At 70.4% G+C, this 100,487-nt stretch carries 85 protein-coding genes; 30 read left to right on the forward strand and 55 right to left on the reverse strand.

Translation table 11 applies throughout. From position 1 onward, the window contains the following. Both MKK82_RS31235 and MKK82_RS31240 read left to right on the forward strand, forming a co-directional pair. Window positions 1-400, forward strand: a 400-nt coding sequence (locus MKK82_RS31235) for a transglutaminase-like domain-containing protein (RefSeq protein WP_243987915.1), incomplete at its 5' end; no start/stop codon positions are given. A 131-nt stretch (window positions 401-531) separates the two neighbouring features. Next, complete coding sequence (locus tag MKK82_RS31240) at window positions 532-1,179, forward strand: L,D-transpeptidase (RefSeq protein ID WP_238290374.1); 648 nt, start codon at window positions 532-534, stop codon at window positions 1,177-1,179. A gap of 84 nt (window positions 1,180-1,263) precedes the next feature. Here MKK82_RS31240 and MKK82_RS31245 read toward each other — a convergent pair whose 3' ends face one another. Both MKK82_RS31245 and MKK82_RS31250 read right to left on the reverse strand, forming a co-directional pair. Next, entirely contained in the window at window positions 1,264-1,614 is a 351-nt protein-coding gene (locus MKK82_RS31245) for a hypothetical protein (protein ID WP_238290373.1), read from the reverse strand. 133 nt (window positions 1,615-1,747) lie between these two features. Next, window positions 1,748-2,236, reverse strand: coding sequence for a phasin (locus MKK82_RS31250; RefSeq protein ID WP_238290372.1), 489 nt, complete (start codon window positions 2,234-2,236; stop codon window positions 1,748-1,750). A 272-nt stretch (window positions 2,237-2,508) separates the two neighbouring features. On the opposite strand from MKK82_RS31250, the gene MKK82_RS31255 reads away from it, so the two are divergent. The 6 genes from MKK82_RS31255 (at window position 2,509) to MKK82_RS31280 (ending at window position 12,579) form a co-directional block, all read left to right on the forward strand. Further along, window positions 2,509-4,980: a PAS domain-containing protein gene (locus tag MKK82_RS31255; RefSeq protein WP_243987917.1), complete on the forward strand. Its 2,472-nt coding sequence runs from the start codon at window positions 2,509-2,511 to the stop codon at window positions 4,978-4,980. A gap of 777 nt (window positions 4,981-5,757) precedes the next feature. Then, window positions 5,758-7,704 (forward strand): acetate--CoA ligase, encoded by a 1,947-nt coding sequence (gene acs / locus MKK82_RS31260; protein WP_238290370.1) that lies wholly within the window; start codon window positions 5,758-5,760, stop codon window positions 7,702-7,704. 135 nt (window positions 7,705-7,839) lie between these two features. Beyond that, the gene (locus MKK82_RS31265; protein ID WP_238290369.1) at window positions 7,840-8,211 is read left to right on the forward strand and encodes a DUF485 domain-containing protein; all 372 of its coding nucleotides are present in this window, start codon (window positions 7,840-7,842) and stop codon (window positions 8,209-8,211) included. Continuing rightward, the gene (locus tag MKK82_RS31270; RefSeq protein ID WP_238290368.1) at window positions 8,208-9,890 is read left to right on the forward strand and encodes a cation acetate symporter; all 1,683 of its coding nucleotides are present in this window, start codon (window positions 8,208-8,210) and stop codon (window positions 9,888-9,890) included. The genes MKK82_RS31265 and MKK82_RS31270 overlap by 4 nt, the downstream gene beginning before the upstream one ends. 252 nt (window positions 9,891-10,142) lie before the next feature. Next, window positions 10,143-11,825 carry an MFS transporter gene (locus MKK82_RS31275; protein WP_373323360.1) on the forward strand — a complete coding sequence of 561 codons (1,683 nt, stop codon included), beginning with the start codon at window positions 10,143-10,145 and terminating at the stop codon, window positions 11,823-11,825. A 607-nt stretch (window positions 11,826-12,432) separates the two neighbouring features. After that, window positions 12,433-12,579 (forward strand): hypothetical protein, encoded by a 147-nt coding sequence (locus MKK82_RS31280; RefSeq protein ID WP_238290367.1) that lies wholly within the window; start codon window positions 12,433-12,435, stop codon window positions 12,577-12,579. Between the two features lie 12 nt (window positions 12,580-12,591). Here MKK82_RS31280 and MKK82_RS31285 read toward each other — a convergent pair whose 3' ends face one another. The 4 genes from MKK82_RS31285 to MKK82_RS31300 all read right to left on the reverse strand — a co-directional run bounded on the left by MKK82_RS31285 (window position 12,592) and on the right by MKK82_RS31300 (window position 18,158). Beyond that, window positions 12,592-12,822: a hypothetical protein gene (locus MKK82_RS31285; RefSeq protein WP_238290365.1), complete on the reverse strand. Its 231-nt coding sequence runs from the start codon at window positions 12,820-12,822 to the stop codon at window positions 12,592-12,594. Window positions 12,823-13,565: 743 nt separating this feature from the next. Next, entirely contained in the window at window positions 13,566-15,164 is a 1,599-nt protein-coding gene (gene purH / locus MKK82_RS31290; protein WP_238290363.1) for a bifunctional phosphoribosylaminoimidazolecarboxamide formyltransferase/IMP cyclohydrolase, read from the reverse strand. 71 nt (window positions 15,165-15,235) lie between these two features. After that, window positions 15,236-16,984 carry a heparinase II/III family protein gene (locus tag MKK82_RS31295; RefSeq protein ID WP_238290362.1) on the reverse strand — a complete coding sequence of 583 codons (1,749 nt, stop codon included), beginning with the start codon at window positions 16,982-16,984 and terminating at the stop codon, window positions 15,236-15,238. 220 nt (window positions 16,985-17,204) lie between these two features. Continuing rightward, a complete protein-coding gene (locus MKK82_RS31300) occupies window positions 17,205-18,158 on the reverse strand; it encodes a metal ABC transporter solute-binding protein, Zn/Mn family (protein ID WP_238290361.1) in 954 nt (317 codons plus the stop codon). A 179-nt stretch (window positions 18,159-18,337) separates the two neighbouring features. On the opposite strand from MKK82_RS31300, the gene MKK82_RS31305 reads away from it, so the two are divergent. The 7 genes from MKK82_RS31305 to MKK82_RS31335 all read left to right on the forward strand — a co-directional run bounded on the left by MKK82_RS31305 (window position 18,338) and on the right by MKK82_RS31335 (window position 28,098). Beyond that, window positions 18,338-18,859: a Spy/CpxP family protein refolding chaperone gene (locus MKK82_RS31305; protein WP_238290360.1), complete on the forward strand. Its 522-nt coding sequence runs from the start codon at window positions 18,338-18,340 to the stop codon at window positions 18,857-18,859. 93 nt (window positions 18,860-18,952) lie between these two features. Next, the gene (locus MKK82_RS31310; protein ID WP_238290359.1) at window positions 18,953-20,713 is read left to right on the forward strand and encodes an ABC transporter ATP-binding protein; all 1,761 of its coding nucleotides are present in this window, start codon (window positions 18,953-18,955) and stop codon (window positions 20,711-20,713) included. 91 nt (window positions 20,714-20,804) lie between these two features. Next, window positions 20,805-21,893, forward strand: coding sequence for a branched-chain amino acid aminotransferase (locus tag MKK82_RS31315; protein ID WP_238290358.1), 1,089 nt, complete (start codon window positions 20,805-20,807; stop codon window positions 21,891-21,893). 198 nt (window positions 21,894-22,091) lie between these two features. After that, on the forward strand, window positions 22,092-23,894 hold the full coding sequence (locus MKK82_RS31320; protein WP_238290357.1) for a zeta toxin family protein: 1,803 nt from the start codon (window positions 22,092-22,094) through the stop codon (window positions 23,892-23,894). A 215-nt stretch (window positions 23,895-24,109) separates the two neighbouring features. After that, window positions 24,110-24,811: a molybdate ABC transporter substrate-binding protein gene (locus MKK82_RS31325; protein WP_238290356.1), complete on the forward strand. Its 702-nt coding sequence runs from the start codon at window positions 24,110-24,112 to the stop codon at window positions 24,809-24,811. Window positions 24,812-25,022: 211 nt separating this feature from the next. Next, a complete protein-coding gene (locus MKK82_RS31330; protein WP_238290355.1) occupies window positions 25,023-26,654 on the forward strand; it encodes an ABC1 kinase family protein in 1,632 nt (543 codons plus the stop codon). 259 nt (window positions 26,655-26,913) lie between these two features. Continuing rightward, window positions 26,914-28,098 carry a sensor histidine kinase gene (locus tag MKK82_RS31335; RefSeq protein ID WP_243987918.1) on the forward strand — a complete coding sequence of 395 codons (1,185 nt, stop codon included), beginning with the start codon at window positions 26,914-26,916 and terminating at the stop codon, window positions 28,096-28,098. A 180-nt stretch (window positions 28,099-28,278) separates the two neighbouring features. Here MKK82_RS31335 and MKK82_RS31340 read toward each other — a convergent pair whose 3' ends face one another. The 7 genes from MKK82_RS31340 to MKK82_RS31370 form a co-directional block, all read right to left on the reverse strand. Continuing rightward, entirely contained in the window at window positions 28,279-29,100 is an 822-nt protein-coding gene (locus tag MKK82_RS31340) for an oxidoreductase (protein WP_238290351.1), read from the reverse strand. 277 nt (window positions 29,101-29,377) lie between these two features. Beyond that, on the reverse strand, window positions 29,378-30,823 hold the full coding sequence (locus MKK82_RS31345; RefSeq protein ID WP_238290348.1) for an MATE family efflux transporter: 1,446 nt from the start codon (window positions 30,821-30,823) through the stop codon (window positions 29,378-29,380). A gap of 188 nt (window positions 30,824-31,011) precedes the next feature. Then, entirely contained in the window at window positions 31,012-31,560 is a 549-nt protein-coding gene (locus tag MKK82_RS31350; protein WP_238290347.1) for a PaaI family thioesterase, read from the reverse strand. A 233-nt stretch (window positions 31,561-31,793) separates the two neighbouring features. After that, window positions 31,794-32,129: a hypothetical protein gene (locus tag MKK82_RS31355; RefSeq protein WP_238290346.1), complete on the reverse strand. Its 336-nt coding sequence runs from the start codon at window positions 32,127-32,129 to the stop codon at window positions 31,794-31,796. Window positions 32,130-32,245: 116 nt separating this feature from the next. Next, a complete protein-coding gene (locus tag MKK82_RS31360; RefSeq protein ID WP_238290345.1) occupies window positions 32,246-32,788 on the reverse strand; it encodes a TetR family transcriptional regulator in 543 nt (180 codons plus the stop codon). Between the two features lie 245 nt (window positions 32,789-33,033). Beyond that, entirely contained in the window at window positions 33,034-36,141 is a 3,108-nt protein-coding gene (locus MKK82_RS31365) for an efflux RND transporter permease subunit (protein ID WP_238290344.1), read from the reverse strand. Beyond that, entirely contained in the window at window positions 36,138-37,223 is a 1,086-nt protein-coding gene (locus tag MKK82_RS31370) for an efflux RND transporter periplasmic adaptor subunit (RefSeq protein ID WP_238290343.1), read from the reverse strand. Before MKK82_RS31370 ends, MKK82_RS31365 begins: the two co-directional genes overlap by 4 nt. A gap of 202 nt (window positions 37,224-37,425) precedes the next feature. Between MKK82_RS31370 and MKK82_RS31375 the strand changes: the two genes are divergently transcribed. Continuing rightward, window positions 37,426-37,704 (forward strand): hypothetical protein, encoded by a 279-nt coding sequence (locus tag MKK82_RS31375; protein WP_238290342.1) that lies wholly within the window; start codon window positions 37,426-37,428, stop codon window positions 37,702-37,704. 620 nt (window positions 37,705-38,324) lie between these two features. On the opposite strand, the gene MKK82_RS31380 is transcribed toward MKK82_RS31375, so the two are convergent. From MKK82_RS31380 to MKK82_RS31395, 4 genes are read right to left on the reverse strand one after another with little or no spacing between them, the layout of a single operon-like run. Beyond that, the gene (locus MKK82_RS31380) at window positions 38,325-39,686 is read right to left on the reverse strand and encodes a lysine N(6)-hydroxylase/L-ornithine N(5)-oxygenase family protein (protein WP_238290341.1); all 1,362 of its coding nucleotides are present in this window, start codon (window positions 39,684-39,686) and stop codon (window positions 38,325-38,327) included. Continuing rightward, window positions 39,683-41,536, reverse strand: coding sequence for an IucA/IucC family protein (locus MKK82_RS31385; RefSeq protein ID WP_243987919.1), 1,854 nt, complete (start codon window positions 41,534-41,536; stop codon window positions 39,683-39,685). Before MKK82_RS31385 ends, MKK82_RS31380 begins: the two co-directional genes overlap by 4 nt. Beyond that, window positions 41,533-42,627 carry a GNAT family N-acetyltransferase gene (locus tag MKK82_RS34315; protein ID WP_243987921.1) on the reverse strand — a complete coding sequence of 365 codons (1,095 nt, stop codon included), beginning with the start codon at window positions 42,625-42,627 and terminating at the stop codon, window positions 41,533-41,535. The genes MKK82_RS31385 and MKK82_RS34315 overlap by 4 nt, the downstream gene beginning before the upstream one ends. Then, window positions 42,624-44,336 (reverse strand): IucA/IucC family protein, encoded by a 1,713-nt coding sequence (locus tag MKK82_RS31395; RefSeq protein ID WP_373323359.1) that lies wholly within the window; start codon window positions 44,334-44,336, stop codon window positions 42,624-42,626. The genes MKK82_RS34315 and MKK82_RS31395 overlap by 4 nt, the downstream gene beginning before the upstream one ends. 259 nt (window positions 44,337-44,595) lie before the next feature. On the opposite strand from MKK82_RS31395, the gene MKK82_RS31400 reads away from it, so the two are divergent. After that, the gene (locus MKK82_RS31400; RefSeq protein WP_238290336.1) at window positions 44,596-45,861 is read left to right on the forward strand and encodes an MFS transporter; all 1,266 of its coding nucleotides are present in this window, start codon (window positions 44,596-44,598) and stop codon (window positions 45,859-45,861) included. Here the strand turns inward: MKK82_RS31400 and MKK82_RS31405 are convergent. From MKK82_RS31405 to MKK82_RS31415, 3 genes are read right to left on the reverse strand one after another with little or no spacing between them, the layout of a single operon-like run. Beyond that, window positions 45,768-46,973, reverse strand: a complete 1,206-nt coding sequence (locus tag MKK82_RS31405; RefSeq protein ID WP_283206452.1) for an MFS transporter — start codon at window positions 46,971-46,973, stop codon at window positions 45,768-45,770. The two genes, MKK82_RS31400 and MKK82_RS31405, sit on opposite strands and share 94 nt — an antisense overlap. Then, window positions 46,970-47,332: a hypothetical protein gene (locus tag MKK82_RS31410; protein ID WP_238290335.1), complete on the reverse strand. Its 363-nt coding sequence runs from the start codon at window positions 47,330-47,332 to the stop codon at window positions 46,970-46,972. Before MKK82_RS31410 ends, MKK82_RS31405 begins: the two co-directional genes overlap by 4 nt. 4 nt (window positions 47,333-47,336) lie before the next feature. After that, window positions 47,337-49,556: a TonB-dependent receptor gene (locus MKK82_RS31415; protein WP_279603380.1), complete on the reverse strand. Its 2,220-nt coding sequence runs from the start codon at window positions 49,554-49,556 to the stop codon at window positions 47,337-47,339. 278 nt (window positions 49,557-49,834) lie between these two features. Here MKK82_RS31415 and MKK82_RS31425 point away from each other — a divergent pair, with 278 nt between their 5' ends. After that, entirely contained in the window at window positions 49,835-50,845 is a 1,011-nt protein-coding gene (locus tag MKK82_RS31425) for an AraC family transcriptional regulator (protein ID WP_243987923.1), read from the forward strand. A gap of 555 nt (window positions 50,846-51,400) precedes the next feature. Here the strand turns inward: MKK82_RS31425 and MKK82_RS31430 are convergent. Beyond that, window positions 51,401-51,610 (reverse strand): hypothetical protein, encoded by a 210-nt coding sequence (locus MKK82_RS31430; RefSeq protein ID WP_243987925.1) that lies wholly within the window; start codon window positions 51,608-51,610, stop codon window positions 51,401-51,403. A 425-nt stretch (window positions 51,611-52,035) separates the two neighbouring features. Here MKK82_RS31430 and MKK82_RS31435 point away from each other — a divergent pair, with 425 nt between their 5' ends. Next, on the forward strand, window positions 52,036-52,368 hold the full coding sequence (locus MKK82_RS31435) for a hypothetical protein (protein ID WP_238290333.1): 333 nt from the start codon (window positions 52,036-52,038) through the stop codon (window positions 52,366-52,368). 40 nt (window positions 52,369-52,408) lie between these two features. After that, complete coding sequence (locus MKK82_RS31440; RefSeq protein ID WP_243987926.1) at window positions 52,409-52,837, forward strand: hypothetical protein; 429 nt, start codon at window positions 52,409-52,411, stop codon at window positions 52,835-52,837. 37 nt (window positions 52,838-52,874) lie between these two features. Here the strand turns inward: MKK82_RS31440 and MKK82_RS31445 are convergent, their stop codons facing one another. The 5 genes from MKK82_RS31445 to MKK82_RS31465 form a co-directional block, all read right to left on the reverse strand. Further along, complete coding sequence (locus MKK82_RS31445; RefSeq protein WP_243987927.1) at window positions 52,875-53,081, reverse strand: hypothetical protein; 207 nt, start codon at window positions 53,079-53,081, stop codon at window positions 52,875-52,877. A 393-nt stretch (window positions 53,082-53,474) separates the two neighbouring features. After that, window positions 53,475-55,286 carry a sensor histidine kinase gene (locus MKK82_RS31450; RefSeq protein ID WP_238290329.1) on the reverse strand — a complete coding sequence of 604 codons (1,812 nt, stop codon included), beginning with the start codon at window positions 55,284-55,286 and terminating at the stop codon, window positions 53,475-53,477. Between the two features lie 123 nt (window positions 55,287-55,409). Continuing rightward, window positions 55,410-56,039, reverse strand: coding sequence for a bifunctional 4-hydroxy-2-oxoglutarate aldolase/2-dehydro-3-deoxy-phosphogluconate aldolase (eda, locus tag MKK82_RS31455; RefSeq protein WP_243987929.1), 630 nt, complete (start codon window positions 56,037-56,039; stop codon window positions 55,410-55,412). 22 nt (window positions 56,040-56,061) lie between these two features. Then, the gene (edd, locus tag MKK82_RS31460; protein WP_238290327.1) at window positions 56,062-57,888 is read right to left on the reverse strand and encodes a phosphogluconate dehydratase; all 1,827 of its coding nucleotides are present in this window, start codon (window positions 57,886-57,888) and stop codon (window positions 56,062-56,064) included. 352 nt (window positions 57,889-58,240) lie between these two features. Further along, entirely contained in the window at window positions 58,241-59,362 is a 1,122-nt protein-coding gene (locus MKK82_RS31465) for a type II asparaginase (RefSeq protein WP_238290326.1), read from the reverse strand. A gap of 170 nt (window positions 59,363-59,532) precedes the next feature. On the opposite strand from MKK82_RS31465, the gene MKK82_RS31470 reads away from it, so the two are divergent. Further along, entirely contained in the window at window positions 59,533-59,745 is a 213-nt protein-coding gene (locus tag MKK82_RS31470; protein ID WP_238290325.1) for a hypothetical protein, read from the forward strand. A 54-nt stretch (window positions 59,746-59,799) separates the two neighbouring features. Here the strand turns inward: MKK82_RS31470 and MKK82_RS31475 are convergent, their stop codons facing one another. From MKK82_RS31475 to MKK82_RS31485, 3 genes are all read right to left on the reverse strand, one after another. Beyond that, complete coding sequence (locus MKK82_RS31475) at window positions 59,800-61,125, reverse strand: MFS transporter (protein WP_243987930.1); 1,326 nt, start codon at window positions 61,123-61,125, stop codon at window positions 59,800-59,802. 148 nt (window positions 61,126-61,273) lie between these two features. Then, on the reverse strand, window positions 61,274-62,677 hold the full coding sequence (locus tag MKK82_RS31480) for a sigma-54-dependent transcriptional regulator (RefSeq protein WP_238290323.1): 1,404 nt from the start codon (window positions 62,675-62,677) through the stop codon (window positions 61,274-61,276). Beyond that, window positions 62,662-64,125, reverse strand: a complete 1,464-nt coding sequence (locus tag MKK82_RS31485; RefSeq protein WP_243987932.1) for a sensor histidine kinase — start codon at window positions 64,123-64,125, stop codon at window positions 62,662-62,664. The genes MKK82_RS31480 and MKK82_RS31485 overlap by 16 nt, the downstream gene beginning before the upstream one ends. Window positions 64,126-64,504: 379 nt before the next feature. Between MKK82_RS31485 and MKK82_RS31490 the strand changes: the two genes are divergently transcribed. Further along, window positions 64,505-64,846, forward strand: a complete 342-nt coding sequence (locus MKK82_RS31490) for an Hpt domain-containing protein (RefSeq protein ID WP_238290321.1) — start codon at window positions 64,505-64,507, stop codon at window positions 64,844-64,846. A 308-nt stretch (window positions 64,847-65,154) separates the two neighbouring features. Here the strand turns inward: MKK82_RS31490 and MKK82_RS31495 are convergent, their stop codons facing one another. Then, complete coding sequence (locus MKK82_RS31495) at window positions 65,155-67,266, reverse strand: ABC transporter ATP-binding protein/permease (protein WP_238290320.1); 2,112 nt, start codon at window positions 67,264-67,266, stop codon at window positions 65,155-65,157. A 152-nt stretch (window positions 67,267-67,418) separates the two neighbouring features. Then, window positions 67,419-67,736 (reverse strand): hypothetical protein, encoded by a 318-nt coding sequence (locus MKK82_RS31500; protein ID WP_238290319.1) that lies wholly within the window; start codon window positions 67,734-67,736, stop codon window positions 67,419-67,421. 306 nt (window positions 67,737-68,042) lie between these two features. On the opposite strand from MKK82_RS31500, the gene MKK82_RS31505 reads away from it, so the two are divergent. Both MKK82_RS31505 and MKK82_RS31510 read left to right on the forward strand, forming a co-directional pair. Then, entirely contained in the window at window positions 68,043-68,675 is a 633-nt protein-coding gene (locus MKK82_RS31505) for a 2OG-Fe(II) oxygenase (RefSeq protein ID WP_238290318.1), read from the forward strand. Window positions 68,676-68,761: 86 nt separating this feature from the next. Continuing rightward, window positions 68,762-69,364, forward strand: coding sequence for a peptidase inhibitor family I36 protein (locus MKK82_RS31510; RefSeq protein WP_238290317.1), 603 nt, complete (start codon window positions 68,762-68,764; stop codon window positions 69,362-69,364). Between the two features lie 153 nt (window positions 69,365-69,517). Here the strand turns inward: MKK82_RS31510 and lpxB are convergent, their stop codons facing one another. The 9 genes from lpxB to MKK82_RS31555 form a co-directional block, all read right to left on the reverse strand. Then, window positions 69,518-70,711 carry a lipid-A-disaccharide synthase gene (lpxB, locus tag MKK82_RS31515; RefSeq protein WP_238290316.1) on the reverse strand — a complete coding sequence of 398 codons (1,194 nt, stop codon included), beginning with the start codon at window positions 70,709-70,711 and terminating at the stop codon, window positions 69,518-69,520. Continuing rightward, entirely contained in the window at window positions 70,711-71,574 is an 864-nt protein-coding gene (locus MKK82_RS31520) for an LpxI family protein (RefSeq protein ID WP_238290315.1), read from the reverse strand. Before MKK82_RS31520 ends, lpxB begins: the two co-directional genes overlap by 1 nt. Before the next feature lie 11 nt (window positions 71,575-71,585). Further along, window positions 71,586-72,404: an acyl-ACP--UDP-N-acetylglucosamine O-acyltransferase gene (lpxA, locus tag MKK82_RS31525; protein ID WP_238290314.1), complete on the reverse strand. Its 819-nt coding sequence runs from the start codon at window positions 72,402-72,404 to the stop codon at window positions 71,586-71,588. After that, window positions 72,401-72,877, reverse strand: a complete 477-nt coding sequence (gene fabZ, locus MKK82_RS31530) for a 3-hydroxyacyl-ACP dehydratase FabZ (protein ID WP_238290313.1) — start codon at window positions 72,875-72,877, stop codon at window positions 72,401-72,403. The genes lpxA and fabZ overlap by 4 nt, the downstream gene beginning before the upstream one ends. Before the next feature lie 285 nt (window positions 72,878-73,162). Continuing rightward, window positions 73,163-74,221: a UDP-3-O-(3-hydroxymyristoyl)glucosamine N-acyltransferase gene (lpxD, locus tag MKK82_RS31535; protein WP_238290312.1), complete on the reverse strand. Its 1,059-nt coding sequence runs from the start codon at window positions 74,219-74,221 to the stop codon at window positions 73,163-73,165. A 51-nt stretch (window positions 74,222-74,272) separates the two neighbouring features. Continuing rightward, entirely contained in the window at window positions 74,273-76,843 is a 2,571-nt protein-coding gene (gene bamA / locus MKK82_RS31540; protein WP_238290311.1) for an outer membrane protein assembly factor BamA, read from the reverse strand. Between the two features lie 433 nt (window positions 76,844-77,276). Then, complete coding sequence (gene rseP / locus MKK82_RS31545) at window positions 77,277-78,431, reverse strand: RIP metalloprotease RseP (protein ID WP_238290310.1); 1,155 nt, start codon at window positions 78,429-78,431, stop codon at window positions 77,277-77,279. A 197-nt stretch (window positions 78,432-78,628) separates the two neighbouring features. Continuing rightward, the gene (locus MKK82_RS31550; RefSeq protein WP_238290309.1) at window positions 78,629-80,155 is read right to left on the reverse strand and encodes a DHA2 family efflux MFS transporter permease subunit; all 1,527 of its coding nucleotides are present in this window, start codon (window positions 80,153-80,155) and stop codon (window positions 78,629-78,631) included. 68 nt (window positions 80,156-80,223) lie between these two features. Then, window positions 80,224-81,456 carry an HlyD family secretion protein gene (locus MKK82_RS31555; RefSeq protein ID WP_238290307.1) on the reverse strand — a complete coding sequence of 411 codons (1,233 nt, stop codon included), beginning with the start codon at window positions 81,454-81,456 and terminating at the stop codon, window positions 80,224-80,226. Window positions 81,457-81,592: 136 nt separating this feature from the next. Between MKK82_RS31555 and MKK82_RS31560 the strand changes: the two genes are divergently transcribed. Then, window positions 81,593-82,231 (forward strand): TetR/AcrR family transcriptional regulator, encoded by a 639-nt coding sequence (locus tag MKK82_RS31560; RefSeq protein ID WP_238290306.1) that lies wholly within the window; start codon window positions 81,593-81,595, stop codon window positions 82,229-82,231. A 16-nt stretch (window positions 82,232-82,247) separates the two neighbouring features. On the opposite strand, the gene dxr is transcribed toward MKK82_RS31560, so the two are convergent. The 13 genes from dxr to MKK82_RS31625 all read right to left on the reverse strand — a co-directional run bounded on the left by dxr (window position 82,248) and on the right by MKK82_RS31625 (window position 94,838). After that, entirely contained in the window at window positions 82,248-83,426 is a 1,179-nt protein-coding gene (gene dxr, locus MKK82_RS31565; RefSeq protein WP_243987936.1) for a 1-deoxy-D-xylulose-5-phosphate reductoisomerase, read from the reverse strand. Between the two features lie 19 nt (window positions 83,427-83,445). Continuing rightward, window positions 83,446-84,303: a phosphatidate cytidylyltransferase gene (locus MKK82_RS31570; protein ID WP_238290304.1), complete on the reverse strand. Its 858-nt coding sequence runs from the start codon at window positions 84,301-84,303 to the stop codon at window positions 83,446-83,448. A 19-nt stretch (window positions 84,304-84,322) separates the two neighbouring features. Further along, entirely contained in the window at window positions 84,323-84,886 is a 564-nt protein-coding gene (frr, locus tag MKK82_RS31575; RefSeq protein ID WP_238290303.1) for a ribosome recycling factor, read from the reverse strand. Between the two features lie 391 nt (window positions 84,887-85,277). Continuing rightward, the gene (gene pyrH, locus MKK82_RS31580; protein WP_238290302.1) at window positions 85,278-86,000 is read right to left on the reverse strand and encodes a UMP kinase; all 723 of its coding nucleotides are present in this window, start codon (window positions 85,998-86,000) and stop codon (window positions 85,278-85,280) included. A gap of 445 nt (window positions 86,001-86,445) precedes the next feature. After that, on the reverse strand, window positions 86,446-87,372 hold the full coding sequence (tsf, locus tag MKK82_RS31585) for a translation elongation factor Ts (protein WP_243987937.1): 927 nt from the start codon (window positions 87,370-87,372) through the stop codon (window positions 86,446-86,448). A 119-nt stretch (window positions 87,373-87,491) separates the two neighbouring features. Beyond that, the gene (locus MKK82_RS31590) at window positions 87,492-88,559 is read right to left on the reverse strand and encodes a 30S ribosomal protein S2 (protein WP_238290300.1); all 1,068 of its coding nucleotides are present in this window, start codon (window positions 88,557-88,559) and stop codon (window positions 87,492-87,494) included. A 568-nt stretch (window positions 88,560-89,127) separates the two neighbouring features. Continuing rightward, window positions 89,128-89,868, reverse strand: a complete 741-nt coding sequence (locus MKK82_RS31595; RefSeq protein ID WP_238290299.1) for a pseudouridine synthase — start codon at window positions 89,866-89,868, stop codon at window positions 89,128-89,130. Further along, window positions 89,865-90,770, reverse strand: coding sequence for a class I SAM-dependent methyltransferase (locus MKK82_RS31600; RefSeq protein ID WP_243987939.1), 906 nt, complete (start codon window positions 90,768-90,770; stop codon window positions 89,865-89,867). The genes MKK82_RS31595 and MKK82_RS31600 overlap by 4 nt, the downstream gene beginning before the upstream one ends. A 151-nt stretch (window positions 90,771-90,921) precedes the next feature. Further along, window positions 90,922-91,926, reverse strand: a complete 1,005-nt coding sequence (gene era / locus MKK82_RS31605) for a GTPase Era (protein WP_243987941.1) — start codon at window positions 91,924-91,926, stop codon at window positions 90,922-90,924. After that, on the reverse strand, window positions 91,923-92,702 hold the full coding sequence (gene rnc, locus MKK82_RS31610; RefSeq protein WP_238290376.1) for a ribonuclease III: 780 nt from the start codon (window positions 92,700-92,702) through the stop codon (window positions 91,923-91,925). Before rnc ends, era begins: the two co-directional genes overlap by 4 nt. Further along, the gene (gene lepB / locus MKK82_RS31615) at window positions 92,699-93,484 is read right to left on the reverse strand and encodes a signal peptidase I (protein WP_238290294.1); all 786 of its coding nucleotides are present in this window, start codon (window positions 93,482-93,484) and stop codon (window positions 92,699-92,701) included. The genes rnc and lepB overlap by 4 nt, the downstream gene beginning before the upstream one ends. 197 nt (window positions 93,485-93,681) lie before the next feature. Further along, window positions 93,682-94,092, reverse strand: a complete 411-nt coding sequence (gene acpS, locus MKK82_RS31620) for a holo-ACP synthase (RefSeq protein ID WP_238290293.1) — start codon at window positions 94,090-94,092, stop codon at window positions 93,682-93,684. After that, entirely contained in the window at window positions 94,089-94,838 is a 750-nt protein-coding gene (locus MKK82_RS31625) for a pyridoxine 5'-phosphate synthase (RefSeq protein WP_238290292.1), read from the reverse strand. The genes acpS and MKK82_RS31625 overlap by 4 nt, the downstream gene beginning before the upstream one ends. 585 nt (window positions 94,839-95,423) lie before the next feature. Between MKK82_RS31625 and rpsF the strand changes: the two genes are divergently transcribed. From rpsF to rplI, 4 genes are all read left to right on the forward strand, one after another. Beyond that, window positions 95,424-95,888, forward strand: a complete 465-nt coding sequence (rpsF, locus tag MKK82_RS31630; protein WP_238290375.1) for a 30S ribosomal protein S6 — start codon at window positions 95,424-95,426, stop codon at window positions 95,886-95,888. A 3-nt stretch (window positions 95,889-95,891) separates the two neighbouring features. Then, on the forward strand, window positions 95,892-96,143 hold the full coding sequence (gene rpsR, locus MKK82_RS31635; protein WP_007561044.1) for a 30S ribosomal protein S18: 252 nt from the start codon (window positions 95,892-95,894) through the stop codon (window positions 96,141-96,143). Between the two features lie 128 nt (window positions 96,144-96,271). Then, on the forward strand, window positions 96,272-97,285 hold the full coding sequence (locus MKK82_RS31640; RefSeq protein ID WP_238290291.1) for a DUF2232 domain-containing protein: 1,014 nt from the start codon (window positions 96,272-96,274) through the stop codon (window positions 97,283-97,285). Window positions 97,286-97,326: 41 nt separating this feature from the next. Further along, window positions 97,327-97,899 (forward strand): 50S ribosomal protein L9, encoded by a 573-nt coding sequence (gene rplI / locus MKK82_RS31645; RefSeq protein WP_238290290.1) that lies wholly within the window; start codon window positions 97,327-97,329, stop codon window positions 97,897-97,899. A 183-nt stretch (window positions 97,900-98,082) separates the two neighbouring features. On the opposite strand, the gene MKK82_RS31650 is transcribed toward rplI, so the two are convergent. Both MKK82_RS31650 and selA read right to left on the reverse strand, forming a co-directional pair. Next, on the reverse strand, window positions 98,083-98,553 hold the full coding sequence (locus MKK82_RS31650; RefSeq protein ID WP_238290289.1) for a MarR family winged helix-turn-helix transcriptional regulator: 471 nt from the start codon (window positions 98,551-98,553) through the stop codon (window positions 98,083-98,085). Window positions 98,554-98,684: 131 nt separating this feature from the next. Then, the gene (gene selA / locus MKK82_RS31655) at window positions 98,685-100,130 is read right to left on the reverse strand and encodes an L-seryl-tRNA(Sec) selenium transferase (RefSeq protein ID WP_243987942.1); all 1,446 of its coding nucleotides are present in this window, start codon (window positions 100,128-100,130) and stop codon (window positions 98,685-98,687) included. Between the two features lie 198 nt (window positions 100,131-100,328). On the opposite strand from selA, the gene MKK82_RS31660 reads away from it, so the two are divergent. Next, window positions 100,329-100,487, forward strand: a 159-nt coding sequence (locus MKK82_RS31660) for a sugar phosphate nucleotidyltransferase (protein ID WP_243987944.1), incomplete at its 3' end; no start/stop codon positions are given.

A 100,487-nucleotide genomic window follows, 5' to 3' on the forward strand; every position in this document is an offset into this window, starting at 1 on the left:
CGCCCATACCCGGCTGCGCTTCGACTATCAGCAGGCCGACGCCACGCGCACCGCTTTCGACGGCTACACGCAGCGCGTGGGGGTGTGCCGGGACTTCGCCCATCTGGCGATCACCCTGTGCCGGTGCATGAACATCCCGGCACGCTACGCCACCGGCTACCTCGGCGACATCGGCGTCCCGAAGGATCCGGCGCCGATGGACTTCTCCGCGTGGTTCGAAGTCTATCTTCACGGGCCGGAGGGGCCGCGCTGGTACACGTTCGACGCCCGGCACAACCGCCCGCGCATCGGCCGCATCGTCATGGCCCGCGGTCGCGACGCCACCGACTGCGCCATTTCGACCAATTTCGGCTACGCGCATCTGGCGCGGTTCGACGTCCACACCGACGAGGTGGAGTGAACGGCGCCGCCCCGGCACGGCCGAACCGGCCTGCGTATTCCTCCGTACAGCAAATTATCGGCTCGTGCGTGGAACTGCCAGCCTATGCTCACGCTTGTAATGGCAAAGGTTATTGCACAGGTAGGCCACTCATGAAGACCAGGGTCACCGCTCTCGCCGCGCTCCTCGGCGCCGCTGTTCTTGCCACGACGCCCGCCCTCGCGGCCTCGTCGTACGATCCCTTCGGAACGGACAACACCGACGAGTACTACTCCGATCAGGGTCAGTACGGTTACCAGGGCACGTACGCCCCCGGCTACGGCCAGGGCGTCCAGTCCGCGCCGCAGGCCCAGGTCCAGCCGATCCCCCGCGAGGTCGTGGCGTTCAACGCACCCTACGCCCCGGGCACGATCGTGGTCTCGACGGCCGAGCGCCGCCTCTACCTCGTGCTCGGCAACGGGCAGGCCCTGCGCTACGGCGTCGGAGTCGGCCGCCCGGGCTTCAGCTGGAGCGGCACCAACACCATCACGGCCAAGCGTGAGTGGCCGTCGTGGACGCCCCCGAAGGCCATGATCGCCCGCCGCCCCGACCTGCCGCGCTACATGGCCGGCGGCATCGAGAACCCCCTCGGCGCCCGCGCGATGTACATCGGCAGCACCGAATACCGCATCCACGGCTCGAACGAGCCGGATACGATCGGCCAGGCGGTCTCGTCGGGCTGCATCCGGATGACGAACGACGACGTCACCGACCTCTACGAGCGCGTGCGGGTCGGCGCCAAGGTCGTCGTCCTGAACTGAGCGGACGGCTCCGGCGCGCGGCGGACGCGCGCCTCCCCGGCGATCTCGGCCGCGCGATCCTCACCGGATCCGCGGCCGCTTGCGTCAGGGGACGACCTGACCGACCGCGGTCTGCGGCGGGCTGAACGAGGCGATCGGCAGATCACAGAAGCAGCGCACGCCGAGCGGCCGCGGCCCGGGGAGCGGACACGAGAACGGCTTCGGTCCGGAGATGCCCTGCTGGACGGCGTCGCAGTTGAAGCCGACCGGCTCGCGCTCAGTCCGCCGGGGCGGCCGACGGTAACCCCGCTCGTAGGCCGGCTCGTCGTAACCGGGCCGATCGACATATTGCGCCCGCGCAGCCGTGCCGGGCAGCGCGGCGGCGAGTGCCAGCACCGCGGCGCACAGGCGGAGCGGCTGGCCTTGGCCGGTCCGGCCGGAGACAGTAAGGCGCATCCGTAGACCCTTCACTCGGCGCGGATCATTCCCGTCCGCAGCGCGGATCTCGGGGGCAATACCGGCGAAAACGAGACGGCCCGCCCCCGGACGACCGGAGGCGGGCCGAAGCTTGGCCCCGTCGCGGATGGTCTCAGTGCGACGCGCGCTCGGCGGCATCCTGGGCGTTCTGGGCAGTCTGCTTGGCGGCGTCCTGGCCCTGCTCCATCGCCTTGCGGGCCTCGTCGGCACCCTGCTGCATCGCCGACTTGGCGCGCTCGGCACCCTGCTGCATCGCGCTCTGGGCGAGGCCGCTGAACTCCTTGGCCTGCGCCTGGATGGCGGCGAACTGGCTGCGGACGAACTCGGCCTGGTGCTGCATCGCCTCCTGCATGTCCTTGGCGCGGACCAGCTTCTGCGCCAGATCGAAGGCGGCGTTCACGTTCTGCTCGGCGTACTCGAAGCCGCGCGAGGAGACGTCGAGCGCGTTGGACCGCGCCACTTCGGCCGAGCCCTGAACGGTGTCGGCGGTGCGGCGGGCCGCGCCGATGAAGCTGTCGAAGGCCTTGCGGGCCTGCTCGACGCTCTTCTCGGCGAAGTCGCGCATCTCGGTCGGAACTTCGTAGTTCGGGGGGTTGGTCATGTCTCGTCTCCTCTCGTCTTGGTCTGTGGATGGCGCTTTGTGCGGTGCAAAATAACCGATTCGGCACCATATGCCACCCGCGCCGATGGCGGTAAGGTTGACATGACGTAAACGTGTGACGGTTGGTGCCAGAGTCCAGCGTCACGGCGTAAGGGAGTTTACAAAGACGCGTCGGTCGCGTGCGTTTTTCGGGCAGGTCGCCCCGGGCACAGGGATCGGACGTGGGATTGATTGGACGTGGGTTCGGACGTGGGTTCTCGAGGTCGCGGGCTTTGGAGACGACACTGACACCGACTGCCGGCGCGGCCGGGCCGGGGCTCGCCGCCGCGTTCGCGGCGTGGGCGCGGCTGCCGCACGTGACGGCGGCGCTCGAAAAGCCCGGGTCGATCCATCTGGTGATCGATCCCGGCGCAGGGCGCATTCTGCTCGCCTCCGAGGAGGCTCGTCCCCTCGCGCGGGCCCTGTCGGGCACCGGGCTCGCGGCGCTGTCCGCTCAGGTCGCGGCCGCCGCGCCGGGGGATGCCGCGCCGCGGCTCGCCCGCCTGCGCCTCGACCCGCGCCGTATCGCGCCGCCCGTGCTCTGCTGGCTTGCCAGCGGCCTTCAGGACGGCGGGGAGCCCGCGATCCTGGTGATCCCCACGGCACCGGTGGCGCTGCCGCGGGCGAGACCGGCACCCACGGACGGGGTGCGGACGCCCGAGACGCCGCCGACGCCGGCGTCCATCGGGGAGGCGCCGAAGCGGGTGGACCGCTTTCTCTGGCGCGTCGATGCTGCGGGAATCCTGACGACGCTCACGGGTCCGCACGGCCTGGCGGATCTGGTCGGCCATCCGGTGCACGCCCTCGCGGAGGTCGGCCGGATCGCCGGCGCGGACGGGGTTCTGGCGGCCCTGCGCGAGCGGCGCACCTTCCGCGGCGAGCGGGCGACCCTGACCGTCGACGCCGGCTCGTTCCAGGTCGAGTTGTCGGGCGCCCCGCTGGGGCGGGGCGATGCGGCCTTCTCGGGCTTCGGTGGATTCGGCCTGATCCGCAACGCGCCGTCGGCCCGCCCCGCGACGGGGTCGGTTCCCGTTCCCGAGATCGCACCACCCGCGCCGGTGCCTGAGCCCGCGCCCGCGCCAGAGTTCGCGCCGGTGCCTGAGCCCGCGCCGGTGCCTGAGCCTGCGCCGCCGCAGGGCACCGGAGACGCGAGCCCGGTCGACACGTCGCTGTCCACGGACGAGCACGCCGCTTTCCGCGAGATCGCGCGCGCACTCGGGGCGCGCTACGCGGGCGACGAGGTCGGAGCGGATGCGGAGGCCCCCCGGCCGGAGGGTGGCGCGATCATGCCGTTCCCAGGACCGCAGGCCGCCCCCCCCGAGATGCACCCTCCCGCGACCTCAGCGGCGGATGCGGGGATTTTTGCAGGATTGCCCGTGCCGGCGCTGGTTCATCGCGACGGTGTGATCCTCGCGGCGAACCGCCGGCTCCTGGAGCTGACTGGCCACGCCGATCCCGGGAGTCTGGTGGCGTCCGATCTCGCTGGTCTGTTCCCGGGTCTGTCGCAGGCGACGGGCGCGGATGCGGCCGCGCGCCGGACGACCCTCGCCGCCGCCGACGGAAGCGCTCGACCGGTGGAAGCACGCAACGGTCCGTGCCGGTGGGCGGATGCCCCCGCCGAATGCCTGATCGTGCGTCCGCTCGAAGAGGCCGACGCTGCCGACGCGTTGACGGCGGAACGTCTGGCTCGCGCGGCGCAGGCCGAGCGTACGGCCAGCGCCGAGGCCGCGTTGAACGCCCTCGAGACCGGCGTGGTCTCCCTCGACGGCGCCGGGCGCATCGTGGCCGTGAACCGGGCCGCGGCCGATCTGTTCTCCTGCGATCCGCGCGAGGTCGTCGGCGGCAGCTTCGTCGCCCTGTTCGATCGCGCGAGCGTGCTGACCGTCGCCGATCTCGTGCGCGGCGCCATCCGGGGGCCGCTGGCCGTGTCGCTCGCCGGGCGCGCCATCGCCCTCGACGTGAGGGCCGCGCGCGGCGACGGACGCCGGGTGGCCGTCCTCGACCGGCCATCCGCCCGTTCCAGGACCGTGGCCGGGGATTCCTCGGGACAGTCGGGCGCAGCCCTGGTCCGCCTCGACCGGGCATTCCGCGAGCCTCTGACCGGGATGATCGACTTGGCCGACGCGATGCTGAAGGAGCCGTTCGGCCCGCTGGGCGACCCCCGCTATCGCGGCTGTCTGGCCGAGATCAGGGCATCGGGCGAATCGATGCTCGAGCGCGTCGGGACGCTCCTCGATCTTGCCGCCGTGGAGGCCGGGTCCCTGCAGCTCGAACCGCGTGCCCTCGATCTCAACGACGTCGCGGCCGGCTGCGTCGCCCGGCTCCAGGCCGAGGCGGCGCGGGGACGCATCGTCGTGCGGACGAGCTTCTCGTCGGATCTGGCAGATCTCGAGGCCGACGAGCGCTCCGTCAGCCGCGCCGCATCCCTGGTGATCGAGCATGCCATCCGGCGCTCGACGGCCGGGGGCCAGATCATCGTGTCCACCGGCTCGACCGAGCAGGCGGCCATCGCCCTGCGGGTGCGCGACACGGGCGCCGGCGCGGGATCGCGGACCGTCGATCCCGCAGGGGAGGTCGAGGACAAACTGGCCCTGCCGCGCGCGCTCGTGGAAGCCAATGGCGGCCGTCTCGAATTGTCGGCCCGGGCCGAGGACGGAACGCTCGTCGAGATCATCATGCCGACGCGGAGGGCGGCGAACGGCTGAGGCCGGACCGGTCGGCCACCCTTCGGGGCGGCGGACGAATCGGAATCGCGCGAAGGTGTACGCGGATGGTGCGCGGCCGGCGGCGCGAAGAAGCGCCGCGGCGACCGCCCCCCGCGTCGACGCTCGCGCCCCCGCCATCCTGGGGCCGCCGGTCGGAATCCAAGATCCGGAGCCACCGGTCCATCGAGACCTTGCGCCGGCGGCGGCTCCCGATGCCAGGCTCGCCTGCCGCGCCCCGGAACGACGGCGTGGCTGATGAAACCGCCCGCGGTGTTGCCCGCAGCAGACCGAGCCCATCTCAGCCGGGCTCTCGCTGATGGTCTTCCACGCGAGGGGCCTGGACGGCCTGACGGCGCACGACCCGAAGATGGGGCCGCCACGGATCGGCCGTCCCACCGTCCCGCACCGCCCGAAGTGCAAGCGCAGCGGACCTCGGAGGACGACTCCATAACTCGCAAGGCTGGTTGACGCCGTTCCTCGCGCCCACCGCGCCGCTTCGGCACCTGAGGATGAAGGGGTTGGTTGGAGGACCGCGTCGCGCCGCCGCGGTCGTGCGTCGTGTACCGTGGGATACCCGCACGCTCGGGTTGACAGCGCACCGCCGAGGCTTCAATCACCCCTTACATTGTGCCCAATTTATTTAGTGATCTCGGAACACGCGTCGCCAAAAAGGCGATAATACCGCCGGCGTAGAATATAGGCTACATTACTTTGGAAGTCCTGGCAGCGCGGCGAAGGCCGCGATACGATCGGGCACCAAAACAGGGATGGGACGCCATGGAAGGCAAGGTCATCGAGGTGCAGACCGCTTGGCGTGAGGGCGCTCACGTCGACGATGCCAAGTATCGGCAGATGTACGAGGCGTCGGTAACCGACCCTGACGCTTTCTGGGGTGAGCACGGCAGGCGCATCGACTGGATGACGCCGTTCTCCAAGGTCAAGAATACCAGCTTCGAGCCTGGCAAGGTCTCGATCAAGTGGTTCGAGGACGGCACCACCAACGTCGCGTACAACTGCATCGACCGGCACCTGAAAACCCGGGGCGACCAGACCGCGATCATCTGGGAAGGCGACAACCCGGACGAGTCCAAGCACATCACCTACCGGGAGTTGCACGCGCAGGTCTGCCGGATGGCGAACGTCCTGCGCAACCGCGGCGTCGGAAAGGGCGACCGCGTCACGCTCTACATGCCGATGATCCCCGAGGCGGCCTACGCGATGCTGGCCTGCGCGCGGCTCGGCGCGATCCACGCCATCGTGTTCGGCGGCTTCTCCCCCGATTCCCTCGCCTCCCGCATCCAGGGCTGCACCTCGAAGGTGGTGATCACCGCCGACGAGGGCCTGCGCGGCGGCCGCAGGGTCCCGCTTAAGGCCAATGTCGACGAGGCGATCAAGCGTCTGGGCTCGGACCTCGTCGAGCACGTGATCGTCGTGCGCCGCACGGGCGGCAGCGTCGCCATGGAAGCCGGGCGCGACGTCTACTACGACGAGGCCGCCGCGCAGGTGACCGACGAGTGCCCCGCCGAGGCGGTGGAGGCCGAGCACCCGCTCTTCATCCTCTACACCTCGGGCTCGACGGGTCAGCCGAAGGGCGTGGTGCACACCACCGGCGGCTACCTCGTCTACGCCTCGATGACCCACCAGTACGTCTTCGATTACCGCGAAGGCGACGTGTACTGGTGCACCGCCGACGTCGGCTGGGTCACCGGCCACAGCTACATCGTCTACGGCCCGCTCGCGAACGGCGCGACCACGCTGATGTTCGAGGGCATCCCGACCTACCCGTCCACGTCGCGCTTCTGGGAGGTGGTCGACAAGCACAAGGTCAACATCTTCTACACGGCGCCCACCGCCATCCGCTCGCTGATGGGCGGCGGCGAGGGGCCGGTGAAGAAGACCTCGCGGCAGTCGCTGCGGGTGCTGGGCTCGGTCGGCGAGCCGATCAATCCGGAAGCCTGGGAGTGGTACTACAACGTCGTCGGCGACAGGCGCTGCTCGATCGTCGACACGTGGTGGCAGACCGAGACCGGCGGCATCCTGATCACGCCGCTCCCGGGCGCCACCGCCCTCAAGCCCGGATCGGCGACCCGGCCGTTCTTCGGGGTCAGCCCCGAGATGGTCGATGCCGAGGGCAAGGTCCTGCAGGGCGCCTGCGAGGGCAACCTCTGCATCGCCGATTCGTGGCCGGGCCAGATGCGCACCGTCTACGGCGACCACGAGCGCTTCGAGCAGACCTACTTCTCGACCTACCCGGGCAAGTATTTCACCGGCGACGGCGCCCGCCGCGACGCGGACGGCTATTACTGGATCACCGGCCGGGTCGACGACGTCATCAACGTCTCGGGTCACCGCATGGGCACCGCGGAGGTCGAATCCTCGCTGGTGGCGCATCCGAAGGTGGCCGAGGCCGCGGTCGTCGGCTACCCGCACAACGTCAAGGGCCAGGGCATCTACGCCTACGTGACGCTGAACGACGGCGAGGAGGGCGACGACGCCCTCCGCAAGGAGCTCGTGACCTGGGTCCGCAAGGACATCGGTCCGATCGCCTCGCCCGACCTGATCCAGTTCGCGCCCGGCCTGCCCAAGACCCGCTCGGGCAAGATCATGCGCCGGATCCTGCGCAAGATCGCCGAGGACGATTTCGGCTCGCTCGGCGACACCTCGACCCTCGCCGAGCCGGCCGTCGTCGAGGACCTGATCGAGAACCGGCAGAACCGGGCCTGATCGGCGCCGCGCCGCCGGATGCGGGGCGGCATCGGATCGAGGCGGGTGCCGGTGCGGCGCCCGTCTCCAACAAGAACCACGAAGTTTCAACGCGACGAACCGGAGGGCCGGAGTGCCCTCGCGGGAGGAACAGCCATGAGCGGCACGACACTCGACCTTCGAGGGCGCACGACGCCCCCGGGACAACGCAACCTTGGAACAGACGTCGATCCGCAGGTCGAGCGGATCGCCCGGACCCCGGAATTCCAGCAGCTCGTGTCGGAGCGCACCAAGTTCGGCTGGACCCTGACGATCCTGATGCTGATCGTCTATTTCGGCTTCATCGGCCTGATCGCCTTCGACAAGTCTCTCCTCGCCGTGAAGGTCGGCGGCACCGCCTCCCTCGGGCTGTTCGCGGGCGTGTTCGTGATCCTGTTCGCCTTCGCGCTCACCGGCATCTACGTGGCCCGGGCCAACACGCGCTTCGACGCGCTGAGCGACGCCCTCAAGCGGAGCGTCGCCCGATGAACCGCGTCCTCCTCGGCCTGACGCTCGCCACGATCGCGGCGAGCGCGGCTTACGCCGCCGGACCGGATCTCGGCGCCGTGCAGCAAGCGGCCACGAACTGGCCGGCTATCCTGATGTTCCTGTTCTTCGTGCTGCTGACGCTGGGCATCACCTACAAGGCGGCCAAGGGCACCAAGTCGGCCGCCGATTTCTACGCGGCGGGCGGCGGGATCTCGGCCGGAACGAACTCGCTGGCGATCGCGGGCGACTACATGTCGGCGGCCTCGTTCCTCGGCATCTCCGGCCTCGTCTACACATCGGGCTTCGACGGGCTGATCTACTCCACGGGCTTCCTGGTCGGCTGGCCGATCGTGCTGTTCCTGATCGCGGAGCGCCTGCGCAACCTCGGCAAGTTCACCTTCGCGGACGTGGCGAGCTTCCGCCTCGACCAGACCTCGATCCGGATCATCTCGGCCGTCGGCACCCTCGTGGTGGTCGCCTTCTACCTCATCGCCCAGATGGTCGGCGCGGGTAAGCTGATCCAGCTCCTGTTCGGCCTGCCCTACCTCTACGCGGTGATCATCGTCGGCGTGCTGATGATCGTCTACGTCGCCTTCGGCGGCATGAAGGCCACCACCTGGGTGCAGGTGATCAAGGCCTGCCTGCTGCTGGGCGGCGCGACCTTCATGGCCGGCGCGGTGCTGTTCAAGTACGGCTTCAATCCCGAGGCGCTGTTCGCCAACGCCGTGCAGGTCCACCCGAAGGGCGACGCCATCATGGCGCCGGGCGGCCTCGTGTCGAACCCGGTGGAGGCGATCTCGCTGGGCGTCGGCCTGATGTTCGGCACCGCCGGCCTGCCGCACATCCTGATGCGGTTCTTCACGGTCTCCGACGCGCAGGCCGCGCGCAAGTCGGTGTTCTACGCCACCGGCCTGATCGGCTACTTCTACATTCTGACCTTCATCATCGGCTTCGGCGGCATCGCCCTGCTGATGTCGGATCCGAGCTACTTCAAGCTCGGCCCGGCCGGCGCCTTCGACAAGCTGAAGGACATGATCGGCGGCACCAACATGGTGGCGGTGAACCTCGCCAACGCGGTGGGCGGCCCGTACTTCCTGGGCTTCATCTCCGCCGTGGCCTTCGCCACCATTTTGGCGGTGGTGGCCGGCCTGACGCTCGCGGGCGCCTCGGCCATCAGCCACGACCTCTACGCCCAGGTGATCGCCCGCGGGCGCACCACCGAGAAGCACGAGGTCAACCTGTCGAAGATCTCCGCCGTGGTGATCGGGATCGTGGCGATCTACCTCGGCTACGTCTTCGAGAACCAGAACGTCGCCTTCATGGTCGGTCTGGCCTTCGCGGTGGCGGCGAGCTGCAACTTCCCAGTCCTCGCCATGTCGATCCTGTGGCGGGGCACCACCACCTGGGGCGCGCTCGCCGGCGGCCTCGTCGGCCTGCTCACGGCGGTCATCATGGTGGTGCTGTCGAAGGCGGTCTGGGTGGCGACGCTGGGCAATCCCGCCCCGCTCTTCCCCTACGACAACCCGGCCCTGTTCTCGATGCCCCTCGCCTTCGCGACGATCTGGATCGTGTCCCTGATGGACCGGTCCCGCCGCGCCCAGCGCGAGCGGGCCGCCTTCGAGGCGCAATACGTGCGCTCCGAGACCGGCATCGGGGCATCCGGCGCGCACGCGCACTGACCGACCCGATCCATCGGAACGGCCCGGAGGGCGCGGCGCGAGCCGCGCCCTTCTTCGTTGCGGACCGCGCGGGACCGCCATCCGCAAGCAGCCATGTTGATGAGCCCGATCACGAACACTTTACCAATTGACCGCCGCCTGACTTCCGGTAACGCATAGGTGATCTGCGCATCGCGCAAAGCGAGCGAGAGCCGTTCATCAGCGTGTCCCCGGTTGAGACCGGGGACAAGTGGCGTTTGGGAGGATCGGGTCATGGCTGTGGCAACCGCGGCGGCGCGGACGGATGATGTCGCGAGGCCGATGAGTTCGGCCGAGAAGCGCGTGATCTTCGCATCGTCTCTCGGCACCGTGTTCGAGTGGTACGATTTCTATCTCTACGGCTCCCTGGCGGCGATCATCGGCGCGCAGTTCTTCTCCGCCTACCCGCCGGCCACGCGGGACATCTTCGCCCTCCTGGCCTTCGCGGCCGGCTTCATCGTCCGGCCCTTCGGCGCGCTGGTCTTCGGCCGGATCGGCGATCTCGTCGGGCGCAAGTACACCTTCCTCGTCACGATCCTGATCATGGGCCTGTCGACCTTCATCGTCGGCGTGCTGCCCAACGCGGCCACGATCGGGATCGCGGCCCCCATCATCCTGATCGTCCTGCGGCTCGCGCAGGGCCTCGCGCTCGGCGGCGAGTATGGCGGCGCGGCGACCTACGTGGCCGAGCACGCCCCGAACGGCCGGCGCGGCTTCTACACGAGCTGGATCCAGACCACCGCGACCCTCGGCCTGTTCCTGTCGCTGCTGGTGATCCTGGCGACCCGGAGCTTCACCGGTGAAGCGGCCTTCGCCGAGTGGGGCTGGCGCATCCCGTTCCTCGTCTCGGTGCTGCTGCTCGGCATCTCCGTGTGGATCCGCCTCCAGCTCTCCGAATCCCCGGCCTTCAAGAAGATGAAGGACGAGGGCAAGACCTCGAAGGCGCCGCTCACCGAAGCCTTCGGCGAGTGGCGGAACGCCAAGTTCGCGATCATCGCCCTGTTCGGCCTCGTCGCGGGCCAGGGCGTGGTCTGGTACACGGGCCAGTTCTACGCCCTGTTCTTCCTGCAATCGATTCTGAAGGTCGACGGCTACACGGCCAATCTCCTGATCGCGTGGTCGCTGCTCCTCGGCACCGGCTTCTTCGTGGTCTTTGGCTGGCTCTCGGATAAGATCGGCCGCAAGGTCATCATCCTGACCGGCTGCGCCATCGCGGCGGCGACGTTCTTCCCGCTCTTCCAGGGAATCACCTCGACGGCGAATCCGAAGCTGGAGGCGGCGATCGAGAACGTGAAGGTCACCGTGACGGCGGACCCGGCGAGCTGCGGCACGCTGTTCAACCCGGTCGGCACGCGCGTCTTCTCGGCGCCCTGCGACCTCGCCCGCGACTTCCTGTCGAAGTCGTCGGTGCGCTACGCCACCGCGCCGGGCGCCGCCGGCCAGCCCACCACGATCCGGGTCAACGACACCGAGATCCCATACCCGCAGGGCGGCAACGCGGAGGCCAACAAGGCCACCTCCGCGGCCCTTCAGGCGGCGGGCTATCCGAAGGCCGGCGATCCCGAGATCGTCAAGATGTCGAACCCGTTCGACATCTTCCGGCCGCAGGTCGCCAAGGTGATCGGCCTGCTCTTCGTCCTCGTGCTGTTCGTCACCATGGTCTACGGCCCGATCGCCGCCATGCTGGTCGAACTGTTCCCGACGCGAATCCGCTACACCTCGATGTCGCTGCCCTACCACATCGGCAATGGCTGGTTCGGCGGCCTGCTGCCGGCGACCGCCTTCGCCATGGTGGCCCAGACCGGCGACATCTATTACGGGCTCTGGTATCCGATCGTCATCGCGGTCGCGACCGTGATCATCGGTCTCATCTTCGTGCCCGAGACCAAGGACCGCGATATCTTCGCGGACACCTGAGCGGCGCCGCGCGTTCCAGGCGATCTCCGGTTCCAGGCGCCCAGGCCGCACACGCGGCCTGGGCGTCGCCGTTCATGGCCGGGCGCGGGCGACACGCGACAAGGCCGGTACGCTTGGTACCGGCCGAGGCCGGCCCATCCCGCGCGCCGCGGGGCACGATCCATACGGTACCAGCCAGGGGCCGGTCACGCGGTCCCATCCCCCCTCATCCTGTCGAGCCCGTTCGACGCCGCCGCTGTGCTTCGGCACCTCAGAGGGCGACCGTCGATCGAACAGCCGATCCACGTCGTCGGCGACCTGCGTCGGGCCTCGTGCGCGTCGGCTCGCCGTTGGCTATCGCGATGATCGCGAGAATGATCGAATGATACCGATTTTCGGAACCGGCATTGAGCAAATTCAAACCCGAATAAAGATCACACGTGTTTGATCGTAGTCATGTTCCCGGCAGTATGTCGTCGATCATCGAAGCCAGATCTACTCCGGATGCGGTCTGGGAAGGATCGATCTGAGCACCAAAAACCACTGTTCGCACCTTAAGGCCCTTGACCAGGGGAACCAGAATGGGCTCTCGGCCGTATAGGGCTGCCTTTCGATAGGAACTCAGGATTTGAACGTGCGCGATGCTACGGCGAACCTGCGGCGCAAAGCCGGATCTCGGCCACCACTTGCATTTGTGCTCGGCTGGTTTGCGGCCACGATCGCCATCTGGTTCGCCATCAACACCGAGGCTGGACGGCTCGTCTGGTGGTGGTGACGGCGGGCGACGTCAGTTGTGTTCCTGGAAATCGTTGCAATAGGCGCCCAGCAGGTAGCCGGATTGATGGGCGGCGAGGTATCCGAGCGTGATCAGAACATGAAGGAGATCGAGCCCATAGACACTGGCGAAGATCGTCAGCGCAGTTAACATGATGACGCACGACGTCATCAACAGGATGACGGCGGTGAAAACACGACCGATCAGCCATCCGACCCCGAACAACATCGCAGCGACCAGCATTTTACGACCTGGTGTCTATAATTTTAGTAGTCTTGTGCACATTGACTCGACCGACTCCGTAAACATGCCGGCACGGGAATGAAATAGCAAGCCTTCAGGCCCGATCCTCACGGTCTGACCGGGCGCGTCGAACAACGATATTGAATTCGCATCGGAGACGTCGTCGTACCCTTCGATAATGCAATTCCGTTTATCTCCAATTTCGCGCCTGCCTGAAGCTCAATACTCGGTAAGCGGGAGGCCGGTTGCGGCGGTTGAGATCCGGCGACCCGATCCCGACGATTCGTGAACGCGCCGCCCCGACGGGCATCCGATCACGCCGGCCAGTCGTGCAATCCCGGTGATCGAGGTCCGTCACGCTGCTGTGGACGAGACTTGACCGGGAGCACTGCCCGAGGCTGCCTCGAGCCCCCGGTCCCTTGGAGGCCGGGCGCACGGCACGGCCTGCCCAGCCGGCGGGAGCGGTGCCACGGCCCCCTGTCCGGCTCGGGCTTGCGGCATCACACGCCGTCCTGCCGCTCCGGCATGGGCGCGGGAATCCCGTGGGCGCCCAGGGGGAAGAGGAACCCGCGCGACAACCCGCGCGGCCAAGATATCGCGGATCCCGTTGCGCGATGCCGCCGCACGGCCGAAACCTCGGAGGAGTCCTCGGCTATCGACGCGGGGCCCGGAACCGGCCCGGACGGCCGACGCCGCATCGCAGGATCGGCTTCAGGACCGGCGAGTCCCGGCCAGGCACACGCTCAATGGCGGAAGTGGCGGTGGCCGGTGAACACCATGGCGAGCCCCGCCGCGTCGGCGGCGGCGATCACGTCCGCGTCGCGAAGCGAGCCGCCGGGCTGAATGATGGCCGTGGCGCCCGCTTCGGCGGCGGTCATCAAGCCGTCCGCGAAGGGGAAGAAGGCGTCAGATGCCACGACCGATCCGATCGCGAGGCTCTCCGACAGACCGAGCCGCTTGGCGCCCTCGGCCGCCTTCCAGGCGGCGATGCGCGAGGAATCGACCCGGGACATCTGTCCCGCCCCGATTCCGACGGTTGCGCCCTTCTTCGCGTACACGATGGCATTCGACTTCACGTGCTTGGCGACCCGGTAGGCGAACCGGAGGTCGACCAGTTCCGCGTCGCTCGGCGCGCGGCGGGTCACGACCTTGAACGGCATGTCGTCGACGACCGCCGCGTCCCGGCCCTGGACCAGCAGGCCGCCCGCGAGGGTCCGCACGGTCTCGCCCGGCGCGCGCGGATCGGGCAGGCCGCCGGCCAGCAGGAGCCGCAGGTTCTTCTTGGCCGCGATGATCGCCGCCGCCTCGGGCGTCGCGTCGGGGGCGATGATCACCTCGGTGAGGATCTCGACGATCTTGCGCGCCGCCTCGGCGTCCAGCGTCCGGTTGAGCGCCACGATGCCGCCGAAGGCGGAGGTCGGGTCGCAGCTGAGCGCCCGCTCGTAGGCCTCGAGCAGGCTCGCACCCTCGGCGACGCCGCAGGGATTGGCGTGCTTGATGATGGCGACCGCTGCCGTCCGCTCGGCGTCGAACTCGGCCACGCACTCGTAGGCCGCGTCGGTGTCGTTGAAATTGTTGTAGGACAGCTCCTTGCCCTGGAGCTGGCGGGCCGTCGCCACACCCGGCCGCACCCGCCCCGGCGCCCTGTAGAAGGCGGCCGTCTGGTGGGGGTTCTCGCCGTAGCGCAGCCCCTGCGCCAGGGTGCCGCCGAAGGCGCGGAACAGGGCCGGCTCGTCGGCGCCGAAGCGGCCGGCCATCCAGTTGGCGATGGCGGCGTCGTAGGCCGCCGTGCGGGCGAAGGCCTTCTGCGCCAGCTTGCGGCGCTGGTCGGCGCCGATAGCGCCGTCATGGGCCTCCAGCGCGGCGAGCACGCCGGCGTAATCCGACACGTCGGTCACCACGGCCACGTCCGCGTGATTCTTGGCTGCCGCGCGGATCATCGCCGGCCCGCCGACATCGATGTTCTCGATGCAGTCGGCATCCGGCCTGTCGGCCGCGATGGTGGCCTCGAACGGGTAGAGGTTCACCACCAGCAGGTCGATCGCCCCGATCCCATGCGCGGCGAGGGCCGCCTGGTGCTCGGGATTGTCGCGGATGGCCAGCAGGCCGCCATGCACCGCCGGGTGCAGGGTCTTCACCCGGCCGTCCATCATCTCGGGGAAGCCCGTCAGGTCGGCGACCTCCGTCACCGGCAGCCCGGCCTCCTTCAGGGCCCGGTGGGTGCCGCCCGTCGAGACCAGCGCGATGCCGCGGGCGTGCAACGCCCGGGCGAAGTCGACGAGGCCGGTCTTGTCCGAGACCGAGAGGAGGGCGCGGGAGACCCGCACCTGATCGTGCGCCATGGATTCGTGCCGAAATTCGAGATCTTCGGGCGCGGTAGCATGGAAACGGGGAACCGGGCCAGCGGGTCCGGTCAGGCCGGCGCCACGCCCCGCAGCGGCGCGGCTGCCAGCCGCTCGAAGCTCCAGCGCACCTCGACGTCTTCGGAGACGCGCAGGTGGAGCACGATCTGGTCGGTGCGGCGCGGTCCGGTCAGACCCGAGAAGTACACGCTCTCCTCCAGTCCGATCTCGGCATTCTCCGCACGGAAGGTCCAGATCTCGCCCAGGGCCGAGGCCAGTTCGAGCCCCTCCGGAACGCCCCGCACGGCGATGCCGGGATGCAGGTGGAAGCGGATCGCCACGTCGTGGCCGCGCATCCGCCCGCGGCCGGTCCCCTTGCCCTGGCGCAGGAAGGCATCCCGCCCTTCGAGCCGGGCGGCGGCGGCGAAGAGCTGCCAGCGGCGCTCGTGCACGATGCCGAATTCCGGACCGTAGCCGTTGTGCCGGGCGGCCAGCACGACGCTGTCGTTGTCCTCGGCCCGCTCGGCCGCGACCGACAACGGACCGCTCAGCACCACGGACCCGCGCCGCCGGATCAGCCAGTCGGCGAGCTGGCGCTCGCCCCACCACCCGGTGCGGGTCAGAAACCGGCAGGAGGACGCGTTCGCCACGGTGGCGGTGGAATGCGCGGGCGTCGAGCGCGCGAGGAGACGCAGGTCCGGCCCGCTCGCCGGCAGGCCGCAATTGACCACGATGCGCTGGGGTCCGCTCGACATCTCGAAGGCCAGGCAGCCGGCCCCCGCGTTCAGCGAGTAGGGCAGCGGCGGACTCGCGCCGACATCGGCGACGATCACCACGCGACCGCCTTCCAGGCGCTCGTAGCCCGAATTCGGCGCGTGCATCAGCGGCCGGGCGAGCGCGCCGTCGTAGACGAGCAGCGTCGCGAGGTGGTCGGCGTCGGTGGCGCCCATGCCGTTGAAGTGGCTGAGCGAGGCGTCCGGGTGCCGCAGCAGCCGCAGCAGCGGCAGCATCCGGTCGATGGCCCGCAGCAGGGCCATCGGCGGCTCGACGCTGCGGCTGAGATAGCTCTGCCGCAGAGGCAGCAGATCGAGCAGCAGTTCCATGGCGAAGCGCGGGTCGCGCGAGCGATGGCCGCCGTCGGTCAGGATCTGCCGGTCGAGTTCCCGCGACAGGATCCGGGTCGCGCGACGCAGGATCGGCTGAATTCCGTCGCAGCACAGACCGGCGTAGCAGAGCGCCACCGCGGCGTTCAGGCGCCATTGCGGCGGCACGCCGCGCCGGATGTCGCGCTCCAGTTGCTGCGCGTTGCGAGCGATCACCTTGAGGAAGTTCTGGTAGAAACCGTGGTCGGCTCCCTCCAGCACGAGGGGCGACTGGCACAGGAACGAAATCAGCCGCCGCGCCGCCACCGGCGTCTGGCGGGCGAGCGCCGGATCGCCCCGGCCGGCGATGAAATCCGCCACGAAGGCGCGGGCATTGGCGCGGGCCAGGGCCGTGTCGGCGGCGCGCAGGTGCCGCAGCCACCCGAAGCCGTAGAGCTCGTCGGCCCATTCCGACGAGGGCGCGGCGTAGTCGAAGGGCGAGCCCCCGCTCGCCGCCAACGAGCGGCCGGCGAAGACGAACAGGCCGGAATAGATGTCGTCCGCGAAGGTCGCGTCCGAGGTGCGCAGGTCCTGCGGGGCGATCACCAGCCCGGTCACCCGCATCCGGGCGAGGATGTCGGGCGGGGCGGTGAGGCTGGCGCCGACGGCACGGAACGACCGCGCCGCCTCGCGTCCGACGAGCCGATAGAAGCGCCAGCGGTCAGGGCCCCAAGCCACGCGATCTCCGAGCCACGCCGTTCTCACAAGGCCCCAAGGCCTCGAGCCCTCGCGCACGAGGATCGGCTGGCACCCGTTCTGTAAGGCTAGTGGGGGCCTCTTAACCGCCGGTTTACGTTATGTCATGCCCGACCCGGTAGAGGCGAAAGCGCGCCGTCCCGGGCGGCGGCGGGGTCATCACGGGTCGCGTCGCCGTCGGAAAAACTGGGACCGATGCGCCCTAGCCGGGCGCCAGCGCCGCCGAGAACGCCCGCAGGTTGCTCCGCATCATGTCGAGAAAAGTCGGGGCCGGCCCGTCCGGCCGCGACAGGGCATCGGAGAAGACCTTGCCGCCGATGCGGGCCCCGCTCTCACGGGCGATCAGTGCCATCTGACGCGGGTCGCTGATGTTCTCCAGGAACACCGCGGGGACGCGGTCCCGGCGGATCTGCCGGATGATCGCCGCCACGTCCCGGGGGCTGGCCTCGCTGTCGGTCGACACACCCTGGGGGGCGACGAAGCGCAGGCCGTAGGCCGACGCGAAATACCCGAAAGCGTCGTGGCTCGTGATGATCCGCCGCCGCTCCGCCGGGATGCAGTCGATCGCCGCGCGCACATCCCGCTCCAGGTCATCGAGCTTGGCGAGGTAGCCGGCAGCGGCAGCCCGGTAGGCCTCGGCGTGGCCGGGATCCACCTTGGCGAGCCCGTCCCGGATGTTGGCCACGTAGATCCGGACGTTGGCGAGGTCCTGCCACGCATGCGGGTCGACGGCGTGGTCGCCGTGATCCTGTCCCGCGTGATCCATGCCGCCGTGATCCATGCCGCCGTGATCATGGTCGCCGTGGCCGCCTTCGGCGGGGATCGGCTTCACGCCCGCGGAGGCCACCACCACCGGCGCGCGGGTACCGGAGGCACGGATCAGCCGGTCCAGCCAGCCCTCCAGGCCCAGGCCGTTGACGAACACGATGTCGGCTTCGGCGAGCTTGCGGGCATCGGCGGGCGACGGGCTGAAACCGTGGGCATCGGAATCCGGCCCGACCAGCGTCGTCACCGCCACCTGCGCGCCGCCGACCTGCCGGATGAGATCGCCGAGGATCGAGAAGCTCGCCACCACCCGGACCGGCGCGCCCTCCCCCGCGGCCCGGGCCGGCCCTGCGAGGCCCAGCCACAGGGACAGGATCGCGAGCCCCGCCATCCGCCATGTTCTCGCTGCGCGCCGCACCGTTCGCCTCCCGCTCCATCCCGTCCCGCTGACCTAATGTAACATTGTTACATACACAAGCGGGATACATCGCCGGCGCCAGATGGAGAGCCTGGGGCGACCGTCGGAGTCCGTTGCGGCGACGGCGCCCCGAGCGTGAGACGGAGGTTTCCATGTCCCGACGTTTGAGAGCGGCGTTCCTCGTCACCGGTGCCCTCGGCCTGGGTCTCGCGGGCGCCGCCGCCGCGCGCGAGCCAGGATCCGAGGGCTTTCGCGGCCACGGGCGCTGGAGCGCGCTGAGCCCCGAGGATCGCGCGGCCTTCACGGATGCGCGCATCGCCGCCCTCCATGCCGGCCTGAAGCTCACCGGCGACCAGGAGAAGCTGTGGCCGCCGGTGGAGACGGCGATCCGCGACATGGCCAAGCTGCGCCAGCAGCGCCGTGAGGCGATGCGCGACCGCCCCAGATTCGGCGACGATGCCCCCGCCGCCCTGCGGGCGATGGCGGATGCCGCGACCGCGCGCGGCGAGGCCCTGCGCAAGCTCGCCGACGCGTCGCAGCCGCTCTATGCCAGCCTGGACGTTGACCAGAAGCGGCGCGCCATGATCCTCGCGCGGCCAATGGGCGGGCCCCAGCACGGCGGCTGGCGCCGCGGCCACGACGACGCCAGCGGGCCGCGCGGCGAGGACCGCTGACCAAAAGCCTTGATCCGCGGCGGCGGCGGCGGCACACCGCTGCCGCCGCGCATCCTGCTCGGACGGCGGCACGGATCCGACCCGGTAGGTCTCATGGCGCGCCTCCCCGGCGACACGGCTCCCCTCCTCGCCCGGCTCTGGCGCACCTGGCTGTACCCGCACCGGGCCACCCTCGCGGTGGTGCTGGCGCTGGTCGCGCTGGTTGGCGCCTCGACCGGGCTCTACCCGGCGCTGATCAAGGCGGCCTTCGACGCCTTCGACCGCAAGGATGCGGCGGCGATCGCCTATGGGCCGCTGGTGGTGATCGTCGTCACGGCCACGCGGGGCTTCGCCCTCTATGGCCAGACGGTGCTGACCAACCGGGTGGTCACCCGGGTCGAGGCCGACATGCAGGCGGCGCTCTACGGGCACCTGATCGACTCCGACCTCGCCCAGCTCGGCCGCGAGAGCCCGGCGGCGCTGACTCAGCGCTTCACCACCGACTTCGCCTTCATCAAGGAGGCGCTGACCCGCATCTCGACAGTGCTGCTGCGCGACATCGCCATGCTGATCGGCCTCGTGGCGGCGCTGATCTGGATGGATCCGGTGCTGACCCTGGTGGCCGGCGTGACGGTGCCGTTCGTGGCCGGCCCGATCGGGCGGATCGGCAAGAAGCTCCGGCGGGTCTCGACCTCGACGCAGGAGCAGATGGGCGCCACCGCCAGCCTGATCTCCGAGAGCCTCCAGGGCGCCCGCGTCGCCAAGACCTACGCGATGGAAGCCTACCTCAAGGGCCGTGCCGCCGCGGCCCTCGACGAGGTGCGCCGCCTCAAGATGAAGGCCGCCAACGCGCGCGGGCGCCTCGACCCGCTCCTGGAGATCGGCGGGGGCATCGCGGTGGCCGGCGTGCTGGTGCTCGTCGGTCAGCGGGTACTGGCCGGCGAGAAGACGGTCGGCGACTTCACCGGCTACGTGGCGGCGCTCCTGCTGGCGGCACAGCCGGCCCGGGCGCTGGGGAACCTCAACGCCATCCTGCAGGAGGCCGCCGCCGCGCTGCGGCGCTACTTCGACGTGATGGACGAGGCGCCGGCCATCCGCGAGGCGCCCGGCGCCCGCCCGCTGACGGTGACCGCCGGGGCGATCGGGTTCTCGGGCGTCCACTTCCGCTACCGTCCGGACGCGCCCGCCCTGGAGGGGATCGACCTCGCGGCCCCCGCGGGCTCGGTGACGGCCCTCGTCGGGCGCTCGGGATCCGGGAAATCCTCGCTGCTCAACCTCGTCCCCAGGCTCTACGACGTGACCGGCGGCGCCGTGACCATCGACGGCCAGGACGTCCGAGCGGTGACCCTGGACTCCCTGCGCGCCGCGGTGGCCGTGGTCTCGCAGGAGGTGGTCCTCTTCGACGACACGATCGCGGCCAATATCGGGTTCGGCCGGCCCGGCGCCGCGCGGTCGGAGATCGAGGCGGCCGCCCAGGCCGCGGCGGCCCACGCCTTCGTCACCGCCCTGCCCGAAGGCTACGACTTCCGCGTCGGCCCGGCAGGCGGCCGGCTCTCCGGCGGCGAGCGGCAGCGGGTGGCGCTCGCCCGCGCCTTCCTCAAGGATGCGCCGATCCTGCTCCTCGACGAGGCGACCTCGGCCCTCGATTCCGAGTCGGAGCGGCTGGTCCAGGAGGCGCTGTCCCGGCTGATGCGGGGCCGCACCACCCTGGTCATCGCCCATCGCCTGTCGACGGTGCGCGACGCCGACCGGATCGCCGTGATGGACGCGGGGCGCGTCGTCGAGACCGGGCGGCACGACGATCTGATCGCCGCCGGTGGGGCCTACGCGCGCCTGCACCGGCTTCAGCTGTCGGAGATCGCCACGACGGAGTGACGCGCACGCGCGGCGACACCATCATGCGCCGGCTCCGTAGATTCGCGCGCCGGAGCGCGCCATAAGAACCTCAGCCGATGAGGACCACACCGTGAGCGACCTGACGTTCGAGATCAAAAGTCATCCCGCCCCCCGGACCGCCGAAGAGCGGGCCGGGCTGATGGCGAATCCCGGCTTCGGCAAGGTGTTCACCGACCATATGGTGGTGGCGCGCTACTCGGCCGGCCGCGGCTGGTACGACGCGCGGATCCAGGCGCGCGAGGCGATCCCGCTCGATCCCGCGGCCGCGGTGCTGCACTACGCGCAGGAGATCTTTGAGGGGCTGAAGGCCTACCGGACCGCCGATGGCGGGGCCGCCCTGTTCCGGCCCGAGGCCAATGCCCGGCGCTTCCGCCGCTCGGCTGAGCGCATGGCGATGGCGCCGTTCCCTGAGGACGCCTTCGTGGAGGCGATGCGCAAGCTCGTCGAGATCGACCGCGCCTGGATCCCCGACACCCCCGATGGTAGCCTCTATCTGCGGCCCTTCATGATCGCCAGCGAGGCGTTCCTCGGGGTCAAGCCGGCGTCGGAATACCTGTTCGTGACGATCGCCTCGGCGGTGGGCTCGTACTTCAAGGATCCGACCGGCACCGTCACGGTCTGGATCTCGGAGCACTTCACCCGCGCGGCACCGGGCGGCACCGGAGCGGCCAAGTGCGGCGGCAACTACGCCGCGAGCCTCGCGGCGCAGTCGGAGGCCGCCGCCCAGGCCTGCGAGCAGGTCGTCTTCCTCGACGCGGCCGAGCGCCGCTTCATCGAGGAACTCGGCGGCATGAACGTGTTCTTCGTCTTCGAGGACGGCACCCTGGTCACGCCTCCGCTCTCGGACAGCATCCTGCCCGGCATCACCCGCGATTCGGTGCTGACGCTGGCGCGGGAGGCCGGTCTGACCGTGAAGGAGGAGCCCTACACGATCGACGCGTGGCGGGCCGACGTCCGGGAAGGCCGTCTGACCGAGGCCTTCGCCTGCGGAACCGCCGCGGTGATCACGCCGATCGGCACCGTGAAGGGCCGGGAGGAGAGCTTCACCATCGGGACCGGCAAGGCCGGGCCCGTGGCCCAGCGGCTGCGGAGCCTGCTGGTAGACATCCAGCGGGGCAACACCCATGACGCCCATGGCTGGTTCCAGAAGATCTTCTAGGACCTCTCGCCGGCTCGCAACGAAGGGGCGGGCGTCGGGCCTGCCCGGCGCGCGCGCCGGATCTTCCACGCGCGTCCCTTCCTCCCGCCGCGGAGCGCGGTGGCCCCTGCGTCGGGAGGGGGCGCGGCGGGGCGAGGTCTCGGCCCGACACCCTCCGGGAGCCACCCCGCCCGGCAGAGGGGGAAGGGAGACGCGACCATGATGGATGCGGTCGCCCATCAATCCGAACCCCCGATCGGGCCCTGGAACCCGGGCGTCCGGTCCGACCTGCCCTCCGCCTTCCTGCCGCTCGTCACCGTCTACCGGCCAGAGCACGTCGAGACGCCGCTCCGCGACGCCCTGGACCTCAGCGACCTCTGCGGGCTGCCGGCCCGCCAGCTCACCCGCTTCCGGCCCGGCCGCCTCGTCGTCCACGAGGTCCTGATCCGGGTCATGTCGGACCTGTCCGTGCCGGTCGGTGCGGTCTACGCGGATCTCGGGGTGAACTTCCGGGCCATCGTCGCCACGATCCTGCGCGAGGGCGTCGAGCCTCGCCTCGGCGAGGTCGAGGCCGCCCTCGCCGGGATCCGCGCCGAGGCCGATGCGGTGCTCGCCCGCGAGATCGCCGCCATCCTGGACGAGCGGCCGGCGGCGGCGCCACCCGAGGCGCGCTGGCTCGACCGTCTCCTCGGACGCCGCCCGCCGGCGGCCGAAGCCCCGCGGGAGGATCTCGCCACGCGGGCACTGCGCCATCTCGAAACCTGGCAGCGCCGCGCCGCCGAATCCGGCGACGGCCTGGAGATCGCCGCCTGCGAGGCCCTGCGCACGGTGGTGTCCGGCCTCATCGCCCGTCAGAACGCCGTCATCCGCGACGCGGCCCTCCTGCGTGCCCTCGCGGGGACGCTGGTCTCGAACGGCTACGGCAGCCGCCGGATCGGCGAGCAGATCGAGCCCTGGATCGCCGCGGTGGTCGACGCCCGCGGCTACCGCCGCCTTGCGCCGCAGGACCATCCGGTCGTGATGAACGTCAAGGGCGCCTCGGCCTCCGGCAAGAGCACGATCCGCCCCTACCAGCTCGGCCTTGCCCGGCGCCTCGGCATGGCGTGGTCCGACTTCGCGGTGATCACCCCCGATGTCTGGCGCAAGTATCTCCTCGACTACGACAGCCTCGGGCCGGCCGCCCGCTACGCCGGAACGCTGACGGGCTACGAGGTCGAGATCGTCGACATGAAGCTCGACCGCTACGTCACCCGCAAGGCGGCCGAGCGCCGGATCTCGAACCTGCTCATCGACCGTTTCCGGTTCGACAGCTTCCAGGCCGAGGCCGGCTCCGACGGCGGCGGCCAGCTGCTCACCCGGTTCGGCGACCGGGTCTACATGCAATTCATGGTCACGCCTCCGGCCGACACCGTGGAGCGGGCCTGGAAGCGCGGCGAATTGTTCGGGCGCTACAAGGCCGTCGAGGACCTGCTGGCCCACAACGTCGAGGCCTATACCGGCATGCCGCGCCTGTTCTTCAACTGGGCGCTCGCCCGCGACAAGCAGGTGGTGTGCGAGTTCCTCGACAACAGCGTGCCGCTCGACCAGCGCCCTCGCACCATCGCGTTCTGGGCGGACGGGATCCTCAACATCCTCGACGTGAAGGGGCTGATCGACATCGACCGCTTCCGCAAGGTCGACATCTTCGCCCGCGGGCCCGATGCGGTCTTCAAAGGGGCGGACCTGTCGGCGGCCGCCAATACCGGGTTCCTGCACGCCTGCGTCCGGCGGATGGCGGCCGTCCGCTTCGTGCAGGCCGAGACCGGCCGGGCGATCCTGCGGCTCGACCGGGGACGGATCACCGCACTCGACCGCGACGCCCTCGCCGCGGTGGAGGATGGGCCGGAATGGGCGGCGGTGCGCACGCTGATCGGCATTCCGGTCGATCCGGCGGACGTCGCCGCCCTCGACGAGACCCTGAGCCCCGCCGATCAGCCGACGCTGGGCGCCTGGGGGCCCGGAAGGGGCCTCGCCGCGGACTGAGCGGATCGCGCCGGGAGGACCGGCTTTCGCCGGGCCGGGCCGGCCTCGAACGGGCGTTTCACCGCGCCCGGATACGCCCGCGGCCGCGTTCACCTGCGCGCCGACGCTTGACACATCCGATGTTGCTGCACGCGATATCGCGGACCGTACAAACCACGCGCGGCCTGACGCTTCGTCAGGCCGGCGGTTTCTCAGACGGGATGATGGAATTCGGCATGGCAGACGAGCAGAACGCGACGCGGCTGAAATGCGCCCTGGTGGTGCGCGGCGCCTTCGACGCCCAGGTGGTGCCGGCCTTCGAGGCGTCGGGAGCCCGGGCGGCCATCCATTGGGCGCCGACCACCGTCATCATGAAAGCCCTGGAAGCGGGCGAGACCGCCGACGCGGTGCTGGTTCTGTCGGACGCCATGGACCGGCTGGTCGCGGAGGGCCGCGTCGAGCCGGAGACCCGGATCGACGCGGTGCGCTCCCGCTACGGCATCGCCGTGAAGGCCGGGGCGCCGCATCCGGACATCACGACCGTCGAGGCGCTGAAGCGCACCCTCACGGAGGCGCGCTCCGTGGCCTATTCACGCGCAGGCGCCAGCGGCATCTACTTCGCCGGGCTCCTCCCGCGGCTCGGCCTCGCCGAGGCCGTCAACGCGCGGGCGACCATCATTCCCCAGGGCTTCACCGCGGAGAAACTCGTCTCCGGCGAGGCCGACATCGCGGTCCAGCAGATCAGCGAACTGATGGTGGTGCCGGGCATCGAGGTGGTCGGGCCCTTCCCCGAGCCGGTGCAGGAGGTGACGACCTTCGCGGCGGCGATCCTGCGCGGCGCGACCGACCGCGCCGGGGCAGCCCGCTTCCTGGCCGGCCTGACGACGCCGGAGGCCGCCGCGGCGTACCGCGCGAGCGGTCTGGAACCGGCGTTCTGACCCGTCATCCGATGGGGAGGGCCGGATCCGCTTCGACCTCCCCAGCGCGGCGAAGCGACCTGCGGCGGCGCGGCGCGCGGCCTCCGGCGCCGCCCGTCCGACCGCGCGATATCGTGCCGCTGACGGTCCACGCGGGCATCGCGACCGCAAAAAAGTCCTTATGCTCGTGCTGTCCGGACGCCCAATCCCGTCCGACCGGATCGCCCCCTTCATGCTGAAGACAGCCTTCGTTGCCGCCCGCGACCGTCAGCGGCTGTCGGAGATCGCGACGATCCTCATCGGCTTCGGCGTCACGCGCGTCGTGGACCGGCTCGGCCTGCGCTACCTGCCGCTGCTGCCGCGGCGCCAGCCCCGGGTCGACGTCACCCGCCTGTCCGAGCCCGAGCGGCTCCGCCGGGCGATCGAGGCGCTCGGACCGACCTTCATCAAGTTCGGGCAGGTGCTGGCGAGCCGGCCGGACCTGCTGTCCCCGGCCTGGACCGAGGAACTGCAGAAGCTCCACAGCCAGGTCGTGCCGGTGTCGTGGGAGCAGATCGGCCCGCAGCTGGAGCTGGATCTCGGCGCGTCGCCCAACGAGGTCTTCGCCGAGTTCAACACGGACCCGATCGCCTCGGCATCGATCGCCCAGGTCTACCGGGCGCGGCTGCACACCGGCGAGGACGTGATCGTCAAGGTCCTGCGTCCGAACCTGCGCAAGATCATCGAGGCGGACCTGCGCCTCATGGCCCACGGTGCCCGCATCGTCGAGAACGAGTGGCCCGACATGGCCCGCTACCAGCCGCGGGAGCAGATGCGCCACCTCGCGGAGGGGCTGAACGGCGAGCTCGACCTCCTCAACGAGGCGCGCAACTGCGAGCTGCTCGCCCAGATCTTCGAGGACCGCGACGACATCGTCTTCCCGAAGATCCACTGGGAGTACTGCTCCGAGCGGGTGCTGGTGCAGGATTTCATCCACGGCATCCCGCCCAACGACGAGGCGGCCCTGCGCGCGGCCGGGGTGGACAAGAAGCTGCTCGCCCAGAAGGGCACCGACGCGTTCCTGCAGATGGCGCTGATCGAGGGCGTGTTCCACGCCGATCCGCATCCCGGCAACATGCTGGCGATGCCCGGCAACCGGATCGGCTTCATCGATTTCGGCATCATCGGTCGCCTGTCGCAGCGGCGACGCTCACAGCTCCTCGTGCTGATCGGTGCGATGCTCAAGCAGGACGCGGACGGCCTGATGGCCGTGCTCCTCGACTGGACCGGCACCAGCAACCCCGACCTGACCCGCCTTCAGGTCTCGGCCCAGTCCTTCGTGGAGAGTCACTCCTCGATCCCGCTGAATCTCGGGCTGGTGCTGACCGACTTCATGAACATGGCCCGCGAGAACGACCTCGCCATGCCCACCGATCTCGCCATCCTGTTCAAGGGGCTGGTGACCGCCGACGGCGTCATGCGCCACCTCGACCCGAGTTTCGACCTGTTCGCCGCCGCCGGTCCCACGGTCCGGGCCAGCATGCAGACGCAGTTCTCGCTCTCCGCCCTCAAGCAGAAGGCCGAGGCCCTGGGCGTGGGCCTCTACGGCGCGGCGTCCGAGCTGCCGACCCTGATCCACCTGATGCTGGTGCGGCTGAAGCAGGGCCGCGTCACCGTCGAGATCGAGATCAAGGGCCTCGACAAGGTCACCCGCGGCATTGAGCGCGCCGCCGCGCGCGTCGCCGTGGCGCTGGTCGTGGCCGCCTTCGCGACCCAGCTCGCGCCGCGGCTGATCGACCTCGGCACGCCGGTCTTCGTCTCGATCGGATTGATTATCTTCGTGCTCGGGATCGGCTGGCTCGTGCTGCTGATGAGAAACAAGTAGCCGGTTCGGTCACGAACTCGACAGAGCTTGGACCGTCTCGCGGGCCGGCAAATACGGAGATCGATTGACGATCCCCTCCGCCGTGCTAGCGTGAGACATCCAACGAGTCGCCCGGTCGCGGGCGGGGCGTGCCACCAGAAGCGGTTCAAGCCGCCGGTGACGCCCGGCTTCCGACATGCCGTCGCCGTCCCGCGCGATCGGTGGACCTCCAGCCGGGCGCCGCGCATGGGCGCACCGCCGGCAGACGAGGGGGCGGGCGATGGATGCGGGCCTCGTGTTGCCGGGGATGGACGGGGCGGACCTGCGCCTCGACATCCTGGAATCGGAGAACAGGCGCCTGCGCGCGCTGCTCGCGCAGGCCACCGCGCAGGCGGACCGGGAGCGTCAGCGCAGCCGGCGGCTCGGCCGCATCGTCGAGGCCGCGAGCCGCGTCGAGGCCGGCCGTCTCGCCGAGCGGGCCGAGGATCCCGTCCGGCGGCGCGACGGCGCGCAGCCCGGCCGCGGCACCGCCAGTGACTACCTGGAGTTGCTCGACCGCGGTGGCCGCCTGATCACGGCCAGCGCCGGCGGCCCGGCCCTGTTCGGGGCGCCTGACGAGGCGGAGGTGATCGGCCGCCCGTGGATCGACGTCTGGACCCGCGCGGAGGACCGCGCCGTGGTCGTCGAGGCCCTGGACCGGGCGCGGACGGGCGGGACGAGCCGGTTCCAGGCCCAGCTTGAGACCGGCGGCACGGTGCGGTGGTGGGACGTGGCCGTGACGCCGATCGGCGCGCCCCCCGGCTGCTCCGAACGCATCCTCGCCGTATCGCGCGACATCACCGAGTTGAAGCTGACCGAGGCGCGGCAGACCCTGCTCATGGAGGAACTGGCCCACCGGATGAAGAACACTCTGGCCCTGGTCCAGGCCGTGGCGGCCCAGACCATGCGCACGGCGCCGTCGCTGGAAGCCGCCGGCGATGCCCTGGCCGCCCGGCTGCTCGCCCTGGCCCAAGCCCACGACGTGCTTCTCCAGGGTTCCTTCGCCCGGGCGTCCCTGCCGGCCCTGGTGGCGGGTGCGGTCGCCCTGCACGGGGACGGCGTGGCGGACCGGTTCCAGGTCGCGGGCCCCGAACTGACCCTCGGACCGCGCCACGGCATGACGCTGGCGCTCATGCTGCACGAACTCGGCACGAACGCCGCCAAGTACGGCGCGCTCTCGGTCGCCGCCGGACAGGTCGGCATCAGCTGGGACGTCTCGGAGGCGGATGGCGGCCTGGTGCTGGGGTTCCGGTGGGTGGAGACCGGCGGACCGCCGGTGACCCCGCCGACCCGCACAGGCTTCGGCACCCGCCTGATCGCCCGCAGCCTCGCGCATGGCTTCGGGGGCACCGCACATCTCACCTATCCGCCGACCGGAGCGGTGCTGACGTTCGTGGCCCCCCTCGACGCGGTGACGATGGGGTGAGGTGGGGGTGAGCGAGTGTCCGGCGCCGTCAGGAGGCGCGCGTGACGGCGCGGACGGTTCAGTCGCCTTCGGACCGGCCCACCCGCTCCCTACGTGCATCCGGGATCCGCCGGATACGCGCGGGCTACACCCGCAGGCCGGATACCGGTCGCGCCGGTGGGGCCCCCGCGCCGCTCGACGTCACGGCACCGCGGGCAGATGCATCTCCTTGCGGAAGCTCTTGTCGAAGGCACCCGCCGGCACGAACCTGCGCAGCAGGCTGATCTGCCGCGCCTTGGATCCGGCGGTGTAGCGGCGCTTCGGCGCCGCCGCCGTCGCCGCAGTCAGGACGACGGTCGCCACGACTTCGGGCGCATCCGCGGTCTTCATGGCCGCGCTGATGAAGTGGTCCCTCCCGGCGCGTTCGAGGTCGTACACGTCGAGCTGCGTGTCGGACCGGACCAAGTTCCGGTCGAAAGCCGTGCGCGTGAAGGCCGGTTCGACGAGCACGACCCGGATGCCCTGACCGCGGACCTCGTGGTCCAGCGATTCGGAGTAGCCTTCGACCGCATGTTTGCTGGCGCCGTACAGGGCCATGTACGGCGCCGGGATCAGGCCCATCACCGAACTGATGTTGACGATGCGGCCATTCTCCTGGGCTCGCATGATCGGCAGGACGGCGCGGATCGTCCGGATGATGCCGAACACGTTGACGTCGAACATGGCCTGAGCCTGCGCGATGGAGGATTCCTCGGCGGCACCGCTGATGCCGAAGCCGGCGTTGTTGACCAGCAGGTCGATGCGGCCCGTCTCACCGAAGACGGTCTCGATCATGGCGGCGACGGACGCGTCGTCGGTGACGTCGCAGGCGAGCATCCGGATAGCGGCGTCCGCGGCGGGGACGGGCTTCCGGCTCGTCCCGAACACGCGGTAGCCGGCGGCCCGGAGGGCCCTGGCGGTTTCGAGTCCGATGCCAGAGGACGCTCCGGTCACGATGGCGGTTTTGCTGGATGTCTGGTTCACGATGTTCTTCTCCGCGGCGGCGGTTCAGAAGGTCGACCCGCCAAAATAGATTATATATGTAATTTAACCTGACAAGCGGAAACGGCGTTGGTCTGGTGGCTCGGTGCGTTGGCGCACCGGGCTGGACAGGATGCCCCTCGGTGGCACCTCGGTGGAGACGTCTGAGCTTCGAACGCGAAGGCGACGGCGTATCATGCCGCCCGTTGCCGGGTTGACCCGGTTCCCGGGATAGGGCCTTCGGCTTCCTGTCGGCATCGCGTCGTCACGACGCCACGCGTCAGGTCGTGCGCACCGGCTCCGGTCCGGACGACCCGACCGGGCGTTCGAGGCCCGCTCCCGACGCGAGGGTCCGGGACGCAACTAGCATCCCGGGGGCAGCCTTGATCAGGATCATCCTGCCCGCCGCGAAGGCCGTCGCGTTGACGAGGCCCATGGTGACGAACCCGGCCGCCAGAGCAGCGAACATCCCCGGCAGACCGAGACCGAGCGATGCCGCGACCCAGGCTCCTCCCAGCGCCACGCCCATCCGGAGAAGGCTCGCGGTGAGCGGCCAGCCGACGCGACCGGCACCTTGGGCGGCGAAGTAGAGAGCGAGGCCAGCCCCGAAAAACCCGTAGAACGGCCCGACGATGCGGAGGTAGGAGGCGCCCGTGGCGCGCATCGCCGGATCGCCCCCGAACAGGCCGAGCCACGCGGCCGGGTACAGGGCGGCCGCGAGGCCGATGGCCTCCGTCAGGACGCCGGCGGCGATGGCCCCGGTCAGGGCGGCCTGTCGGGCGCGCGCGTGATCCCCGGCGCCGAGGGCGGTGCCGACGAGGGCGGCGATCGGCGAGCCGAGACCGAACACGAGGGGGACCAGGAGATATTCCAGCCGCGTGCCGGTGCCGTATCCCGCGAGGGCCGCCGGCCCCGCCGTCCCGACGAAGCCGGTCGCCGCGATGACCGTGACGTTCGAGGTCATGCTGGCGATGCCCGACAGCAGACCGATGCGGAGGATCTCGCGGGACGGCGTCCAGGCCAGCCGAGGCAGACCCCGGCTCGGGTGCAGCACGCCGCGACCGGACCAGATATAGGCGGCGAAGACGGCGGAGCCGGCGGCGTAGTAGCCCGCGAAGGCGACGCCTCCGCCCACCACCCCGAGCTTCGGGAACGGCCCCCAGCCGAAGATCAGCGCGGGCGAGAGCGGGATCAGCACGAGCGCCCCGACGCAGGTGACGCCGGCCGGGAGCGCCATGTTGCCGGTACCGCGGATCACCGCCGAGAGTGCGTTGAACAGCCAGATCAGGATTGCCCCCCCGAAGACGACCTTCGCGTAGGCGGTCGCGGCCTCGAGCGAGCCACCGGTTCCACCCATCAGCGCGTAGAGGCCCGGTCCCAGGGGCAACGCGAGAAGACTGGTCACAACGCCAAGTCCGAGGCCGATGGCGGCGGCGTGCCAAGCGATAAGGCCGGCCTCCGCGAGCCGTCCGGCGCCCAGGTTGCGCGAGACCGCCGACTGGATGCCGCCGCCCATGCCGCCGGCCGAGAGCATCTGGACGAGCATCACCACCGGGAAGACGAGGGCCATGCCGGCCAAGGCGTCGGTCCCGAGCCCGGCGACGAAGTAGGTCTCGATCAGACCGATGGAAGTCTGGACGACCATCACCACGACGTTCGGCACGGCCATTCGGGCCAGGGTCGGCAGGAGGGGCGCCTCGAGCACGCGACGCGTTCGGATGTCCACGATGGGGGCCTCACGGCTTCATGGAATGGGGACGACGCCACGGCAGCGGTTGAAGGCCGCCGCCCCCCCTCCGCGCCTCAGGCGCGTCTCGTCCATGACGCAGGACGCGGAGACTGAGGCCGGACGACGCGGCCGGACTGAAGCGCCCGGCCAAATCAGCGGCGCTTGGGCGGTAAGGACCTGCGCCATCAGTCGACGGTAGGCGGCGTCCGGGCCCCGGGCCGATCGAACAGGAGGCAGGTCGTGCTCGCGGTCGCGACGAGGCGTCCGGACTCGTCGGTGATCCGGCCTTCGGCCACGGCTTGCTGCCGACCGGCGTGAACGACTTGCCCGACAGCCGTCAGAAGGCCGGACCTTTCGGTGGCCGCCCGCAGGAAATTCAATTGGAACTCGAGCGTCGTGTACGCGCGTCCCACCGGCAAGGTGGCGTGCACGGCACAGCCCATGACGCTGTCGAGGAGCGTGGCAAGGGACCCGCCATGGACGCAGCCCAGCGGGTTGAAGAGGTGCTCCGCGGCCGGCATGCGCATCGTCGCCGTACCCGGCTCGACCGACAGGAACTCGATCCCGAGCAGCTGGATCACGGGCGGAGACGGGATTTCTCCAGCTATGAGCGAGCGCAGGAAGTCGAGTCCCGCGAGGCTTTGACCCGGCACGGCGATGGACCGGGGATCGGCCCACGCGACGACCCTCCGTCGTGACGGCGCGTGCGTGCCCGAAACACCGTCGTCAGCCATCGAGGACCTCCGGGGGATTGCCAATCGCTGCGGGCACTCATCCGGGATCGATCGCAAACGTCGACCCGGATGGTCGTCGATTGATGTCGGCAATAATCTAAATAGATGTGTATGACAATCTAAAAGACGCCTGATCCAAAGCTCGGGACGGGTCGTGCCCCGCGTGGGGGCCTTCCTGAACCATGGCTGCCGTGCCGCAACTCTTGATGGGTCGGGGGGAGCCGGGCGACGCGCTATTCGGCGTCCGGCGACCGCAGATGAAAGCTCGGAGCGTCTCGTCCGCCATCGGCCGGTCTGGACATGAGCCCCAACGGATCCTCCGCGACCCGGATTTTGTCACCGAGGACCGTGTCGCCCGTGGGACCGGCGACATGTCGGAGGGGCTCGATCTTGGCAACGTCACCGCTGACCGTGACGCGGCTCAGGGCTCCACGGCCCTCCACCGTCCGAAATCCGCCCTCGAAGGCTCGCAATGCGTCCGGGAACTCCAGCGGGCCGGTGGTTCCAAGCTTGGTGACCCGACCGGCTGCCCCATCCTTGACGTCGACACGGAACAGCTCTGCGCCCATGGAGGCCCGCAGGCTTATAAATTACGAGATACATCTTTTAGAACGCCGGACGGGCCTCGATGCCGTTCGTGCCGAGACCGAGAGACCGGCACCGGAAAGCGCAGTTTCGGACCGTCTCAGCCCGCAATGTGCGAGCGCGCCGCCTGAAGCAGCTCGTCGGCCAGCGCCTCGTCGTCGACGCCCCGCGCCAGCACCACCGCTCCGACCATGGTCGACAGGGCGATCAGGGCCCGCTGCCTGCGACGCTCCTTCGAAGCCTTGGGCAACCGGTCGGCGATGAGGCCGGCGAGACCCTTGACCCCTTGGGTGAAGCGCGCCCGCACGGCGCTTCCCGGAGGCTCCCGCCCGACATCGTTCACCAGGGCGGCGACGGGGCAGCCCCGCCCCGGCGTCCGTACGTGCCCGAGGGACAGGTAGTTCTCGATGAAGGCATCCAGGTTCGCGTAATACTCGGCGCTGATCGCCGCATCGAAGGCTTCCGCGGCGAGGGCATCCTTGTTGGCGAACTGGCCGTAGAAGCCGCCATGGGTGAGGCCGGCGGCAGCCATGATGTCCACGACGCCGATGCCGTGGAGGCCGCGCTCCCGGAACAGGGCCGAGGCGGCCTCGACGACCCGCTGGCGGTTCAGCTTGGCTTGTTCCTGTGAGACCCTTGGCATCCTGCGACCTCGCGCCGTTCCACCACCCACATAGATGCGATGAGTCATTTATTGAAGGGACGGCGATCGATCCGCGTCCGCGACGCGGCGGATGGCGCAAGACGACCGACGATCCGTTCGCGAGCGATCGACCGGACTGCGCGAGGGGGCGAAGCGCAGGCCGGTCGACGCACCGCACCTTCAGGATCTGAACGCACGATCTCGGGACGCCCCGGAGGACGAGCGTCGTGCGGGCTGATCCCGGTTCAAGGACCGGCCGGCGCGGGCGCGGCCGCGGGGGCGGCTGCCGCGCCACGCGGCTCCCGCGCCACCCGGAACCACAGGGCGTAGAGGGCCGGCAGGAACAGCAGCGTCAGCACGGTGCCGACCCCGACGCCGCCGATCAGCACGTAGGCCAAGGCGCCCCAGAACACCGAGTGGGTCAGCGGGATGAAGGCGAGCATCGCGGCCGCCGCCGTCAGGATCACCGGGCGGGCCCGGCGTACCGTCGACTCGACGATGGCCTCGTAATCCGACAGCCCCGCCGCGCGGTCGTGGTGGATCTGATCCACGAGGATCAGGGTGTTGCGCATCAGGATGCCGGACAGCGCGATCAGGCCGAGGATCGCGTTGAAGCCGAAGGGCTGGTGGAAGAGCAGCAGCGTCGGGACGGCGCCGACGAGGCCGAGCGGCGCGGTGGCGAACACCATGAACATCGTCGTGAACGAGCGCACCTGCAGCATGATGACCGTCAGCGTAACGATCAGCATCAGCGGGAAGACCGTCACCAGCGCGTTCATCGCCTTCTCGCTCTCCTCGACCGAGCCGGCCGTGTCGATGCGGTAGCCCGGCGGCAGCTTCGCCTTGATCGCGTCGAGGAGCGGGAAGATCTGCGCGTGGATGTCCGGCGGCTGCTTGCCGTCGAGAACGTCGCCCTGCACGCGGATGTAGCTCTCGCGGTTGTAGCGCTTGAGCACCGCATCCTCGTTGCGGCTGTCCAGATGCGCGACCTGGGAGAGCGGCACCTGCCGCCCGTCCCTGGTGGCGAGCGTCAGATCGCCGATGTCGCCGAGCGAGCGGCGCTCGGGGCCGGGGCTGCGCAGGAGCACATCCACCGAGCGCAGGTTCTCGCGGACCTGGGTCGCGGGCGTCCCGTTGAGGTAGGTCTGCAATTGCTGGCCGGCCTCCTTCGGGGTCAGGCCGATCAGGCGCAACCGCTCCTGATCGAGGGCGAGGTGCAGGCTCGGCGTCTTGGCGCCCCAGTCGAGGTGGACGAGACGCATGTTGGGGTTGGCCATCATGACGTCCCGAACCTCGGCGGCGATGCGGCGGATGACGTCGAGGTCGGGTCCGACCACGCGGAAGGCCACGGGGAAGCGCACCGGCGGCCCGAACACGATCTGCAACACCCGCACGCGGGCCTCGGGGAAGCGGCCCTCGTCGACGAGCTCGCGCACCTTGCCGCGCAGGACGTCGCGGGCCTGGGCGTCCGCCGTCTGGACGACGATCTGCGCGAAGGCGGGATCGGGCAGTTCGGGGTCGAAGGAGAGCACGAAGCGCGGCATGCCCTGCCCGATGTAGCTCGTGATCTCGCGCGCCTCCGGCAGCGCGCGCACGGCCGCCTCGACCGTCCTGACGCTGGCCTCGGTGGTGGCGAACGCAGAACCGGCTGGCAGCGTCACCTCGACGATGAGCTCGGATCGCTCCGAATTGGGGAAGAACTGCTTCTCGACCTTGCCCATACCGACCACCGCGACCGCGAACAGCGCCACGGTGATGCCGGCGGCCGTCCACTTGTGGTCGACCGACCTCCGCACCACGCGGCGCAGGCGCTCGTAGTTTCGCGTGGCGTAGATCGCCTCGTGGCCGCCCTCGACCTTCTTGATGTCGGGCAGGAGCTTGACGCCGAGATAGGGCGTGAAGGTCACGGCCACGATCCACGAGACGATCAGCGAGAACGCCACCACCCAGAAGATGTTGCCGGCATACTCGCCCGCCGTGGAGGCGGCGAAGCCGACCGGCAGGAAGCCCGCGATGGTGACGAGGGTGCCGGTCAGCATCGGCGCGGCGGTCGAGCGCCATGCGTAGGTCGCGGCCTCGATCCGGTCGTAGCCCTCCTCCATGCGCACCACCATCATCTCGATGGCGATGATGGCGTCGTCCACGAGGAGGCCGAGCGAGATGATCAGGGCGCCGAGCGTGATGCGGTCGAAGTCGCGCCCGGTGACCATCATCACGACGAAGACGGCCGACAGGGTCAGCGGGACGGCGAGCGCCACCACGATGCCGACCCGGAAGCCGAGCGCCACGAGGCTGACGAAGATCACCACCGAGAGCGCGGTGAAGAACTTCACCATGAACTCGTGGATGGCGTCGTCGATGACCTTCGCTTGGTCGGTGATCTTGGTGAAGGTCACCCCGGTCGGAAGCTCGTGATGGATCGCGACTTCCTCGGCATTGAGCGCCTCGCCCAGGCTGAGGCCGTTGAAGCCCGGCTTCATGACGAGGCCCAGCATCAGGGCCGGCTCACCGTCGTTGCGGATCGCGAAGGTCTTAGGGTCCTCATAGCCGCGCTTCACCTCGGCGATGTCACCGAGCTTGAGGCTGCGATCGCCCGCCGCCACCGGAAGGTTGCGGATCGCGTCGAGCCCGTCGATGGCGCCGTCGAGGCGCAGGTACACGCGCGGGCCGTCGGCCTCGACGAAGCCGGCCGGCGTCACGTCGTTCTGGTTGGCCAGAGCGGCCAGGAGCTGCTGGCCGGTGATGCCGAGGGTCGCCAACCGCTGGTAGGAGACCTCGACGAAGATCTTCTGAGCCTGCTCGCCGAGGATGTTGATCTTCTCGACGCCGGCCACGCGCAGGAGCCGCTGGCGCAGGTCCTCGGCGCGCAGCACGAGGTGCCGGTGCGGCAGCCCCTGCGCCTGGAGCGCGTACAGCGCGAAGTAGACGTCCGAGAACTCGTCGTTGAACAGCGGTCCCATCACGCCGCGCGGCAGGCCGGAGGCCTGATCGGACAGCTTCTTGCGCGCCTGATAGAATTCCGACTGGAGCTTCGCCGGCGGCATGCTGTCCTTGAAGAACACCTTCATCAGCGTCAGGCCGGGGCGGACCGTGGTCTCGACCCGGTCGTAGAAGACGAGTTCCTGCAGGCGCTTCTCCAGCGGGTCGGCGACCTGCCGCTGCATCTCGGCGGTGGTCGCGCCGGGCCACGCGGCCGTGACCGCCATCGTCTTGACGGTGAAGGTCGGATCCTCCGCGCGCCCGAGCTTCTCGAAGGCGAAGAAGCCGGCGGCGGTGACCGCCAGCAGGAGGAACAGCGTGACGGCGCGCTCGCGCACCGCCAGGGCCGAGAGGTTGAAGCCGGTGGCGCTCATCGACCGACCTCCGTCATGCTCGCGGTGGCCTGCCGGACCTTCTGACCGCCCTTAAGCAGGTGGGCGCCGAGCGCCACGATCCGGTCCCCGGGGTTCAGGCCCGAGGCGACCTCCGCGCTCTCTTCGGACAGGCGCGCGACGGCGACGGGCTGCGCCGCGACGGTCTGCGTGTCGGCATCGTAGCGCCAGACGGCCGAGCCGCCGCCCTGGTCGAACAGGGCTCCGAGCGGCACGGATACCGATACCGTCGGCTGCGCCTGAGCTGGCTTCAACCGGAGGGTGACCGTCGCCCCGAGCGGCGCGGCCTCGCCGCCGCCGGAGAGGATGTAGCGGGCCCGGTAGGTGCGGGTGGCGGGGTCTGCCGTCGCCGACAGCTCCCGAAGCTTGGCCGGATAGGTCCTTTCGCCCTCGGCATACAGGGTCGCCGACGCGCCGCCGGTCGCGAGCTGCCGGCTCCCCTCGGGCAGGAACACCTCCGCCTCGCGGGCTCCGTCACGGGCGAGTCTCACCACCGTCTGGCCGGCGGCGACGACCTGTCCGGGCTCGCTTGGCACCTCCATCACGACGCCGTCGGCATCGGCCTGAAGCTCGGAATAGCCCGCTTGGTTGGCGATCTGGCTCGCCTGCGCCTCGGCATTGGCGAACTGGGCGATGGCGGCGTCGGCCGCGGCCTTGTTCTGGTCGTAGGTCTGCTTGGAGGTCCAGCCGTCGCCGACGAGCCTGCGGCTGCGCTCATCGTCGGCCTTGGCCTTGATCATCTGCGCCCGGGCCGCCTCGACGGAGGCGCGGGCCGCGTTGAGCGCGAGGGTGAAGTCGGTCCGGTCGAGGCGCATCAGCGGCTGGCCGATGCGCACGTGGTCCCCCGGATCGACGAGGCGCTCGAAGATCTTGCCGCCGACGCGGAAGCCGAGGTTGCTCTCGGTGCGGGCCCGGATCACGCCGGTATAGCGCGCGACCGCCCCCGTGGCGGACGTGACCGCTATGGTCTGCACCAGGGGCGGTTCCGGCGTGACGGCGGTCTCGGCGGGCGAGCATCCCGCCAGGGCCAAGCCGGTGAGGCCGATCACCCATCTCGCATCCATCGCCCTGCCCCTCGTCGTCCGAACCGCAATAAAAATTATATCCATCATCTATTATGGCGGCGCGACGGCGTCAATGCCGGGCGGTCCGTTCAGCCCGCAGGTTCGTTGCGACGGGGCAAAACGGTCCGAGGGTGGCTGAAGGGGTCAGCATGCGACCGGATTGGGCCCGCCATCGGCAGGCAACAGCACGGAGTGGCCGATCATGGTGGTGCCCGTGTCCCGACCTATGGTCGTCGTGTCCTGTCTGTTGAACCAACCTTCGGTACTGACCTCGCCGCATCGATCCGGAGGCGTACCGCGCGTTCGCGCGGGCGTATGTCGGGTTCGACGCCGATCCGACCCCGATCCGACGCTGCCTGCTGCGGTGCTGTTCGGACACGGCGAGACCGTCTCCCGCGGCAGCGCGGTCGATGCCTTCGCCGCGGGTCTGGAGGCGGGACACGCACGCGCGCCCGGTCCCGGCGCGATCGACCCGCTGTAACCGGGCCGCCCTTCGAGGAAGCCGCCCGTGGCGATCGTAGAGGGCGACACCTGGAACACGAGCCCTGAGCTGCCGCCTCGTCGCCGACCTCCGCGTCGCGTCCGCAGAGACACGGCTCCCCACTTGACGAGAACACGCCGGCCGCTTCGCGGGAGGCGGTGCCGCGGTGCGGTTTCCCGGGGAGGCCGGGTGAGGCCACGCGATGCGCGACGTGCCGACCGGTGACCGTTGGGGGCCGGAGGACGCGCGCCGCATGGGCCTCGTGCAAGCCATCGCGCTCCCCCCGGGCGGCACTGCAAGGCGGGATCGGCGTGGCGCCCCCGATCGCCCGACGCGGTCCTACCGGGATCGGGGCGAACCTGGCTTTCGCGCACCTGGCGGTCGGGCAATCGGCGGGGTCCGGCGCTCGCGACGCTCGGTGCGCAGCGTCGCGCCCTCTCCCGAACCGATGGTGTCCTCGAAGGCCGCAGGGCCGAGACCGAGGTTCGGGCCCCGGCCTTTCAGCGCCGGAGACAGGCTTGCCGAAGCGGCGCGCCGGGCCCTGGATGATCGGCCACGCGCGGAACGATGCCGCCGATCGGCCGACCCGTCGGGGGCTCACCGACCCGGGGGCCGCGCACTCACGCCGGACCGACGCGCCGGGAGACGTCGGCCTCCCTGCGTCCCTCGCCCTCAGGAACGTGACGCGCGAAGTGAGCGCTCGACCACGCCAAGGGCGATGGCGATGCGTCGACCTCGAAGACGGCGCGTCCCGCCAGGGCGTTGACGATGACGGCGCTGCGCCAGGCCATGAGGCTGAGCTGCGGTTCCGCGATGCCGTGGCTGATCAGGCCGCCATTCAGCACGAAGAGGCGATTCCGCGCCGGGCCGTCCCAGGCTGCGGCGAAGTCGGGGCCGACCTGCGGGCGCCCGGTGGCATCGAGGACGAGGCGGTCGCGCAGCGGGTCGAGGCAGGGCGGCAGCGCGAAGCGGTAGCCGGTCGCCAGGACGACGATGTCGGCGTGCGAACCTTCGATGCGCCCGTCGAAGCCATTGCGCATCAGCAGGCGGTAGCACCCGGCCGCCCGCTCTACGTCCAGCACCTCGCGGTGCGGCGACAGGCTCGCGGCGGTCGGCTCGCCGGTCGGGGACGTCCCGGTGAGGTGCCGCATCGTGTAGAGGCGCCGGTAGATCGCCTGCAGCGTCGAGGTGGAGATTCCGTCGCCGGCAAGCTTCTGGCGCACCACCGTCGAGTGGCGGCGCGCCTCCGGAAGGGCGTGGAAGCGCTCGACATATCCGGGCGTGAACAACTCGTTCGTGAACGGCGTCGCGTCGATCGGCTGGAAATTTGGGCGCCGGCTGATCCAGTCCACGGAGGCCGGCCTGTCCAAAGCCCGGTTGAGCAGGGTCAGCACGATCTCCGCGCCGCTCTGGCCGCCGCCGATCACCGCGACCCGCCGGCCCGCAACGCGCGCGAGGATCGTCGTGGCCTGCGCGCTGTGGGCGTGATCGCGCGGGTCGAGCTTGCCCGCGAAGGCAGGCAGGTTCGGCTGCAGGCCGACGCCGAGGGCGATGTTGCGCGCGCAGGCCGTACCGCCCGCGCCGCGCAGACGGAACCTGTCCGCCTCGAACCGGACCTCGTGGATCGCCGTGCCGAAGCGCAGGCTGGGGAGCCGGGCGGCGACCCAGGCGAGATACTGCGCGAATTCCTGCCGCGGCACCGCCCCGAAGTCGGCGTTGAGGAATTCATAGAAGCGCTTCTGCGCCAAGAGGTAGGCCAGGAAGCTCCAGGGGCTCGTCGGGTTCACCGCCGTGACGAGATCCTTGAGGACGGAGGTCTGCAGCGCGGCCTCCGGGAGCATCATCCCGGGATGCCAGTCGAAGGCCGGAGCACGGTCGAAGAACCGCGCGTCGATGTCCTCGACCGCGTCGAGCTGCGCCGCGAGGCTGAGATTGAAGGGGCCGACGCCGATGCCGGCCAGATCGAGCGGGTGATCCGTCATGATGCCTGAAACCGTGCCTGTGGGCCCATCTGCGGGGCGGTCCCTGGAATGGCCTCCGCCGCGGCGACCTCTGCGTGATGGAGGGGATTGATCAGGTCGCTGCCGAGCCACGGGACCGGCCTCTGGTCCGAATCGCCGTAGCCGAGGGCGAGGCGGACGCGGTTGATGCAGACCCGCGGCACGGTCGGGGCGAACAGCTCGAACAGGCGGAATCGGTCGGCGAGTTCGGGGTGCCGCGCCTGGTAGCGGCGCAGGACCCGCACCAGCGCGCCGTAGAAGGCGATCTCCGGCACGCCCAGGTCGCGCAGGAGCGCCTCCGAGACGAAGCGCAGCAGGCTGGCGAAATGGCCCGTCTGGAGGTGCTGGAGCAGATGGGCGGCGGGCCGGCGCAGGAGCGTCTCCCGCACGCCCGGCGGCAGGTCGTGGCTCTCCGGGAAATCCCCGTCGACGAGGTCGGCATCGCCCTGGAAATCCTTGAGCGCCACGCCGCAGGGCACGCCGTCCCGCAGGATCAGGGTGACGTTCTGGCCGTGGGCGATGAAGCCGACGCCGTAGCGGCAGAGGAAATGGTAGAGTGGCACCGCCACGTGGTCGAACAGCCGCTCCAGCCATGCCTCGGCGGCGAGGCCCGAGCGCGCGATCAGGAGGCCGACGAGGGGGCGGCCCTGCGCGTCCGCCTTCAGGAGCGCGCCCATCATCATCGCGGAGGTGCCGGGTGCCAGCCGGCCGGCGAGGCCGTCGCGCCAGATCACGCCCAGCATCTCGCGGTATTGGTAGGGCGCGTCGGTGATCCGCTCGTAGATCGGGTGCGGGTAGAAGGCGCCGGCCCGCTCCCGCAGGATCACGGTGCCCGCGAGCGCGGGATCGTGCGCGGCCTTCTCGGCGAGCCAGGCCGAGAAGGCGGGCCCGATCGCCATGTACTTGCCCGGCACGCCGCGCCACGCGGAAGTGTTGAGGATCGTCAAGGCGAGCTTCACGTCGAGGCGACCGCCGGCATCCGCGCTCGCCAAGGTGCGCAGCGATTGCTGCGGCCTGTAGGCCCGCCCGAAGGTCCCGAGCGGAACGAGGCGCCCGGCCGCGATCTCGCCCGCGAAATGCAGCGCGACCCGGTTCTGCCACTGCCAGGGATGGACCGGCAGCAGCAGGAACCGCTCCGGATCGACGCCGCGCTCGCGGCAGGTCGCCGCGAGGCGGGTCCGCTCCGGCCCGTCGAGGGAATCGGCGAGGAGATCGGCTTCGTCGAGGCCGGGTTCCAGGTCGAGGCGGCAGGCGGACCGATCGGCCGCGACCCAGTGCAGCCGGATGTCCGGCTGGAATTCCGGCGCATAGGCCTCGAAGTCGGAGAGCCCCCAGCCGATCCGGCCCTTGCTCGCCGGCGCCTTCGGGTGGCCGTCGAGATAGGCCTGCAGGATGCCGTCGCTGAAGGCCAGGAGCGCCGGTCCCGTCACGGTCCGGCCGATCGCCGCGATGCGGGCATCGGCGGCCAGCGTGCTCGCGATTTCCGCGATGTAGGTGCAGAGCGTCGCGGGCGCGATCCCCAGCACATGGCGCGCGTCGACGAGGAAGCCGGCCGCGTCGCCGGCCGGGCCCGCCACGTCGCCGACGACGCGGGTCAGGCTCGCAGGGTCGATCGCCAGGTTGCCCCAGATCCGGCGCGCGGCCCGGAAGCGGTAGGCGACCTCGCCGTCGAGGCGCAGCAGCCACTGCGTGCCCGCGCGATCGATCGGCTCCGGCACGAGCGCCTCCTCGAAGGCGAGTTCGGCGATGGTCTTGGCGATGAGCGCGCGGTTCAGGTCGAGCCAGAGCGGCGCGGTCACCGGGCGGCCACCCGGCAGGGGCCCCAGCCTCACAGGGGCACCTCGCGGAAGAAGCGGTCGCGCTCGCAAGAGACGAGCGCGGCGCGCTTGTGGGGGAAGTCGAACTCCTTGAGCTTCTCGTAGGCCGCGTCCGCGCAGTAGCTCAGCATCTTGCGGTGCGAGGCCCGCGGCTCGCCCATGATCCGCCGGGTGCGGGGCTCGTCCAGGAACAGGTAGTGGCTCACCGCCCGGAACCAGGCCAACGTCTTCGGCCGGCCGAGATGGGCGGCGTTGCCGATGAGCCCGTGCCAGCCGCGGTCGAAATCCTCGGCGTCGTAGTAGGGGCCGAGCCGGTCTTCCTTCGCCGAGTAGAACTCGAAATAGCCGACCGGCACGTCGTCGAAACTGCCGATTACCCCGAACAGGTGCGGATCGGCCTCCTGAGCGGCGAGGTAGCGGTCGAGTTCCGCCGCGCCTTGGGCCAGCTCCCAGTAGTAGGAAACCCGGGGCTGGTTCATCCAGCCGTGAAACACGGCGAGGTCGCGCCGCCGGTCGATGGCCCGGAAGGACAGGGTGGTACCGAGGTGGGGCAGCCAGCGCCGGTACAGCGTGCCGGTCGGCTGCGGCGGCCGGAGCGGCGGCAGACGGTCCTGCGGCCCGACGCGCGACCGGATCGGCGGGTAGACGGCCTGGGACCCCGCCGTCAGCCAGAGCAGCGGGAGCTGGTAAAAGTGCGCGCGCTCGATCAGCGCGTCGGGCGCCGCACCCGGTTCGGCGCGGATCTCGCCGGCGAGGGCGATCAGAGCCGGGGCGCCACCGAGGCCGGCGACGCGCAGGCGTCGCACGTCAGGGCAGCGCTGCAACGCGGCCTCGACCAGGGCCGCCACGGTCGCGGTTTCGCCCGGGTGCCGGCCGTCCGGGTGCAGGAGGTCGAGGATCGCCGCGTCGGCGCCGGCCGGGATGTGCAGTTTCGCCTCGGCGATTGTCGCATCGCAGCGCGTCGCCCGGAGCCGGACACTCCGCGCGTCGCGGGGTAGGCTCTCCACCACCAGGGCCTCGCCGGCGACCGGCCAGTGCCGGCTCGTGCCGGCCCAGCCGTCGGGGGCGGTTCCGACGAAGCTGCCGGCGCGCGCGCGCACGGTCACGGCCGGACCTCCGCGCCACCGGCGGCGAGGGGGTTGGGCAGGTCGACGTAGTGCGACAGGGGATCGGTCACGTCCGTGTTCTCGTTGATGTTGCGGAAGCAGATCATGAAGTTGCCCTTGCTCCCGAGCGTCGGGGCATCGAGCAGGACGCGCAGGCAGGTCTTGTCGCGCAGGTCCGTCCCGGCGAGCGCCTCGACGAAGCGGCGCATGCGGCGGGTGAGCACGGCCTCGGGCGCCAATCCGGCGATGGCGATCGCGCCGATCACCGCGAAGACGCTGTTGACGACGAGGTAGTAGGTCATGATCCGGGCGGCCTCCGCCGCGGCGAAGACGTGGCCGGATCCGAGGTCGAGCCCCGGCGCGGCCTCGGCCAGGGTCGGCAGGCATTCGCGCACGAATCCCGTGCCCTGGCAGTCGCGGAAGTAGGCCTCCGCCGGCCAGCCTTCATCGAGGCCGATGACGAGGTTCTGCTGGTGCGCGCCGAACAGCAGGCCGAACGCGCATTGCATCTCGAGGAGCGGTCCGACCGCGACGTCCAGGAAGCGGGCGAACCAGCGCAGGGCCACGGCCTCGGTACCCTGCACGCCGCGCGCGCCGTTCTCCCGCCCGCCGAGGCGCAGGATCGTGTCGGCGAGGGCACTGCCCCGGCCGTCCGGATAGATCTCGCACAGGGCTGCGAGAACGGCAGCCGGTCGCGGACTGGATCCGCGGAAGGGATTGTCGCGCAGCGCGACGATCGTCTGCGGCAGCGCCGCACCGTCGAGGCCGCGCAGGGCGAGGTAGCCGGGCTCGCCGAGGATGTGGAAGTGCGGCCAGCGCGCCGCGATCGCCGCCCCGATCGGTCCCTGCAGCAGCGTGTCGACCGCGAGGCCGCGCGCGCACTCGATCTCCTTGATCAGGCGCAGCGAATTGGTGAGCCTCAGGCTCAGCGAATGCTTCAGCATGAGGCGCGCGTGCGGCGCGTAGAGGCTGCGCAGCGAGGTCGTGGCAAACCACGGGCCGCCGCCGGGACCGTGATCGATCAGCTGCCCCGAACGGAACAGGGCCCCGATCGCGGGATCGAGGCCGAGCCGGGCTGCCTGCCAGGGATGCATCGGCAGGAGGACACGGCCTTCGGCCGCCGCGAGGATCTGCCGGTCGAGGGCGGGATCCTCCGCGGCGAGGCCGGCGCTGAGCTCGGCGGCTGTCTCGGCCCGCGAGGCGCCCTGCAGGACCGCCCCGGGCGCGGCCGACCACCAGCGCAACGGGAACCCCGCGCCGTATTCGGGCGCGAAGGCGCGCGCATCCTCGGGCGTGAACGCGTCCCGGCTGCGGGGGGTCGGGTGCACCGCGTGGCCGTAGCGAAGGGCGCGCTCGGCTTCCAGGAAGCTCGGATCGGCGTGCAGGCAGAGGCTGGGCGTCGGCGCGCGGGTGAGCGCGTCCTCGATGGCGGCGAGGCTCTGGAGCACCCGGCTCAGGAAGGCCGGCGCGGCCCCCGCCGCGGCCGGGCCGACGATGTCCGGCTCGTGGGCGACCGCCGCGGCGAACTCGGCGAAGGCCAGGACCCGGGCAGGCGCGTCGGCACGATGCTCGCGAAACGGGAGACGGAACACGTGCAGCCCAACCGAGGAGAGGTGCTCGACCGCGATCTCCACGACGGAGCCACGGCTCGGCAGCGGAATGCGTAGCCTCCGCGCGCCAGTGCCAGCCTCGGGGTCCGTCGCCGCCACGGGGCGATCGACCAGCCAGCCCATTCGCGCAGCAGGCTGTTCAGGAAGCAGCGCGCCGAGATCTCGCGAGCAATGTCACCGACGCCAGTGCCCACGTCGACCATCAACGCCCCTCCCAAATCGTGAGTTCCGTCGATAGATCAGAAGATCAAACCTGGCAACTCTGTGTGTGTACTATATAATTATTTCAAAACTAAGAAAATCATCTTGCGAGATCGGGAATCGATGCGATAGAAAACCGTTCGTCGACGAGGCTCCCATGGCTCCAGACTCCATCTGCGCGTCCGGGCGCGCGGCGGCGCGGTTCTCGCTGGCCGCCGCGGCCGTGGGCTTCGGTCAGTCGGCCGTCCTCGCGCTGGTACCGGTGACCGCCGCGCGCACCGGGCTCGACCCGGCCACGATCGGAGGCATAGCCCTGCTCGGGTCGCTGGTGTTCCTGCTTTGCGCGCCGGCCTGGGGGCATCACGGCGGTGCGTGGCGCCTCCGCCGCCTCTTCGGAGCCCTCGCGGCGCTGATGGTGCTGGGTCACGGCCTGTTCGGTCTCGCGCTGGTTCTGCCCGGGCTCTCCGCGGCCGCGGCGCTGGCCCTCCTCGCGGGCGCGCGGATCGCCTACGGCGCGGGAGCGGCCGGGGTGATGCCGCACGCCCAGGCCGCGCTGGTGCGCGGCGTGCCGGAGGCGCTGCGTCCCGCAGCCCTCGGGCGGCTCGGCGCCGGCCTCTCGGTCGGCCGCATAATCGGCTCGCTGGTCACGGCGGCCGGCCTCTTCGGCGCAGTCGCGCCGCTCCTCGCCCTCGCGGCGAGCCCGCTCCTCTTGCTCGCCGCGCCGGACCTCCCCGGCGGACCCCGGTCGGCCCGGGGCGGGGCGGGGCGGAACTTCCTGCGCGCGGCGGGGCCGTTCCTGGCGATCGGCTTCGCGCTCACGATCGGCCTCGGACAGATCCAGATCGTGCTCGGCCTGTTCCTGCAGCGCCGCTTCGGCCTCGGCGCCGAAGCAGCCGCGGGGCTCGCCGGGGTGACCTTCGCCCTGATCGCGGTCGCGATGATCCTGATGCAGCTCCTCGTGGTGCCGCGTCTCGGCCGGGACCTCGGGCGCAACCTGTGCCTGGGCCTCGCCGGGTTCGCAGCGGGCTCCAGCCTGATCGCGCTTTCTCAGGCGCCGTGGCTCGCGGTGCTCGGCGCGGTCCTGGCGGGCGCCTGCATCGCCCTCGCGACGCCGACCTACACCGCCGCCCTCGTGGCCCGGGTGCCGGAGGCGTCCCAGGCCGCGGCCGCGGGTTGGCTGGCGAGCGCGCACGTGCTGGGCCAGGGGATCGGAGCCCTGAGCGGCGGCGCGGCCTTCCGCATCGCACCCGACCTGCCGCCCTGGCTCTGCGCGGCCCTGGGCCTCGCGCTGATCCCCGCGGCCGCGCGGCTCGGGCACCGGCCGAGCCATCAGGTCGGCCCGGGATTGCGGCCGAGCAGCCGCACGGTCGCCACCGTGGCGGCGCCCGAGAGCAGCGTGGCGAGACCGAACAGGGCGCCGTAGCCCAGGAGGTCGGCGAGCTTGCCCGAGATCAGCGAGCCGACGAGGTAGACGACGAGCTGCGCGCAGGCGAGGATCGTGAAGTCGGTGCCGGGCTGGTCGGTCGACGAAACCGCCATGAACAGGCTGTAGAGCGCAACGATCTCCATGTAGCGGATCAGCGTCTGAAATCCGGTCGCGCCGAAGAGCGGCCACAGGCCGACCACGACACCGAGGGCATGGGCCGCGAACAGGGCGAAGCACAGGGTCCGCAGCACCCCGAGAAGGCCGAGGGTGGCGGCGGTGCCGCAGCGGCGCACCAGCAGGGCGGCGACGCCCGACCCGGCGAGCCCCGCGGTCGCCGCCGAGAAGCCCGACAGGTAGCCGATTCGGTCGAGGGGCACGCCGGCATCGACGAGGTAGGACCCCTCCATGGCCTTCACGAGGCCTTCGCTGACCCGGTAGGTGAGAGCGACCCACAGGATGGTGCGCACCTCCGGCCGCCGCAGGAAGGCGCGGATGGACGGACGCGGCGCCCGCCGGTCGGACGCGGGGTCGCCTTCCCGCATGTACGCGGCGGCGGCCAGCGGCGGCAGCGAGAAGGCGGCGGCGGTGAGCAGCATCACGCGCCAGCCGGCATGATGGTAGAGGACGAGGCTCAGCGTCCCGCCGACGACCACGCCCAGGGCGACCGAGCCGCCCTGGATGGCGTTGCCGATGCCGCGGTCCTCGGGCCGCAGCCGCATCACGGCGTAGCCGTCGGTCGCGATGTCCTGCGTCGAGATCAGCAGGGCGGCGACGAAGCCGACGCCGATGAGGGCGGCGACGTCGGTGGGTCCGAGCGGCAGCATCGCCAGGATGCAGCCGATGACGCCGATCTGAGTGACGATCACCCAGCCCGCCCGGTGTGCCCGCGCGAAGGGCCGCACCCGGTCGACCACCGGCGCCCAGAGAAACTTCAGCACGAGCGGCAGGAACAGCAGGCTCAGATAGCCGATCGCGGCGCGCGAGACGCCGGCCTCGCGCAGGATCGGCGGGAGCGCGGCCGCGATCAGGTAGGAGGGAATCGCCTGCGCCATGTAGAGCGCGGCGAGCACGGCGAAGAGCCGATACCGCTCGGACCGGGCGGCGATCACGTGGGAAAGTCCCGCACCGCCGCGCGGGCGGAGGCCTCGTTGGGGGCGATCCGGATCGGGAAGCGCCAGAGCCGGCGGAACACCTCCGCCCCGCCCTCCGTGAAGCCGGGCCGCACGATGACGAGGCCGCTGCAGCGCCGGTCGAGGTCGGCGCGGGTGCGCTTGAACCACAGGGCCTGGGCGCGTTCCCCGGCGGCCGAAAGCTTGCCGACGCCGCCGAGCACCAAGATCAGCGCGAAGGGTCCGGCATGCGCGCCGATCCGCTCCAGGGCGTCGAGATAGGCGGCCTCGTCGCCGGCCTGCGGCGGCCCGAGATAGCGCAGGACGACGAGGTCGTCCGTCTCTTCCACGGCGACCATCGGCTCAGAACGTCCTGCGGTAGCCGACCGTGACCGTGCGCCCGAGCCCGTAGACGGTCAGGTTGCGCACCGATGTCGCGGTCGGGTTCCAGAAGGTGGCGTCGAAGAGGTTGTCGACGGAGGCGTAGAGTTCGCCGCCGGCCACCGGCGCGCCGACGGCGGCGTTCACCGTGAAGGCGTCCTTCAGGCGGTAGCGGGTGCCGACCAGGTCGATGCGGGCGTTGCGCCCGCTGAAACCCTCGCCCTCGAGGCGGAACGACACGCCGTTCTCGAACAGGTACGTCCCCGACAGGGTGGCGCGGAAGGGCGCGCCGATGCGGTTGTTGGGCAGATCGCTGTCGAGGCGCCCGTCCCGGTTGGTATCGTAGCGGCCCTCACGATAGCCGAGCACGGCGCCGAGGCTGAGCTGCTCGCTCACCTGCGCGTTGCCGGTGAACTCGACGCCGTAGATCATCTCCTTCTGCTGGCTCAGCCGGCTGGTCAGCGGGTCGAAGGTCGTGCCCTCGTCCGAGGTCGACACGAACCCGCCCAGCGAGCCCGAGAAGATCCCCGCACGGCCGCGGAGGCCGAAATCGTAGGAGTTCACGATCTGCGCCTGCGGGGCGATGCTGGCATACGCCACGGCGGTCCCCGCGGGCAGGCAGAACGGCCGCGTCACCGGGCAGGCATAGGCGAGCGACAGGCCGGCCCGCCGCGTGAAGGCGCCGATATCGGCGAGCGCGTAGCCCTGGCTGAAGCCGCCGTAGAGATCGATGCCGGGCAGGAGGTTGAAGGTCGCGCCGGCGTTGAAGGTCGGGGCCGCGTAGGCGAAGCGGCCGCCCGTGACGGCGAGCGCCGGCAGCACGAAGGTGGAGTAGCCGAGGGCATTGCGGGCGGCGGTCGCCGCGAAGGTGGTCGGCCGCGTGTAGCCCGCCACGTCGAGGTCGAAATGCTCGTAGCGCAGGCCGGCCCGCAGGGTCAGCCGCTCCCCCACGGGCAGCTGCAGAAGAGCGAAGCCGGCATAGCTGTTCTGCTGGAGCGGCGTGAACACGTCCGCGCCGTCGCGGGATCGCTGGCGCGTGGATTCCGAGATCACGTCCGTGCCCCAGGTCAGCTTCATCCCGGGCAGGAGGACGCTCAGATCCGTGTCGAGGGTGAGATTGATGCCGCCGCGCTCGGTCGCGAGGGCGGATTGGTTGGCGGGGCTCGTCGGCGCGGCGGGCGTGAACGAGTATGTGACGAAGGGGTTCGCCGGATAGGCGAATTCCGTATAGTTGAAGCGCTTGTTGATGTCGTTGAAGAAGCCGAGCAGCGACAGGGACCCGAGCGGCGTGTCCCGGTCGGCGTAGCGCAGGTAAAGCGACCGCGTGTCCTCGGCCACCGGCAGGCCCGGATAGGACCGCGCGTAGTTCGGCCGCGCGTAGGATCCGCTGTAATCCGTGAGATAGCGCGGATCCTGGTTGAGCAGGATCTGGGTAAGGCCGAATTCGAGGCGCTTGCCGAGATCGAGGTCGTGGCCCAGGCGCAGATTGATGTTCCCAAGCTGGAAGCGGTCGCCGCCGCCCTGGCCGAGCTGCCCGTCGGAGGGCATCTCCCGGCCCTTGCCGTCGTAGCTGCGGGCGGCGAAGCGGCCCGACCCGGTGAAGGCGTAATCGACGCCGTCCGGCACCTTGCCGGTCACGCTGATCGAGGTTTCCGGCGCGAGACCGTGGACGGGATCGGCCGTGAAGGTCCGCAGCGCGGTGTTGACGGTGACGATGGGCTTCCCGTCGGTGGGACGGCGGGTGATGAAGTTGACCGTGCCGCCCGTGGCGCCCGCGCTGTAGAGGCTTGAGGCGCCCGCGACCACCTCGATCCGCTCCACGGAATTGAGGTCGATCAGGTTGAGGATGCGCGAGACGTCCCGCAGCGGCGTGTTCACCGGAACGCCGTCGATCAGGACCAGGAGGTTGCGGCCGCGAAAGCTCTCGGAGGCGCTGGAGATGGTGCCGTTCGGCGCCGAGAATCCCGGCACCAGCTTGGACAGCACGGCCGAGGGGCTCGACGTCAGGGCGAGCTGCTGGCGGATCTGGTCGCGGTCGACGACCTGGACGCTCTGCGGCACGTCCTCGAGCCGCCGCGGGGCGCGGGTGGCGGTGACCGAGATCTCGTCCAGGGCGACCGTCGGGGCGGCGATCTGGCCCCGGGCCGGCCCGGCCAGGATCGTCCCCGCACTGAGGATCGCGACGAGACCGACATTCCTCATGACCTCCAGACCCATCCCTGTACGCCCTCGTCGGGGCGTCTCGTTGCCGCCGCGCAAGGTCGATACCCGTGTACAAAAGACACGCGATCGGCGAAGAGCGCAGATTAAAATTCGTCCAATGAGAGGATCGCTCGGCTATCAGCCCGTTGCCAGAAGTCTAAACAGCCGGAACTCTCGACATCATCTTGAGCCTCTAGCATGATGACACGCCGTGCGCTTGGACTCGGGCGAGCATGGGTGCGGACTGCTGCGCAGGATCCGGCTGCATTGGGTGTGCGATGACGAAGCGGACAGATCCGGCCAGGACCACGGCCTCGAAGGCGTCGAAGGGCGCGCCGCTCGTCGCCACGGCGATCGGGCCCGTCGGGGGCGGGCTCCCGCGGGCGATCGAGGGGGCGGATGCGGTCCCGTTCCGCGGCCGGACCGCGATCCGCCTGATCCCCGATCTGGGCATAGCCTCCGTGTTCGGGCCCGCCCGAATTTGGAGCGACGATGCCCCGGTGGAGCGCCTGCTCCTGGTGCGGCCGGCGGCCGGACGTCTTCAGGTGACACAGGGCGGGCGCACGCTCGCCTGCTGCTCGCGCGACGCGCTGCTCGTGGCAGCGAGCCGGGGCGCCGTGTTCGCCGCGACGGGCGTCGAGCGGATCGACGTCCTGGCGCTCGATCGCACCCGGCTTTCGGAGCCCCTCGCCGGCCTCGATGCCGGCTTTCTCAGGCGGGTCGAGCGGGACCATCCGGGCCTGCAGACCTTGACCGCCTACGCCGCGGGCCTGCTGCGTGGGCTGATTCCCGCCGCCACGCCCGCGCTGGCGGAGCTGGTGCGCCAGCACCTGACCCAGCTCCTCGCCCTCATCTTGCGCGAACCCGACCTTCAGGCAGACGCGCCGGCCCCGAAGCGGCGCGATCAGCGGATCCAGGCGCTCAAGGCCGAGGTCGAGCAGCGCCTCGGCAGCCCGGACCTGAGCCTGGACACCGTCGCGCAGGCCCAGCGGATCTCGAGCCGGCAGATCCAGGCGATGTTCCAGGCAGAAGGCGAGACCTTCTCGGGCTTCGTCCTCGCCCGCCGCCTCGATCGGGCGATGCAGCGCCTGACGGATGGCGCGGACCCGCGGCCGGTCGGGGCCATCGCCTTCGATGTCGGCTTCGGCGACCTGTCGTACTTCAACCGAACCTTCCGCAGGCGCTTCGGGCTCACGCCCTCGCAGGTTCGGCGGTCGCCGGAGCAGGCAGGTCGGCTTCAGGCCGCCATTGCGGACGCAACCGCGGGTTCCGACGCGCGGAGCGCGTGAGCGAGGGAGCGGGTTTCGGTCGGGCTCCGCGTCGTCTTGTGCCGAAGATGGGCCTCAGGCGTGGAGGCTCCCCCCTCAGGATGGTACCGCCAGCACCATCCGGTCATGGCTTTGCCCGATGGGCCGCTCGCGAACGCGACCGAAGCGGAGGGACCCGCTCTACGCGCGCCATGACCGCGGGCGGCCCCGAGCGCCTGATCGACCTCGAACGGTCCGGCTGCGTCGGGTCCGAAGGGGCGGACCTCGACCCCACACCCTCATCCTGCGCGTCGGCAGGTTCTCACGGGATGGGTTTGCGGATCACGCGCCTCTCACTACGGGCGGACGCTCAAGACCGACGACGATGCCAGACGTCGGAGCTGGGACGCACGTGAGCGACCGCTCGTCCGATGATGAGCCCACCCGCGTTCAACGGGGATGCGGCCGAACGGGCTGCCGCACGCCGATGCCCACCCGCGGCTGCGGCGCGACTATGCCGTTGTCAATTTGAAGATCTTCACCGCGGCAGAGGTCCTGACGGGGGGCTTACTGCGGTGGTGCCGGATAGCCTGCGGTTTACCGGGTGGTTCGGACCGTGCCTGCGGTCGCTTGCACGGGAACGTTGACGCTCTCCTCCCGGGCTCGCGCGTCGCTGTCCAGCATCGCTTGGACGCTGTCCGGATGCTTGGGTACGCCCAGCATGCGCGCCAACCCGTCGGCAACCCCGCGACGAACCGCATCTTCCAGGACGTAGTCGTCCTGACCCGTCACAAACGTGAAGCCCATGCGGACGCCCCCAAACGCATTTTGCACCTAGGTTAATTTATCGCATCGCGGCTGGTTCCAACAGCGCCGCCTTCGCCGACCTGTGGATGATGGGGCCGGTCGATCCAGAGTCCTCGGATCGAACCGACAGCCGGCGGCGGCCTTGATGGGGCCTGCAGCGCACCCGACGCCATGTATTCGGGAAACGGCCTCCGCTCCTCCTGTGAGATCATCCAAACGGAGAACGCCCGAATTATCCGGCCCGGCTCACAGAGGCGAAGATTATCAAGCGCCCGATTCGGTCTCGTTCTACTTCGGCGCCTGGTCCGCAACGCAACTGCGCACACAAGGCGTTTTCGATTGCGCACCATTATGGTCCGGTTCGACACAGCGGCGGTTGGCCGGGAGAGATCAGCGCTTCCACTTGCACGGCAAGGTGGATCGACATGCCGCCAACCCCCGATGCACATCCCGCCGCCATGCTCACCGGCAAACAGGTGAGCAGCGCCATCGTGTCGAACGCGGAGCGCCGGGCCGTCGAGACGCTGCCGGCGCGGATCCGTCCGCGCGATGCGCCGCGGGACATCGTCCGCGCGGGCGAGCGGCAGGTCTTCTCATTCCATGGCGCCCGCGATGTCCCCGACCTCCAGGGCCTGCACGGCCCGGACCTGGATCGAAAGCGGCTGGCCCGGGCGGCCCGAGCTGCAGGTTCGGCACGGACCGCTTGTTCCGACGGGCCGATCTTTCGATTTCAATACAATACTCACAGTGATTGGTAACGCGCCTCCGGCATTATCACCGCGCTGCGAGGAGCGAGCCATGCGGACCTGGATGGTGGCCGGAGCAACGACGCTGATGCTGGTCGTCGGCAGTCAAGCCGCGGAGGCGCGGGCCGGCCGAGGATTCGGGCGGCTGTTCTCCGGGCGCACGCACGCGACCTATCGGCCGGCCGTACCGAATCCGTCGCGCGAGACGCGCATCGAGCCGCGGGCGGGCATGCCGGGCTCTGGGTCGGCGCTGGTCGTCACCCCCGGGCGGGTCGCGTCGGCTGCTGCCGCGGGCGCGGTCGTGCCGGCCTGGTCCGCCGAGACGTCTCCGACCGGAGAGCGGGTCGCGCAGCCTGCCCGCTCCGAACTTCCGGGGCTTCATCCGATGCAGGAAGCCCGGGTGCTTCGGCCGCCCTGCGCGCCCGAGCGAACGGTCGGCCGGGTGGGGTCAGACGGGACCGGGTTCTGCCTGATCAACTAGCACGGCGCGCCCCGGCGACCTTCGGCGTGGCCGCCGCTCAGGGCGCCTCAATCCGGACGAGGGTGCGGCCCAAGTCGAACAGCAGACGATCGGCGGCGGCGCGCGTCTCCACCGGCCTGTCGTCGGTGAGCGCCTGCTTGAGCGCGATGGCCAGGTTGGCCACACGCTCCAGCGGTTTTCCCGTCACGAGCGGCGTGCCGAGCACGGAGCGGTCACCGCCGTCACGGATCTCCATGATGTCCATCCGGATGCCGTGCGAACGCAGGGGCTGTCCCGAAGCGTCGGGGTGGGTCCCGCCCGCGGCTCGGGAGGACAGCGCACGGAGCCGTCCGCCTTGTCTACGCGTCGCCGGAGCGCGCTACCGGCGACGGCGGTGCTTCCGATTTGCAGTCCGAGAAGCTCCTGCTGCTGATGTCGATCCATATGAGCATCCTCGAGCCACCTGCCCCCAGGCGCTTCGGCGACGCGTTACTCGGGATGATCGGTCCGGATCCGGCCGACAACTGACCGCGCCGCCGGATCGTTCGGCCGTCGCGGCGTCCGGTGTCGCGTCCAGTGTGGCACCCGATCGGTCGCTCCGCGCGTGCTCGACGGCCGCGGCAGCGTGGCGGGCGAAGCAGGGCTCCGCGGGCGCCGGTCACGACACCGGCAATTCGATCCGGCAGCGTACGCCGTCCGCGTCCAGGGCGTAATCGACCTCCGCCTGCAGCGCGTAGGCCAGCGCCTCCTGGATCAGCTCCGTACCGTAGCCGCGGCGGGTGATTGCCCCCGGGTCGATGGCGACGCCGCTCTCCACCCAGCTCAGCGCCAACCGACGGCGCTCGCGGCAGCCGGGCACCACCGTCCAGGTCACGGCGAGGTGCCCGCAGCCCGCGCGCAGCGCCCCGTACTTGACGGCGTTCGTGGCCAGCTCGTGCAGCGCCAGCGCGAAGTTCTGGACCTGCCGGGCTGTGAGGTGGATCTCCGGCCCGGCGACGTCGACGCGCCCGGACCCGGCATCGGCATGCGCGGCGAGCTCGGCTCGCACCAGGGCGCCGACCTCGACGGTATCGCTGCCGAACTGGCTGAGCAGTCCCTGAGCCCGGCTGAGCGCCTGCAGCCGCTCCTCGAAGGCCTCAATCGGACCGCCCCGACCCAGCGTCCTGTTCGCCACCGCGGCGACAACGCCGAGGAGGTTGCGCGCGCGATGCTGGAGTTCGTTGACCAGCACCTCCTGCCGCGCCAGCAGCCTGTGGCGGTCCGTGACGTCGATGTTGACCCCCGACCATTTCCGGATCGATCCATCCGGATTCGTGATCGGCACCGCGCGGACGTTCGACCACCGCCACGACGCACTCGGAGCATGCCAGAGACGGTATTCGTGATCGACGACGCTCCCGGTCGAGACCGCGGCCTTCCACATCCGCTCGGTGGCGTCTCGGTCGTCCGGATGGATGGCCGCGACCCAGCCGCGCCCCAGCCAAGCGTCCCGATGCTGCCCGGTGAAGGCGCGCCATCCCGGACTGTCGACCTCGGTGGTGCCGTCGGCCGAGGCTTCCCAGCTGAACTGGCCGAACCCCTCGACTAGGCCGCGGAACCGCTCCTCGCTGGCGCGCAGCAGCTCCTCGGCGCGCTTGCGCGGCAGGACGTCCTTGAAGAGAACCGCCACCTGCCCCTGCGCGGTCGTCCCGACCGGAAAGGCGTAGACATCGTACCAGCGCCCGAGCGCGTCGGCGCGGTCCTCGAAGCGTTCGGCTCTGCCGGTGCGGGCGATCCGCCCGTAGGTCTCGAACCAGTGCGGCTCCAGATCGGGGGCCAGCGCCCGGGCGGTTCTACCCACCACATCCTTGAGACCGGTCTGCTGCTCGAAGGCCGTGTTCACGGACAGGATACGGTAGTCGACCGGACGCGCGGCATCATCGAACAGCACCTCGATGGTGCAGAAGCCCTCGTCGATCGCATTGAACAGGTGGCGGTACCGGGCCTCGCTCGCGCGCAGCAGCGTCTCCGAGACCGCGCGCGCCCTGAAATCGCTCCCGCTCATGTGGACGTAAGCGACCTGTCCGCCCGCCTCGCGCACGGGGATGAGGAGGGCGTCGAAGACCTCGGTCGCCTCCCCCTCCCCCCGGGTATCCAGGGGCTGCCCGGCCACCGGCACGGACTCGCCGGCGAAGGCCCGCTCGTAGAAGGGCGCCACCGTGGCCCAGCCCTCCGGGAAGGTCGCGGCGAGCGGACGGCCCAGCGCTTGGGGGTGCCGATCGCCGTAGAGTTTCGCGGCGGCGTCGTTGTAGAGGAGGATCCGCTCCGGGCCGCATACGAGGCTCGCGACCAGCGGATTGGCCAGCACCTGCTCGACCATCAGCGTCAGTCGCTGCGACCACCGGGCGATCGGCCCGAGGGGCGTGCGCTGCCAATCGTGGTGGCGGATGCGCTCGGCCATCTCGCCGCCGCCCTGTGGCCATGCCGACACGAAGACTCCACCGCACCTGCGTGAGGACCACCATGTCGGCTCGTGGGCGCTGCGGCAACGCCGGTGCCTCGATCCACCCGGTTCGGGCGTGCCTCCTCGCGAGGCCGGCAGCCCTCCGCAGCGTTACGCCGCCTTCCGCAGGCCGGCGGCGGCCCGCGCCGCCCGCTCGATCGCTGCCGGGTCGGGGGTGCCGGGCTTCACCACCCAGCTGCCGCCGACGCAGAGCACGGACGGGATCGCCAGCCAGTCCGGCGCGGTCGCCTCGGTGATCCCGCCGGTGGGGCAGAACCGCACCGCGCCGAACACCGCCGCGTGCGCCTTCAGCGCCTTGATCCCGCCCGCGGCCTCGGCCGGGAAGAACTTGAACCGGTCGAGGCCGTGGTCGAGGCCGCGCATGATGTCGGCGGCCGTGGCGACGCCCGGCAGGTAGGGCACGCCGTTGGCCCTGGCGGCGTCGGTCAGCGGCGCCGTCAGGCCCGGCGAGACGATGAACTCGGCCCCCGCCGCGAGCGCCCTGTCGAGGTCCTGCGGGTTGAGCACCGTCCCGGCGCCCACCACCGCGCCCTCGACCCGGGTCATCTCCCGGATGACCTCAAGGGCGGCCGGCGTGCGCAGGGTGACCTCCAGGGCGGTGAGCCCGCCCTTCACCAGGGCCTCGGCGATGGGCCGGGCCTGGGCCACGTCGTCGATCACCAGGACCGGAATGACGGGCACGGAGCGCATCAGCGCGTCGATGCTGGTCAGATCGTTCATGGTCTCCAACTCCTGTCCGGTTTCAGAGGCCGGCGGCGGCGAGCATCGCCGAGGCGCCCCGCTCCGCCGTGTCGGCCCCCTGGCGCATGAACGCGAACAATTCCCGCCCGGTGCCCTGCGCCGGCCCCGGCGCCTCGGCCTCCGGCCGAGCGGCCAGCTCGGCGGCGTCGACCAGCACCTCCAGCAGGCCGTCGGCCGCGCTGAGCCGCACGATGTCGCCGTCGCGGATCCGCGCGATCGGGCCGCCGCCCAGCGCCTCGGGGCTCAGGTGGATCGCGGCCGGGACCTTGCCGGACGCCCCCGACATCCGCCCGTCCGTCACCAGCGCGACCTTGTGGCCGCGGTCCTGCAGCACGCCGAGCGGCGGGGTGAGCTTGTGCAGCTCGGGCATGCCGTTGGCCTTCGGGCCCTGGAACCGGACCACCACCACGACGTCCCGCTCCAGCTCGCCGGCCTTGAAGGCCTTGAGCACCTCGTCCTGATCCGAGAACACCCGGGCCGGCGCCTCGATGGTCCGGCGCTGCTCCTCGACCGCGCTGGTCTTGAACGTCGCCCGGCCGAGATTGCCCTTCACCAGCCGCATGCCGCCGTCCGGCTGGAACGGGGCGGCGGGGCGGCGGAGCATCGTGTCGTCCAGACTCTCCGCCACCGCGTCCTCGAAGACCAGCTCCTCGCCGACGAGCTTCGGATCGCGGGCATGGTCGCGCAGCGACTGGCCCGCCACGGTCAGGATGTCGTCGTGCAGCATCCCGGCATCGAGCAGCGCGGCCATCACGAAGCTCATGCCGCCCGCGGCGTGGAAGTGGTTCACGTCGCCGGCGCCGTTCGGGTAGACGCGGGCGATCAGCGGCACGGCGCTGGAGAGCCGGTCGATGTCCTCCCAGTCGATCACGATGCCGGCGGCCCGGGCGATCGCCGGCAGGTGAATCGCGTGGTTGGTCGAGCCGCCGGTGGCCAGCAGGCCCACGGCGGCGTTCACGATCGCCTTCTCGTCGACGCATAGGCCGAGCGGCCGGTAGTCGTTGCCGGCGCAGCCGATCTCGGTCAGCCGGTGGATCGCCGCGCGGGTCACGGCCTGCCGCAGCTTGGTGCCGGGATTGATGAAGGACGCGCCGGGCATGTGCAGGCCCATCATGTCCATCATCATCTGGTTTGAGTTGGCGGTGCCGTAGAACGTGCAGGTCCCGGCCGCATGGTAGGAGGCCGATTCGGATTCGAGCAGTTCCGCGCGGCCGACCTTGCCCTCGGCGTAGAGCTGGCGGATCCGCTGCTTCTCCTTGTTGGCGAGGCCGGAGGGCATCGGCCCGGCGGGGATCAGGATCGTCGGCAGGTGGCCGAAGCGCAGGGCGCCGATCAGGAGGCCCGGCACGATCTTGTCGCAGATGCCGAGCAGCGCCGCGCCGTCGAACATGCCGTGGCTCAGGCCCACCGCGGCGGAGAGGGCGATCGTGTCCCGGGAGAACAGCGACAGCTCCATGCCGGTCTGACCCTGGGTGACCCCGTCGCACATGGCCGGCGTGCCGCCCGCGACCTGTGCGGTGGCGCCGCGCTCCCGGGCGAACAGCTTGATCTGGTCCGGATAGCGCCCGTAGGGCTGATGGGCCGAGAGCATGTCGTTGTAGGCGGTGACGATGCCGATGTTCATCACCGTCCGCTCGTCGCGGATCGCCGCCTTGTCCTCGCCAGAGGCCGCGAAGCCGTGGGCGAGGTTGCCGCAGGCGAGCTTTCCGCGCCGGACCCCCGCCTCGCGCTCGCGGGCGATCAGGTCGAGATAAGCCCGCCGGGTCCCGCGGGAGCGCGCCACGACGCGCTCGGTGACCGCCGCGACCTCGGGATGAAGCTCGGTCATGCTCGTTCCTCCAGGCTCGGTGCCGACGGGCGCAAGGCTGATGCCGGAATTCGGGCAAGGCCCAGGCGGCTGCGTCGGCGACCGGTATCTAGGGAATGCGCCGTGGGATGTAACCCGGCTGACGCGTGCGGGGGGGATTGCGTGAACGGTCGCACGGCAGCGACGGGCGCAGAAGGGAACCCCAACCGCACCGCTCATCCCGAGGTGCCCGCATCCGCGGACCTCGAAGGCGGGCTCCAGAGCGGGCGCGATCCCTGGAGGACTCCTTCGCGGCGGCCGCTTCGCATCCGCGCGTCGGGATGAGGTCGCGCTCGGGATATCCGGACCCGCCGGATCCCGAGCGGCCGGGCCCTCAATACTCCCAGAAGATGCGCTGCAGCTCCTTGGTGTCGCTCGTCTTCGTCAGCGCCACCGCCGCCAGGATCTTGGCCTTGGCAGGGTTCAGATCGTGGGCGACCACCCAGTCGTACTTGTCGTCGGGCTGCTCGGCATTGCGCAGGACGAGGCCGTCCGGCACCCGCGAGGAGCGGATCACCAGCGTGCCCTTGGAGCGGATGTCCTTGAGCGTGTCCACGAGGTAGCCCGCCACCGAGCCGTTGCCGGTGCCGGCGTTGACGATCGCCTTGGCGCCGGCCTGGACCTCGGCGTCGTAGACGCCGGGGATCATGGTGCCCGAGCCGTAGACGATGCCCACGAGCGGCAGGCTGTCGATCTGGTCGATGTCGAATTCCGAGCTCGTGTTGTGGCGCTTGGACAGGGCGCGGAAGAAGTAGGTCTTGCCCTCGATCACCATCCCGAGGGGCCCCCACTGGCTGAAGAAGGCACTCGGGACGACGTTCGTCCGCTTGGTGACGTCGCGACCCGACTGGATGGTGTCGTTCATCGTCACGGTCACGCCCTGACCGATCGCCTCCTTGCTGGCCGCCACCGTCACGGCGTCCAGCAGGTTGAGGGCGCCGTCGGCCGAGATCGCCGTGCCGGGCCGCATCGAGCCGACCACCACGATCGGCTTGTCGCTCTTCACGACGAGGTCGAGGAAGAAGGACGTCTCCTCCAGCGTGTCGGTGCCGTGGGTGATGACCACGCCGTCGACGTCGTCCTGCTTCAGGAGCTGGGAGACGCGCTTGCCGAGCTGGACGAGCTGCGCGTCCGTGAAGCTCTCCGAGGCGATCTGGAAGACCTGCTCGCCGCGGACGTTGGCGATCGTGCTGACCTGCGGCACGGCGGCGATCAGCTTGTCCACCGGCACCTTGGCGGCCGTGTAGGTGGCGCTGTTGGCGGCGTCGGCGCCCGCACCCGCGATCGTGCCGCCGGTGGCGAGGATCACGACGTTCGGCTTCTTCGTCGCCGCGGCCGCATCGGCCTGCGGCATCTCGCGGGCCTGGAGCGAGAGAGGCCCGAGCCCGCCGGTGAGGACCAGCGCGAAGACCATTCCGCGTGTGGCGAGAGCCGCGTCGCTTCGGCTTGAGAACATCGGTGATCCTCGATGGTTGACGGGTGTGCGAGTCCGACTCGACGCGGCGATGGTAGCCGCCCCCCCGCATGAGGCAAGGATCATGCGGGGCGCCGACGCGCGCCGCGCGGCGGATCGTTACGCCGGCTCGGGCGTTATGAAGGGTTGCTGTCCGCTCGGAGGTAGACCCCATGCTGCATCTCGCCGGCCTGCTCGAGGAACTCGAGCGGAGCGAGCCCGCACGGGCCGCGATGTCGATCCTCGAGAAATCCCTGGCTCGCCGCTCGACGGAAGAGCAGGGCGCGTTCTGGCGCGCCATCGACCTGTACTACGTCTCCCGCAAGGCGCCGCCGGAGGGGACCGCCGCGGCGCAGAGAGGTCCGGCGCTGGCCGTCGTCCCGTAGCGGGCTGCCCGCGCGGGCAGCCCGCCGCCGAGAGCCCGGCCGGAAACCCGTGGGTCAGGCGCCGGCCGGTACCGCCGGCGGCACCCCGGCCCCGCCCTCCGGTTCGCTGCCGGCTGCGGTCGCGCCGCGGGTCTCGGGCATCAGAGCGAGATAGAGGACGAAGCCGAGAGCGGCGATCGCCGCCAGGGCCAGGAAGGCGGTCGCGTAGCCGGCGGAGACGATGATCACGCCGGCGAGCGTCGTGCTGAGCGATGCGCCGACGCCCTGCGCGGTGGCGACCGCACCCTGGGCGGCGTTGAAGCGGCCGCCGCCGCGGGTGAGGTCGGCCACCACGATCGGAAACAGCGCGCCGTAGACGCCGGCCCCGATCCCGTCGAGGAGTTGGACGCCGACCAGCCAGAACGGGTTGTCCGACAGGGTGTAGAGCACGCCGCGCAGGGCCAGCACTCCGAAGGCTGCCAGGAAGATCGGCTTGCGTCCGATCACGTCGGCCTTGGCGCCCACGAAGATCGCCACCGGCACCATCACGCACTGCGCGGCCACGATGCAGACGGCGATCAGCGAGGTCGCGTGGTCCTTGCCCGAGAGGTGCGTCAGGAGCTGGCCCACGGAGGTCAGCATCGCGGCGTTGGCGAGGTGGAAGATCGCGCACAGCACGGCGAAGAGCAGCAGCGCCCGGTTCTGCAGCAGGGTTGCGAGGCCCGAGGGCTTCTCCTGTGTCTGCGCCTCGTCCTCGGTCATGCCGCGGGCGAGGTCGTCGTCGATGGCGTCCGCCGGCACCATCAGCATGGCGCCGATCGACAGGGCCGCCAGGACGCCCATGAGCCAGAACACCACGACCGGGCCGAAGAAGTAGGCCAGCCCGCCCGCCACCGCGGCCGAGACGGCGTTACCCGCGTGGTTGAAGCCCTCGTTGCGGCCGATCCGCTTGGCGAACATCTTCGGGCCGACGAGGCCCAGCGTGATCGCGGCCAGCGCCGGGGGGAAGATCGTGCCGGCGACGTGGGCGATCGATTGGGTCGCCGTCACGAGGTAGAAGTTGGCGATGAACGGCAGGACGAGGCAGCTCACCGTCACCGCGATGGCGCCGCCAATCACTACGGCGCGCTTGTGGTTGGTGGCGTCGATGAGCGCGCCGGCGGGCGTCTGCGCCACGAGACCGAGGATGCCCGCGATGGTCATCACGAGGCCGGTGGTGGCCTCGTTCCAGCCCTCGTCCGGACCGCGCACGGCGATCAGGTAGATGGCGAGGTAGGGCCCGAGACCGTCGCGCACGTCGGCGAGGAAGAAGTTCAGCGCGTCGAGGCCGCGCAGGGCCTTCGCGGAGGGCGATCCGGTTCCGTCGGCGCGCGACCGCGCGCCTGTCTCGATCCTGTCCATCCTGCCGCGATCCCCCGATCGACACACGGCGCGGCCCCGACTCGGGCCGCGCGGTCACATCCGGGGCTTGACGCGGGCCTGCGCGTTCGGTTCCCGCCCGGCCCCGCCGGGAGCCGGAACCGCTTCAAAACTCTTCGCGAGGAAGGCCTTAACCCCGTTCGGTTTCCTCCGAAGCGTCGGGATTTGCGACATCGGATGTCGGCTCTCCCGACATCTCGGCATCCGGTACGCCGAGGCCGTAGCGCTCGATCTTCGCGTAGAGGAGCTGCCGCTGGATGCCCAAGCGGCGCGCGGCCCGTGCCCGGTTGCCCTCCGTCTCGCGGAGAGCCCTGACGATCATGGTCCGCTCCAGGCGGGCCACGGCGCCGGGCAGGTCGCCGGCCAACCAGTCCTGGGCATGCCCATCCTCGGTGCGCCGGTCCGTCCGGGACGCCGGCAGGTCGAGGTCGCCGCCCGCGATCACGCCCCCGCGCACCAGCACGGCCGCCCGCTCCACGACGTTGCGCAACTCGCGGACGTTCCCCGGCCAGTCATAGGCGAGCAGGCGGGAGGCCGCGCCCCCGCTCAGGCGCTTGCCCGAGGGGGCGAGGAAGTGCTCGGCAAAGGGGACGATGTCGGCGAGGCGCTCGCGCAGGGGCGGCAGGCTTATCGGTACGACCGCGAGGCGGTAATATAGGTCGGCGCGGAACCGGCCCTCGGCCACCAGGGCCGGCAGATCCCGATGCGTGGCGGCCACGAGGCGGACCGCGACGCGTCCCGACCGGCCGCCGAGGGGCGTCACGACGCAATCCTCGAGGACACGGAGGATCTTGGCCTGCATGCCGGCCGGCATGTCGCCGATCTCGTCCAAGAACAACGTGCCGCCCTCGGCCTGATGGAAAGCGCCGGCCCGGTCCGCGGTCGCGCCGGGGAACGCTCCCCGGAGGTGCCCGAACAGTTCGCTCTCCAGCCGGTCGCCCGGGATCGCCGCGCAATTGACCGGGATGAACGGCCGCGTTCGCCGCTGGCCGAAGGCGTGGAGGGCGCGCGCCACCTCCTCTTTGCCGGTGCCGGTTTCACCCTGGATGAGGACGGTGGAAGCGGTGTCGGCCACGAGGCCGATGGTCTTCTGGACGCGCCGCATCCCCTCGCTGGAGCCGACGAGTCCCGGATGACCGGACTGCGCCGCCGGGACGATCGCCTCCGCCGACACCGATCTCAGCATCGCGTCGAGCACGGCCGCGAGGTCGGCGCGGCCGATCGGCTTGGTCAGGTGATCGTGCGCACCGAGCCGCATCGCCTCGATCGTGTTGGCGGGGCTCGCGAAGGCGGTCAGCACGGTCACGGGCGGCGGGTCCGGCAGGGCACAGATCCGCGCCAGCGTGGCCATGCCGTCGAGGTCGCCGGGCATCCGCAGGTCGAGCAGCACCGCCGCGACGGCGGTGTCGCCCAGCCGCGCCAGGGCCTCCGAGCCCGACGCCGCCGGCAGCGGCGTGTGTCCGAGGTCGGCCACGGTCTCGGCGAGCCCCTCGCGCAGGGCCCGGTCGTCGTCGACGATCAGGATGGTCGCCATGGCAGGTCCAGCAGGAAGGTAGTCTCGGCCGCGCCCTCGACCAGCCCGACCGCGCCGCGATGCGCCAGCGCGATCTCGCGGACGATGGCCAGCCCCAGCCCGGTCCCGTCCGGCCTGGCCGTGACGAAGGGCTCGAACAGGCTGGCGCGGATCGCGGGCTCGATCCCGGAGCCGGTATCGTCGACGCGCAGATGCAGGCGCACGCCGCCGTCGACCGTGACCCGCTCGGCGCGGAGACGCACCCGTCCGCCCGGCGGCGTGTGCTGGAGCGCGTTCAGCAGCAGGTTGTCCAGGGCGCGGGCGACCTGCGCCGGGTCGATCTGCGGTAGGTCCGACCCGGGCAGCCCATCGGCCTCGATCTCGACCCGCACCGAGCGGGCGCGGGCGAAGTCCTCCTGCAGCCGCGCGCATTCCACGAGCAGCGGCGCCAGTGCGGTCGGCATCCGGTTGAGCGGGCGCGCCTGGGTCAGGTTGAGAAGGTCGCGCAGCAACGTGTCGACCCGGGCGATCTGGCCGAGGACGGCTTCGAGAGCGGTCGCGGCGCGATTCGGGTCGCCGCTGACGAGGGCGTTCTCGGCCTTGAGCCGCATCGCGGCGATCGGGTTGCGGATCTCGTGGGCGATGCTGGCCGCGAGCCGTCCGACCGCGGCGAGCCGCTCGGCGGCCACGGCCCGCGTGCGCGCGTCCCGCAGCCGTCCCCCCGCGGCGTTGAGGGCTTCGACCAGACGGTCGAGTTCCCGCTCGCCTGTCCGCTCCAGGCGGGGCAGATCCTCCCCATCAGGGCGCGGCGCCGCGAGGGCGGCTTCGAGCCGGGCGATCCGACCGGAGAAGCCGTAGAGGAACCAGCCGAGGAAGGCCGCCGACCCCAGAACCGTCACGGCCAGGAAACCGAGGCCTGCCACGAAGCGCTTATAGGTCGGACCGTCGTTGACGTGGGCGCGTCCCATCGTCCAGGCGGTCAGGCCCGCCTCCGGACCGCGCAGCGGACAACCCTGGAGCAGCAGCACCTGCGTGCGGCTGGGACGACGGACGGAGACCACGTGGTCGCCGCGCAGCACCTCGGCGTTGAGGGCCGCGATCGTGCCCTGCTCGGCGGCCGGAAGATCGGTCTTGCGGCCGGTGCCCTCGTAGGTGGGGTAGGCGTAGGCGACGGAGCCGTCCGCGGTGCTCCAGATCCCCCCCTCGACGCCCGGGGCCCCGCCGAGGGCCGCCTCGACGAGGCCCTCGAAGTCGCTCTCACCGAGGCGGCCTCCGCGGCTGCGGACCGAGGCAGCGTAGCGGTCGATGATCTCGCGGCAGGCCCGGCCGACCGCGACTTCGGTCTGAGCGACCTGGACGTCCGTCGACTGGCTGTAGACACCCCACATCAGGTAGGCGGTCACGGCCGCGGAGGCGAGGAGCAGCACCCACAGAGCGAGCAGCCGCGCGCGCAGAGAGTAGGCCGTCACGGCAGCGTCTGGTCTGCCACGGCGCGCGCTCCTCCGCCCATGCCTGTCCGCCCATGCCTGTCCGCCCAGCCGCGAGTCCTAAGCGTTGTCGGCCGACGTGACCACTCGCCCCACGGACATTCCAGTGGTGGGTCCGTTTTCGGAAGTTGCAGTTTCGGTCCCGACTTGAACCTAGCGTTGGATATCCCATCCGAGCGAGCCGGGCTTTTGGGAGAAGATCGGAAAGCGCGCGCTTTTCCCTGCGATCTCGCGTTGAGGATTAGGATTTGTTAAGCAATTGGCCCCGGGGAGTGTCGGTGAGGCTAGGTGGTCCTGGTCTCGGTGCGTCGCGCGGGCGCTAGCCTGGATCACCCCGCGGATCCCCAGCCGGAGACGGACGATGTCAGAGTCGCTCGTGAATCAGGATGCGCTCCACGAACTGACGGCCGTGATCGGCACGGAGAAGCTCGTCCGCATCCTCGACCGATTCGTGCTGAGTCTCGCCACGGCCTTCGACGGCACGGACCGCGCGGCGGCCGATTACGGGCGCGAAGCGCACACGCTGGTATCGATGTCGGGAATGCTGGGCTGTGCGGCGTTCTCCACGGGCTGCCGCGGGCTCGAGCAGGCCGCCAAGACAGGCGATGACCTGACGGGATCGCTGATCGCCCTCAAGGCGCTGCGTGACAGGACAGTCGCGGCCTTGCAGGATCTGCGCGCTGAGGCGGCCTTCTCCGTGTGAGTCCGGCCGACGCAGGCGTGGCCGGCGGATAGGTCTTGCGCATCGCCGCTCGGGTCGGCGCAACGCCGTCCAACATTGCGAGCGCAGCCCCTGCCGGGGCAGCGCACCTTCCGTGAGCGTGGCGCCGCCGACGCTCCCGGCCGGACAGGGGCCAAGCCCCCGGGATGCCTACGGGGGTTCCTCGACGGACGGGACGATGGACGTCCGAATCGCTGGCGCCCTTTGTCGCCGACGCAGAGCGCTCCCCGCCCCGCACCCGTCGCGGGGATCGCGGTTGGTGTGGCCCGGCCGAACAGCCCGGGTGCGGCCTACTCCGCCGGCTGCGGCTCCCGCCGCGCCCGCGGGATGAACACGCCGCCCTCGGGCTCCAGCGTGATGCGTCGGTCGTGGAACGCGTCCAGCGTCGAGCGGTGGCCGATTGACACGATGGTCGTTCCCGGCAGCCGCTCGCGCAGCATCCGGTAGAGGGCCGCCTCGGAGGGTTCGTCGAGGGAGGCCGTGGCCTCGTCGAGGAACAGCCATTCCGGCTTCGACAAGATGGCGCGGGCGATGGCGAGCCGCTGCTGCTCGCCGCCCGAGAGACGCCGCTCCCAGGTGTCGGTCTCGTCCAGCTTGTCCACCAGTTGGGTCAGCTGAGCTGCCGTCAACGCATCCCGGATCGCCGCGTCGGTGAACTGATCGACGGTGTTCGGATAGACGACTGCGCCGCGGAGCGTGCCCTGCGGGATGTAGGGCCTCTGCGGCAGCAGCAGCGCCGATTGCCCGGCGGGCACGTCGATCCGGCCCTTGCCGAACGGCCAGATCCCGGCGATCGCCCGGAACAGGGTCGACTTGCCGGAACCGGAGGGCCCGGTGACGAGGGTCGCGCCGCCGCGCGGAAGGGTCAGCGCATCGGCGGTGACGATCGGGCGCCCGTCCGGCAGGGCGAGCACCAGACCGCGCGCGGTGACGTCGCCGGTGCTGTCGTTGCCCTGGACCAGCCCGTAGCCGGCATTCTCCAGCGCCTCGGCCTTGGTCATGGCCCGGCGGAAGGATCCGAGACGGTTGGTGTTGGCCTTGTAGGCCGCGAGCGTCGTGTACGAATCCACGAAGAACGAGAGCGAACTCTGCACTTGCCCGAAGGCCTGCGAGGTCTGCTGGAGGGCGCCCAGGGTAATCTTCTTGGCGAAGAAGGACGGCGCCGCCAGCACCATGGGGAAGATCACGCTCGCCTGACGATAGCTGAACGTGAAGGCGATCAGCTTGATGCGCCGGAAGATGATGCCGACGTAGTTGTCGATGACGCTGTGGAACAGGGTCGAGAGCCGCGAAGCCTCGGCGCGCTCGCCGCGCAGCAGCGCGATCTGCTCCGAGTAGATCCGGTTGCGGGCGAGCGCGAACCGGAAATTCGCCTCCACCTGCTCCTGCCGGAAGTCGAGCCCGATGAGCGGCCGTCCGATCAGGTGGGTGAGCCACGTGCCGACCACCGCGTAGGCGATGACCAACCAGACCAGGAAGCCCGGGATCACCGCATCGGTGAAGGGCACCACGAAGTCGCGCGACAGGGTCCAGAGGATCACGATGAACGAGACGAGCTGGGCGGCCTGGCTGAGCAGCCGGATCGACAGCGTCGTCGTCTGCACGATGAAGCTGTTGACGTCGGCCTGGATGCGCTGGTCCGGGTTATCCGCCTCCTCGTCGGTGAACGGGATCCGGTAATGCGTGCCGTTGCCGAGCCAGCGCTCGTACAGGCTGTGGGTCAGCCACGTCCGCCAGCGGATGAGCAGCGAGGAATCGACGAACAGGTCGAACATGCCGATGGCGATGTTCAGCGTGGCCAGCGGCACGAAGACCCAGAGGAGCTGATACCAGAAGGCGTTCGCGTCGTATTCCTGTAGCGAGTTGTAAATGTCCCGGTAGAAGAAGTTGAACCGCAGCGTCAGGGCCACGTCGGCGAAGTTCACGAAGATCGAGAGCGCCACGAGGTTGCGGCCGATCCGACCCTCCGTGCTGCCGAACCAGCGGAACAGGCCGATCTCCTTGGTGGGCTTGTCGCGATTGGCGAAGTACGGATCGGCGATGTTGGTGATCGCCCGGATCGGCTCGAGACGCGAGATGCCGAGCACGATGGCGGCGAAGACCACGGCCCCCGTGGCCGCGAAGGCCGGCGGGAGCAGGGCTGCGACCACGGGCGGCAGCAGACCCATCGCGGCGATCGTCTTCGATCCCGCGAGCAGCAGGTAGCCGACGCCGTAGACCGAGACGAAGACCTTCAGGTAGGCCGAGATGCCGTTGGCGGCGATCAGGATGCCCGCCATGACGAAGCCCGCCAGCGAGACGTAGAGCGGCGGGCTCGGGATACCGGGAAACGCCAGCAGGATCAGCGCGGCCAGGGCCGTGAGCACGGCCTGGATGCCCAGTCCGGTCCTGAGTGCTGCCACGCGTCGATCCCCCGTCCCGTCCGCGCCCAGCAGGAGGCGCAACCCGGCGGCCTTGGCCCCGGGTGATGGCGAGATAAGGGCACGTGCCCCGCGCTGTCGCGTGAAACTTTCGTCACGTGCGGGCCGTGCGGCGATTTACGCCACGCGGCGTCTCACCAGTTCCACTCCTCGAAACCCGGCTCGCGACAATGATAGCCGACGGGGCATTGCGGATTGTCGCGGGTCGGCACGAAGCGCAGTTCGGCGATCTCCGAACCGGAGCAGCGGCCGGGTGCGCTGACGAAGCGCTCCGGTGCGCCGCCCAGGGCGACCACCACGTCGCCCTCCCCCTTCACCAGGGCCATCGCCTCGGCGCAGCTCATTCGCGCGGTGAAGGAACCGCGCGGCGGCCGCGACTGGGCACGCGCGTCCGACCCGGTCGCGACGGCGGCAAGGTGGGCGCACAGCAGGGCGAGGACCAGCGGCCTCATCAAGAACGGGTTCCAACACGCGCCCGGGAAGAAAGCCCGCGGGCATCGCGCCATCCTGCACAAGCCGGCCGCCCGAGACTGTCACCGGAATGCGCCACCTTGCGGCTTTCGCCGTGGGACCGCCGCAATCGCCCGATTATGAGAGGTCCGGGACCGCCGCGACGGGCCGCGCCTCCGCGCGCGCCGAGGCCGGCGCGGGCGGCCTCGGCACACCCGCCCGACCGGTCCTCCGGCATGCGTCCTGAGGCGCGGGGCGTGCCGGAGACGTGAGCCGGAGTCATTTACCGGAGCCAAGGGACCCCAACGATGTCCGCCCTCTCGATCCTCGACGTCTCGGCGGTGCGCGCCGCCCCGGTCTCCCGCGAGCCCTACGCCTACACCCTCGGCAGCAACGTCCTGAACCCCGAAGCGATCGACGACATCCGCCGCGACTTCCCGGACATCGCCAAGCCCGGCTACCTGACGGTGGACGAGGTCGCCCTGAAGGGTCGCTTCAAGGCGCTGATCGATGAGCTGGAGAGCGACGCGTTCTCGAAGATCCTCGGCGAGAAGTTCGGCATCGACCTCGTCTCCTGCCCGCGGCTGACCACGATCATGCGGCGCAGCCAGCTCAAGTACGGTTCGATCCACACGGACGGTCCGTCGAAGGTGCTGACGCTCCTCGTCTACATGAACGACGCCTGGGACGCCCCGGCGGCCGGCCGCCTGCGGGTCCTGTACGACGGCCGCAACTACGCGCCCTTCGCGGTCGAGGTGCCGCCCACCATGGGCACGATGTTCGCGTTCCTGCGGGCCGACAATTCCTGGCACGGCCACGAGCCGTTCGAGGGCGAGCGGCGCGTCGTCCAGGTCGCGTGGCTCAAGGACGCGTCGGAGCTTGCCCGCAAGCGCAAGCGCAACCGGACGGCACAGTTCCTGAAGGGCATCTTCGGCCGCTGACCGGACGACGGGGGTCGACCATGGGGGCATTGGTGTTGGCGGAACCCGGCGGCGGGACGCGTCCCGGCTCCAGGCAGCGTTACGCCGTGCCGGGGCTGCTCGTCGCCGGCTGGGTCGGCCTGTTCGCCTACAGCGCGGCCTACCTCACCGAGGACATGCCGTTCCGCAACCAGGGGGCCGCCGGGGTGACGCCGGCCGGCGATGCGCCCGCTGCGCAGCAGGCCGCGCGCCGGGCGGTCCTGCTCGATGCGCCCGTCCGCGGTGCTCCGGCAGCACTACCCCCTGCCCAATCCCCAGTCCCCGCTCCAGGCCCCATGGCGGCCGTTCCGGCACCGATACCCGCTCCCGTCGCGAGGCCGGCTCCGGCCACGGCCCAGGTCAGCGCGTCGGCCACCCCCGATTATGCTGGGGTCTGGGGACCGACGGCGGGTGCCTGCGGCACGCCCTCCCGGCGGCGGGGCTACATCCCGGCGACGATCACCCAGGATCACGCCAGGGCGGGCCGCACGGTCTGCACCTTCCACGACACGCGCCGTGCCGGGAACGCCTGGATCACGTCGGCCGAGTGCAGCGACCGCGGCCGGCGCTGGTCGTCCCAGGTTCGCCTCACGGTGGACGGCGACCACCTGACCTGGTCCAGCAGCCGCGGCAGCGCCTCCTACGTGCGCTGCAGCCGGCGCGCGGGCTGACGGACCGCTTCACCCGGTCGTCGTTCGTCGCGACCGGTCGCGTGCGCCATCCTCATCCTCGCCGGTCCAGTGACGGGGGCCTCGCAACCTCCACATGGATGGCGCCCGCCACACCGCTTCGCTGCACCCGCACGGGTGGCGGGTCCGCAGCGGTCAGAGGGGCCCCGCTCCGATTCCAAGGCCGCGGCCCTGCCCTTCCGCCGCACGCAGGACGATGCGCGCCGCGGCTCGGCTCGGCGTATCGGCGCCCGGCAGCCGCATGCGCTCGTCGATCTGAGCCAGCGCGTCGAGCTGCGCGTCGCGCGCGGGCCCACCCTTCAGCAGCGGCAGCAGCGACTGCGCGAGGGGCTCCGGGGCGCATTCCGCCTGGACGAATTCCGGAACCGCATTCGCGCCGAGGATCAGGTTCGGCAGCACGATGCTCGGGACTTGAATGAGCCGGCGGGCGATGAACTCCTCCGCCCGCGAGACCCTGTAGGCCACGACCATCGGCACCCCCGCCAGCGCGAGTTCCAGCGTCACCGTTCCGGAGGCGGCGAGCGCCGCGCGGGCTCCCCGGAAGGCGGCGTATTTCGAAGCCTCGCCGGTGACGATCCGAACCGGCAGCGGCCAACCCGCCGCGAGGCGTTCGATCAGCGCGCGATGGCGCGTGACGGCGGGCAGAACCGCCTCGATCGGCACGCTGCGGCCCACGCGATCCAGCGCCTGCCCGAAGACCGGCATCAGCCGCTCGATCTCGGACCGGCGCGAGCCGGGCAGCACCACGAGGCTGTGCGGGACCGTGTCGCGACGCCGATGCTTCGGATCCGCCGGTCGCAGATCGTGCAGGCGCTCGATCAGCGGGTGCCCGACATAGGTGCAGGGTGGTCCTCCGAGCCGCAGATGCGCGTCGGGCTCGAAGGGGAGCAGGGCCATCACGTGGTCGATGAAGGGGCGCATCCCCTTCGCCCGCCACGGCCGCCACGCCCAGACGCTCGGGGAGACGTAATCGACGATGGGAATGCCCGGCGCGGCTCTCCGCACGCGGCGCGCCACCGCGTGGGTGAAGCCCGGGCTGTCGATGATCACCAGCACGTCCGGCCGGGCGCGCACCGCCGCCGCCACGGTCTCGCGGATGCGCCGCAGGAGCGTCCGCGCCCGGGCGAGGACCGGCAGGTAGCCCATCACCGCGACGTCATCGAGCGGGAACAGGGAGACGAGACCCGCCTCGGCCATGGCTTCGCCGCCGACCCCGCCGAACGCGGTCTCCGGCGCCGCCGCCCGCAACGCCCGCATCAGCTTGGCGCCGAGCTGATCGCCGGAATCCTCGCCGGCGACCAGCCAGATCATCCGCGGCCCGGCCGCCATCACGGCGCGCTCCCGTAGCCGATCACGAACAGGCCGAGGCGGTCGGCCTCCGCGGCGGTGGCGATGCGGTCGATCACCAGCGTGCCGCCGGCCTCCAGGGCGAGGCCGACGCAGCCGGCCTTGGCGGCGTTGCGCACCGTACGCGGCCCGACGGCCGGCAGGTCGACGCGGAGGTCCTGGCCCAGCTTGGGTGCCTTCACCAGCACCGCCGCGGGGAGCGGCCGCCCCAGGCCGAAGGGTCGGCGCCCGAGCGCGCGCGCGCGGGCCAGCATGCGGTCGGTGCCTTCGGGACCCTCGACGGCGAGCACCCGCTCGCCCGCGACCGTCACGGCCTGCCCGAGATCGTAGGGTGACAGGGCTGCGAGCACGCCGCGCCCGGTGCGGATCGAGGTCGCCGCCGCAGCATCCGGCTTGCGCCGCCCGATCGGACCCTCCGGGCAGAGCAGGTCCGGCGCCGCCTCGTGGACGCCGAGAACCCGGTGACCCTCCTCCTCGACGAGGGTCAGGGCGGCGCGCAGGAGGCGGTCGTCCCCGCCGCTCGCGATCGCGCGCAGGACCTCACGGTTGCGCAGCGCGGCGCCCGCGTTGAGGATGGCGGCCGGGCTCGGACGGGAAACGCCGCCGGCCGGCACGACCACGGCGGGTCCCCACCGGCGCAGAAGCTTCAGGGTGGCGGCGAGATCCAGGAGATCGACGGTGGCGTCGGCACGGCTGCGCAGAGCCGGACCCGTGAAGCCCCGCAGGGCGATCACGCGGAACGGCCGTCGTGCCCGGCGCAGCGATTCCGCGACGAGTTCGGGCAGACGCCCCGCACCGGCGATCAACACGAGGGCCGGCTCGCGCCCGGGTTCGACCGTCGCCACGGCAGCGCGGCTCAGGCGGCGCTGATCGGTGTGGGGAGCTCGCGCGGCGTACAGATCGAGCGCTTGCCGCCGCTGCGGATGAAGTCGAGGATCTCCCGAACCGCCGTGTGGGATTCGAAGGTCGCGGCCACGTCCTCGACGCGCTCCATCAGCGTGCCCTCGGGGGCGAAGAGCAGGCGGTAGGCCCGCCGCAGGGCATGGATGTCCTCGCGGGCGAAGCCGCGCCGCTGCAGCCCGATGATGTTGAGGCCCGACAGGGTGGCCCGGTTGCCGAGCACCATCCCGTAGGGGATGCAGTCGTTCTCCAGACCCGAGAGACCGCCCACGAAGGCGTGCGCGCCGACCCGGGCAAACTGGATCACGGCGGCGCCGCCGCCGAGGATCGCGTAGTCGCCCACGGAGCAATGGCCCGCCAGCATGACGTTGTTTGAGAAGATCACGTGCGCGCCGACCCGGCAATCGTGGCCGACATGCGAGTTGGCCAGGAAGGTGCAGTGGTCGCCCACCGAGGTCTCCAGACCGCCGCCGCTGGTGCCGGGATTCATGGTCACGCCCTCGCGGATCAGGCAGTCGGAGCCGATCGTGAGGGTGGAGGCCTCGCCCCGGTACTTGAGATCCTGGGGCTGGTGGCCGATCGAGGCGAAAGGGAAGATCCGGGTGCGCGGCCCGACATTCGTCCGGCCCGACAGGACGACGTGGCTGATGAGTTCGCAATCCGCGCCGATCACCACCTCGGGGCCGACATGGCAGAACGGGCCGATCCGGGTCCCGTCGCCGATCTGGGCGCCGGGCTCGATCACGGCATTCGGATGGATCAGGGAGCCGCTCACTCCGTCACCAGCATGGCACCGATCTCGGCTTCGGCGACCAACGTGCCGTCGACCCGGGCCTCGCCGCGAAACCACCACATGGTCCGGCGCTGGTTCGTCTTCTTCATGTAGAAGCGCACCTGGTCGCCCGGCGTGACGGGCTTGCGGAACTTGCACTTGTCGATGGTCATGAAGAACACCTGCTTGGTGCGCAGCTCATCCGTCCGGATGTGTCGGCAGCAGATCGCGCCGGCCGTCTGCGCCATGCCCTCGATCAGGAGAACGCCAGGGAAGACCGGCATATCGGGAAAGTGCCCCATGAACTGCGGCTCGTTGGCCGTGACGTTCTTGATGCCGATGCAGGATTCGTCGCCGTCGATCTCGACGATGCGGTCCACCATGAGGAACGGGTAGCGGTGCGGCAGCAGCTCCAGCAGCGTCTGGATATCGGCTGTGCCCAGCTCGCCGCCGGTCTCGCGCGCCGCCTCACTCATCAGATTCCGCACCTCGACGTACCGCTCCGGGCGGCTTGGCATCCGGTCGCCGACAACGAACGGACCGCCCTCTTCGGAAGAAATCGCCGGACATGCAAGGCCTTCCGGGTGACGGATCGGCACCCGAAGCCCGTCCATGACAGGGTTTCGGCGCACTGCGCGCCAAGGATGGCCGTCGGTACCGCGGGATGAGGAGGGCGGATCGGGATCATCCTCACGGAGGCCTCGACCACGGATGGCGCGGGCCGGCCCTCGGGTCCGGACCGGCGTGCGGCTGCCGTCAGATCACGAATCCTCGGCCGTGTCGGCCTTGCCCGACCGCTCGGCGAGGCGCGCCAGCGTCGTCAGTTCCCGGAACCACGCCCGTACGGGCTTTGCGGGCGTTCCACCCCACCGGCTGCCCGGCGGGACGTCCCGGTTGACGTTGGACGAGCCCGCGATCTGTGACCCGCGGCCAATGCGCAGATGGCCCACGACGCCCACCTGCCCGCCCAGGACGACGTAATCCTCCAGCGTGGTCGAACCCGAGATGCCGACGCCCGACACGATCACGCAGTGCCGGCCGATCACGACGTTGTGGGCGATCTGCACGAGGTTATCGATCTTGGTGCCCTCGCCGATCACCGTGTCCCGCGACGCGCCCCGGTCGATCGTCGTGTTGGCGCCGACCTCGACATCGTCTTGGACGATGACTCGGCCGACCTGCGGCACCTTCAGGTGGGTGGCGCCCATGGCGAAACCGAAGCCGTCCTGCCCCAGCCGGGCGCCCGGATGGAGGATCACCCGATTGCCGAGGAGCGCGTGGCTGAGCGTCGTGCCCGCCCCGATCGCGCAGTCCCGGCCGATCCGGACGCCGGGCCCGATCACCGCGTTCGGGCCGACCACGGTGCCGGCGCCGATCTCGGCATCGGGGCCGATCACCGCGCCCGGATCGACCGTGACCCCCTCCTCCAGCCGCGCTTCCGGATGGACATGGGCGCCCGGCGCGATGCCGCGGGCGCCGAATTGCGAGCCCGGGCGCAGCGCGTCGGGATGCAGGCGGCCGAGCAGCATCGCGTAGGCGCGATAGGGATCGCGGCTGACGATGGCGACAGTTTCGGCCGGACAGCGCGCGGCGAAGCGGGGCGAGACCAGGCAGGCGCCCGCCTGCGTAGCGGCGAGCGCGTCGCCGTACCGGGCATTGTCCATGTAGGCGAGGTGCTGCGGCCCGGCGCTTTCCAGCGATGCGGCGCCCGCGAGCCGATGCTCCGGATCCGCGCCCTCCGGGAGGGAGGCGCCGGCGGCGGCCGCGATCTCGGACAGGGTGATGCCGGATGCGGCGATGAAGAAGATGGGATCTGACATGCACGACAACGCGCCGACCGGGAAAGATCCGGCCGGCGCAGGAGCCTTTTATCAGAAGCGTGAGCCGCCGGAGAAGCGGAACGCCTGCGTCTGATCCTTGCCGATCGAGCCGTACTTGTTGAGCCCCGGCACGAAGACCTTCTGGCCCTCGTCCTTGGTCAGCGCGTAGGCGTAGTCGAACCGGATCGGTCCGAGGGGCGAGTTCCACAGGATGGACGCGCCGATCGAGGAGCGGATCGCGGCCGTGTCGCGGACGTTCACGCATTCCGGCTCGACGCCGATCGTGAAGGCGTTGAAGTTGCACCGTCCGGTCTGCGGCGAGATGCCGTTGATGAAGGCGTCGCCGTTCACGTTGAACGTCCGCTGGCCGTGATAGCCGAACAGCGTACCGGCATCGGCGAAGAGCGCGCCCTTCAGGCCCAGGTCCCGCGGGACGGCAGGAAGCGGGAACTGCACTTCCAGCGTACCGCCGACATAAGTCGAGCCGCCGATCGCGTTCGAGCGGGCGTCGGCGATGCCGACGTCGCGCGGACCGATGCCGTTCGGCGCGAAGCCGCGGACCAGCGACGGACCGAGGAAGAACTGGTCGGTCACCCGCAGCGGATCGTTGTTCAGGGCGCTGATATGGCCGCCCTGGAAGCGAACGAAGCCCACCACGTCCTCGAAGAGTTCCTTGTAGTACCGCGCATCGGCGGTCACGCGGAAGAACTTCGAGTCGCCGCCGAGGCCCGCCACGTCGGGCTTCAGCTCGGCGTAGAGGCCGTTGCGCGGGGCGCCGATTACGTCGAGCGTCGAGTAGGCGAGCGTCAGGCCGGCCAGCGAGGTCAGCGTGTTGCCCTGCGAACCCTTGATGGCGATGGAGGCTTCGCCATCATACGCACAGTTCGGGTAGACCGCCTGGCCGCCGATGTTCCGGCCGGTGTTCGGGTCGATCGTGCCCGCACCGTAGGTCGCCGTGTAGCCGGGGATCGGCACCGAGCAGTCGTTGTACGGCCGCTTCAGGGTGTTCGGGACCTTCAGCTCGGTGTTGTACACCGAGTAGCGCAGCGTGATGCCGAACTCTTCGGTGATCGGCAGGCCGAGGCGCAGCTGGCCGCCGTACACCGTGGTCTCGTAGCGCGAGTACCGGGTCAGGTCGGAATACTTGTAGAAGGCGTCGAAGCCGGCGGCGAGGCGGTAGCCGAGGAAGTACGGCTCGGTGAACGAGAAGTCGACGCCGCGCGAGTACTGGCCACCCGTGCCGGCGAGGCGGACGTACTGGCCGCGGCCGAGGAAGTTCGACTCGGAGACCGAGACCTCGCCGATGATGCCGTCCTGGGTGGAGTAGCCGCCCGCCACCGAGAACGAGCCCGTGGGCTGATCCTCGACATCGATGTTGATCACCACGCGGTCGGGAGCGGAGCCCGGCTCGTTCGAGAAGCGGACCTTCTTGAAGAAGCCCAGCCCGTTCAGCCGACGCTCGGCCCGGTCGGTGAGGACGCGGTTGTAAGCGTCGCCCTCGGCGATATCGAGCTCGCGGCGGATGACGTAGTCGCGGGTGCGGGTGTTGCCGCGGATGTTGATGCGCTCGACGTAGACGTGCGGGCCATCCTCGACCACGAAGCCGAGGGAGACCTGATGGGTCACCGGGTCGCGCTGGCCGGTGGGGCGGACCTGCGCGAACGGATAGCCGGCGCGGTTCACCTCGCGGGTGACATTGTTGAGCGTCTTCTCCACGTCGTCGGCGTTGTAGATGTCGCCCACGGAGGCCGAGACGTTGCCGTCGAGACGGGTGGTGTCGAGGCCCGGCAGGCGCGAATCCACCGAGACCGCACCGACCTTGTACTGCTCGCCCTCGTTCACCGTGATGGTGATGACGTAGCCGGAGGAGTCACCCTCGACGTAGCGCGCGTCGGCGCTGACCACCTGGAAGTCGGCGTAGCCATTCTTCAGGTAGTAGCGGCGGACCTGATCGAGGTCGGTGGTGATACGATCGGGATCGTAGACGTCGGAGGTCTTGATGAACGAGAGGAAGTTCATCTCCGAGGAGCTCATGAGCCCCTTCAGCGTCCGGTCGGAATACGCGTTGTTGCCGACGAAGTTGATCGAGATGATGCCGGTCTTGTCGCCCTCGTCGACCTGATAGATCACGTCGACGCGGCCGTTGGGCAGGTCGACGGTCCGGTAGGTCACCTTGGCGGTGCCGCGGCCGAAGCGCTTGTACACGTCGCGGATGCGCGCGAGGTCGGCGTTGACGATCGCCTCGCTGTAGGGGCCGCGGGCCTTGGCCTCGACGAGGCTCTCGAGGGTGGCCTTCTCGACCTTCTTGTTGCCCTCGAAGACAACGCGGTTGATCAGGTTGTTCTCGCGTACGGTGACCACCGTGCGCCCCCCGGACTGCGCGACGCGCACGTCCGAGAACATGCCGCTCGCCAGCAGGTTGCGCCGAGCCTCCTCGGCGGATCCGGACGCCGTCCCGGTCACGTAGGACCGGATCGTGTCGGCATCGACGCGCTGGTTGCCCTGGACGACGATCTGCTGCGCCTGGGCGGCCCCGCTCAGGACGACGCCAAGACCCGCAGTGACTAGGACGATGGTTTTCCGCACCGACTTACGTCGGTGCTTCCCCGTCAACGACATCATGCAATCGCCCGTTTCTGTTCTGGTCGCGGGGGTTAGCCCGTCACGAGCGACCGTTGATCGGCCGTCCCGTCACCTGGTCCAAGCGTGGCTTCGGTCCAAGCGTAGCTCTTAGCGGGATTCCCCTGCCAAGCAAACGCGCGGGAGGCCATCGTCAGGGGATTTTGGGGGGTCGTGGCCTTCGCGCCACTTAACGCTGCACCCAGCCGGCGGGCAAACCACGGATCGTGGTGAACCGCACGTAAACAACTGCGCCCGCAGCCCTTTTCCAGACTGCGTGCGCCGCCGTTCACCGTGTTTTAACCGAGATCGGCGTCACCGCCGCGTCCCCAAGCGGGCGCTCTGCGGGCGGGATCGCGGCAGGAATGGGGCATCCTTTCCGGTGGAGACCGGAACCGACGTCGGATCACCGGCGCCAGCCCTCGACCCCGACGGATCAGGTGTTCCGCCAGGACGCGCCGAGATTGAGGATGTCGTTCCAGGCCGCGAACAGCATCAGCATCAGGACCAGGGCGAGGCCGATCCGGAAACCGATCTCCTGGGCCCGCTCGCTGAGCGGCCGGCCGCGGACGACCTCGAAGGCGTAGAACAGCAGGTGGCCGCCATCGAGCAGGGGCACTGGGAAGAGGTTCAGAAGGCCGATCGACACCGAGAGCAGCGCGATGAGGCCGACGAGGCCGCCGACGCCGCCGGTCTTGGCGACCTCGCCCGAGACGCGGGCGATCCCGATCGGGCCGGACAGCTGATCGGCCGACTCGCGGCCAGTGACGAGCTTCCCGAGATACGAGAAGGTCCGCTCGACGACGAAGTAGGTCTCCTTGACCCCGAGGTTCAGCGAGTCGAGCGGCCCGTAGCGGACGAGCCGCGCCTCCGAGCCGGCGGGCGACCGGATGCCGAGGCGTCCGATCCGGTGACGGCCGAAGGGTGTCTTCTCCTCGAAGGTGGCCGGGGTCGCCTGGATGGTGATCGGTTGCGCCTCGCGCTCCACCGTGAAGGTCAGCGGCGTTCCGGCGCTGCCCGTGACGGTGCGGTACATGGCATTGAAGTCGCCGATCTTCTCGCCGTCGATGGCGGTGATCACGTCGCCCGGCTGGAAGCCGGCCTGGGCCGCGACGCTGTTGGGCTCCACCGACGAGACCCGGGCGGGCAGCTCGTAGCGGCCCCCGAGCCAGATCGCGCCGGCGAACAACAGGATCGCCAGGATGAAGTTCGCCACCGGTCCCGCGGCGACGATCGCGGCGCGCTTGGCCACGGGCTGGGTCGGGAAACTGATCGCCCGCTCCTGCGGGCTCATCCGGGCGACCGTTTCCGGGTCGGGCATGCTGGCGCCGTTGGCGTCGCCGTGGAACTTCACGTAGCCGCCGAGCGGGATGGCGCAGAGCTTCCAGCGCGTGCCGCGGCGGTCGTTGAAGCCGAACAGTTCCGGGCCGAAGCCGAGCGAGAAAGCGTGGACGCCGACGCCGCACCAGCGTCCGACCAGGAAGTGGCCCATCTCGTGCACGAACACCACGACGGTGAGCACGAACAGGAACGGGATCACGGCGCCGAAGAAGCCGCCGGCGGTCCCGCCCATCGCGTTGAGGAAGTCCATGAGCCGTTTCCTGGCCGTATCCGCGCCGGCCTTGCGGGCCGACTATCCAGCCTGTTTAGCAGATCGGTGCGGCCGACTGCCAACGCAATCCCGTGCGCCGGTCGCGAAGGTCACGCGGCCGAGGGCCCGACAGTTCGGCTCCTGCTGTCAGGCCGGGTGATGTCCCCGCAATCCCCGCTGTCGCGGTGGCGCCCCGCTCAGTGACCGCCGCCGCCGCCCGCCGCCTGCGGGCGCCGGACCAGCGGAACCGCGCAGGCCATCGCCAGGAACAGCACGGTCAGGGTCAGAAACAGGTCCTCGAAAGCCATCACCAGGCCCTGGATCCTGACCGTGTTGGTCATGGCCTTCAGCGCCATGCCGGGGGCCGCGCTGCCGAAGGAGTCGAAGCCGCGCTGCAGGGAGTCGAGCCGTTCCACCGCGGCTGTGCTGGCCCAGGTGAAGCGCTCGTGTAGCCGGGCGAGGTGCAGGTCCCACCGGTCGTTCAGCAGCGTGTTGATCAGGGCGAGACCCACCGCGCCGCCGAGGTTGCGCGTCAGGTTGTAGAGCCCGGAGGCGTTCTTCATCCGGGCCGGCGGGAGCGTACCCAGGGCGATGTTGTTGATCGGGATCATGCACAGCATCAGCGAGCAGCCGCGCAGCACCTGCGGCAGCAGCAGTTCCCAGAAGTCCCAGTCCTTGGTGAGGCCGGTGACGATCCAGGTGCCGCAGGCGAATCCCGCGAATCCGATCCCCATCATGAGGCGGGGATCGACCTTGCCGGAGAATCGTCCGGCGATCGGCGCGGTGGCGAACATGCACAGGCCGGAGACGAACATCGTCTCGCCGATCATCAGCGCCGAGTAGCCCCGCACGCGCGCGAGGTAGACCGGATAGACGTAGGTCAGCCCGTAGAGGCCGATGCCCAGCACGAAGCTCGCGACGCAGCCGCTGGCGAAGTTCCGGTCGGAGAAGGCGCGCAGGTCGACGATCGGTTGCGGCGCCGTGAAGGCGCGCCAGAAGAACAGCACCCCTGATGCGGCGCAGATGATCGCGCAGGCGAAGACCGCCTCGTCCTGCAGCCAGTCGTGGTTCGGCCCCTCCTCCAGGACGTATTCGAGGCAGCCGAGGAACCCCGCCATGAAGGCGAGGCCGGCCCAGTCGAAAGATTTCAGCAGGCCGTAATTCGGCTTGTCGAAATCCACCAGCATCCAGGTCGAGACGGTCACGAAGATGCCCGGCACGACGTTGATCAGGAACAGCCAGTGCCAGGACATCAGGTCGGTGAGATACCCGCCGACCGTGGGACCGATGGTCGGCGCCAGCGTCGCCACCAGCCCGATCATCGGCGACACGATGGTCCGCTTCGAGGGCGGAAAGATCGTGAAGGCGGCGGCGAAGACGGTCGGGATCATGCCGCCGCCGATGAAGCCCTGGAGCGCGCGCCAGACGATCATCTCGCCGATGGACGAGGAGGTCGCGCACATCAGGCTCATGACGGTGAAGCCGCCCGCCGAGATGGCGAACATCCAGCGGGTCGACAGCACCCGCGACAGCGTCCCGGAGAGCGGGATCGAGATGACCTCGGCGATGAGGTAGCTGGTCTGGACCCAGGGGATCTCGTCGCCCGAGGCCGAGAGGCCGGCCTGGATCTCGTTGAGGGAAGCCGAGACGATCTGGATGTCGAGGATCGCCATGAACATCCCGAAGACCATGCAGAGGAACGCGATCAGACGGCGGCGATCCATCGGCGGATCGGCCGCGGGAGCCTGTATCCCGGCCGGCCCGGTGGCGGCAGCGGCGGACACGGCGCGCCTCAGCGGCTTGCGGTGGTGACCGGCCGCTCGCCGGCGGCCCGGTCAAGCACCGAACGGTCCGCGCCGGCGCGCGTATCGACCCGCACCACCGCCGAGAGGCCGGGCCGCAGCAGGCCCTCGCGGGCGACGGTCTCGGGCACGCGGACGCGAACCGGCAGGCGCTGGACGATCTTGGTGAAGTTGCCGGTGGCATTGTCGGGCGGCAGCAGGCTGAACACGGAGCCGGAGGCCGGCGAGAAGGATTCCACCACGCCCTCGATCTCCCGGTCCGGATAGGCGTCGATCGTCACCGTGACCGGCTGGCCGGGGCGCATGCGCTGAACCTGGGTCTCCTTGAAGTTCGCGTCGATGCGCACGCTCTGTAGCGGCACCAGTGCGGCGATCCGGGTGCCCGGCGCGACGTAGGCGCCCGCCTCCACCGCCTTGTTGCCCACCACGCCGTCGAAGGGCGCGCGGATCGCCGTGAAGCCGAGGTCGCGGCTGGCCCGGTCGACGGCGGTGCGCAGCTCCGTCGCGAGGCTCTCGGCCTCGCGCCTCTGCGCCAAGAGGACGTCGACGTTGGCGCGGGCCGCGACCAAGCCGGCCTCCATCGCCTTGACGGAAGCCTCGGTCCGGTCACGGTCGGCCCGGGTCTGATCGATGCGCGACTTGGCGACGTAATCCGCCTGCATCTGCGTCGCCCGGGCGAAATCCGCCTGGGCCCGGACGGCATCGGCGCGGGTCGCGTCGAGCTGCGCGGCGGCCTGGGCGACCTGCGCCTGCGCGGCCTCGGCCTGACGGGCGATCCGCTGGATGGTGCTCTCCTGCGTGGCGAGCTTGTCCTGCGCCGCCTGGAGCGCAAGGCGGTAATCGCCGTCGTCGAGCTTGGCGATGATGTCGCCCTTCTTGACCGAGAGGCCGTTCACGACCGGGACGGCCTCGAGATAACCCGAGACCTTCGCGGCCAGGACCGAGATGTCCGCCTGAACGTAGGCGTCGTCCGTCGCGATGAAGAATCGCCCGACCGTCCACCATTGCCATCCCGCATAGGCGCCGCCGCCGAGGGCGAGAGCCAGGGCGGCGAGCAGGACGGCCCGGCGGAGCGGACGCTTGCGCGCCGGCGCGAGGCCCGTTTGCGCCGGAGCCGCCACCGGCGGTGAGACGGCCGCGGGCCGGGCCGGCGTCTCGGCGCGCTCGTCGTCGCCAAGGTCGACCACCGGGGTCGGCCGATCGGCATCCTCGCGCAGGGACATTTCGAAGCCTCGCTGAATGACCGAACCGTTCGGTCAACAAAGCGGACGCGCCTTGACGCAAATCCGAATTGGCCGCAGGTTATGTTGACCGAACGGTTCGGTCAAGCAGGGCGGCGTCTCGGACGCTGGCGGGACGATGGCGCAGGGTGCAGCTTTGGAGCGGGGTACAACCGCACAAGAGAGTGACAAGCGCCGCCAAATCTTGGAGGGCGCGCGGACCGTCTTCCTCTCGGCCGGCTACGACGGGGCGAGCATGGGCGAGATCGCCCGCGCCGCCGGCGTCTCGAAGGGCACCCTCTACGTCTATTTCGACAGCAAGGAAGCGCTGTTCGAGGCCCTGATCCTTCAAGAGAAGATCAGCTTGGCCGAGACTTTGTTCACCTTCGACCCGGAGGATACCGATATTCCCGCCGTCCTCACCCGCCTCGGGATGAGCTTCCTCGCCGAGATGTCCCGGCCGGAGCACATCTCGGTGCATCGCATGGTGATCGGCGTCTGCGAGAAGTTTCCGCATTTCGGGCAGGTCTACTACGAGGCCGGCCCGGCCCGCGGCGTGGCGCGGCTGGCGGCCTATCTCGACGTGCAGGTGAAAGGCGGCCGGCTGCGCATCGCCGACACGACCCTCGCGGCCCAGCACTTCCTGCATCTCTGCCTGGCCGGTCTGCTCACGCGCATGCTGTTCGCCGCCGGAGGCGATGCGAACGAGGCGCGAAGACGCTTCCAGACCGCCGAGGCGGTGCGGGTATTCCTCGCCGCCTACGCGCCGGTGCGCTGAGGCGCGACCGCCGCTCCTAACCCGCGGCGCGCAGCTCCGGCAGGGCTTCGGCGCTCCAGACCCGCACGTGGGCGTCGATGGCGAGGGCCTCGTCCACGTCGGCCGGCGCGCTCCGGTACTGCCCGGCGAAGTGTGAGCAGGCGCGCTCGACCAAGTCGTTGATCCCGTAGAAACCGATCCGGCCCGCGATGAAGGCCGCCACCGCGATCTCGTTGGCCGCGTTCATCACGGTCGGCGCCGCGCCGCCGGCAGCCAGCGCCGCCCGGGCGATCCGCAGGCACGGGAACCGCGCCTCGTCCGCCGCCTCGAAGGTCAGCGACCCGAGCTTCACGAGGTCGAGGGGGCGCCCCCGCTCGATGGTGAGCCGGTCGCCGAGCCCGAGGCAGTGGGAGATCGGCACCCGCATGTCGGGCAGCGCCAGTTCGGCGGTCACGGCGCCGTCGAGCCAGTAGACCATCCCGTGGATCACCGATTGCGGGTGCACCACGACGTCGAGGCGCTCGGGCTCGATGCCGAACAGGTGGTGCGCCTCGATCAGCTCGAGGCCCTTGTTCATCAGGCTCGCCGAATCGATGTTGATCTTCATGCCCATCGACCAGGTCGGATGGGCGGCGGCCTCGGCGGCCGAGGCGGCGGCGATCCGCTCCCGGGTCCAGGTGCGGAACGGGCCGCCCGAGGCCGTGATCATCATGGTGCGGACGTCGGTGAGCGGCCGCCCGGCGAGCGCTTGGCTCAGGGCGTCGTGCTCGGAATCCATCGGCAGGATCGTGGCGCCGTAGCGCGCAGCGTCGCGCATGAAGGCGTCGCCGGCGCAGACGAGGCTTTCCTTGTTGGCGAGCGCGACCGTCCGGCCCAGCCGGAGCGCCGCGTGGGTCGACTTCAGCCCGGCGGCGCCGCTCACGGCCGCCACGACGATGTCGGCATCCCGGGCGGCAGCCTCCATGACCGCGCCCTCCCCCGCCCCGTTGGGGATCCCGGATCCCGACAGGGCCTCGGCGAGCGCCGGGCCGGCGGATTCGTCGGCGAGGGCCGCGAAGGAGGCGTTCAGCTCGCGTGCGACCTTGGCCAGGGCGACGGGATCCTTGCCGGCGACCAGGGCGCCGACGCGGAACCGGTCGGCATGCTGGGCGAGCAGGTCGGCGGTGGAGCGGCCGATCGAGCCGGTGGCGCCAAAGACGGTGACGATCTGGGTCACGGGTTCAACTCCCTCATCGTCACGCGATCAGACCGCCCCCGCGCAGGGCGAGATAGAGGGCCGCCAGCACGGCGACCGCGAAGAATCCGTCGAGCCGGTCCATGACGCCGCCATGGCCCGGGATGATCTTGCCGGAATCCTTCACGCCGTAGCGGCGCTTGAGGCCCGACTCGATGAGATCGCCAGCCTGGCTCAGGACCGAGGCGAGCGCGCTCACGCCGGCCACCACCGGCAGGGACGCGGCACTGGGCAGAGGCATTCCGGTGAGGTCAGCGACCACCGGGACCAGGGTCCCTGCCGCAACAGCGCCCAGCAGGCCCCCGAGGGCCCCAGACCACGTCTTGTTGGGCGACACCCGGGGCATCAGCTTCGGGCCGCCGATCTTCCGGCCGGCGAAGTAGGCGGCGATATCGGTGGACCAGACCACCGCGAACATCCAGGCCGGCCCGACAAGACCAATGGCGGGATCGTCGCGCAGGGCCACCGGCACCGCCGCGATCGCGGCCGCACCGAGCAAGCCGACGAAGGCGCGGAGCCTACCGCGCCCGGTCCGTGCCACCGTCGCGCAGGCGGCGGCTCCCAGCAGCAGCACCGCGATGCAGGCGGGTGCCGGAGCTTCGCCGCGCTGGCAGAGCAGCAGCGCGCCCAGCGTCGCTGCACCGAGGGCGATCAACACCTCGCGGGGCTCGGTGCGGCTCATCACCATCCACTCGGCGAAGCCGATGATTCCGGCGGCGAGCCAGATCCCCGCAAAGGGCCAGCCCCCATAGACCAGGGCGGCCAGCACGCCGGCTCCGAGCACGAGGCCCGACGCGACGCGCAGCCAGAGTTCACGCCGCCCCTTGGGACGCGCGGCCGGAGCGGCAGCGGAGGTCACGCGGGTCTCGGCCTGTGCCTCAGACCTGCATGATTTCCTTCTCCTTGGAGGCCAGCACGCCGTCGATCTCGGCGATGGTCTGGTCCGTCGCCTTCTGCACGTCGGTGGCCTGACGCTTCTCGTCGTCCTCCGAGATAGCGCTGTCCTTCAGGAGCTTCTTGAGGTGGTCGAGGCCGTCCCGGCGGACGTGACGGACGGCGACGCGGGCCTCCTCGGTATACTTGTGGGCGACCTTGACCATCTCCTTGCGGCGCTGCTCGTTCATCTCTGGGATGCGCAGGCGGATGGTCTGGCCCTCGGTCTGGGGGTTGAGGCCCAGATCGGATTCGCGGATCGCCTTCTCGACGGCCGTGACCATGCTGCGGTCCCAGACGGAGATGGACAGGAGCCGGGGCTCCGGCACGCTGACGGTGGCGACCTGCGCCATCGGCATCATCGAGCCGTAGGCATCGACCTGGATCGGGTCGAGCAGCGAGGGCGTGGCGCGCCCGGTGCGCAGCGACCCGAGGTCCTTCGAGAGCGAGGACACCGCGCCCTGCATGCGGCGCTTGATGTCGTTGAGGTCGAATTCCGGTGTGGCCATGATGGTCGTCCCGACACGTCTGACGTCGTCTTGAGCCCGGCGCGGGCAATCGCGGCCTCAATGGACGAATTTTTTCGGGGCCGCAAACCGTCTTCCGCTCGTCGGGAGCTCAGGCAGGGTGCAACCGGTGGAACGGGCGGGTGTGACGCCTAGGCTCCTCGCCGCAGGCGCCAACAGGCGGATCTCCCCGTGCCAGCCGCCCTCGTCCGAGGCACCCGGAGCGCGCCAGAACCTCGGAATCCTGTCCCGGACTTCCGCGCTACCAGGCGTCCGGATCCCTGAGCCCGCCTCAGATCGTGGCCCGTGCAAGAGCTGTCATCGGACCTTGCCCCATTACGCCGTCCGCCCGCTCGGGAGGATGGCCTCGCACCGCGCGGGTGGAGTTGACCCGTCAGGGGGCCACGAGGGTCGAGGGTGCCTCACCCGACAGGATCGTGGCGATCGAGCTCGGGGGGTGGAGGGAGCCGACCAGGATCGACAGCCGGCTCTCGCGGGCCAGGGCGAAAGCGGCGGTGTCCATCACCTTGAGGTCGCGGGCGATGGCCTCGTCGTGGGTGATGCGATCGTAGCGCGTGGCGGTCGGATCCTTCTTGGGATCGGCCGAGTAGACACCGTCGACCTGCGTCGCCTTCAGCACCGCGTCGCAGCGCAGCTCGGCGGCGCGGAGGACCGCGGCGGTATCGGTCGTGAAGAACGGGTTGCCGGTGCCGCCGGCCAGGACCACGACCTGGCCCTTGTCGAGATGGTGCAGGGCCGGCTGGCGGGCATAGGTCTCGCAGATCGTCGGCATCGACACCGCCGACATCGTCCGGGCCTGGACGCCCGCTGCGTTGAGCGCCGTTTCGATGGCCAGGGAGTTCATCACGGTGGCCATCATGCCGAGCGAATCTCCGGTGGCCCGGTCGATCCAGCCGGCCGCCGAGATCCGCGCGCCGCGGATCATGTTGCCGCCGCCCACCACGATGGCGATCTCGGCCCCCGCCTCGATGGTGCGGGCGATGTCCTCGGCTAGAGCCGCCAGCGTCGGCGGGTGCAGCCAGTAGCCGTCCGGGGCGGCCAGAGCCTCGCCCGACAGCTTCAGCAGAATTCGGCGAAACGGTGTCGTATCCGGCATCGGGCTTTCCGGCTCCATCCCGCTCCGCGCAAGCGGGAGGCTTCTACGTCAGGGACAGGAGCCGCGTCGAGGGGTTCGAATCGATCCCGTCGGCTGAGGCGCGACAACGCGCCCCCCGAATGCACCGATGAGCGGGCGATCCGCTCTCAGGTGAGGCGCCGGCATGACCAACGGCATGCCGGCGCCCGATTTCAGCTGCCGGTCAGGACTCCCACGGCACCGAGGACGGTCATGACGAGGCCGGACGCGAACACGCCGATCATCAGGTAGGAGAAGGGTTTCAAAGGCATACACACGATGTAGCGCAGTGCCGCAAAACGGCGTGTGCGCCGCAACACGATGCGGAGCGGAACGTCTCCGGGAGGCGGAAAACGAGAAACCCCGCCCGGGGAGCGCCGGACGGGGTCGATAGCGTCAGGGCCCGGCCGCGGCCGGGCGTCCTCCGTCAGGCGCGGCCGGCCTGCTGGGCAACCTCGGTGGCGAAGTCAGGCCCCTCTTCCTTCTCGATGCCCTCGCCCAGCGCGTAGCGGACGAAGCCCGTCAGGGCGACCGGGCCGCCGACCTTGGAGCCGGCCTCCTTAAGGACCTGGCTGACCGTCTTCGAGCCATCGTGCACGAAGGGCTGCTCCAGGAGTGTGACCTCCTTGTAGTAGCTCTTCAGGCCGCTCTCGATGATCTTCGCGAGGACGTAGTCCGGCTTGCCGGCGTTCTTCTCGCGCAGGATGTTGGACTCGCGCTCCACCGTGGCGGTGTCCACGCCCGAGGCATCGAGCGCCACCGGGTTGGTCGCCGCGACGTGCATGGCGATCTGGCGACCGAGCGTTGAGAGCGCGTCGACATCGCCCTCGGACTCGAGCGCGACGAGCACGCCGATCTTGCCGAGACCCTCGGAGATCTGGCTATGCACGTAAGAGGCGATCACGCCCTTCTTCACCTGGAGCTTGGCGACGCGGCGCAGGTTCATGTTCTCGCCGATGGTGGCGATCAGAGCCTGTAGCTTCTCCGAGACGGTCTCGGTGGCGCCCGGGAAGTGGGCGGCCTGGAGACCTTCCAGAGTGCCGTCGGTGTTGAGCGCGATCTTGGTGGCCTCGCGGGCGAAGGCCTGGAATGCGTCGTTGCGGGCGACGAAGTCGGTCTCGGAGTTCACCTCGACGACCGCGGCGTGATGACCGGCCGACTCGACCGCGACCAGGCCCTCGGCCGCGACGCGGCCGGCCTTCTTGGCCGCCTTGGCGAGACCCTTCTTGCGCAGCCAGTCGACGGCGGCCTCGATGTCGCCCTGCGTCTCGTTGAGCGCGCCCTTGCAGTCCATCATGCCGGCGCCGGTCTTCTCCCGGAGCTCCTTCACCATCGCGGCGGTGATGTTGGCCATGGCGGTCCCTTTCGTACGGTCTGGATGAGAGAGGCCCGGCGCGCGGGTGAGCGGCCGGGCCCGGTATGGCTGGAACCGCGACAGCCCGATGACGGGGCCGCCGCGACATCCCCGATGGATCAGGCCGCGGCAGCGGCCTCGACGAAGCCGCGGGCCTGCGAGACCCACGAATCACGGTCGATGCGGCCGTTGAGCTTCAGGTCGGCATCGACCTTGGCGACGTCCTCGGCGGTCATCGCGGCAAGCTGCCAGTAGTGATAGATGCCGGCATCGTTGAGCTTCTGCACGATCTGCGGGCCGGCGCCGTTGAGCTTGGTCAGGTCGTCCGGCGCGCCGCGCGGGGCGGCGAGCAGCTCGAAATGCTCGGTCGACTCGGCGAGCATCGCCACGTCGGCCGGATCGAGGGCGTCGGACTCGACCGAGACGGCCGCGTCGTCGTTCGCCGGCAGCTCCTCAGCCATCGGCTCCTCGGAGGCGCCGAGGTCCATGCCCGACGAGCCCTGGGCACGCGAGATGCCGTCGATGGCGGCCTTGGCGATCAGGTCGCAGTACAGCGCGATGGCCCGGCCCGCGTCGTCGTTGGCGGGGACGATGTGGGTGATGCCGTCCGGATTGCAGTTGGTGTCGACGATCGCGGCCACCGGGATCCCGAGGCGGTTCGCCTCCTTGATCGCCAGTTGCTCCTTGTTGGTGTCGATCACGAACAGCAGGTCGGGCACGCCGCCCATATCCTTGATGCCGCCCAGCGCCTTCTCGAGCTTCTCCTTCTCACGGGAGAGCATCAGGCGCTCCTTCTTGGTGAGGCCCGGACCGCCGGTCTCCAGGGTCTCGGTGACCTTCCGCAGGCGCGAGATCGAGCCCGAGATGGTCTTCCAGTTGGTGAGCATGCCGCCCAGCCAGCGGGAGTTGACGTAGTACTGGGCCGAGCGCTTGGCCGCCTCGGCGATCGTGTCGGCCGCCTGGCGCTTGGTGCCGACGAACAGCACGCGGCCGCCCTTGGCGACGGTGTCGCTCACCGCCTGCAGCGCCGTGTGCAGCGCCGGGACGGTCTGGGCGAGGTCGATGATGTGGATGTTGTTGCGCGTGCCGAAGATGTACGGCTGCATCTTCGGGTTCCAGCGGTGGGACTGGTGACCGAAATGGGCGCCCGCCTCGAGGAGCTGACGCATAGAAAAGTCGACGGCCATGTCTTTGTACTCTCCGGTTGGATCCGCCGCGGAGGGATGCAGCCGGCCGAAATCTCGGACGACCACCGGAAACGCCTCATTCAGGCATGAGGCCGGCTCCGCGTGTGGGATAGGCGGGCGCTTAGCAGAGGGCGGGTGCGAAGGCAAGGCGCGGAGCGGTGCCGCGTTCCGCACCCGCCATGACGGGCCGGGGTCCGGTCGCGACGGGTCCAGTGCCGGGCCTCCGATCGCCGTCCAGTGCGGTTCGGCTGTCCCGGAAGGGAAGCGGGAGCGCCGCGTCCCCGTCCCTTGCCGGGCACCTGCAGCGTCCGCGGAATGCGAACCGGGTCTAGCAGGAGAGCCGTCGCGATGCCGCCTCCATTCACCACCGCGGAGAGGTTTCACGGCGCGCAGCGCGGCGCCGGCGGTCGCGATGGTGGACGCCGTGACCGTCGCGGTCGACGCTCCGGGACGCGTCTAGACCCCTCCAGTGGAACGGAGAGCTCTTACCGCACCGAGCGGAGGTCTTAGCGAAGCCAAGGCCGGGGCGGCGCGCCCGGCGCTCTCGCCCGGTGCTCACCCGGACGCGTCACAATCCCGCGAACACCGCCGCCACATCGGCGGCGGTCATGACGCGATAGCCCCCCGCCGCCAGATCCGTCGGCAGGGCGAGACCGCCGACCCGGTCCCGATGCAGGGCCGTGACGTGGTTGCCCACGGCGGCGAACATCCGGCGAACCTGATGGTAGCGGCCCTCGGTCAGCGTCACCGCGCAGTGCGTTTCATCCTCGACATCGAGACCCACCGGCAGCAGCGGGCGCTCCTCGCCCTCCAGCATCAGCGTCCCCGAGGCGAAGACCCCGGCCTCCCGGCCGCTCAGCGGTCGGTCGAGAGTCACGCGGTAGCGCTTCGCCACGCTGGCCTTCGGGCTGATGATCCGGTGCAGGAGCGCGCCGTCATCGGTGAGGAGCAGCAGGCCCGACGTGTCCTTGTCGAGCCGCCCGACCGTCGAGAGCGGCGGGTCGCGGCGGCGCCAGCGCTCGGGCAGAAGCCCGTAGACCAGCGGACCCGCCTCCTTGTGCGAGCAGGTCACGCCCAGAGGCTTGTGAAGCATGAGGCAGAGGCCAGGCAGCGGATCGAGGGGCACCCCGTCGATCGTCAGTCGCTGCGGCAGATCCGGATCGAGGGGGATCCGATCGCCGGCCTCCGGCCATTCCGCGCCGTCGAGGCGGATCGCGCCGGACCGGGCGAGGCCCTGGATCTCGCGCCGCGAGCCGTAGCCGAGATTGGCCAGCAGCTTGTCGAGCCGGACCGATTTTGCCGCGCTCACCGGCGCGCCTCGTAGACGCGGTAGCCGTTCGCCTGCACGGCGACGGTGACGGCCCGGAACACCTCGCGCAGAGCGGCCTCGTAGGACAGGTGCGCGTTGGCCACCATCCAGAGCGTGCCGCCCGGCCGCAGCACCTCGCGAGCCCGCGCGATGAACGCTCGCCCGAGGGACGGGTCCTCGGCACCGCCCTCGTGGAAGGGTGGATTGGTGACGACGAAATCGAGAAGATCTGGCACCACGTCGGGCGCGCGCACATCCGCCCAGTGGATCGTCGCGCGCGGGTCGGCGACGTTGCGGCGCGCCATCTCGACGGCCCGTCGGTCGATCTCCACCAGCGTCACCGCAGTCACCGCGTCGGACGCGAGCACCGCCCTGGACAGGATGCCCAGGCCGCAACCGAAATCGGCACCCCGGCCCTTCAAGACCGGCAGATTTGCCAGGAGAAGCGCCGTGCCGGGATCCAGCCGGTCCCAGGAGAAGATACCGGGTTGGGTGCACAGGGCGAGGTTGTCCACGTGGCGCGGACCGCCCTCGTCGATCGCCTCGGCGAGGCCGGCGGGATCCTGCGGGCGCTCGGTCGTGCAGATCCGGTGATGCCGGCGCGGCTGATCGGCGGCCACGCAGCCGAAAGTCGCCAGTTCCTTGGCCAAGCGGGTGCCGCCCCGGTCCTTCGGCGCCAGGGCGACCATGCGCCCGCCCGGCCCAAGGGCACGCAGGACCTGGGCGAGCACGTAGCGCCGCTCGATCGTGCCGGGCGGCGCCAGCACGGTGGCGGCGTCGAGGCTGTTCTCGGACAAATCCTCCAACCGGGCCGCGCCGGGGATCAGGGGAGAGTACTGGACGGCATCGCCGGGAACCTCGGCGAGGTCCATCGGCGGCAAGCCGTAGACGGCATGTCGCATGAAGGGTTCGGGATCTGGAGGGCCGATTCCGGAACGCGAATCCGCGGCGGAGCGGGGCAGACCCGCGCCCGACTCGGTTCATCCGGGGGAACGCCGCGCCTTATACCGAAACGCACCGGGATGCCCAGCCTTCCGGGCGCGGGCCGCCAAGTCAGCCGCGGGGAAATTCCAGGCCCATCTCGCGGTAGCGGGCCGGATCGTCGGCCCAGTTCTCCCGCACTTTCACGTGCAGGAACAGGTGGACCCTGGCGTCGGCCGCCTCGGCGATCTCGACCCGGGCCGCCTGCCCGATCGCCTTGATGGTCTGGCCGCCCTTGCCGAGGACGATCGAGCGCTGGCTCTCCCGCTCGACGAAGATCGTCTGCTCGATCCGCACCGACCCGTCGGGCCGGATCTGCCACTGGTCGGTCTCCACCGTGGAGCGGTAGGGCAGTTCCTCGTGCAGCCGGTCGTAGATCTTCTCGCGGGTGATCTCGGCCGCCAGCATGCGCAGGGGCGCGTCCGAGACCTGATCCTCCGGGTAGAGCCAGGGTCCCGGCGGCATCCGGGCCGCGAGAGCCCGCCGCAGGTCCGCCACGCCATCGCCCTTCAGAGCCGAGATCATGAAGGTCTCGGCGAAGGGCGAGACGGCGTTGAGCTTGGCGGCGAGATCGAGCAGCCGCTCCCGTGGGATCAGATCGATCTTGTTGAGGATCAGCATCTTCTCGCGCTTCACCTCGCCGAGCCGCCCGAGGACCGCCTCTACCTCCTGATCGATGCCCTTGCGCGCATCCACCAGCAGGCAGACCGCGTCGGCGTCGGCGGCGCCGCTCCAGGCGGAGTGCACCATCGCCCGGTCGAGGCGGCGCTTGGGCGCAAAGATGCCGGGCGTGTCGACCAGGATCACCTGGGCCGAGCCCTCGATGAGGATTCCCCGCACCAGCGCCCGGGTCGTCTGAACCTTGCGGGAGACGATCGAGACCTTCGTGCCCACGAGGCTGTTCAGGAGGGTCGACTTGCCGGCGTTCGGCACGCCGATCAGCGCGACGAAGCCCGCCCTGGCGTCGGCGGGCGTGCCCGGAAGCGCCGATGGGTCGCGCGCCGCCTCGGAGGTCAGCGCATCGTCGGGGCCGTCCTGCTCGTGCCCGTCCTGCTTGTCCTGCTCGTGCGCGTTCATGCTGTCTCCGTGGACCCCACCTCCGGCGAGGCCCCAATGCCCTCCCGCTCCAACAGCGCCTGGGCGGCGGCCTGTTCGGCAATTCGCTTCGACGTGCCGTCCCCGTGGCCGGGCTCGAGCCCCTCCACCAGCACGGCGATCCGGAACCGGGGCGCGTGGTCGGGACCGGTGCGCTCCACCACCTCATAGGTAGGGATCGGCAAGCTGCGGCCCATAGCCCATTCCTGAAGGGCGGACTTGGCGTCGCGGCCCCGCGGTGCCGCGTTCGGCTCGCCCGGCCGGAAATGCGCCTCGACCACCGCCCGCGCGGCATCGAAACCGGCATCGAGGTAGATGGCGCCCAGGATCGCCTCGCAGACGTCGGCCAGGATCGTCTGGTTGCGCCGGCCGCCGCCCATCACCTCGCCCTGACCGAGGATGAGGTGCGGCCCGACCTCCCAGGCGGCGGCCACGACCGCGCAGGTCTCGCGCCGGACCAGTGCGGCGAGCCGTCGGGAGAGATCACCCTCGTCGGCGTCCGGAAATGCGCCGTAGAGCCGGTCCGCCACCGCCAGGCCGAGAACGCGGTCGCCGAGAAATTCGAGGCGCTGGTAGCTGCCCCCCCGGCCGCTGGCCTTGCTGGTATGGGTCAGCGCGCGGGTCAGCAAATCCTGATCGTCGAACCGGTGCCCGATCCGCTCCTCCAGCGCGCCCAGCGGCGGACGTGGCTTGTGGGCGCGTCGCCCCCGGGCGGAAGTGCGGGGCTGGGCAGCGTCGTCCAAGTCCGGTCCGGTCAATGGATTGTCGAGAACAGGCGCGACCAGCGCACGTGGGCCGGCCAGTTCCAGACCTGCCACGCCGGGGTGCCCTCGTCGATGGAGAAGAAGATCATCTCGGCGCGCCCGACCAAGTTGGCGAAGGGAACGTAGCCGACGCTGGCGAGGTCGCGCGAATCGGTGGAGTTGTCGCGGTTATCGCCCATCATGAAAAAGTGACCGGGCGGGACCGTATAAAGCTCGGTCTTGTCCCAGAAGCCGTTGTCGCCGTCGCGCTCGATCACCCGGTGGACCACGCCGTTGGGCAGGGTTTCCGTGTATTGCGGAACCTTGGTGGCCTGTCCGTAGGGATCGGTGGTCTCGTAATCGGCGATCCGTTCGCGCTTGACCGCCTTGCCGTTGATGTTGAGCACGCCGTCGATCATCTGGATCTTGTCGCCCGGCAGGCCGATCACCCGCTTTATGTAGTCGGTCGCGTTGTCCTTGGGCAGCTTGAACACCGCGATGTCGCCGCGCTTCGGCTCCGCGCCCCAGACCCGGCCCTCAGCCTGGATCGGAATGTATTCGGAGAGGGGAAGCGAGTATTTCGAATAGCCGTAGGAATATTTTGAAACGAACAGGTAATCGCCGATCAGCAAGGTTGGGACCAGCGAGCCGGAGGGGATGTTGAACGGCTGGAACAGCAGCGTCCGCACCACCAGGGCGATCAGGAGCGCCTGGATGCCGACCTTCAGCGTCTCGCGGATGCTGGCCCAGGTGCCGGTCTCGGCGGGTTTCCTGAGCGGCTTGCCGTCGTAATCCACGCGCGCGTTCCGTCTTCGGTTGAGGTTCCGTCGCCTGCCGCCAGCGGGGGGGCCCGCCGCGCGCGGCTTGCGCGGCTTCGATGTGCGGTTGGCCCGAGGAATGCGCCGCAATCGTGTCCGCTGTGCGCGGCGGTCTAGACCATGCGCGAGCCCCCCGCAACGCGCGAGACCGGCCGTCTAATCCGCGAGACCCGTCTTCAACCGGCACCGGCCGCCGGCAGCGCCTCGATGACCACGAAGGCCTGGGCCATGGGCGGATCGTCGGTGAGGCTCACGTGCAGACGCGCCGCATGTCCTTCGGGCATCAACGCCGCGAGCCGCTCGGCCGCGCCACCGGCGAGCCGAAGTGTCGGCTGGCCGGAGGGGAGGTTCACCACCTCCATGTCGCGCCAGAAGACGCCGCCGCTGAGGCCGGTGCCCAGGGCCTTGGCGCAGGCCTCCTTGGCGGCGAAGCGCCTCGCATAGCCCTCCGCGCGGGCGGCCCGGCGGTCGCAGCGCGCCCGCTCCCCGTCGGTGAACACCCGGTGGGTGAAGCGGTCGCCGTGCCGCTCCAGGGTCCGCGCGATGCGTCGGATATCGCAGAGATCCGATCCGATCCCGATGATCATGGGCGCCGCGCCCGATCAATCGCGGACCGCATGTCCCGCACCGCCTGTTCAAGGCCGACGAAGATGGCGTCGGCGATCAGCGAATGGCCGATATTCAACTCGCGGATCTGCGGGAGCGCCGCGACCGGGCCGACGCTGCCGAGGGTGAGCCCGTGGCCGGCATGGATCTCGAGGCCGAGTCCGGCCCCGTGCTCGGCCGCGCGCCGGATGCGGGTAAGTTCGTAGGCCGTGCGCTCGGAATCGTCCCTGAGCGCCGCCTCGCAATAGCTGCCGGTATGGAGTTCCACCACCGGCGCCCCCAGCGCCCGGGCCGCCTCCATCACCGTCGGCTCAGGCTCGACGAACAGCGAGACGCGGATCCCCGCCTCCGCCAGAGCCCCGACGCGCGGGGCCAGATGGTCGCGCCCTCCGATGATGTCGAGGCCGCCCTCGGTGGTGCGCTCCTCGCGCTTCTCCGGGACGAGACAGGCCGCGTGAGGGCGGGTGGCGAGCGCGATCGCCACCATCTCGTCGGTCGCCGCCATCTCGAAATTCAGGGGCACGGAGAGACCCCGCTTGAGCTTCGCGATGTCGGCGTCGCGGATGTGGCGCCGGTCCTCCCGCAGATGCGCGGTGATGCCGTCGGCACCTGCCTCGACGGCGCGCAGCGCGGCCCGCACCGGATCGGGATAGTCGCCGCCGCGGGCGTTGCGGACGGTGGCGACGTGGTCGATGTTGACGCCGAGGCGCAGCTTTTCGGAGGTCATCCGTTCGTCCATCCCGTGCCGGCGGATCCGGCAGAGTTGCGCGGAGGGTCGGGGGCCTACCGCGTGCCGGGCTCACGGCTGCGATATGCTGGCGTTCCCGTCCTGCGGCAAGACGCGGCCGACACGCGGCGGGCCACGCGACCCCACGGCCTGTGCCGGGTCCCCGATCACCTGCCATCGGCTTTCCCAAGGCGCGGAGAAGGGCTGGTGGTTCATCCGGCGCCGCTTTGCCCGGGCGAGGCGGAGCGTCCGGGAACCCCGCGCGAAACCCGATCGAGGATCCAGGGCACGGACGGGCCGCGCCAGCGGCGCCGGTCCACAACCGCGTCGCCGACTTGTCAGGCCGGAAAAAACCGACTATGCGCCGCCCCTCGCGTTCGCTCCGGCCGGGGGCTGAACGGACGGTGCCGCTTGCGGCACAGGGCTCCTCGCGGATCCCGTCGTCCGGTGTCTCCGCCTTCGATCAACCGCTCGGGCCTGAAAATCGGCTCGAAGGGCTTGGCGCCGAGCGTTGCGCGAGATGAACCGGCCCGAATCAGCCGCCTCCCGGCGGTCGGGCTCCTTTTGACGCTGAAAGGCCCGACAATGCCTCTCTACGAGCATGTGCTCTTGGCTCGCCAGGACGTGACGTCCCAGCAGGTCGAGACGATGATCGACACCTACAAGGGTGTGATCGAGCAGAACGGTGGCCGTCTCGAAAAGATCGAGATGTGGGGTGTGAAGTCCCTCGCCTACCGGATCAAGAAAAACCGCAAGGCGCATTTCGCGCTCCTCAACATCGATGCGCCGCCGGCCGCCATCACCGAGATGGAGCGCCAGATGCAGATCTCCGAGGACGTGCTGCGTTTCATGACCATCCGGGTCGAGGAGCTCGATTCCGAGCCGTCCGCCATGATGCAGAAGCGCGACCGTGACGACCGCAAGGACCGCGAGCGCGGCCGTCGTCGTGACGACGAGGGCTTCGGCGGTGGCGGCGGCTTCGGTGGCGACCGGGGTGACCGCGGCGATCGTGGTGACCGCGGCGAGCGCAGCTTCGGCGGGGAGGGCTGATCCATGGCTTTCGGTGCTGGTGCAGGCGGCGGACGCCGTCCCTTCTTCCGTCGTCGCAAGACTTGCCCGTTCTCCGGCGCGAACGCGCCGAAGATCGACTACAAGGACGTCAAGCTCCTGTCCCGCTACGTGTCCGAGCGCGGCAAGATCGTGCCGTCGCGGATCACCGCGGTGTCGGCCAAGAAGCAGCGCGAGCTCGCCCAGGCGATCAAGCGCGCCCGCTTCCTCGGCCTGCTGCCGTACGTGATCAAGTAAGACACGCAAACCCGCCGGTCCGGCATCAGCCCGGGCCGGCCCTCGCAGAGGGCGGCCGAGGTCGCCTGATCGTTGGGGCGGGAAGCCGCCTCTAACCCTGCCGGAGCGGCAGCGGGACAGCGGAACCCATGGCACAGCATATCGGCATCGGTATCGGCGCGGGCCTCGTCTCGGCACTCCTGTTCGGAGTGCTTCTGAAGGCGACCCCGCTGGCGATCCTGCTCTACCTCGTGGCCCCGCTGCCGATCCTGATCGTGGGGCTCGGCTGGAGCCACAAGGCCGCGCTGGCTGCGGCCGCCACCGGCAGCCTCGTGCTCGTCCTGGTGATCGCGCCCTTCATGGGCCTCGCCTTCGGCGCCTACATCGCCCTGCCCGCGTGGTGGCTCGCCTATCTCACGCTCCTCGGGCGCGAAACTCCGGCCGGCCTGGAGTGGTATCCGACGGGGCGCCTGCTCGGCTGGATCGCCGCGACGGCCGCTCTCGCCTTCATCGCCATCGCGGTCCTGTCCTCGCCGAACCACGCGGCCTTCGACGCGCAGCTGCGCGGGCTCGCCCAGACTCTGGTCCAGACGCGGATGCCGGCGACCCGCCCCGACGCCGGCCGGACCCGCGAAGCCGAGGCGGCCGACTCCCAGGAGACCGCGCCGGAGCCGAAGGGCGCGCCGGACTCGGACGCCGCGGACGTCACGCGCACCGAGATGGCCGATGCCCTGGCGCGGGTCGTACCGGCCTTCGCGGCCAACGGTCTGGCGCTGCTTCTGACCTTCTACCTCTGGGCCTCGGCCCGGATCGTGAGGATCTCCGGCCGCCTCCCCCGGCCCTGGCCCGATCTTCCGTCGACCGCCATGCCGCGCACGACGCTGGCGACCCTGGCGGCCGCGATCCTGATGTGCTTCGCCCCCGGCTATGTCGGGGTGTTCGGGGTGGCGCTGGTCGGCGCCTTCAGCGCCGCCTTCGCGCTCCAGGGCCTCGCCGCCTTCCACGACCGCTCCCGCGGTCGCCCGGGGCGTGGGCTCATGCTGTTCGGCATGTACCTGATCCTGTTCGTGACCCAGGGCATCGCCCTGGTCGCCCTCACCGTGTTCGGCCTCGCCGACACCGCCCTCGACCGCCGACGTCCCAAGGACAGTCCGGCGCCGTGAGACCCCGGCCCCTGAGGCCAAACACCTGAAGGAGAAAGTCCATGGAAGTGATCCTGCTCGAGCGCGTGGCCAAGCTCGGCCAGATGGGCGAGACCGTGAACGTCCGCCCGGGCTTCGCCCGCAACTTCCTGCTCGCCCGCGGCAAGGCCCTGCGCGCGACGGAAGCCAACAAGAAGCACTTCGAGGGCCAGCGCGCCCAGCTCGAGGCCCGCAACCTCGACCGCAAGAAGGAGGCCGAGGCCGTCGCCGAGAAGCTGAACGGTCAGAGCTTCGTCCTGATCCGCCAGTCGGGCGAGACCGGGGTCCTCTACGGCTCCGTCTCGACCCGCGACCTCGCCGAGGTCGTCGCCAAGGAGGGCTTCACGGTGGATCGCGGCCAGTTCACCCTGAACCAGCCGATCAAGACGCTGGGCCTCCACAAGGTCCCGGTGGTGCTGCACCCCGAGGTCGAGGTCGAGATCACCGTCAACGTCGCCCGCAGCCCCGAGGAGGCCGAGCGTCAGGCCCGCGGCGAGTCCGTCACCGAGCGCGAGGCGTTCAACCTCGACGATCTGGGTCTCGAGGTCGGCATGGCGCTGGCCGATGCCGGCGAGGGTGCCGACGACCGCGGCTGATTCACGTTCGATGGCCCGGCCGGTCTGAGCATCGGCCGGGCTTGCGAAAGAGGCGTGTTGCCGAGCCGCTCGCGCGGCGCAGTCCTGCGCCAGATCCCGGGGCGGGTGCGGCGATCGGCACCCGCCCCGGACTTCGGCAGACACCTTAGTTCCGCGGCAGCCCCCTTCCGGGATACGCCGCCCTCACTCGTTCACGCTCAGCCGATCGATGACGAGGCTGAGATCCTTGCGCAGGGCACGGATCTCCGGCTCGCTGAGTTCGAGCTGGCACATCACGCTCTCGCGGACCGACACGGCTTCGGAGCGCAGCGCCGCGCCCTGCGGCGTCAGGGCGATCTCCACCTCGCGCTCGTCGGACTGACGGCGGGTGCGGCGCAGAAAGCCGGAATTCTCCAGCCGCTTCAGAACCGGCGTCAGCGTGCCGGAATCGAGGCGCAGCCGGCGACCGATCTCGGAGACCGTGACACCGTCCTGCTCCCAGAGCACCAGGAGGACGAGGTATTGCGGATAGGTCAGTCCCAGCCGCTCAAGGAACGGCCGATAGGATTTGGTCATCCGGTGCGCGGCTGCGTAGAGCGCGTAGCATAGCTGGTTGTCCAGAAGGAGCGGATCGACCTCGCGCTCCGCCTCCATCGTCTCGACCTTGGGCACCATATCGCTCGCCTATCGCGGTCCGGGCACCGCTACTCTCGACCGCGACCGCGGGTCAGTCCGTATACCACAACACGCGCGGTCGGCGCACAAGGTCCGGCGCGGCAACAGGTTTTCTGACAAATCCGAGCGGTTCATCCCCCCTGCCCCCGTGGCGGGAGCGCCGCCAGGCTGTCGAGCAGGCCGGCCTCGTCCTCCAACGTCCGGAGATCCAGCACGACGGCATCGTCGCTGATGCGCCCGATCACCGGTACCGGCAGGGTGCGCAGGCGCTCGGCCAGGCGCTTGCAGCGCCCCCCCGCGCCGCGGCGCGGCTCGCCGCCGGCCGGATCCGGCGTGAGGACCAGGGCGGCGCTGGGCAGGGTCTCCACCGGAAGGGCCCCGGAGCCGATCTGGCTGATGCACTCGGCCACCGAGACCGTAGCCCATCCCGACAGCCGTTCAGCCACCGCGGGGGCGAGGCACCGCGCGCGCGCCGCGATCGCCGCCCGGTCGCGGGTCAGCAGCCGGAGCGTCGGCAGCTCCTCGGCCAGCCGTTCGGGGTGGAGGTACAGGCGCAGCACCGCTTCGAGCGCGGCGTAGGTCATCTTGTCGACCCGGAGGGCCCGCTTCAGCGGGTTCCTGCGGATCCGGGCGATCAGGTCCGTCCGGCCGGCCACGATGCCGCACTGCACGGCGCCGAGGAGCTTGTCGCCGCTGAAGGTGACGACGTCGGCCCGCTCCAGGGCGGCCCGGATCGTCGGCTCGGGCGGCAAGCCGTAGGCGGCGAGGTCCACGAGGCTGCCGCTGCCGAGGTCGTCCGCCAGCGGCACGCCGCGCTCGCGGCACAGGGCGTGCAGGGCGGCCGGATCGGCGGCGGCCGTGAAGCCCGCGATGGCGTAGTTGCTCGGATGAACCTTCATGACGAGGCCGGTGCGCGGCCCGATCGCGTCCGCGAAGTCGCGCAGGTGCGTGCGGTTGGTGGTGCCGACCTCGCGCAGCCGGCAGCCGGCCCGCACCATCACGTCCGGGATCCGGAAGGATCCGCCGATCTCCACCAGTTCGCCCCGGGAGACCACTACTTCCTTGCGCATGGCGAGTGCGTTCAGAACCAGCAGGACGGCGGCCGCGTTGTTGTTCACGACGACCGCAGCCTCGGCGCCCGTCAGGCGGCAGATCAGGGCTTCGACGTGATCGTCGCGCTCGCCCCGGGCGCCGGTCGCGAGATCGTATTCGAGGTTGCTCGCCTGCACCATCACGGCCGCCACCGCCTCGGCGGCCGACCGGGGCAACAGGGCACGACCGAGATTGGTGTGCAGGACCGTGCCGGTGAGGTTGAAGACCGGCCGGAGGGACCGCCGTCGCTCGGCGACCAGCAGTCCGACCGCTGCGGCACGGATCTCGGCGTCGTCCGGCACCCGACCACCCGCGGCCCGGAGCCCCGCGAGCACGGTCCGGATGGCGTCGGTGAAGGCCGTCCGCCCATAGACGGCCAGATCGTCCCCGTCGGCGCCGGCCACCAGGCGCTCGACCGAGGGCAGCCGACGAGGACCCTGCGCCAGGGCGCCCGGGGACGGATTTTTCTGAATCGATGAACTCATGCGTAGCGAGAGATAATAAGCCTCCTGTACACGGCCAGTCCAATCGAGCACGGATAATTTGCGCAGGTTGTTCTGTGCCCGACCGGACGTTAAGGCCAGTCTCGCAAATCCGTTGGCCGGCGGTACTCTGCCCTCTTATGGGGCGGTGCACGCCGCGCGACACCGCAGACCCGCCGAGCCCTCTCGGGAGACACCCGCATGTCCCGCTCTTCTGCCCTCATTCACCCGATGATTTTGTGTGGTGGGACGGGCACGCGCCTGTGGCCGGCCTCGCGGGAGAGCATGCCCAAGCAGTTCGCCCGGCTTGTGGATGCGCAGGCCTCGACCTTCCAGGCGACGCTGGGGCGGGTGTCGGAC

Origin of the sequence: Methylobacterium sp. E-046 (assembly GCF_022829625.1) — a bacterium.
GTDB classification, from domain to species: Bacteria; Pseudomonadota; Alphaproteobacteria; order Rhizobiales; family Beijerinckiaceae; genus Methylobacterium; species Methylobacterium longum.

Coding starts and splice junctions, on each gene's coding strand:
- MKK82_RS31270 (WP_238290368.1), top strand. CDS start 8,208: ATGAACCGCGTCCTCCTCGGCCTGACGCTCGCCACGATCGCGGCGAGC.
- MKK82_RS31355 (WP_238290346.1), bottom strand. CDS start 32,129: ATGGGCGCAGAGCTGTTCCGTGTCGACGTCAAGGATGGGGCAGCCGGT.
- MKK82_RS31320 (WP_238290357.1), top strand. CDS start 22,092: ATGATGGATGCGGTCGCCCATCAATCCGAACCCCCGATCGGGCCCTGG.
- MKK82_RS31380 (WP_238290341.1), bottom strand. CDS start 39,686: ATGACGGATCACCCGCTCGATCTGGCCGGCATCGGCGTCGGCCCCTTC.
- purH (WP_238290363.1), bottom strand. CDS start 15,164: ATGGCGCACGATCAGGTGCGGGTCTCCCGCGCCCTCCTCTCGGTCTCG.
- MKK82_RS31275 (WP_373323360.1), top strand. CDS start 10,143: ATGGCTGTGGCAACCGCGGCGGCGCGGACGGATGATGTCGCGAGGCCG.
- MKK82_RS31250 (WP_238290372.1), bottom strand. CDS start 2,236: ATGACCAACCCCCCGAACTACGAAGTTCCGACCGAGATGCGCGACTTC.
- MKK82_RS31310 (WP_238290359.1), top strand. CDS start 18,953: ATGGCGCGCCTCCCCGGCGACACGGCTCCCCTCCTCGCCCGGCTCTGG.
- eda (WP_243987929.1), bottom strand. CDS start 56,039: ATGAACGATCTGACCAGCATCGACGCGCTGATGCGCTCCGTGCCCGTC.
- MKK82_RS31300 (WP_238290361.1), bottom strand. CDS start 18,158: ATGGCGGGGCTCGCGATCCTGTCCCTGTGGCTGGGCCTCGCAGGGCCG.
- tsf (WP_243987937.1), bottom strand. CDS start 87,372: ATGGCCAACATCACCGCCGCGATGGTGAAGGAGCTCCGGGAGAAGACC.
- MKK82_RS31330 (WP_238290355.1), top strand. CDS start 25,023: ATGCTGAAGACAGCCTTCGTTGCCGCCCGCGACCGTCAGCGGCTGTCG.
- MKK82_RS31435 (WP_238290333.1), top strand. CDS start 52,036: ATGCCGCCAACCCCCGATGCACATCCCGCCGCCATGCTCACCGGCAAA.
- rpsR (WP_007561044.1), top strand. CDS start 95,892: ATGGCTTTCGGTGCTGGTGCAGGCGGCGGACGCCGTCCCTTCTTCCGT.
- MKK82_RS31325 (WP_238290356.1), top strand. CDS start 24,110: ATGGCAGACGAGCAGAACGCGACGCGGCTGAAATGCGCCCTGGTGGTG.
- MKK82_RS31480 (WP_238290323.1), bottom strand. CDS start 62,677: ATGGCGACCATCCTGATCGTCGACGACGACCGGGCCCTGCGCGAGGGG.
- MKK82_RS31555 (WP_238290307.1), bottom strand. CDS start 81,456: ATGTCCCTGCGCGAGGATGCCGATCGGCCGACCCCGGTGGTCGACCTT.
- MKK82_RS31470 (WP_238290325.1), top strand. CDS start 59,533: ATGCTGCATCTCGCCGGCCTGCTCGAGGAACTCGAGCGGAGCGAGCCC.
- MKK82_RS31465 (WP_238290326.1), bottom strand. CDS start 59,362: ATGTTCTCAAGCCGAAGCGACGCGGCTCTCGCCACACGCGGAATGGTC.
- MKK82_RS31410 (WP_238290335.1), bottom strand. CDS start 47,332: ATGGTCGCCGTGGAAGAGACGGACGACCTCGTCGTCCTGCGCTATCTC.
- MKK82_RS31650 (WP_238290289.1), bottom strand. CDS start 98,553: ATGGTGCCCAAGGTCGAGACGATGGAGGCGGAGCGCGAGGTCGATCCG.
- MKK82_RS31425 (WP_243987923.1), top strand. CDS start 49,835: ATGACGAAGCGGACAGATCCGGCCAGGACCACGGCCTCGAAGGCGTCG.
- MKK82_RS31365 (WP_238290344.1), bottom strand. CDS start 36,141: ATGAGCGCCACCGGCTTCAACCTCTCGGCCCTGGCGGTGCGCGAGCGC.
- MKK82_RS31550 (WP_238290309.1), bottom strand. CDS start 80,155: ATGGATCGCCGCCGTCTGATCGCGTTCCTCTGCATGGTCTTCGGGATG.
- MKK82_RS31490 (WP_238290321.1), top strand. CDS start 64,505: ATGTCAGAGTCGCTCGTGAATCAGGATGCGCTCCACGAACTGACGGCC.
- MKK82_RS31285 (WP_238290365.1), bottom strand. CDS start 12,822: ATGCTGGTCGCTGCGATGTTGTTCGGGGTCGGATGGCTGATCGGTCGT.
- edd (WP_238290327.1), bottom strand. CDS start 57,888: ATGACCGAGCTTCATCCCGAGGTCGCGGCGGTCACCGAGCGCGTCGTG.
- MKK82_RS31640 (WP_238290291.1), top strand. CDS start 96,272: ATGGCACAGCATATCGGCATCGGTATCGGCGCGGGCCTCGTCTCGGCA.
- MKK82_RS31335 (WP_243987918.1), top strand. CDS start 26,914: ATGGATGCGGGCCTCGTGTTGCCGGGGATGGACGGGGCGGACCTGCGC.
- MKK82_RS31625 (WP_238290292.1), bottom strand. CDS start 94,838: ATGACCTCCGAAAAGCTGCGCCTCGGCGTCAACATCGACCACGTCGCC.
- MKK82_RS31240 (WP_238290374.1), top strand. CDS start 532: ATGAAGACCAGGGTCACCGCTCTCGCCGCGCTCCTCGGCGCCGCTGTT.
- MKK82_RS31440 (WP_243987926.1), top strand. CDS start 52,409: ATGCGGACCTGGATGGTGGCCGGAGCAACGACGCTGATGCTGGTCGTC.
- MKK82_RS31500 (WP_238290319.1), bottom strand. CDS start 67,736: ATGAGGCCGCTGGTCCTCGCCCTGCTGTGCGCCCACCTTGCCGCCGTC.
- rseP (WP_238290310.1), bottom strand. CDS start 78,431: ATGGACTTCCTCAACGCGATGGGCGGGACCGCCGGCGGCTTCTTCGGC.
- bamA (WP_238290311.1), bottom strand. CDS start 76,843: ATGATGTCGTTGACGGGGAAGCACCGACGTAAGTCGGTGCGGAAAACC.
- MKK82_RS31430 (WP_243987925.1), bottom strand. CDS start 51,610: ATGGGCTTCACGTTTGTGACGGGTCAGGACGACTACGTCCTGGAAGAT.
- MKK82_RS31360 (WP_238290345.1), bottom strand. CDS start 32,788: ATGCCAAGGGTCTCACAGGAACAAGCCAAGCTGAACCGCCAGCGGGTC.
- MKK82_RS31245 (WP_238290373.1), bottom strand. CDS start 1,614: ATGCGCCTTACTGTCTCCGGCCGGACCGGCCAAGGCCAGCCGCTCCGC.
- MKK82_RS31375 (WP_238290342.1), top strand. CDS start 37,426: ATGGTGGTGCCCGTGTCCCGACCTATGGTCGTCGTGTCCTGTCTGTTG.
- pyrH (WP_238290302.1), bottom strand. CDS start 86,000: ATGCCGGATACGACACCGTTTCGCCGAATTCTGCTGAAGCTGTCGGGC.
- MKK82_RS31560 (WP_238290306.1), top strand. CDS start 81,593: ATGGCGCAGGGTGCAGCTTTGGAGCGGGGTACAACCGCACAAGAGAGT.
- MKK82_RS31265 (WP_238290369.1), top strand. CDS start 7,840: ATGAGCGGCACGACACTCGACCTTCGAGGGCGCACGACGCCCCCGGGA.
- rpsF (WP_238290375.1), top strand. CDS start 95,424: ATGCCTCTCTACGAGCATGTGCTCTTGGCTCGCCAGGACGTGACGTCC.
- MKK82_RS31505 (WP_238290318.1), top strand. CDS start 68,043: ATGTCCGCCCTCTCGATCCTCGACGTCTCGGCGGTGCGCGCCGCCCCG.
- MKK82_RS31350 (WP_238290347.1), bottom strand. CDS start 31,560: ATGGCTGACGACGGTGTTTCGGGCACGCACGCGCCGTCACGACGGAGG.
- acs (WP_238290370.1), top strand. CDS start 5,758: ATGGAAGGCAAGGTCATCGAGGTGCAGACCGCTTGGCGTGAGGGCGCT.
- rplI (WP_238290290.1), top strand. CDS start 97,327: ATGGAAGTGATCCTGCTCGAGCGCGTGGCCAAGCTCGGCCAGATGGGC.
- MKK82_RS31600 (WP_243987939.1), bottom strand. CDS start 90,770: ATGCGACATGCCGTCTACGGCTTGCCGCCGATGGACCTCGCCGAGGTT.
- MKK82_RS31400 (WP_238290336.1), top strand. CDS start 44,596: ATGGCTCCAGACTCCATCTGCGCGTCCGGGCGCGCGGCGGCGCGGTTC.
- fabZ (WP_238290313.1), bottom strand. CDS start 72,877: ATGAGTGAGGCGGCGCGCGAGACCGGCGGCGAGCTGGGCACAGCCGAT.
- lpxD (WP_238290312.1), bottom strand. CDS start 74,221: ATGTCAGATCCCATCTTCTTCATCGCCGCATCCGGCATCACCCTGTCC.
- MKK82_RS31370 (WP_238290343.1), bottom strand. CDS start 37,223: ATGGATGCGAGATGGGTGATCGGCCTCACCGGCTTGGCCCTGGCGGGA.
- MKK82_RS31475 (WP_243987930.1), bottom strand. CDS start 61,125: ATGGACAGGATCGAGACAGGCGCGCGGTCGCGCGCCGACGGAACCGGA.
- MKK82_RS31590 (WP_238290300.1), bottom strand. CDS start 88,559: ATGGCCGTCGACTTTTCTATGCGTCAGCTCCTCGAGGCGGGCGCCCAT.
- MKK82_RS31445 (WP_243987927.1), bottom strand. CDS start 53,081: ATGGACATCATGGAGATCCGTGACGGCGGTGACCGCTCCGTGCTCGGC.
- lpxB (WP_238290316.1), bottom strand. CDS start 70,711: ATGGCGGCCGGGCCGCGGATGATCTGGCTGGTCGCCGGCGAGGATTCC.
- acpS (WP_238290293.1), bottom strand. CDS start 94,092: ATGATCATCGGGATCGGATCGGATCTCTGCGATATCCGACGCATCGCG.
- MKK82_RS31415 (WP_279603380.1), bottom strand. CDS start 49,556: ATGAGGAATGTCGGTCTCGTCGCGATCCTCAGTGCGGGGACGATCCTG.
- frr (WP_238290303.1), bottom strand. CDS start 84,886: ATGGCCACACCGGAATTCGACCTCAACGACATCAAGCGCCGCATGCAG.
- selA (WP_243987942.1), bottom strand. CDS start 100,130: ATGAGTTCATCGATTCAGAAAAATCCGTCCCCGGGCGCCCTGGCGCAG.
- MKK82_RS31305 (WP_238290360.1), top strand. CDS start 18,338: ATGTCCCGACGTTTGAGAGCGGCGTTCCTCGTCACCGGTGCCCTCGGC.
- era (WP_243987941.1), bottom strand. CDS start 91,926: ATGAACGCGCACGAGCAGGACAAGCAGGACGGGCACGAGCAGGACGGC.